This is a genomic window from Pseudomonas fluorescens group sp. PF-69 (assembly GCF_054481235.1).
This window is the reverse complement of record NZ_JBTMNC010000001.1, coordinates 6,129,433-6,244,775: the sequence shown is the minus strand read 5'-3', so window position 1 is coordinate 6,244,775 and position 115,343 is coordinate 6,129,433. Positions and strand designations below refer to the sequence as shown.

The window sequence follows — 115,343 nt, the reverse complement described above, 5'->3', positions numbered from 1 at the left end:
TATTTGCAGATGACGATCATGCTGCGGCTTGTATACCCGGCCGGATTGAGGCCAAAAGGGTAGTCCCCTGGCTCTTCCACGACATCCCCTGACTTGGCGATGACTTTGTAGCCCTTGGGCGCGCATGAGTTCGCGGCGCTCTCATAACACTTGTCCCAGGAAGACGACAGCCCGGAACAGTTGATATGCAGTCCTTTCTTGCCGTGTTTGATCTGGGTTTTGGATGTCGCCGCGCAGCCCGCAACTGCAAGTACGGCGATCAGTATCAAAATTCGTTTCATTGCTGTCCTTGTAGCGTCCCGGGTCTTTTGCCCGGGTTCGGCTGTAATCGCTTACGCATGAAGCGTTCTGATATCCCTGTCTTGAAAAGTCCATGTCTGTCACTGGGTTGCGGGCCTAAACATGGCCTAATTGAGCGGTAAATACCAGAGTCTCGTCAATTCCTGTATCAATCCGCCGCAACAGCGGGCTTTGCGGCACTGCCCATCGTCATGGTGGCACCGACGGAAGCCAGAATGATGCACAGGATGGCCATCCACTGTGACAGCGACAAGTACTCATGGAGGAACAGCAACCCTGAAAGGGCGCCAATAGCGGGTTCAATACTCATTAATGTGCCGAAAGTCCTGGCCGGCATGCGTGTGAGGGCGACCATCTCCAGGGTGTAAGGCAGTGCGGTGGAGAGAATGGCGACGCCGAGGGCGATCGGGATCAGTGAGGGGGTCAGCAGCGCTGCGCCCGCATGAACAATCCCGATGGGGGCTACGAACAGCGCAGCAATCATTACTCCCAGCGCGGCGGTCTGCACACCATTGTCGGCACCGGCCTTTTGGCCGAAAAGAATGTACAGCGCCCAGCAGGCACCGGCCCCCAACGCATAACCGGCACCCACCAGATCGATGCTCGCTGTGGTTGCTCCTGTGGGAATTAACAGCAGGAGACCGACGGCTGCCAGGGCGATCCACAGAAAGTCGATAGCGCGGCGTGAAGCGTAGATGGCAACTGCCAATGGCCCGGTGAACTCCAGCGCCACCGCGATCCCTAGCGGAACGGTGCGCAAAGACATATAGAAGAGGAAGTTCATTCCGCCCAGCGCCATGCCATAGACGATGACAGTGCGCAGAGATTTTGCCGTGAGCTTCGCCCGCCATGGTCGGAGCAACAGCAGCATGATTACGCTGGCAAAGATCAGGCGCAGGGTGGTGGTCCCTTGTGCGCCGACAACAGGGAACATGCTTTTGGCCAGGGAGGCTCCGGACTGGATCGATGCCATGGCTATTAATAGCAGGCCGACCGAAAACAAGGTCGAGGCAAGGCTGCGAGGCTGATCATTCATTGAGTGGCATCGTCCGAAGTAGAGAGCTTGGGGTATTGTTCTTGGTAATGGGCAATATACTGCGCAATCGTTACAGGCGCGTCTATATATAAGCGGTGATTTTGTCTGTCTGATAGAAAACCCAAATCAGTGCTTGACGGCAGATTCTGGAAGCCTATAATTCGCCCCACTTCCGGCGCAGTCGAAACTGAAAACTCATTGGAATACAATGAGTTACGCAGTTTTCGGCAGCAGGGTGCTTCAGGTCATCGAAGTCGAAAGGAAGTTGAAAAAGAGGTGTTGACAGCAGCGAGTAACGCTGTAGAATTCGCCTCCCGCTGGCGAGAGATCGAAAGCGCAAGTGGTTGAAGTTGTTAAGGAATCCTTGAAAACTTCTGAAAATAATCACTTGACAGTAAATGAGGCTGCTGTAGAATGCGCAGCCTCGGTTGAGGCGAAAAATCTTAACCAACCGCTCTTTAACAACTGAATCAAGCAATTCGTGTGGGTGCTTGTGGAGTCAGACTGCTAGTCAACAGATTATCAGCATCACAAGTTACTCCGCGAGAAATCAAAGATGTAACCAACGATTGCTGAGCCAAGTTTAGGGTTTTCTCAAAACCCAAAGATGTTTGAGCTGAAGAGTTTGATCATGGCTCAGATTGAACGCTGGCGGCAGGCCTAACACATGCAAGTCGAGCGGATGAAGAGAGCTTGCTCTCTGATTCAGCGGCGGACGGGTGAGTAATGCCTAGGAATCTGCCTGGTAGTGGGGGACAACGTTTCGAAAGGAACGCTAATACCGCATACGTCCTACGGGAGAAAGCAGGGGACCTTCGGGCCTTGCGCTATCAGATGAGCCTAGGTCGGATTAGCTAGTTGGTGAGGTAATGGCTCACCAAGGCGACGATCCGTAACTGGTCTGAGAGGATGATCAGTCACACTGGAACTGAGACACGGTCCAGACTCCTACGGGAGGCAGCAGTGGGGAATATTGGACAATGGGCGAAAGCCTGATCCAGCCATGCCGCGTGTGTGAAGAAGGTCTTCGGATTGTAAAGCACTTTAAGTTGGGAGGAAGGGCAGTAACTTAATACGTTGCTGTTTTGACGTTACCGACAGAATAAGCACCGGCTAACTCTGTGCCAGCAGCCGCGGTAATACAGAGGGTGCAAGCGTTAATCGGAATTACTGGGCGTAAAGCGCGCGTAGGTGGTTTGTTAAGTTGGATGTGAAAGCCCCGGGCTCAACCTGGGAACTGCATTCAAAACTGACAAGCTAGAGTATGGTAGAGGGTGGTGGAATTTCCTGTGTAGCGGTGAAATGCGTAGATATAGGAAGGAACACCAGTGGCGAAGGCGACCACCTGGACTGATACTGACACTGAGGTGCGAAAGCGTGGGGAGCAAACAGGATTAGATACCCTGGTAGTCCACGCCGTAAACGATGTCAACTAGCCGTTGGGAGCCTTGAGCTCTTAGTGGCGCAGCTAACGCATTAAGTTGACCGCCTGGGGAGTACGGCCGCAAGGTTAAAACTCAAATGAATTGACGGGGGCCCGCACAAGCGGTGGAGCATGTGGTTTAATTCGAAGCAACGCGAAGAACCTTACCAGGCCTTGACATCCAATGAACTTTCCAGAGATGGATTGGTGCCTTCGGGAACATTGAGACAGGTGCTGCATGGCTGTCGTCAGCTCGTGTCGTGAGATGTTGGGTTAAGTCCCGTAACGAGCGCAACCCTTGTCCTTAGTTACCAGCACGTTATGGTGGGCACTCTAAGGAGACTGCCGGTGACAAACCGGAGGAAGGTGGGGATGACGTCAAGTCATCATGGCCCTTACGGCCTGGGCTACACACGTGCTACAATGGTCGGTACAGAGGGTTGCCAAGCCGCGAGGTGGAGCTAATCCCATAAAACCGATCGTAGTCCGGATCGCAGTCTGCAACTCGACTGCGTGAAGTCGGAATCGCTAGTAATCGCGAATCAGAATGTCGCGGTGAATACGTTCCCGGGCCTTGTACACACCGCCCGTCACACCATGGGAGTGGGTTGCACCAGAAGTAGCTAGTCTAACCTTCGGGAGGACGGTTACCACGGTGTGATTCATGACTGGGGTGAAGTCGTAACAAGGTAGCCGTAGGGGAACCTGCGGCTGGATCACCTCCTTAATCGACGACTCAGCTGCTCCATAAGTTCCCACACGAATTGCTTGATTCATTGAAGAAGACGATAGAAGCAGCCCGAAATTGGGTCTGTAGCTCAGTTGGTTAGAGCGCACCCCTGATAAGGGTGAGGTCGGCAGTTCGAATCTGCCCAGACCCACCAATTTTGTGTGGGAAACCTGTAGAAATACGGGGCCATAGCTCAGCTGGGAGAGCGCCTGCCTTGCACGCAGGAGGTCAACGGTTCGATCCCGTTTGGCTCCACCACTACTGCTTCTGAAGTTTGAAAGCTTAGAAATGAGCATTCCATCGAGACGATGATGAATGTTGATTTCTAGTCTTTGGCTAGATCGTTCTTTAAAAATTTGGGTATGTGATAGAAAGATAGACTGAACGTTACTTTCACTGGTAACGGATCAGGCTAAGGTAAAATTTGTGAGTTGCTCTTTATTGAGCGGCGCGAATTTTCGGCGAATGTCGTCTTCACAGTATAACCAGATTGCTTGGGGTTATATGGTCAAGTGAAGAAGCGCATACGGTGGATGCCTTGGCAGTCAGAGGCGATGAAAGACGTGGTAGCCTGCGAAAAGCTTCGGGGAGTCGGCAAACAGACTTTGATCCGGAGATGTCTGAATGGGGGAACCCAGCCATCATAAGATGGTTATCTTAAGCTGAATACATAGGCTTAAGAGGCGAACCAGGGGAACTGAAACATCTAAGTACCCTGAGGAAAAGAAATCAACCGAGATTCCCTTAGTAGTGGCGAGCGAACGGGGACTAGCCCTTAAGTGGCTTTGAGATTAGCGGAACGCTCTGGAAAGTGCGGCCATAGTGGGTGATAGCCCTGTACGCGAAAATCTCTTGGTCATGAAATCGAGTAGGACGGAGCACGAGAAACTTTGTCTGAATATGGGGGGACCATCCTCCAAGGCTAAATACTACTGACTGACCGATAGTGAACTAGTACCGTGAGGGAAAGGCGAAAAGAACCCCGGAGAGGGGAGTGAAATAGATCCTGAAACCGTATGCGTACAAGCAGTGGGAGCAGACTTTGTTCTGTGACTGCGTACCTTTTGTATAATGGGTCAGCGACTTATTTTCAGTGGCGAGCTTAACCGAATAGGGGAGGCGTAGCGAAAGCGAGTCTTAATAGGGCGTCTAGTCGCTGGGAATAGACCCGAAACCGGGCGATCTATCCATGGGCAGGTTGAAGGTTAGGTAACACTGACTGGAGGACCGAACCGACTACCGTTGAAAAGTTAGCGGATGACCTGTGGATCGGAGTGAAAGGCTAATCAAGCTCGGAGATAGCTGGTTCTCCTCGAAAGCTATTTAGGTAGCGCCTCATGTATCACTGTAGGGGGTAGAGCACTGTTTCGGCTAGGGGGTCATCCCGACTTACCAAACCGATGCAAACTCCGAATACCTACAAGTGCCGAGCATGGGAGACACACGGCGGGTGCTAACGTCCGTCGTGAAAAGGGAAACAACCCAGACCGTCAGCTAAGGTCCCAAAGTTATGGTTAAGTGGGAAACGATGTGGGAAGGCTTAGACAGCTAGGAGGTTGGCTTAGAAGCAGCCACCCTTTAAAGAAAGCGTAATAGCTCACTAGTCGAGTCGGCCTGCGCGGAAGATGTAACGGGGCTCAAACCATACACCGAAGCTACGGGTATCACTTAGGTGATGCGGTAGAGGAGCGTTCTGTAAGCCTGTGAAGGTGAGTTGAGAAGCTTGCTGGAGGTATCAGAAGTGCGAATGCTGACATGAGTAACGACAATGGGTGTGAAAAACACCCACGCCGAAAGACCAAGGTTTCCTGCGCAACGTTAATCGACGCAGGGTTAGTCGGTCCCTAAGGCGAGGCTGAAAAGCGTAGTCGATGGAAAACAGGTTAATATTCCTGTACTTCTGGTTATTGCGATGGAGGGACGGAGAAGGCTAGGCCAGCTTGGCGTTGGTTGTCCAAGTTTAAGGTGGTAGGCTGAGATCTTAGGTAAATCCGGGATCTTAAGGCCGAGAGCTGATGACGAGTGTTCTTTTAGAACACGAAGTGGTTGATGCCATGCTTCCAAGAAAAGCTTCTAAGCTTCAGGTAACCAGGAACCGTACCCCAAACCGACACAGGTGGTTGGGTAGAGAATACCAAGGCGCTTGAGAGAACTCGGGTGAAGGAACTAGGCAAAATGGCACCGTAACTTCGGGAGAAGGTGCGCCGGTGAGGGTGAAGTACTTGCTACGTAAGCCCACGCCGGTCGAAGATACCAGGCCGCTGCGACTGTTTATTAAAAACACAGCACTCTGCAAACACGAAAGTGGACGTATAGGGTGTGACGCCTGCCCGGTGCCGGAAGGTTAATTGATGGGGTTAGCTAACGCGAAGCTCTTGATCGAAGCCCCGGTAAACGGCGGCCGTAACTATAACGGTCCTAAGGTAGCGAAATTCCTTGTCGGGTAAGTTCCGACCTGCACGAATGGCGTAACGATGGCGGCGCTGTCTCCACCCGAGACTCAGTGAAATTGAAATCGCTGTGAAGATGCAGTGTATCCGCGGCTAGACGGAAAGACCCCGTGAACCTTTACTATAGCTTTGCACTGGACTTTGAATTTGCTTGTGTAGGATAGGTGGGAGGCTTTGAAGCGTGGACGCCAGTTCGCGTGGAGCCATCCTTGAAATACCACCCTGGCAACTTTGAGGTTCTAACTCAGGTCCGTTATCCGGATCGAGGACAGTGTATGGTGGGTAGTTTGACTGGGGCGGTCTCCTCCTAAAGAGTAACGGAGGAGTACGAAGGTGCGCTCAGACCGGTCGGAAATCGGTCGTAGAGTATAAAGGCAAAAGCGCGCTTGACTGCGAGACAGACACGTCGAGCAGGTACGAAAGTAGGTCTTAGTGATCCGGTGGTTCTGTATGGAAGGGCCATCGCTCAACGGATAAAAGGTACTCCGGGGATAACAGGCTGATACCGCCCAAGAGTTCATATCGACGGCGGTGTTTGGCACCTCGATGTCGGCTCATCACATCCTGGGGCTGAAGCCGGTCCCAAGGGTATGGCTGTTCGCCATTTAAAGTGGTACGCGAGCTGGGTTTAGAACGTCGTGAGACAGTTCGGTCCCTATCTGCCGTGGACGTTTGAGATTTGAGAGGGGCTGCTCCTAGTACGAGAGGACCGGAGTGGACGAACCTCTGGTGTTCCGGTTGTCACGCCAGTGGCATTGCCGGGTAGCTATGTTCGGAATAGATAACCGCTGAAAGCATCTAAGCGGGAAACTAGCCTCAAGATGAGATCTCACTGGAACCTTGAGTTCCCTGAAGGGCCGTCGAAGACTACGACGTTGATAGGTTGGGTGTGTAAGCGCTGTGAGGCGTTGAGCTAACCAATACTAATTGCCCGTGAGGCTTGACCATATAACACCCAAGCAATTTGCATGCTCCTAAATAAAGAGCAAAGCCAGATTGCGGTGTGTGAAGACGCAATGAACCGAAAGTTCGCACAACACACAAACTATCGCATACCCAATTTGCTGAAGCGTCGAAAGACGGTTCGGCACACAGAATTTCTTGACGACCATAGAGCATTGGAACCACCTGATCCCATCCCGAACTCAGCAGTGAAACGATGCATCGCCGATGGTAGTGTGGGGTTTCCCCATGTGAGAGTAGGTCATCGTCAAGATTAAATTCCGAAACCCCTATCTGCGTATGCAGGTAGGGGTTTTGTTTTTGTCCGCAGGAAAGTGTCGCTAAAAAAGGGATAGTCTGATGGCTATCCCTTTTTTCAACCCAAAGCGCTAGTGAAACTTCGGCAACACGTATTCCGCAATCTCTTCAATAATTTCTGCGACGGGTCGTTCACTGCGCCGTAGATGCAGGCCAACATGCTGTACCCCTGCTTCGCGCAATGCCTGAAGTTCGTCAATCAACGCCAATCGCCCACAAATACCGCCGAACCGTACTCGTCGCATGGGGGCGTGGGGGTTGTCTGCGAGATCCAGGTGAATGAAGCTGACATAAGGTTTTTTGCCGCCAACCTCGCGCCACAACCCGACTCTGCGACGATGTTCCTCGGGTGTGCCCGGATAGGCGAGCCAACCGTCCATGTGTTGACCAATCCACGCTGGAGATTGTTGGCCAAGACCCGCAACGAGCAACGGTGCTGACTCACCTCGCTCGGGAAGCAAGCGAGCCCCTTCGGGCAAACGACCTTCCCCTTGGCTGCGCAGCAATTCAACGGTATCGCGGAAGATTTCACCGCGCCGATCGTAATCCACGCCAAACAACGGATACTCCATCGGGCGGTCACCACTGGCCACGCCCAGCAGCAGGCGCCCGTCACTCAACTCATCGACACTGTTAGCCGATTTCAACGTCAGCCAAGGCTGACGCAGCGGCAGTACAACCGCCGCCGTACCCAGCATGATGTTTTCGGTAATGCCGGCCAGGTACCCGAGATAGGAAAAGGTTTCGAAAACCTGTGCCGCATCACCGAAATGCGGGTCATAAATCGGCACATCACGAACCCAAAGGGCGCTAAAACCCGACTTGTCGGCCAGGCGCGCCATGGCCGCGTGCTGCCTCAGGTCCGGTACGCCAAAAGGTCGACCTTCGGCCATCCGCAGACGTTGACCGCCGCTGGACCAATCATTGTCGAGTGGCAGTTCCAGTCCGATGGAAAACCCATTCGGCCCAAGCAATCGTTGAAATCGTGGATGCATGTATAACTCCCAAAAAACAGAACGGAATGACATGCACCCAGTATTCACGGGCGAATCAGCAAGAAAAATGCACGAATGGGAATATCAGTCTTGATTAAGACGCACGAGTCAGCGGCAACCGAGATCACTTTGCGACGCTCAACGACTGCCCTTAGAGGAAATCGCACTAAAGTGACCGGACAGTTTTTGTTATGGTGCAGCTCGTTTTTTAATGGACTGATTTCAAGCCCGCGGATCGGCACTTTCTCTTCAAAGAGTTGCTCCAGAAATGCCCGAACCGATACCGATCAAGGACCACGAAAATGAGACGCGCCTGGTCAACAAAAGGCTGATCGCCTGCGCCTTGTTTGTCGTCGCCATTACCTGCGCGCTGGTGGTGCGCATGTATGTCCTGCAAGTGGTCGAATTCGACTATCACTCCACGATCTCTGAAAACAACCGTGTCCACGTCCTGCCGATCACCCCGACTCGCGGGTTGATCTATGACCGCAATGGCGTGGTTCTGGCGGACAACCGGCCCAGTTACAACCTGACCATCACCCGCGAGCGCGCTTCGGACGTCAAACAAGAGCTGGACGAAGTGATCAACCTGCTGCACTTGCCTGCCGAAGACCGCGCGCTGTTCGACAAAGCGATGAAGCAGGCACGGCACCCCTTCGTACCGGTCACGCTGTTCTATGAGCTCAGCGAAGAACAGATTGCGGTGCTCGCGGTCAATGAATTCCGCTTGCCTGGCATCGATGTCGAACCGCAGTTCGTACGCCACTATCCGTTCGCTGAACACTTCGCTCATTCAATCGGCTACGTCGGTCGTATCAACGAGAAAGAATCCAAGGCCCTGGACTCGGTCGAATACCGTGGCACCCAATCCATCGGCAAAACCGGGGTCGAGAAATTCTACGAGTCGGAGCTGCATGGCCATGTCGGTTACGAAGAAGTTGAAACCAACGCTCAAGGGCGTGTGTTGCGAGTGCTCAAGCACACCGACCCGGTTCCGGGTAAAAACATCGTCCTGAGTCTCGACGTCAAGCTTCAGGAAGCCGCCGAGCAAGCTCTGGGTGACCGCCGTGGTTCGGTGGTTGCGCTCGATCCGTCGACGGGTGAAGTGCTGGCCATGGTCAGCAAGCCCAGCTTCGACCCGAATCTGTTTGTCACCGGCATCAGCTTCAAGGAGTACGCGGCGCTGCACGATTCGATCGACCGGCCGCTGTTCAACCGCGTGCTGCGCGGCCTCTATGCGCCGGGCTCGACCATCAAGCCGGAAGTCGCGATTGCCGGCCTCGATGCGGGTGTGGTCACGCCGCAGACCCGAGTCTTCGACCCGGGCTACTACCAACTGCCGGACTTCGATCACAAGTACCGTAACTGGAACCACAGCGGTGACGGATGGGTGGACATGGACGCGGCGATCATGCGTTCCAACGATACCTACTTCTACGACCTGGCACACAAGCTGGGCATCGATCGCCTGCACGACTATATGGCGATGTTCGGTCTCGGTGAAAAGGTCTCGCTGGACATGTACGAAGAGTCTCCCGGATTGATGCCGTCCCAGGCCTGGAAGCGCGCCACGCGCCGCCAGCCGTGGTTCCCGGGTGAGACGGTAATCCTCGGCATTGGCCAGGGCTACATGCAAGTCACCCCGCTGCAACTGGCCCAGGCCACCGCGCTGATCGCCAACAAAGGGGTGTGGAACCGCCCGCACCTGGCCCGGACCGTGGACGGTGTCGCACCTGTGGATGAGCACCCGATGCCGAATATCCTGCTCAAGGATCCCCGTGACTGGGAGCAGGTCAACCATGGCATGCAGATGGTGATGCACGATGCCCGAGGAATTGCCCGTGCCGCCGCGGTGGGGGTGCAGTACCGCATCGCCGGCAAGAGCGGCACTGCGCAAGTGGTGGCGATCAAGCAGGGTGAGCGTTACAACCGCGCGAAGACCCTGGAGCGTAACCGCGACAACGCCTTGTTTGTCGGTTTTGCACCGGCGGAACACCCCAAGATTGTCATTTCGGTGATGATCGAAAACGGCGAGGCCGGTGGCCGCGTCGCCGGTCCCGTGGTGCGGCAGATCATGGACGCCTGGCTACTTGATCAGGACGGTCACTTGAAGCCGCAATACGCCGCGCCGAGCAAACCACCGGGCGATCCGCACGTCTGAAAGCCATCGCGATCCACCTGTCGAAACACAAACGCCCTACGGCACTTGCCATAGCCCTTACGTTAACGTAAAGATTGCGGCAGGGCGCCGTTGTACCAAGGCGCAGGGCGGACCGACCCGGAGCGCTTGATGACTCTTATAAAAACAAATTCCCCCAAATTGCACCGCGAAGCCCGGCTGGCCCGGGAAAAGCTGCATCTGGAAGGTGAAGTACCGGATGGCGTCCTGCGCGCCGAAATCGATGCCTCGTGGCGGCGCAGCCTCAGTCATGGCGTGCATTTCAACGCCAAGCATGAACTGGCGCTGGAATCGACGGCGAGCCTGGATGTGTTGCTGGCAAGCAACCGGCTGCTGATCGACGCGGCACTGCCGGCGATCGATTACCTGGCCGAACGCCAGGGCAAGGAAGGGCTGATCATTCTCGCCAACTCCGAGGCGACCATTCTCGCGGTCGAAGGACGCGCTGACCGTCTCAAGGGCAGCGGCCTGCAAGACATCACCCTCGGTGCCTGCTGGAGCGAAGCCGTACGCGGCACCAATGCCCTCGGTACGGCGCTGGTCGAAGCCCGGCCGACCCTGATCGATTGCGGCGAACATTACCTGGATCGGCTCAGTGATTTTTCCTGCACCTCGGTGCCGATCCATTGCCCCCAGGGCGACATTCTCGGCGTCCTCGACCTGACCCGCGAAGGTCCGCTGGGCCGCGCCCACGACAGCACCGCGTTGCTGGCCATGGCCGTCAGCCAGATCGAAAGCCGGGTGTTCAACGCCAGCTATCCGGACGAAATCGTCCTGGCCTTCCACAGCCGTCGGCAGTACCTCGAATCCCCCTGGCAGGGCTTGTTGGCCGTAAGCCTCGGCGGGCAGATCCTCGCCGTCAGTGCCCAGGCTTGCCAGTTGCTGCATGCCGAGCGCTCGGCGCTGGTGGGTCGACGGTGCGAAGAGTTTCTCGGCGTCGATGGCCTGCAACTGTTGGCGCGGCTGCATCAGGGCGGTGTTGGCAGCCTGCAGACCGCCAAAGGCGAGTTCTTCTACAAAACCCTGCGTGCGCCGCAGCGTTCGATCAACGTCAGTACCCCGCCGCGCAGCGTCGCAAAACCCGCCAAGACCCAGCCGGACCTCGAATCCCTGGCCGGCAGCAATGTGCGTTATGCCCGGGCCCTGCGCATGGCCCGCCAAGGCCTGGCCAACGAACTGCCAGTATTGCTGTTGGGCGAAACCGGCACCGGTAAAGAAGTCATCGCCCGCGCCCTGCACATGGCTGGCAGCCGCGCCGAAAAGCCCTTCGTGGCGGTGAACTGCGCGGCCATTCCTGAAGGTCTGATCGAGTCCGAACTGTTCGGCTACCGCGAAGGTGCGTTCACCGGATCGCGGCGGGGTGGCATGATCGGTCGTTTGCAACAGGCCCACGGCGGCACGCTGTTCCTCGACGAAATCGGTGACATGCCGCTGGCACTTCAGGCGCGTCTGTTGCGCGTATTGCAGGACCGCAAAGTCGCGCCGTTGGGTGCTGGCGAAGAACAGGACATCGACATCGCATTGATCTGCGCCACCCACCGCGACCTCAAGCGTCTGGTGGAAGAACAACATTTTCGCGAAGACCTGTTCTACCGAGTCAACGGCATCAGCGTGATGCTCCCGGCCCTACGCGAGCGCGAAGACTTCAGCGCGCTGGTCAGTCGTTTGCTGGCCAGACTCGATGCACCAACGGTGCTGCTGCATGACGACTTGAGCCGTTTGCTCGGCGCTTATCACTGGCCGGGCAACATCCGCCAACTGGAGATGGTCCTGCGCACGGCACTGGCCATGCGCGAGCCAGGGGAAACCGTGCTCACCCTCGATCACCTGCCCGACAGCATGCTTGACGACCTGAGCGCCAGCGAACGACCGCAGTCCGGGAGCATTCGCGAAAATGAACTGGAGATGATTCGCCAGTCCCTGGACAGCCATCAGGGCAACGTCTCGGCCGCCGCCGACGCCTTGGGCATCAGCCGCGCGACCCTGTATCGCAAGCTCAAACAGTTGCGCTCGTGATGCAGCGCCTGATCGTTCGGCTGATCGACAGCCAGAACCCCGAAGCTCTGCAGTCAGCGCTGCGCTGGCTCTACAGTTTCGTGCGGCCCCATCGACTGGCGATCGCCGGGCTGCTCGGCTTGTCGGTCTCTGCTTCGGCATTGGTGCTGGTGCAACCGTGGCTGACCAAGCTGTTGATCGACGATGGTTTGCTCGCGCGCAATTTCCCGATGCTGGTGCTGATCGCCGGGCTGATGATCGTCGCCGGGTTGCTCGGCACGGCGTTGTCCGGGATCAACCGTTATCTGCACACGCGCCTGTCCGGGCGCATGCTGTTTGCCCTGCGCGATGACCTCTATCGGCATTTGCAGACCCTGTCACCCAGCTTCTACGGTCAGCGGCGCATCGGTGACCTGATGTCGCGCCTCGATGGCGACGTGGCGGAGATCCAGCGTTTTGCCGTGGACTCGCTGTTTTCGGCGGTGTCCAGCGTGATTGGCCTGGTGGTGGCGCTGGCGATGCTGCTGACCCTGTCCTGGAAGCTGTCGCTGCTGGCACTGGTGCTGATTCCCCTCGACGTGCTCTGGCTGCGCTGGATGCGGCGCAAGGTCGAGCGTGATGTGCGGCAGTTGCGCGAGCGCTCGGCGGACATGTCCTCGTTCATGGTCGAGACGCTGCCGGTGATGAAATTCATCCAGTCCGCCGGTCAGCAGCAGCGCGAAGCGCGACGCCTGGAAAACCTGGGCCAGGGCTACATGAGCCAGTTGCTGCGCCTGCAAGTCACCGAGTTTTTCACCCAGGCCGTGCCAGGCACGCTGACCTCCCTGTCCCGCGCCTGCGCCTTTCTGATCGGCGGATACTGGGTGGTGCAGGGCACTTGGCAACTGGGCGCTCTGATCGCGTTTTCGACCTACCTGGGCATGGCCGTCGGGCCGGTGCAGAGCCTGCTCGGGCTCTATGTCGCCATTCAACGAATGACCGTCAGCCTCGGGCGCGTGATGGAGCTGCGCGGCGAACAACCGACCGTACTCACTCCCGCGACGCCACAGCCGCTGCCGGCTTCTGGCGATCTGCGTTTCGATGACGTGCACTTCAGCCATCCGGGTCGATCGACCACCCTGCGCGGCATCCAGGCCTCCATACCCTACGGTTTGAAAGTCGCCTTGAGCGGCGGCTCCGGCGTTGGCAAATCGACCTTGATCGACCTGCTGCAGCGCCACCACGACCCGCAATCCGGTCGGGTGTTGCTGGGGGAGGTCGACCTGCGCGAACTCGACCTGTTCCAGCTGCGTCGGCGCATCGCCGTGGTCAGTCAGGACATCGTGCTGTTTCGCGGCAGCCTGGCCGACAACCTGGCCTATGCGGTGCCGGATGCCAGCCGCGAAGCGATTGCCGAAGTGGCACGGCTGGCCCAACTCGACAGTCTGATCGCCTCGTTGCCCGAAGGTCTCGACAGCCCGCTGGGTGAGCGTGGGCAGCAGTTGTCCGGCGGGCAAAAACAACGCATCGCGATTGCCCGCGCACTCTTGCAGGACCCTCTGATCCTGGTGCTCGACGAAGCCACCTCGGCGGTGGACGAAGCCACCGAGCGCGAAGTGATCGAGGCCATCGACCGCCTGTTCGCCGGGCGCACACGGATACTGATCAGCCATCGTCCTTCCACCCTCGCCGATGCCGATCTGCGCTTTGAATTGCTCGACGGCGTATTGATTTCCAAAGCGGTGCTGCATGAAGCCTGAGTTGCGTATTGGTGTGGTGGACAGCGGTCACTCGGCGGCGCAGCGGGTGCAAGTCATTGCCGGGCGGCGCTTTGCGTTGGTGGAGGACGGACTCACCGAGAGCGATTTGCACGGCGACCCCCTGGGCCACGGCAGCGCGGTCATCGAAGCCATCGGCCGCCGTGCGCCATCGGCACTGTTCTGCGTGGCCCAGGTGTTCGATCAGCGCGGCGTCACCAGTGCCTTGCAGATAGCCACGGCGATCGACTGGCTGGTGGCTCAGGATGTGCGGCTGATCAATTTGAGTCTCGGCCTGCGTCAGGATCGCAGTCTGTTGCGTGCCGCTTGCGCGGCGGCGGTGGCGAAGGGCGTATTGCTGTGCGCGTCCAGCCCGGCCCAGGGCGAGGGCGTGTTCCCGGCGAATTATCCACAGGTGCTGCGGGTGACCGGCGATGCGCGCTGCGCCGAACTCGAATGGTCGTGGCTCAACACCACCCAGGCGGATTTTGCCGCCTGCGTGCACGGCACTTATCCGGGGCAGTCGGGCGCCAGTCTCGGTTGCGCGGCGTTGAGCGGACATATCGCAGCGTTCCTGGTGGCACACCCCGAGGCGAGCAACGAACAGGTGATCGACTACCTGCAGCACAACGCCCGCTATCGCGGCCCTGAACGGCGTCTCGGGCCATGACCGCGATTGTGGTGCTGGGCGCCGGCCCGGCGGGTGCGGCGGTGGCACTGGGGCTGCGGCGCCTCGGCTATGCCGTCACCCTGGTCAGCGAGTGGCGCCGGTTTGCCGCACTGGAAGGCGTATCCGTGCGGGTGCTGGAGGCCCTGCGCGGTGCAGGGCTGCATCATGCTGTGGAGGAGGCGGCGTTGCCTTCGCAACGGCAGGTCAACTGGAACGGCCAGCAACACGCACAAAACATCGAATTCCTGCTGGATCGCCCGACTTTCGATCGCGGCCTGCGCCAAGACTTGCGCGCGGCTGGCGTGCTGTTGATCGAAGGCCGGGTGCTGGGCGTGCAGTCATTTTCCGATCGGCATCGCATCGACATCGAAGGACGCGAAAGCCTGAGCGCAGACTTTCTGGTCGAAGCCCGTGGGCGTCAGGCACCGGCGCTCGGCAAGGGCCTGCGCGGGCCGGAGACGGTCAGCCTGCTTAATCGCTGGCAAGGCACGCCGGGCGACACCGCCAGCGCCGTGGAAAGCCTTGAGGACGGCTGGGCGTGGATGGCGCGACGGGCCGACGGCCAGTGCTACTGGCAATGGACGGTGGACGTGGCCAGCGCCGGGTTGCCGGGCAAGGCGCAGTTGCTGGCGTACTGTCGCCAGCGGCGTCAGGATTCGGCCGTGGCCCGGGCATTTTTTGCCGGTGAAGCGGAGGTTGACCTGAACCTGCACGCCCGCAGCAGCACAGCCATCCTCAGCCCGCAGGTGTGTGGCGATCGATGGATACGGGTCGGCGATGCGGCGATGGCGGTCGACCCGCTGTCGGGCAATGGCATCTTTCAATCGCTGTCGTCGGCATTGCAGGCGCCGACGGTGATCAACACCCTGTTGCGCAAACCCGAACGGGCGGCGCTGGCCCAGCGTTTTCACCAGCAGCGAGTGGAACAGCTGTTTCTGCGGTTCGCACGGATCGGTCGGGATTTCTATGCCGATGAGCAGCGCTGGTCGAGCCAGCCGTTCTGGGAGGCGCGGCGACAGTGGCCGGATGCCGAGATCGCCCATGCCGAGGCGGATTTCAGCGCGTTACGGATCGAGCGGGCACCGGTGTTGCGCAACGGGTTTGTCGATGAGGCCGAAGTGGTGATCACCGCGGATCAGCCGCTGGGGATCTGGCATGTACAGGGGGTTGAGCTGGCGCCGTTGGTACGGCGGTTGCGGACCGAGCCGGCCGAGCGGGCGCTGGCCGGGCTGACGGTGGAGCAGGGGAGGATGGTTCGCGGCTGGTTGTTGACTCAGGGATTCAAGCCCTGAGATTTGTGCTGTTTGGGCCGGCCTCATCGCGAGCAAGCCCGCTCCCACAGTGATTTGTGTGAGGCCGAAGAATTCAGCAACACCACAAAACCTGTGGGAGCGGGCTTGCCCGCGATGGCGTCCGGGAGGACGCCGCTATTACAACTTGATCAACACCGACTTCAACTCCGTGTAATGCTCAATCGCCGCATAGCCCATCTCGCGCCCGACTCCCGACATTTTGTAACCGCCGAACGGCAACGCCGGGTCCAGCGCGCTATGGCAGTTGACCCACACCGAACCGGACTTGATCCGCGGAATCATCCGGTGCACCGCCGCCAGGTCATTTGACCAGATACTCGCGCCCAAGCCGTAAGGGCTGTCGTTGGCCATGCGCAGCGCATCGGCTTCGTCATCGAACGGAATCGCCACCAGCACCGGGCCGAAGATTTCTTCCTGCACCAGTGAGTGCTTCTGATCGACGTCGACGATCACCGTCGGCTTGACGAAAAAACCCGGCCCGAATTGCTCGCCGCCGCAGGCAATGGTCGCACCGCTTTCCCGGCCTTTTTCGATATAGCCATACACCCGCGCCTGCTGGCGCGCAGAGATCAGCGGCCCCATCTCGACGCTCGGGTCCAGGCCGTTGCCGAGTTTCATGGCATTGGCGATGCCGGCGATGTCCGCCACCACATTGTCGAAATGCTTGCGTTGCACATACAGGCGCGAGCCGGCGCAGCACACCTGGCCCTGGTTGAAGAAAATCGCGCTGGCGGCGCCGGCGGCTGCGCTTGGCAGGTCGGCGTCGGCCATGACGATGGTCGGCGATTTGCCGCCCAGTTCCAGGGTGACCCGGGTCATCGAGTCCATGGCGATCTTGCCGATCTGCTGGCCCACGGCGGTGGAGCCGGTAAAGGTCAGCTTATCCACCAGCGGGTTGTGGGTCAGTGCGGAGCCGGCGGTGATGCCCGTGCCGGTGACCACGTTGAACACGCCTTCGGGATAACCGGCTTCCAGTACCAGCTCCGCCAGTTTCAGTGCGGTCAGTGGTGTTTCATCGGCGGGTTTGAGCACTACGGTGCAACCGGTGGCCAGGGCCGGGCCGAGTTTCCAGCAGGCCAGCAGCAACGGGAAGTTCCAGGCAACGATGGCACCGACCACGCCCACCGCTTCGCGACGAATGAAGCTGTGAAACTGATCGTTGGGCATCAGCGGCAACGACACCTCGACGCTGGAGCCTTCGATCTTGGTCGCCCAACCGGCCATGTAGCGCAGGAAGTCGATGGCCAGCTGCACGTCCATCACCTGTGCGACGGCAGCGCTTTTGCCATTGTTCAGGCACTCCAGCTGCGCCAGCAGCTCGGCGTCGCGCTGCATCAGGTCGGCGAGCTTCCACAACAGGTTCTGCCGCTCCCGGGGGCGGGTACGGCTCCAGGCCGAGTCATCGAACGCCTGACGCGCGGCGAGCACGGCGCGGTCGACATCTTCCGGCGTGGCCCGTGGCACCACACAAAGCACTTCGCCGGTGGCCGGGTTGTGCAGCGGCATGGTCTGGCCGTCGGCGGCCTCGACCCAATCACCGCCGATAAGCATGCGCGGCGCGCGCTGGATAAAGGCCGAAGTGGCGGGAAGCAGATTAGGAAGCGACATGTTGAAACCTCGTCTTGTTCGTGTGCCGAGGTCTTTCGCAACGGTTGTGCCAATTGTGCTTTATCGGCGCGAAGGCCTGCTCTGCTGGGCGTGACCGGTATTTTTGCGGTTACCAGGAGATCGCTAAACGTCGCAAATTGCGACGAAGTGAGACGTTCCGATCACAACTCCCGGTAAGAGCGAGCCTGCTCGCGATGGACTAAAAAGCACTGTGTTTAGCCGGTAAGCACGCGTAATCGTTAACGACCATCGCGAGCAGGCTCGCTCCTACAGAAAGCTATGCTTGTCTCAGACTGAAACAGTTGTCGCGAAATTAAACGTGTTGCCGGGCCGGTATCCCGGGGAAAACACCCGCCGGTATCGGCAAATCATTGATTCAAAGAGGTTTTAACAAGCTGGCACGCTCCGTGTATTGCTCATCACAGACGTTTCTCTTGCCTCCGTCTGCGGTGCGCCGCCGACGGCAGAAACCATAAAAACGATAAGCCACAAAAATAATAAAGCACCGTGCGAGGTTCGACGTTGATGAAGAGAAGAATCCGATCAGGCATGAGCGCCAGCCTGCTGGCCGTAGCCGCTTGTATAGCGCTGCATTCGCCTCACAGCCTGGCAGCCCGCGACGCCCAGACCATCCTCAAGGAAACCTGTCAGGGCTGTCATACCCCCGAAGCCGATAACGCCCTGAGCCGCATCAGCCAACAGCGCAAGACGCCGGAAGGCTGGTTGATGAGCATCGCCCGGATGCAGACCATGCACGGTTTGCAGATCAGCGATGAAGACCGCCGGACGCTGGTCAAGTACCTGGCCGACACCCAGGGCCTGGCACCTAGCGAGACCGACGGCGTGCGCTATGCACTGGAACGCCGGCTCAACACCGCCGAGAAATTCGACGAGCAGACCAGCCAGATGTGCGGTCGCTGCCACTCCGGTGCGCGGGTCGCCCTGCAACGACGTCCGGCCCAGGAATGGGAGCGACTGGTGAACTTCCACCTCGGCCAGTGGCCGTCCCTGGAATACCAGGCCCTGGCCCGCGACCGCGACTGGTTCGATATCGCTCGCAAAGACATGGTGCCGCTGTTGGCCAAGCGCTATCCGCTGGACAACCCGGCCTGGAAGAAATGGCAGAGTGTGGCGCCGAAGTCCGACGCACTGGCAGGCGACTGGAGCTTCAGCGGTCACTTGCCGGGCAAGGGTGAACTGGCGGGTGTGATGAGCGTCAGCGCCGACGGCAGCGACACCTTCAAGGTCAGTGTCAAAGGCCAATACGCCGATGGCACCCCGTTCAACGGCGACGGCAGCGCGATTCTCTACACCGGCTACGAATGGCGCGGCAACGTGACCATCGACGGCGTGACCATGCGCCAGGTGTTCGCCGCCCAGGGCAATGCGATGCAGGGCCGGATGTTCGAGGCCGAGCACGATGAGCGTGGCCTGGACTTCGTCGCCGCCAAACAGGGTTCCGCCCGTTTGCTGGCGGTGCAGCCGGGTTATCTGAAGGCCGGCAGCGAAAGCGAAGTCACCCTGATCGGCAGCGGTCTGAGTGGCAAGCCGAATTTCGGCAAAGGCGTGGAAGTGCTCGAAGTCGTCGAGCAGAGCCCGCAGCGGATCAAGGTCAAACTCAAGGCCGCCGCCAATGCCCAGCCGGGTCTGCGCGCGGTCACCGTCGGTACGCTGAAAGGCCCGAGCCTGTCGGTGTACAGCCAGATCGCCGAAGTCAAAGTCGTGCCTGAGTTCTCGGTGGCGCGGATCGGCGAGGGCGGCGGTTCGACGCCGAAAGTCCAGGGCCGTTTCGACGCCGAAGCCTGGGGCAAGGGCGCCGATGGCAAGCCGTATCGCATTGGCGTGTTCCCGGCGCAGTGGAAGGTCGAGGCCTTCGACGACCGCGCCAGGGAAGACGAGGACGTCAAGTTCGCCGGCACCATGCAGGCTGACGCGGGCGTGTTCACACCGGGCGATGCCGGACCGAACCCGGCGCGCAAGATGTCCACCAACAATGCCGGCAACCTCAAGGTGATCGCCGCCGTCGACGACGCAGGGAAATCCCTGACTGGCGAAGGCCACATGATCGTGACCGTGCAACGCTGGAACAATCCACCCATTCCGTGAGGTTGAAACGTGAGCTGCACTGACAGCAAAGGTTTCAGACACTTTTCGGAATGACCGCAAGCCCCCGCAGAACGGGGCTTGCACAGGAGGTTTGCCATGGGCGCTATCTTGAATCTGGTCGAACGCAACCTGCACGAAGTGCGCGTTGATGCCGACCGCATGCTGTTCCATATCCCCAGCAGTTCGCTGTTTGCCAGCGATGAACTGACGGGCACCATCATCGATACCTTGCGCGGTCCCGGTTGCTCGTCGGACGACCTGATCCAGCGGCTGTCCGCGCGTTTCAATGGTGAAGAAGTCACCGAAACCCTGCGCGAGCTGATGGCCCTGGAACTGGTCAGCGACGGCTCGCCGCTGACCCCGGACATCGCCACCAAACGGGTCGAGCGCACGGCAATCAACACCGTGGTGCTCAACGTCAACACCGGCTGCAACCTGAGCTGCACCTACTGCTACAAGGAAGACCTCGACAAGCCCTCGGCCGGCAAGAAAATGGACGTCGAGACCGCCATTGCTTCGGTGGAGATGCTGCTGCGCGAATCCCCGGATGAAGAGCGTTTCACCGTGGTGTTCTTCGGCGGAGAGCCGCTGAGCAATCGCAAGCTGATCGAGTACATGGTCGATTACTGTGAAAAGCGTTTTCGCGAGGCCGGCAAGTTCGTCGAGTTCGTGATGACCACCAACGCCACGCTGCTCACCGAAGAAACCGTGGACTACCTCAACGCCCACCGTTTCGGGCTCTCGGTGAGTATCGACGGTCCGAAAACCGTGCACGACCGCAACCGCATCACCGTGGGCGGGCAGGGCACCTACGACGTGGTGCGGCGCAAGGCCGAAATGCTGCTCTCGCGTTACAACAGCCGTCCGGTCGGCGCGCGGGTGACCCTGACCACCGGCGTCACCGATGTCGAAACCATCTGGGACCACCTGTTCAACGAACTGGGTTTTGCCGAAGTCGGTTTTGCCCCGGTCACCTCAGGCGACATCAGCACATTCAACCTGACCAGCGACGAACTGATCGAAGTCTTCGCCAACATGAAGAAACTCGGTCGACGTTACCTGGAGGCGGCGCTGGAGCACCGCAACATTGGCTTCTCCAACCTGCATCAGCTGATCACCGACATCCACGAAGGCCACAAAAAAGCCCTGCCGTGCGGTGCGGGCCTGAAGATGCTGGCGGTCGATCACAAGGGCGAGTTGAACCTGTGCCACCGCTTTACCGGTTCGAGCCTGCCGACCTTCGGCAACGTGCACAGCGGCGTGAAACAGGTCGAGCTGAACGACTTCCTGTCCCAGCGCCTCGACCGTACCAACACCGGCTGCGAAGACTGCCAGATCCGCAACCTGTGCTCCGGCGGTTGCTACCACGAAAGCTACGCCCGCTACGGCGACCCGACCCATCCGACCTATCACTACTGCGAACTGATGCGTGACTGGGTCGACTTCGGCATCGAGGTCTACACCCGGATCATGGCTCACAACCCTGCGTTCATCAGCAGCTACATCACTCCGCGCAAGGCTCACTGATATGAAACATCTCAAGGCAATCAATAACAAAGCGTTGAAGCTGGATCAGGCCGCGGACGAAAACCGCATCGAAGAAGTGGTGGCGATGAGCTCCGTGGCGGGCTGCGCCTCGACCACCGACCCGGGTTGGGAGATCGATGCGTTTGGCGGTGTGTCGTCGCTGTGCCAGCCGATGGAAGCCGACCTGTATGGCTGCTCCGATCCGTGCTGGTGGCCGGCCCAGGTGCCCGACATGATGAGCACCTATCCGGACTGGAACAAGGATGCCCAGGCGTCCAACGAAAACTGGCGCAACCTCGGCACTGTCTTCCCCAAAGACAAGTGATCAGATAAGAAGAAGGATTCCAGCATGCACAGCATCAAAGCCTGCGGCCTGGCCGCTTTCGCCCTCCTGAGCACCTGTTCGCTCAGCGTGATGGCCGATGAAAACACCGCACTGCAAGACGGTCACGAATACATGTTGACCACCAATTACCCGAACAACCTGCACGTGATCGACCTGGCCACGGACACCTTGTACAAGACTTGCAAGATGCCGGACGCCTTCGGTCCCGGCACCGTGCAACTGTCGCCGGACCGCAAGACCGCCTTTGTGCTGAACAACCACTATGCGGATGTCTACGGCGTCGAACTGGACAGCTGCAAGCAGGTGTTCCACGCCAGCATCACCCAGAAGCCGGGGGAGAAAGCGCGGTCGATGTTCGCCTTTACCCTCAGCCACGACGGCAAGGAACTGTTCACCGTCGCCAACCCGACGTTGATGCTCAACGACCGCTACGAAGTGCAGCAGCCGCGGCTCGACGTGTACAAGACTGACGCCGGCCTGGACGCCAAACCCGTGCGCAGCTTCCCGGCACCGCGACAGCTGACCATCATGCAGAGCGGTGACGACGGCACGCTGTACGTGGCGGGGGCGGATGTCTACAAGGTCAACGTGCAGACCGGCAAATTCGACGTGCTGATCCCGAGCCGCCACTGGAAGCGCCCGAACTACAGCGCCCCGGACGTGCTCTACGTGTGGAACCAGCAGACCTATCGCCATGACTTCTCGCTGCTCTACACCGCCGCGAAATTCAAGGACAAGAAACAGGACCCGGCCACCGCCGAATACCTGTATGGCCTGTTCAGCATCGACCTGAAAACCGGCAAGACCGAAACCACCGACTTCGGTCCCCTGACGGAAATCTACTTCAGTGGCATGCGCTCACCCAAGGACCCGAACCTGATGTTTGGCGTGCTTAACCGCCTGGCCAAGTACGACATCAAGCAGAAGAAACTGCTCCAGTCCGCCACCCTGGATCACTCCTACTACTGCATTTCCTTCAACAAGGACGGCAGCAAGATCTACCTGGCCGGGACCTTCAACGATGTGGCGATCTTCGATGCCGACAGCCTGAAGCAGATCGGCAGCATCAAGATGCCGGGCGGGGACATGGCAATTACTACGGCGCAGGTGTTTGTGCGGTAATCGCAGCGCCTGAGCTGCCTTCGCTGGCAAGCCAGCTCCTGCAAGGATTTCGGTGGATCACAAATTTGTGTATGCCGCTGAACCCTGTAGGAGCGAGCTTGCTCGCGATGGGGCCCCCACAAACACGGCAAAAATAGCCAGAATCAAATCCCCGGCACCGGACACCCCAAATCCCCTTCCTGACACTTCAGATACGTCTTGAACGTCTCGACCCGCGCCTTGGTCAACTGCGTGATGCAATTGCCATAGACCAGCGGATAGACACTCCCGCCTTCCACCCCCGACGCCGAAAACTTGCACTCGGCATCCCGAAACGCAATCCACGAACGCTGTGCGCCCACCCACAGTGTCTTGCTGTCGGGATTGGCCTTCAGTCGAGCGGTGATTTGCTGGTAGAGCGCATTAAGCTCCTTGTCAGCCGCGGCGTGCTGTTGCGACGCGCACTGGTTCATCGTCGCCTGGTCGGAGGCGTTGTCGCAGTCCACGGCATGGGCCATGGGGGTCAACATCAAGGGTGCCAGCGCCAGGAGAAAGCGTGGATGCATGTCAGAAGCTCGCTATGACAGGGAAAAGAGCGGTGCAGTTTAGCGCAGTGCAATCTCCAGCCCTCTACGTCTGCCATTCAGGGTGTTTTTTGACCGCCTCACAGGCAAGCCAGGGCACGTCGTGGGATGTCCAGATATGCGCCTGAGGCGTCATTTTCGGATCGTCATCCAGTGTGGCGACACGAACGATCACGTGGGGCTGGGCCAAACGTTCCGCCATCAAATGCGAGCCGCAGACCGAACAGAAATGCCGCCACTTGCCCGGCGAGGACTCATGGCTGCTCAGCCGATCCTGGCCCTTGATCCAGCGAAAATGCTCGCGCATCACGCCGGCGGTCGACGCAAAGGCCGCGGCGTGCGCCTTGCGGCAGGTATGGCAGTGACAGTGGCTGATGGGCATGTCGAGGCTGTCGACTTCGTATTGGATGGCTTTGCATAGGCAGCTGCCGTGCAGTTTGTTCATGGTGCCTCTCGGTGACATGGCTGAATGCTGCGTTGTGGCGGTCAACGTTAGCAGTTTCGATCAACGCCAACCGCCACCTTCAAAGCAGAACTTATCGCCCCGAATACAGCCGAATACTTCGGGCAACGTTGATCGCCACACAACTTTAGGGTTGGACAAGTGGTCTTACAGGCCTACTGTTGTCCAGTACAGGAGGTGACTTATGAACCCAGCATCAGATCGCATCGAAAGGAAGATCCTGCTCAAGGCGCCGCGTTCACAGGTCTGGCGCGTGATAGCCCATGCCGAGGAGTTCGGGAAATGGTTTGGCGTGGCGCTGGACGGAAGGCGTTTTGTCGCCGGCGAGTGGACCCAGGGGCAGGTGACGTACCCGGGGTATGAACATGTGTTGTGGAATGTGTTGGTCGAAAGGGTCGAGCCGGAGCGACTGTTTTCGTTTCGCTGGCATCCGTACGCCGTAGAGCCGGGTTTCGATTACTCCCAGGAACCCACCACGCTGGTGAAATTCGAGCTCGAAGACATGGACAACGGCACGCTGCTGAAGGTGTCCGAGTCGGGTTTCGATCACATTCCCCAGCATCGCCGCCTCAAGGCATTCCGCATGGACAGCCGTGGTTGGGATGAGCAAATGAGCAACATCGAACAGTTTCTTATCGCCAAGGCCCATGAACGCCAGGTGGAGTGATCGCACCCGGATAGCTGCAAGTCGGCCGCCGGTCGCGTCACTCGCGGCCTCCGTGCTCAACTTCCGACGTATCTCAGGGATTTTGGAAGGGTGGCTATAGCGAATGTCCTACAAGTGTTAGTAGATATGTCCTCTATCGCAGATTGGATCCCATGCGTATTCTGGCCCCATCCACTGAAGCACAGGGAGCGCTCAGGATCATGGATGATCGGCCTGCATGGAATGCTGACGACAGGGAGTCGTAATGGTCTTGGAAGAACCCGCCTCGGCGGGTTTTTTTATGGGCGCAAAAAAAGTATTGGCTGCGGGAGCCCGGCTCCCGCAGCCATTTCTATCAGCGTCGATCCAGTTTCGCCGCAGCACGTTCGGTGATTTCCGCGCGCAGCTTCAATGAACCGGCAGCGCGTTTGCGGGCTTCTTCCAATACGCTGGCGGGCGCCGTTTCCGGGCTACCTGCGGCGAACGGCGGCGCCGGGGCGTATTCGAGCTGCAATTGCACCAGTTCGGCGGTGTCCTTATCGAACAGTTCCGCCGCCAGGGTCAGGGCGAAATCGATGCCGGCGGTGATCCCGCCACCGGTCAGCAAATTGCCGTCGCGCACCACCCGGTCTTTCACCGCAATCGCCCCCAGCGGTGCCAACAGTTCGTGATAGGCCCAGTGGGTGGTCGCACGCTTGCCCTTGAGCAGGCCCGCCGCGCCGAGCACCAGCGAACCGGTGCAGACCGAGGTGACATACCGCGCGTTGGCAGCCTGGGTCCTGATGAAATCCAGGGTCTGCTCATCCTCCATCAATGGCCCGACGCCACTGCCGCCCGGAATGCAGATCACATCCAGCGCGGGGCAGTCGTCAAAGGTGACGGTCGGTTTCAACATCAGACCGGTGCTGGCGGTGATCGGCATCAGGTCCTTCCAGATCAAATGCACCTTCACATCCGGCAGCGAGGCCAGCACGTCGTAAGGGCCGGTCAGGTCGAGTTGCTGAACCTGTGGAAACAACAGAAAACCGATCTGCAGGGTCATGGTGTATTTCTCATGAAGTGGGTGGACGGCTTCACTGTAGGCTCGTAGGATTTGGCGCATACGCCAATTACCCCACGAATTACGCCAATCATGCCCAAGACCATTCATGTGCTCGCCTTCACCAACGTGCAATTGCTGGACGTCACCGGGCCGTTGCAGGTCTTCGCTTCTGCCAACGACATCGCCCGTCAGCAAGGTTTGCCGCCGCCCTATGCGCCGACGGTGATCGCCAGCGGCGGCGGGGCGGTGATGTCGTCGGCGGGGTTGGCCTTGCTGGCCGAACCGTTGCCGGAGCAGGGCAGCGACACCTTGATCATCGCCGGCGGCTGGGGCGTTTATGCGGCGGCTGAAGACCTGTCGCTGGTGGCGTGGGTGCGCGAGCATGCAGCGGGGTGTCGGCGGGTTTCATCGGTGTGCACCGGGGCGTTTTTGCTTGCGGCCAGTGGCTGGCTCGATGGGCGGCGTGTGGTGACCCACTGGACCCGTTGCGAGCAGCTGGCGCAGCAGCATCCGCAATTGCAGGTCGAACCCAATCCGATTTTCATCAACGATGGCCCGGTCTGGACCTCGGCCGGGGTCACCGCCGGCATCGACCTGGCGCTGGCCATGGTCGAGCAAGACCTCGGCCGTGGCATGGCCCTGGAAGTGGCCCGGCAACTGGTGGTGTTCCTCAAGCGGCCCGGCGGTCAGTCGCAATTCAGCGTGACCCTGTCCTTGCAAAAAGAAGGCAACCGGTTCGACGAGCTTCACGCCTGGGTCAGCGAAAACCTGACCAAGGACCTCGGCATTCCGACCCTGGCCCAGCAGGCCGGCATGAGCGAGCGCAGCTTCGTGCGCCACTACCGCGCCGACACCGGCCAGACCCCGGCCCGGGCCATCGAACAGATCCGCGTCGAGACCGCGCGGCGGCTGCTCAGCGACACCGGCGTGCCGATCAAACGGGTCGCCGTGCAATGCGGGTTCGGCAGCGAGGAAACCCTGCGTCGCAGCTTTCTGCGCGCCATGGGCGTGACACCACAGGCCTATCGTGAGCGGTTTTCCGTCAACGCCGGAACAGATCCAGTGCTGCCTTGACCCTGACGTTGGCGCCCTGCGCGGCGCTTCTATTCAGCCGCCTCGGCTTCCGTCACCTGATTGAAGTACTTCGCCCGATCCGGTGTAAACGTCACCACCATCCGCGTGCGTGAACAGGTCAGTGCCCGCTCCTCACTCAAATCCACATCCAGATCCTCGCCACGCAAGCCCTGCCATTGGGCGAGGTATTTGAGGGAACCGTATTTTTCGAGTTTTTTCAGGCTGCGGCTGACCCCCCCTTTCCAGCCCAGCACCGGAAGTTCACCGGCCAGGCACCGTTGCGCGAGGTCAGGGAAGCGGACGGCACGCTGGCGGCCGATCTCCCAGCATTTGATCAGGCCCCTGTCGTGGGCCTCCCACAGTTCGTCGCGGGTCAGGCCCGAGCGCAAGGGCGAGTCGATGCTGCGATGGATGCGTTGGGTCATTCCGGTTCCTTGAATTCGGGGTGGCTGGACAGCTCCGCTGTGCCCGTTGATCGAGGATGTTAGGTGGGGTTGTAACGGCTGGCAACAGAGTATTTCCGCATGTGTTGTTTAAAAAATGTAGGACATCCACCTGGGGTTCAGTGGAGCTCCCTCACCACAAAAGCCTGTTCGCCACAGGTGACTGGCGCTGGCTTCAAGGCTGCCACACACTCTTCTCCCCACTCAATTTCCGATCCAGAAAACACGCCGCGCTGATCAACGCCAGGTGCGTCAGCGCTTGCGGCGTGTTGCCCATGTGCCGCGCCTGGCTGTCGAATTCTTCCGCGTATAACCCCAGCGGGTTGGCGTAGCGCAGCAGCTGTTCGAATTCCAGATGGGCCTTTTCCACGCGGCCGGCCCGGGCCAGGCATTCGACGTACCAGAACGAGCACGCGGCGAACGCGCCTTCGATGCCGGGCAGGCCGTCGATGGGGTTGTCGTCATTGTGATAGCGATAAACCATGCCGTCGCGCACCAGGTTCTTTTCGATGGCATCGAGGGTGGCCAGCCAGCGTGGGTCCTTGGCGCTGACGAAACGCACCAATGGCATCAGCAGCATCGAGCCGTCGAGGGCGGTGCCGTCGATGTGCTGGACGAAATGCCCGCGTTCCTTGTGCCAGAAATTTTCCCAGATATCGGAATAGATGGCCTGCCGGGTCTGGTCCCAACGGGCGAACGGGGCGGGCAGGGAGCGTTTCGAGGCGAGGCGGATCGCCCGGTCCAGCGCCACCCAGCACATCAGGCGCGAATGCAGGAAATGATGCTGCTCGCCGCGCATTTCCCAGATGCCGACATCTTCCTGCTGCCAGGTTTCGCAGACCTGGTCGACCACTTCTACCGTGTGCTTCCAGCCTTCGTGGGAAATGGCTTCGCCGTACTTGTTGACCAGGTACACCGCATCCATCAGCTCGCCGAAGATATCCAGTTGCACCTGCGCATACGCCAGATTGCCGATGCGCACCGGGGTTGCACCACCATGGCCGGACAGGTGTGTGAGTTCGATTTCCGGCAGTTCCTGACGGCCGTCGATGCCATACAGGATATTGAGTTTCATCGCGTGGCCCCGACAGTCACTGACCCGCCCGCGCAACCAGCGCATGTAGGCGTTGGCCTCGTCGACGAAACCCAGGCGCATGAAGGCGTAAACGGTGAACGAGGCGTCACGGATCCAGGTGTAGCGATAGTCCCAGTTGCGTTCGCCGCCAACACTTTCCGGCAGGCCGAAGGTCGCGGCGGCGAGGATGGCGCCGTGTTTGCGCGAGGTCAGCAGCTTCATTGCCAGCGCCGAGCGATTGACCATTTCCCGCCAGCGCCCGCGATAGCTGGACTGCCTGATCCAGTCGCGCCAGAACTTCAGGGTGCGCTCCAGACACAGATCGGCGGCGCCTTCCCTGAAGCGCGGATCGTCAATGGCGCCGAGCAGAAACTCGGCGGTCTGATCCTGTTCGAGGGTGAATACGGTGACCGCCGCGTTGCCGTCGATCCTTAGCGGTTGGTCCGTGGACAGCCGCAGTGACGGTTGATCGACGGCGCTGAAAATCACGTCCTTGCCGTCCAGCCGGGCGAGGGTATTGGCACGGGCGTAGTCATGGCGTACGGCGCAGCGCAGGCGAAACGTCGCCCGGCCACTGACCACCCGCACCCGACGCATCAGCATCGGCAAATCATCTTCGGTGTCGCCGATGGGCAGCAGATCGGTGATTTCAACAACAGCGCGGTCACTGAGCCAACGGGTTTGCAGCACGTTGGTGTCTGGCAGGTAAATCTGCTCGCGACGCGCATCGGGCAAATCCGGGGACAGCTGGAAAACGCCGGCCTCGGGGGTGTCCAGCAGCGAGCAGAAAATCGACGGACTGTCGAACTCCGGCCAGCAGAAAAAATCCACGCTGCCCTTGTCGTTGACCAGCGCGGCGCTGCGCATGTCACCGATGATGCCGTGGGCGTCGATGGGGCTTTGTCGTTCCGGGTGATGATCAGGCATAACCGTGAAACTCCGGGAGTTGAGCTCCTATGCAACTGACTGGCACGAACGCCCCGGAGTTCATTCGATGGGAGGGCAGGGTGTCTGTGGCCTTCACATTCAACCAACAAATTGCCGCTTCCCCCTCAATCCGCCGTTGTGGCAACTTGCAGGCCCCTATCGAGGCCGGACCCCATGGCGAACCCCTACCGCGAACTGTTCAACGCTCCTGGCAGCCGCGCGTTCGTGCTGGCCGGGATGATCGCGCGCATGCCGATTTCCATGACCGGCATCGGCCTGATCACCATGCTCTCGCAGTTGCAGGGCGGCTATGGGTTGGCCGGGGCGGTGGCGGCGACATTTGCCCTGGCCACGGCGTTTTGTGCGCCGCAGGTGTCGCGGCTGGTGGACCGTTTTGGCCAGCGGCGGATCCTGCCGGTGTCGGCGCTGGTCGGGGGCGGGGCGCTGTTGATGGTGTTGCTCTGCACCCGCTTGCAGGCACCGCACTGGACGCTGTTCGTGTTCGCCGCGTTGGCTGGTTGCATGCCGAGCATGTCGGCCATGGTGCGGGCGCGCTGGACCGAGGTCTATCGCGGTCAGCCGCAACTGCAAACGGCCTATGCCCTGGAATCGGTGCTGGACGAAGTCTGCTTCATTGTCGGGCCGCCCTTGTCGGTGGGGCTGTGCGTGGTGGCGTTCCCCGAGGCCGGGCCCTTGGCAGCGGCACTGATGCTGGCGATCGGCGTGACCGCGTTTGTGTTGCAACGCGACACCGAGCCCGCGCTGCATCCCCATGAAGAACACCATCAGGGCTCGATCATCCGCTCAAGGGACATTCAGTTGCTGATGCTGTTGATGGTCGCCATGGGCACCATCGTCGGCGTAGTGGATGTGGTCAGCGTGGCCTTCGCCCAGCAGCAGGGGCAACCGGCCGCGGCAAGCATTGTGTTGTCGGTGTATGCCATTGGTTCCTGCCTGGCCGGGCTGGCGTTCGGCGCATTGCGTTCGAACGTGCCGCTGCCGCGCCTGTTCCTGTACGGCGGAGTGGCGACGGCGGTGACCACCTTGCCGCTGCTGCTGGCGGTGAACATCCTCGGGCTGTCGCTGGCGGTGTTCGTCGCCGGGCTGTTTTTTGCGCCGACGCTGATCGTCGCCATGGCCCTGGTGGAGCAAATCGTGCCACCGGCCAAACTCACCGAAGGCCTGACCTGGCTGGTCACCGGGTTGAGCATCGGCGTGGCAATCGGCGCCGCCAGTTCGGGGTGGCTGGTGGACGCCTTCGGGGCGCGCAGCGGGTTCTGGGTGGCGATTGCGGCGGGGGCGGTGGTACTGGGTTCGGCGGTGCAAAGCCATCGTCATTTGAAAGGATGATTCACCCGTGGGAGCTTGCTCGCGATGGCGCCATCACAGACGACAAAAAATGCCCGCCTCTCACAATGCGGGCATTTTTCATTTCGGCTCACCCGCTCAGAAGTTGTACTTCGCGGTCAGTTGCAGGTTGCGCGGTTCGCCGTCGAACGTGGTGCCGAAGTTGCCCAGGCCTGTCAGGTAGCGCTTGTCGAACACGTTGTTGGCGTTGACGGTGAAGCTCAGGTGGTCGTCGTACTGATAGCGGGTCATCAGGTCCACCAGGGTGTAGCCGCCTTGTTTGAGGGAAGTGGCGCCTTCGGTGGGGCTGGAGCTCTGGCCGTAGAACGCGCTCTGCCAACTGATGCCGCCGCCGACCGTGATCGGGTCCAGGACGCCGGGCAGGCGATAGGTGGTGAAGGTGCGCACGACGTGTTCCGGTTTGGTGGTGGCCAGCGGGAAGCCGTAGATGCGTTGTTCGTCCTTGTCGCGGGTACGGGCGTAGGTGTAGCCGGCCGAGACGTTCCAGCCTTCGGCCAGTTCGCCGGCCAGTTCCAGTTCGACACCCTTGGTGGTCGCGTGGGAGGTCGGTTTGTAGATGTCCTGGCCGGTGTTCGTGTCGGTGGTGACGTATTGGGCGATGTTGTCCTGCTCGATGCGGAACAGGGCCAGGCTGGCGTTGAGCCGGCCTTCGAGGTAGGCCGCTTTCAGACCGGTTTCGTAGCTGTCGCCTTCCACCGGGTCCAGGGTCTTGCCGCTGGCGTCCTTGTAGATTTGTGGCTGGTAGATGTTGGTGTAGCTGGCATAGACCGAGTAGGTGTCGTTGAGGTCGTAGACCACACCGGCATAAGGTGTGACGACCCCGTGCTCCTTATAGCTGGCGTGGGTGTCGGCCTGACCGGCGTCGGCGTTGTAGCGGTAATCTTCGTTGTATTTGAACGTGCTCAGGCGGCCGCCGAGGATGAACGACAGGTCGTCGGTCGGGCGCAGGCGGGTGGCCAGGTAAATGCCGTTCTGGCTCTGGGTGCGCTCGTACTTGCCGTTTTTCGGGAAGTCCTGGTACGCCAGGTCGCCGTTCCAGTCATAGATGCTCCCCGGCACCAGTTCGAAGGCGCTGGTGTCGTAGGTCGCACCGGTCTGACGGGAGTGGGAGGTCATGAAACCCGCCACCAGTTCATGCTCGCGACCGCCCAATGTGAATGGGCCGGTGACGTTCACGTCAGCGGTGTTCTGCACCCGATGACCTTCCCAGCGACCCCAATAAAGGAACATGCCTTCACCGGTGGCGCGGTCCGGGCTGCCACCGCTGGCCGACGCCAGGCGGGTGTCGTGATCGGTGGTTTTCTGGTCGAGGCTGAGCTTGAGTTTCCAGTCGTTGGCCAGTGCCTGTTCCAGGGAGGCAAAGTAGGTGGTGCTGTCGAAATCCCGACGGCTCCAGTCGGCACCCGGGTTGAAACTGCGCGGGAAGTCGGTGCGGCCGCCATCGGCGAAGTACACCGCGTTGCCGGTCCAGGAACTGCCGCGCGGGGTGGCGCTGGATTTGTCGACGCCGAAGGTCAGCAGGGTGTCGTCGCTCAGGTCGGCTTCGAGGATGCCGTAGAACAGGTCTTTTTTCTGGCTGTAGTGGTCGATGTACGAATCCTTGTCCTGATAGGCACCGACGAAGCGACCACGCACGTTGCCGGAGTCGGTCAGCGAGCCGGAGATGTCGCCTTCGGTCCGATAGTTGTCCCAGGAACCGGCGGTGGCACTGATCGACGCCTTGAAATCCTTGGTCGGCTTCTTGCGCACCAGGTTGACGGTGGCCGACGGGTCGCCCGCGCCGGTCATCAGACCGGTCGAGCCCTTGATGACTTCGACCCGATCCAGGCTGGCGGCGTCGTCGCTGTTGTTCGGGTTTTCACCGTAGACGCCGTCGTAAGGGATGTTGACGCCGTCGTACTGGAAATTGGTGATGGCAAAGCCACGGGCGGAGAACTCGGTACGGTCACTGTCGTACTTCTGCGCCGAGACCCCGGGGGTGTTGCGCAGCACATCACCGACGCTCTTTGCACCCTGATCGTCCATTTGCTGGCGGGTGATCACGGTGACCGTCTGTGGGGTTTCGCGAATGGTCAGCGGCAGCTTGGTGGCGGTGGTGGTCGCGCCGGTGGTGTAGGAACCGGTGTCTTCGGTGACCAGTCCCAGGGCCTGGCCGGAAATGGTGGTCGCGCCCAGTTGCAGGCTGGAGGCGCCGCCGGACGTCAGCGTGACGCTGTTGCCATTGATCTGGAACGAAATGCCGCTGCCCTTGAGCATTTCCGCCAATGCCGCGGAAGGCTCCAGCGACCCGGACACCGCACGGGACTTGATACCGGCCACTTGATCGGGGCTGTACAGGATCTGCAGGTTGGTCTGCAGGCCCAGTTCCGTCAGGGCGCTGGACAGTGGTTGCACGGCAATACTGACTTTTACCGGTTGCGCATTGGCCATCGAGCTCCCCAGCAGGGTGGCGGTCAGCAGAATGCCGGTCAGCAGGGTTCGATGCAGGGTCGGGCGCTGAACGGCCAGCGCGAGAGGTGTGCGGCGTGAAAGGGATCGCATTACTTGCCTGTGCTCCTGAAAAATGTCGTGCGGAGTTTTTGTTAATGGGAATTATTATTAAGACGAGGCGTGGGCGCGAAACCGGAAAAGAAATTTCAGAATGATGAATGGCCGAGGTTTTTAGGTTCAGGTGGGGCGAAAAACAACCTATAGGAGCGAGCCTGCTCGCGATGGACGTCTGGGCGCCGCGTTTCGCCAGGTTGTCTCGCGTAATCGTTGACGTTTTTCGCGAGCAGACTCGTGCCTACAGAAAACGGCGGAGCGGGGGGCGAAAAACAACCTGTAGGAGCGAGCCTGCTCGCGATGGACGTCTGGGCGCCGCGTATCGCCAGGTTGTCTCGCGTAATCGTTGACGTTTTTCGCGAACAGGCTCGTGCCTACAGAAAGCGGTGCGTGGGTCCACGACTATTTCCGAGCAGGGCAAAGCATTACTTTAAATCTACATGAGAATTACTATAAATTACGCGCCTCAAATTGCCACTATCGTGCCACTGCCTGATTCAGTGTCCGATCAAGTCGCCCAAGGACAGAAACCGCACCCGTGCGGACGGGAGTCATGTTGGAAAACTACTATCGGGAGCTGGTGTGTTTCCTGAACGCCAAGCTCGGCAACCGTCAGGTGGCCGAAGATGTGGTGCATGACGCTTACCTGCGTGTCCTGGAACGCTCCAGTGACACGCCGATCAAGCAGCCGCGGGCGTTTCTCTATCGCACCGCGCTGAACCTGGTGATCGATGATCATCGGCGCAATGCCTTGCGCCAGGTTGAATCGCTGGAGGTGCTGGACAGCGAAGAGCGCTATGTCAGTCCATCGCCCCTCAACAGCCTCGACCATGGCCAACGCATCGACATGCTCCAGCGCGCATTGGCCGAACTGCCACAGCTGTGCCGCGAGAGTTTCCTGCTGCGCAAGATCGAAGGTCTGACCCACCCGCAGATCGCCGAGCACCTGGGTATTTCCAAGGCCATGGTCGAAAAGCACATCGTCAATGCGATGAAGCACTGCCGGGTGCGCATGCGGCAATGGGATGCGAATTGATCGGCCCGTTGCCCGTTCTTTTCATAAAAAACAGCCTTGCAGCCGCTGCGCAACAGGGGGCGCCGGCGGCTGCCAGCTCACATTTCCGCTGGCTGTTACGCCGCCATCGCGAGCACGCTCGCGCCTACATGGAGGGGCCATTGTGGGAGCGAGCTTGCTCGCGATAGGGCCCTCAAAAGCACTGCAACGCTTGAAAACTGAACCCTTCCTGAAGAACCCCGCGATTCCCCCTGCAAGATTCTGTAACAGGTTTACTCTCCAAAAACCGGGGCGTAAGCTTCGCGCGTTTTCATCAATAGCGGAGACCCACAGTGGGTACTTGTTCGAGTGACAGTAGTCGGCCGGTTTCGATAACCGGCACCTTCCCGGCAAGATAACGCGCAGCTTTTTTATGCCGTTGTCTCGCCGTAAAGCGAGCAGCGGCATCCCGATTCCGGCCGGCCCAGGCTGGATTCCCGACGTCCTCTCATCGACGCTGAACCGTGCGTGATGTTCGACTTTGTGTCGTCATCGCGGCGCATCGACACGCCTGCTCGACGGTTTCCTGGCCGACCCTGGGGGAACTGCCATGAACCTGACACTGCTCAAGGAATTCTTTGCCGGATTCCTGCGCACCCGCCACATTGCCCGGCACTTCCGTCGCCTGGCACTGCTGGAAAATTTCACCGACACCACGGTCAGCCGTGAGGTCCCGCCCACCCTTGCACAAACCCTGGTCAACGCCGCGATCAGCGACACCGGCCACTTGCTGGAGACCCTCGGCAGCCACACCGACGGCCTGAGTGAACTCGAAGCCGAAGCCGTGCGTGAGCAGGTCGGCCTCAACGAAGTCGAGCACGAACAACCGCTGCCATGGTGGGTTCACCTGTGGCACTGCTACAAAAACCCGTTCAACCTGCTGCTGACCCTGCTGGCGGTAATCTCCTGGCTGACCGAAGACATGAAGGCCGCCACCGTGATTTTCTCGATGGTGGTGCTCTCGACCCTGCTGCGCTTCTGGCAGGAAACCAAATCCAACCAGGCCGCCGACGCCCTCAAGGCCATGGTGAGCAACACCGCCACTGTGCTGCGGCGGGATCTGGAAGACCACGGAGCCCAGCGCATTGAGCTGCCGATCAAGCAACTGGTGCCAGGCGATCTGATCGTGCTCTCGGCGGGTGACATGATTCCCGCCGATTGTCGGGTGCTGAGCGCCAAGGACTTGTTCGTCAGCCAGGCGGCCATGACCGGTGAATCGATGCCGGTGGAAAAATTTGCGCGCCAACAGGACAACGACACCTGCAACCCGCTGGACCTGGACAACATTTTGTTCATGGGCACCAACGTGGTGTCGGGCACGGCCATGGTGGTGATCCTGACCACGGGCAACAGCACTTATTTCGGCGCACTGGCGCAGCGGGTCGGCGCCACCGACCGGGCACCGACCTCGTTCCAGACCGGGGTCAACAAAGTCAGCTGGCTGCTGATCCGCTTCATGTTCGTGATGGCGCCGCTGGTGTTGTTCATCAATGGCTTCACCAAGGGCGACTGGACCGAAGCGCTGTTGTTCGCACTGTCGATTGCCGTGGGCCTGACCCCGGAAATGCTGCCGATGATCGTCACCTCGACCCTGGCCAAGGGCGCGGTGTTCCTGTCGCGCAAGAAAGTCATCGTCAAACGCCTCGACGCCATCCAGAACTTCGGTGCCATGGACGTGCTGTGCACCGACAAGACCGGCACCCTGACCCAGGACAAAATCTTCCTGGCGCGCAATGTCGATGTCTGGGGCAACGACTCCGACGATGTGCTGGAAATGGCTTACCTGAACAGCTACTACCAGACCGGCCTGAAAAATCTGCTGGATGTGGCGGTGCTTGAACACGTGGAAATCCACCGTGAACTGAAAGTCGGCACGGCGTTTCGCAAGGTTGACGAGATCCCGTTCGATTTCAATCGCCGGCGCATGTCGGTGGTGGTGGCCGAGCGTGACCAGCCACACTTGCTGATCTGTAAAGGGGCGGTCGAAGAGGTGCTGGCGGTCTGCTCGCGGGTGCGTCATGGCGAGATTGACGAAGCGCTGAGCGAGGAACTGCTGGCGCGGATTCGCCAAGTGACCGCGACCTTCAACGCTGAAGGGCTGCGGGTGGTTGCCGTGGCCGCGCGGCCGATGGTTGAAGGGCGTGACGCCTACAGCCTGGCGGATGAACGGGACCTGACGCTGATCGGCTACGTCGCCTTCCTCGACCCGCCGAAAGAAAGTACCGCGCCCGCGCTCAAGGCGCTGGCCGCCCACGGTGTGGCGGTGAAAGTGCTGACCGGCGACAACGAACTGGTCACCGCGAAGATCTGCCGTGAAGTCGGCCTGGAGCAACAAGGCCTGCTCATGGGCAATGACGTCGAACGCATGAGCGACGCGGAACTGGCGGTGGCGGTGGAGCACACCAATGTGTTCGCCAAACTCACGCCATCGCACAAGGAGCGCATCGTCCGTTTGCTCAAGGGCAATGGCCATGTGGTCGGCTTCATGGGCGACGGCATCAACGATGCGCCGGCCCTGCGCACCGCCGACATCGGGATTTCGGTGGACAGTGCCGTGGACATCGCCAAGGAGGCGGCGGACATCATCCTCCTGGAAAAGAGCCTGATGGTGCTGGAGGAGGGCGTACTGGAAGGTCGGCGGACCTTCGCCAACATGCTCAAGTACATCAAGATGACGGCCAGTTCGAACTTCGGCAACGTGTTCTCGGTGCTGGTGGCCAGTGCGTTCATTCCGTTTCTGCCGATGTTGCCGATGCACCTGCTGGTGCAGAACCTGCTCTACGACATCTCGCAGATTGCCATTCCGTTCGATAACGTCGATGCGGACATGCTGAAAAAACCACAGCGCTGGCAACCCGCCGACGTCGGGCGGTTCATGCTGTTTTTCGGGCCGATCAGCTCGATCTTCGACATCACCACCTTCGCGTTGATGTGGTACGTGTTCGACGCGAACACCCCGGACCATCAAACCCTGTTCCAGTCAGGCTGGTTCGTGGTCGGTCTGCTGACCCAGACGCTGATCGTGCACATGATCCGCACGCCGAAAGTGCCATTCCTGCAAAGCCGCGCAGCGATGCCGCTGATGGTGATGACCGCCCTCATCATGGCCGTGGGGATTTTCCTGCCAATGGGACCGTTGGCGCACTACTTCAAACTGCAGGCACTGCCCTCGCTGTACTTTGTATTCCTGCCGTTGATTCTGCTGGCGTACATGGGCCTGACCCAGGCTGTGAAGGGGTTCTACATCCGGCGATTCGGCTGGCAATAAGGCTGTCAATCGCAGGCGCCGGGATAGCCCGGTGCCTGCGGGAGAACGCGCCGCCAACGGGGCACGGGATTTAGGAAAAGTCCTACAGAAAGCTCGACAGGTCTTCCGTAGCCTTGCGCCCTCACTCTTCTGACACCTTTCTGGGGGCGCACGTTGTCGAACAAGTCCTTACGCATCCTGATCGCTGACGAGCAACACTTCAATCGGCTGAGAATCGAGCGCTGGTTCAACCAACTCAATTACTTTCGGATAGCGCCAGTGCAAAATCTCGACGAGTTGCTGAGCCTGGTGGAATACGGTGGCGAGCCATTCGACCTGTTGGTCATCAACGCCGCGCTGCCGGGCGGGAAGCTGGATCTGTTGGATTACTGCCTCGACAACCGGCAGTTGGATCGCGTGTTGATCTACGACGGCCAGCAGGCGCAACTGCCGCCTGTCCCAGCCTGCGAGCGGCAGAAAATTCAGGTCAGCCATGCCTCGCTGCCGGATCCGGGGACGATCCAGCGCCTGATGGCGATCATCGATCCACGCCTGCCGTTCGTCGGCACTGTCATTTCTGTCAGGTAGTTCGCAGAGGCTTTTCATGCAACAGTCTATGCGCAGCTACTGCGTCCAATTCGAGCTTTGCTCATGGGTAATCAGTGCCTAATCGTCGTGTTGTTGCACAGGGAGTAGCCATGAAGTCAGTGCTGATAGTGGACGATCACCCGGTGATTCGCGGCGCGCTCAAAATCGTACTCAAGCAAGAGGGGTACAAGCGCATTTACGAAGCGGCCAGCGGTAACGAAGTGCTGCCGATGATCCGTGAGCACCGACCGGAACTGGTGGTGTTGGACCTGAACATTCCGTCCCTCGACGGGCTGGATGTGCTGGCCAGGATCAAGACCGGTGAGGTGCCTTGCCGGATCGTGGTCTTCACGTCCCAGGAGCCGGAGTTCTTCCAGGACCGGTGCATGCGTGCCGGCGCCTCTGCCTTCGTCGCCAAGACCAATGACCTGCAGCATTTGCATAAAGCCGTGCACGCCGTGATGTCCGGTTACACCTATTTCACCCGGTTACCCTCCAGTTCAGTGTCGTTGAGCGCACTGCAACGCAGCGAAAAACAGATGATCGCCAATCTGTCGGACCGTGAGCTGTCGATCTTCCAGCACCTGGCCAGGGGGGTGAGTAACAAGGCTATCGCCGAAATCATGCATTTGAGCCACAAGACCGTCAGCACCTACAAAACCCGTTTGACGGAAAAGCTCAACGTCGATTCGCCGGTGCACCTGCGCGATCTTGCCCGGCGCAATCATCTGATCTGAATGAACATCTTTCGACGCCTGCGCGACCTGAGCATCCTTTTGCTGCTGGGACTTTGCCTGTGGGCATCGAGTGCCTGCGCGCAGCCGCAAACGCTGACCCTGCTCGGGCGCTCAAGCGTGGAGGGTGACAGCGTCAAGCTGTCCGCGGCCGATTCGCGCTGGCTGCAGCAAAAGGGGCGGCTGGTGCTGGCCGTCTCGGCTCCGGATTATCCGCCCTTCGATATCACCACCACCGGCCATGCGCTGGAAGGGGTGACGGCGGACTATGCCGGTGTGCTCCAACAGCTGTTGCAGGTGCAGATCGACGTTCAGCGCTACGAGTCCCGGGAGGAAGCGGTCCGGGCGCTCAAGGAGGGGCATGCGGACCTGTTGGGCACGGCCAATGGTTATGAGGCTCAGGACCCGCAGTTACAGATGTCCAGTGCCTATGCCGTCGATCAACCGGTGCTGGTGACCCAGACCGATGCGCCTCGGATAACGGACCCGACGCTGGCCGGCAAGCGACTGGCGATGCTCTACCACTATCTGCCCGAACACAGCGTGCAGCAGTTCTACCCCGACGCGAACGTTCAGCTCTATCCCTCGACGCTGGCGGCAGTGGGTGCCGTGGCCTTCGGCCAGGCGGATGCGTATCTGGGCGATGCGATCAGCGCCCATTACCTGATCAGCAAGAACTACCTCAACAATGTGCAGTTGGCCGACTTCTCGCGCATGGAATCCGGTCGCTTCGCTTTTGCGATGACCCGCGACAACCGTCCGTTACTGCGCATCGTCAACCAGGCGTTGGCGATGATTGCCACCAATGAGCAGATGAACATTTTGCGGCGCTGGGGGGCAGGGGGCGTGTCCATGCCGGGCACTCAGTCACTGCAATTGAGCGTGGCCGAGCAGCGTTGGCTCGACCGGCACCCGCGCGTGAATGTGGCGATCAATGCGAACATCCCGCCGATCACGTTCACTGACAGCGAGGGCCGGTTTCGTGGCATCGGTGTCGATGTCCTGGCGAAAATCGGCCTGCGCACCGGCATGCAGTTCGACATCCACGTCATGCACTCGGTGAGCGAGATGTTAGAGGGCATCAAGAGCGGCCAGATCGACATGCTGGCCGGGATCGGCCTCAGTGCTCGACGGGAAGAGGCGCTGCTCTTTACCCGGCCATTCCTGACCAGTCCTTCGGTGCTGGTGACGCGGGTGGCACCGGGCAGCCCCAAAACCCTGGATGAGATGGCCGGAAAAACCCTCGCGCTGACCCGGGGCAACATCGCCAGCGAGTACATTCGGGAGCACTACCCGTTGATCCGCTGTGTGGATGCGCCCCTGTCGGCGGAGGCCATGGAAATGGTCGCCCAGGGCAAGGCCGATGGCAGCATCAACTCCTTGATCGGCGCCCGCTACCAGATTTCCCGGCAATACCGCGATCGTCTGCAAGTGACCAGCACGGTGGGCACCGACCCCGCGCGCAGTACCCTGGCCACCAGTCGCGAAGCCACCGAGTTGCATTCGATCCTGGACAAGGCGCTGCTGAGTATCCCCCCTGAAGAAATCGACGAGCTGATACTGCCCTGGCGCAATGACCTGATGGTCGAGCAGAGCTATTGGCTGCGGCATCGGCAGAGCATTTTCCAGGCGTTCGCCGCCGCTGGCGTCTTGCTCTTGATCGCTTTGGCAGGGATCGTCTGGCAGCGTCGGCAGATCCGGCAACGTCAACAATTGCTGACGCAACTGCAGGACGCCAAGGACGCGGCGGACGACGCCAACCGGGCCAAGACCACGTTTCTGGCCACCATGAGCCATGAAATCCGCACGCCCATGAACGCCCTGATCGGCATGCTCGAACTGGCGCTGAAACGGGCGGATGAAGGTGTCACCGACCGTTCGGCCATCGAAGTGGCATCCAATGCCGGCCAACAATTGCTGGCATTGATCGGTGACATTCTGGACATCGCCCGTATCGAGTCCGGGCATCTGTCGCTGACGCCGGAACGCACCCGTTTGCAGGCGTTGGTGCTGTCGGTGTGTCGGATCTTCGAAGGCCTGGCGCGACAGAAAAACCTGCAATGGCGGGTTGAGCTCGACCCACAGAGCGACTGTGATGTGCTGATCGATCCCACGCGTTTCAAGCAAGTGCTGTCCAATTTATTGAGTAATGCGATCAAGTTCACCCCTCACGGCGAGGTCAGTCTGACGCTGCGGGTGGATCCGCTGTCATCGCAGCGTCTGGCGGTCAGTGTGCAAGTGCAGGACAGCGGCATCGGCATCAGCGCCTTCGATCAGCAGCGCTTGTTCAGTCCCTTCGTGCAGGCCGGCAATGGTCAGCAATCGGGTCGGCAGGGTTCCGGGCTGGGGCTGGTGATCAGCCGCACCTTGTGCGAAATGATGGGCGGCCGCTTGCAGCTCGAAAGCACCCTCGGGGGCGGTACCCGTGTCGACATCAACCTTGAACTGGTCGCCCTGCAACCGCTGCCCGCCAGCGCGCTGGAGGATCGTGCCGTGCAGGCACCGACACGACCGCTGACGATATTGGTGGTCGACGATTACCCGGCCAATCGCCTGTTGCTCTCGCGGCAGTTGAGCTGGCTGGGGCATCAGGTGCTGGAGGCCGAGGATGGCCAGCAAGGTCTTGAGCAGTGGCGCGAGTACGAATTCGACCTGGTCATCACCGACTGCAACATGCCGGTGCTCAGTGGTTATGAGTTGGCGGGGGCGATTCGCGACGAGGAGCGCTGCCAGGGATTGTCGCCGACGGTGATCCTGGGGTTAACGGCCAATGCGCAACCCGAGGAGAAAATTCGCTGTATCGAGGCGGGAATGGATGATTGCCTGTTCAAGCCGATTCGGTTGGAGGATCTGAGCGCCTGGTTGGCCGCAAGGTTTTTGAGCGAGCCGGCCGCGCCGGTCAAAGCGACTTCATCCGGCGAGATCGACTTGAGCGGACTGGAGCGCTACGTGGGCGCCGATCATGAGCTGATCACCCAGTTGTTGCACGATCTGGCAGTGACCAATCGCGATGATCGCGAACGCCTGCTGCAGGCGCATGCCAGCGGCAATCACCATGGCTTGCAGGAGCTGGCGCACCGGATCAAGGGCGGAGCGTTGATGGTCCGGGCCATGAATCTGGTGGAGTGCTGCGAACAGCTGGAACGTGCGTGTGGCGAGGGCAACGCGTCACTGATCGACGTCGCCGTCGATCAGCTGCAGCAAGCCATGAGGCGCCTGGAACAAGGCCTTGAGCAGGGCTGACGCTTAGTCCCAGTGTGGCGCGATGCCTTTGGGGCTGGTCAGGCGCTGACCGCGATCCAGACTGGCGATCAATGCCATGTCGGCATCGCTCAACTTCAGTTCGCAAGCCTTCAGGTTGCTTTCAAGGTTGGCGCGTTTCGTCGACGAAGGAATCACCGCGTAACCCAGTTGCATGGCCCAGGCCAGGGTGACCTGTGCCGGAGTCGCCTGCAGGCGTTCGGCAATTTGCCGGATAATCGGATCCTTGAGTACTTCGCCGTAGGCCAGGGTCATGTACGAGGTGATCTGGATGCCCTGGCGCTGCGCGAACTCGACCACTTTGCGGTTTTGCAGATACGGGTGCAGTTCGATCTGGTGGGTGGCGATGTGCTCGGCGCCGATGGCCGCGATGGCTTGTTTCATCAGGTCGATGGTGAAGTTCGATACCCCGATCTGCCGGGTCAGGCCCAGTTGCCTGGCTTCGAGCAGGGCGCCCATGAACTCCTCCACCGGCACCTGGTCTTCCGGCGACGGCCAGTGGATGAGCGTCAGGTCCAGGTAGTCGGTGCGCAGTTTGCGCAGGCTCTCCTTGAGACTGTCGATGAGGCGCTCCCTGGCGAAGTTGGCCACCCAGATCTTGCTGGTGATGAACAGTTCTTCACGGGCGATGCCACTGGCGGCGATGGCCTCGCCGACCTCGGCTTCGTTCTCGTAGATTTGCGCGGTGTCGATGACCCGGTAACCCAGTTCGAGGCCGGTGCGCACCGAATCGATGACCACCTGGCCTTGCAAGCGAAAGGTACCCAGGCCGAATGCGGGGATGGACATGAAAGACTCCAGAGGTTGCAGTGGGAATGGGCGCGAGTATCCATGTCTGCATCCGAAGGAAAAACCGCTGCAATGGCAAAGCAATGTTTACTGGAAATCATGAATCCCGGGGCGGGCAGGTACATGGATGGTGGTTGTTCTGGAGCCATCGCGAGCAGGCTCGCTCCCACAGGAGATTGATGGTGCACACATGCTCACTGCGCCAGTCCCGTCTCGGTCAAGCGCTTCCACGCGCATCGTTCTCCAGATAGAACGCTAAGGCTGGTTTTTGCAGTCTAGCGCAGCAAAGGTCACGGTTTTAAGCTTTGTCCATGGCTTCACTCACCTCATCAGGAGACACCATGAAAAGCATCATCGGTATCTACACCAGTCCACAGGCCCACTGGGTCGGCGACGGTTTTCCGGTTCGCACGCTGTTTTCCTACGACAACCTGGGCAAGCACATCAGCCCGTTCCTGTTGCTCGATCACGCAGGTCCCGCTGAATTCACCCCGACGACCCAGCGGCGCGGCGTTGGCCAGCATCCGCATCGCGGCTTTGAAACCGTGACTATCGTTTACAAGGGCGAACTGGAACACCGCGACTCCACCGGCAGCGGCGGCAAGATCGGCCCTGGCGATGTGCAATGGATGACCGCCGCCTCGGGAATTCTTCATGAAGAGTTCCATTCCGAAGATTTCGCCAGGAGCGGCGGCACCCTGGAAATGGTGCAACTGTGGGTCAATCTGCCGGCCAGGGACAAAATGGCCGATGCCGGTTACCAGACGATTCTCGATAGCGACATTCCGAGTATTGCCTTGAGCAACGACGCTGGCAGCTTGCGTTTGATCGCCGGTGAATTCGATGGTCACACAGGGCCGTCGCGCACCTTCACGCCGATCGATGTGTGGGACCTGCGCCTGAATGCCGGCAAGTTGCTCACCCTTGATCTGCACGAAGGGCGCAACACCGCACTGGTGGTCTTGCGCGGCGCGGTTCAGGTCAACGGTCTGGAGTCGGTGCGTCAAGGGCAGTTGGCCCTGCTCGATCGCAAGGGCGATCAGTTGACCCTTGAAGCCAGCGCGGACGCGGTGGTGCTGTTGCTCAGCGGCGAGCCGATCGACGAGCCGATCGTCGGTCACGGTCCGTTCGTGATGAACACCGAACAGGAGATCCACCAGGCTTTCGCCGACTTCCAGTCCGGCCGCTTCGGCCAGATGCACGGTTAAACCGTTTCGCTTCAACAACCCGCTCTGCACAGGACGCGTGGGCCGGTTTCCGGGCCAGGGATGGCTGTTGCCTATCGATAAGAGGAAACGCACATGAACACCGTCAATGCGGCCAACTTCAATGGCCAAAAACCGACCATCGATACCAACGATGCCGCGATGGCTGTTGATCGATCACTCGAAACTGGCCACTGATCTGACAATTGCCCGTTTGGCGCAAGCCGGGGTGGTGCCCATCGACATCATGGCTACGCTTTCTGAGCTGCAAGGCTCGTGGAACCGTCCGGACGCCGAGCAGTGGCGGCGGTCTACGCCCAGGCCATGCCGCATTATCAATTGTTGATCGAAAGCTACCTCAAGGCCCGGCAAGTGGCTAACGAACACGAATCGCTGGATTCCCGGCGCTGACCGGTTACCCCACGCCGACGTCCACTCGGCATCGATAACACGCGAGGACTACTGCAATGACGACTTCATACAAACGACTCGACAAGGATAACGCCGCCGTTCTGTTGGTGGATCATCAGGCGGGACTGCTGTCGCTGGTGCGCGACATCGAGCCGGATCGTTTCAAGAACAACGTGCTGGCGCTGGCCGACCTGGCCAAGTACTTCAAGTTGCCGACCATTCTCACCACCAGTTTCGAAACCGGCCCCAATGGCCCGCTGGTGCCCGAACTCAAGGCGCTGTTCCCGGACGCGCCCTACATCGCTCGCCCTGGGCAGATCAACGCCTGGGACAACGAGGATTTCGTCAAGGCGATCAAGGCCACCGGCAAGAAACAACTGATCATCGCAGGCGTCGTGACGGAAGTGTGTGTGGCATTCCCGGCGCTGTCCGCGCTGGCCGAGGGCTTTGACGTGTTCGTGGTGACGGACGCATCCGGCACTTTCAACGAACTGACCCGTGAATCGGCCTGGAACCGCATGTCGGCCTCCGGCGCGCAATTGATGACCTGGTTTGGCCTGGCCTGTGAGCTGCATCGCGACTGGCGCAACGATGTGGAAGGCCTGGCGACCCTGTTCTCCAATCACATCCCGGATTACCGCAACCTGATGACCAGCTACAACACCCTGACCAACAACAAGTAATCCCGGCAATACGCCTCAACGGTGGGAGCGGGGCTTGCCCGCGAAGGCGGTCTGACAGTCGACTATTGGTTGAATGTCAGGCCGCTTTCGCGAGCAAGACCGCTCCCACATTGTTTTTGTGCAGCAGGCGGGATCAAGGGAAATCAATTGCTCCTACACTGGGGCCAATGTGTGCGATCTTTTGTTCATTGTTCCGGGCTGGAGTTGCTTGATGTTGTCTTTTCTTACCGAACACCCGCTGATTTGCGCCATGGTGCTGGTGTTGATCGATCTCGGGCTGTGGCGTTTGGTCAGTGCCAATCGCAATGGCTGGAAGCTGTTGGTGCGGGTAGTGATTTTTTCATTGTTCAGTCTTCTGCTGTTCAACGAAGGCTTGAATCCGATGGAGCCGGCGCCGTGGGCCGACAACGTGCCATTGCATCTGGCGGCGACAGGGTTGCAGATCGGTTGGTGGCTGTTCGGTGCGCGCACCCTGACCGTGTTGATTGGCGCGGCGATGATGCAGCGGGTCGGGCATACCGGGCGACTGTTGCAGGACCTGCTCGGCGCGGTGATTTTCCTGGTCGCGGTCATCGCGGCCCTGGCGTACGTGCTCGATCTGCCGGTCAAGGGCGTCCTGGCCACATCCGGCGCGCTGGCGATCATCGTCGGCCTGGCCTTGCAGAGCACCCTCAGCGATGTGTTTTCCGGGATCGTCCTCAACACCACCAAACCCTATCAACTGGATGACTGGATCTCCATTGACGGCACCGAAGGCCGGGTCATCGACATCGATTGGCGCGCCACGCGCCTGCAGACGTCCCAGGGCAGCATGGCGGTGATTCCCAATTCGCTGGCGGCCAAGGCCAAGATCGTCAACTTCAGCCGGCCCAGCGACATTTTCGGCATTTCGATCAGTTTGCAGGTGAGCCCCCATGTCCGGCCGAACAGGGTGATCGATGCCCTTGAGCGGGCGATGCAGGGCTGCCGCAAGCTGTTGACCACGCCGCCAGCCAAAGTGGCACTGAAAAGCTCCTCCAGCAGCGGCGTGGAATACGAAATCATCGGGTTTGTCGCCTCGATGAGCGAAAAACGCGAGGTCCGCAATCAACTGTTCGACCTGGCCTACCGACACTTGCAGGCGTCCGGGGTCAACTTGCTCTCGAGCGAGGAACCCAACACGCCGAGCAACCTCTCGCGGCCACGGGCGCTGCTCGACAGCTCACCGATCTTCTCCACCTTGCGACAGGAAGAGAAAGAAACCTTCAGCCAGAACATGAGCCTGCAAACCTTTCGTGCCGGCGAGACGATATTGGCGGCGGGGGAGGTCAGTGATCATTTGTTCATCATTGAATCCGGTGTGGTGACGGTCAGCTTGAACCGCCACGGTACGCCTTTCGAATCCGGGCGCATGGGACCGGGCGAAGTGATCGGCGAGGCGGGCATCCTGGAAGACAGTTCGGTGCCCGCCGCGTTTGCGGCGAAAACCCCGTGTGCGCTTTACCGCATCGAGAAGGAGTACCTCAAACCTTGTCTGGATGCCCGTCACGACATCAACGACGCCATGCAATCCTTGCTGGATTTCCGTTTGCACAAAGCGCAGACACTGACTCAGGACGTGCCGCAGGTTGTGCAGAAAACGGGTTTTTTGCATTGGTTGCGTAATCGGGTATGAAGGGTCGTTGCAGGGTTCGTGGGGGCGGTTGACCTTTCTTCTTGCGCAAGTGGCCTCCTCGACTTCTGGAATATTGGCTATTTGTCCAAAGCGCTTCGGGCACTAACGTAGTCACACACCCACTTGCCCTGGAACACATCCCATGCAACCACGTACTGATTTCTATACCGCCAGCCCTGACGCCCTCAAAGCGATGATCGCCCTGGAAACCGCAGTTTCCAGGCTGCCGCTGGAGAAGCCCCTGATCGAGCTGGTCAAGCTGCGTGCTTCGCAAATCAATGGCTGCGCCTTCTGCATCGACATGCACACCGCCGATGCGATCAAGGGGGGTGAAACCCCGCGTCGCCTGTTCGCCGTGACCGCCTGGCGTGAGGCGCCGTTCTTCACCGAGCGCGAACGCGCTGCGCTGCTGTGGACCGAATCCCTGACCCAACTCAGCCTGACCCACGCGCCGGATGAAGACTACGAAGTGGTCAGCGCCCAGTTCACACCGAAGGAAATGGTCGACCTGACCGTGGCCATCAGCACCATCAACAGCTGGAACCGCCTGGCGGTAGGCTTCCGCAAAACCCCTCAGGCCTGATCCTCAAGTCGCTGCCGATGCGCCTCAATGGGCATCGGCACTCGGCGCGGCCGGTGGTTGCACCTTGCGCATCAAGGGCACCATCGCCGTGGCGATGACGAAGCAGACCCCGATCATCAGAAACGCGTCGCCATAGGTTTGCGTCTGGGCTTCGCGATAGGTCAACAGCCAGAGTTGATGCAGGCTGGCAGTGACCCCGACATCGCCGCTCTGTCCCAGGGCGGCGAAGTTGTTTGCGACCTGCGACAGCCACTGGTTGAGCGCCTCGTTGGTGCTGTTGAGGTTTTCCGCCAGCCGGGTGAAGTGCAGGTTGGTGCGGTCATTGAGAATGGTGGCGCATGCGGCAATGCCAATCGCGCCACCCAGGTTGCGCATCAAGTTGAACAACCCCAAGCATGTTTCAGTCGCGCCGGTGCCAACCCGCCCAGGGTCAAGGTCACCGCCGGCGGCACCGCCAATTGCTGGGCAATCCCGCGCAGGGCCTGTGGCAGCATCAATTCCCTGGCCCCCCAGTCATGGGTGATCGGGCTGAAATCCCACATCGACAAGGCGAACAGCCCAAGGCCGGTCATCATGATCCAGCGCAGGTCGACGCGGTTGGCCAGAAAGGCATACAGCGGAATCGCCATGATCTGGAACACGCCGGTGGAGAAAACCGCCAGACCAATGTCCAGCGCGCCGTAGCCACGCACCCGACCGAGAAACAGCGGCGTCAGGTAAATGGTGGCGAACAGGCCGATCCCGGTGACGAACGAGAAGAAGCAGCCGAGGGCGAAGTTGCGGTCCTTCAAGGCACGCAGATCGACGATCGGGTTGGCCACGTGCAAGGTCCGGCCAATGAACGCCAGGCCTGCCAGGCCGCTGATCCACGCGGTGGTCAGAATCGTGCGGTCGCTGAACCAGTTCCAGCGCGGGCCTTCTTCGAGGGTGTACTCCAGGCAACCGAGGAACAGCGCGAGAAACACCATGCTTAGGTAGTCGGCGCCCTTGAGCAGCGAGAGTTCCGGCTGATCGATTTTCACCAGGATCGGCACGGCCACGGCGACAAAAATCCCCGGCACCAGGTTGATGTAGAACAGCCAGTGCCAGGACGAAATGTCGGTGATGTAGCCACCGATGACCGGGCCGAGGGTCGGCGCCAGGGAAGCCACGGCGCCGATGGTCGCGGCGGCGATGACCCGTTGCTTGCCGCTGAAGAACACGAAGGCCGTGGTGAACACCATCGGGATCATCGAGCCGCCGAGAAACCCTTGCAGGGCGCGGAAGGCGATCATGCTCTGGATGTTCCACGCCGCGCCGCACAACAGGCTGGTCAGGGTGAAGCCCACCGCCGAGGCGCAAAACAGCCAGCGGGTGGAAAACACTCGGGAGAGCCAGCCCGACAGCGGAATGACGATGATTTCGGCGATCAGGTAACTGGTTTGCACCCAGGCGGTTTCGTCGGTGCCGGCCGAGAGTCCGCCGCCAATGTCACGCAGCGACGCCGAGACGATCTGGATGTCCAGCAGCGCAATGAACATGCCGATGCACAGGCTGGCGAAGGCGAAGACCTTGGTCGCCGTCGCCATGTTCGCCGCATTGAACGGTTGCGCCGGGGCGGCGAGGGCGCGACTCATGGCGCGCTGGCCACGGCTGGCGCTTCAGGCTCCTTGCGGGTGTCCACTTCGGCGGTCACCGACAGGCCGGGGCGCAGGTGGCCGAGCACGCCGTCAGCCGGATCGAGGTGGATGCGCACTGGCACCCGTTGCACGATCTTGGTGAAGTTGCCGGTGGCGTTTTCCGGCGGGAGCACGCTGAATTGCGCTCCGCTGGCCGGCGCGAGGCTGTCCAGGTGACCGTGGAATTCCTGACCCGAGAGCACGTCGGCATGAATCACCACCCGCTGGCCGGGCGTCATGCGCGCCAGTTGGTCTTCCTTGAAATTGGCATCGACCCACAAGCCGCTGGAAGGCACCACCGACAGCAGTTGCGAACCGGCCTGGGCATAGGCGCCGAGCCGTGCCCGGCGATTGCCGATCACGCCGTCGATCGGTGCGCGCAGTTCGGTGTAGCCGACGTTCAATTGCGCCAGATCACGTTCGGCCCTGGCCTGGACCAGCGCGGCGCGGGCCTGCTGTTTCTGGGTGGCGATCACGTTCAACTGCCGCTGTGCCGCCAGCAATTCGGCCTGGGCGCGACTGCTTTGGGCCTGGGCGGTCTTGAAGGTGGCGTTGGCCCGTTGCGCGCTTTCCACCGAGACCGCGTTGCTGCCGACCAGTTTTTTGTAGCGCGCGTCGTCATCCCGCGAGCGGGCAGTTTCGGCGCCGGCGGCGTCGATGCCGGCGCGGGCCTGGCCGATGACGGCTTGCTGCAGTTGTTCGGTGGCGTCGAGGTTGGCGAGCAAGGCTTCCTCGGCCGCCACCGCGCCTTCGGCCTTGGCCAGGTTGGCGCGGTAATCGCGGGCGTCGAGACGAATCAACACATCGCCGGCCTTGACCTTCTGGTTGTCGGTCACCAGCACTTCGTCGATGTAACCCGCCACCTTCGGCCCGATCACCGTTACGTCGCCGCCAATGTAGGCGTCGTCGGTTGCTTCGATGAAGCGGCCGGCCGTCCACCAATGCGCGGCATACACGCCGGCCACTACCAGCGCCGCCACTCCCAGCGTCGGCAGCAGCAGGCGCTTGAGCAGGGGAGACCTGGGGGTGTTCACCGGGACAGCAAGGTCGGGTTCAACGGAGGGCATGCTGGTCATGGAGAATTACCTGTCGGAAGCGGCGTTTAATTACGAGCGTAATATGACGTATGTAATATTTGGTGGCAAATGGTTTTTGCGGCCGGTCGTCAGGTGATTTGTCCAGTGGAAATAAAGAAGGTTTTGTGTGCGCTGGAGGACCCTGTGGGAGCGAGCAAGCTCGCTCCCACAGGGAATCGCTACGGGTTTACTGGAATGAAAAAGGCCGGTGATCTGCGCGATCACCGGCCTTTTTGGACCTATTGCTTAGACGCGTTCAAAAATCGCCGCAATCCCCTGGCCGCCACCGATGCACATGGTCACCAGGGCGTAACGGCCGTTGATGCGGTGCAGTTCGTGGATGGCCTTGGTGGCGATGATGGCGCCGGTCGCGCCCACCGGGTGGCCCAGGGCGATGCCCGAACCGTTCGGGTTGACCTTGGCCGGATCAAGGTCCAGTTCCTGGCTGACGGCGCAGGCCTGGGCGGCGAAGGCGATGTTGGCTTCGATCACGTCCAGGTCGGCGACGGTCAGGCCGGCGCGCTTGAGTGCCAGGCGCGTGGCCGGGATCGGTCCCAGGCCCATCAGTTCAGGCTCGACGCCGGCGTGGGCGTAGCTGACCAGACGCGCAAGTGGACGCAGGTTGTTAGCCTGGACCGCATTGCCGGTGGCCATGACCAGTGCGGCGGCACCGTCGTTCAAGCCCGAAGCGTTGCCGGCGGTGACCGAACCGTCCTTCTTGAACGCCGGCTTCATTGCGGCCAGCTGTTCCAGGGAGGTGGCGCGTGGATGCTCGTCGACGTTGAACAGCTTGGTGCCCTTGCGATCCTGGATTTCCACGGTCGCGATCTGCTCGCTGAAATAACCGTTGGCAATCGCATGGGCGGCGCGTTTCTGGTCTTCCAGCGCCAGGGCATCCTGCATTTCGCGGGTGATGCCGTTGCGATCGGCGATGTTCTCGGCGGTGATGCCCATGTGGATGTTGTGGAACGGGTCATGCAGGATGCCCAGCATGTAATCGATGGCCTGGACGTTGCCCATGCGCGCGCCCCAACGGGCCGAAGGCAGCAGGTACGGGCCGCGGCTCATGGACTCGGCACCGGCACCGATGGCGATTTCGGCATCGCCCAGCAGCAGCGTCTGCGCTGCGCTGATGATCGCTTGCAGGCCGGAACCGCAGAGACGGTTGACGTTGAAAGCAGGGGTTTCTTTCGGGATGCCGGCGTTCATCGCGGCGACCCGGGAAATGTAGGCGTCACGGTTTTCGGTCGGGATCACGTTGCCCATGACCAGATGACCGACCAGCGCCGGGTCCACGGCGGCCCGTTGCAGGGCGGCCTTCACGGCGGTGGTGGCCAGGTCGGCCGGCGGCACGTCCTTGAGTGAACCGCCAAAGGTGCCGATGGCGGTACGGGCGGCGCTGACGACGTAGATTTCCGGAGTGTTCATGGCTGGTTTCCTTTCGGTGAATTCTTATCAGTACTGCGATTGAGCAGGGCGTTCAAGGCCGTTTTCGCTTCGTCGCTATTGAGGCGTTCGATGAACAGCAGGTTCTCTTCACGCAGGGTGGCTTGCAGTTCGGCCATGCCGGCCTGTTTCATCAGTTGTCGCGATTGCCGCAGGGCGTGCTGAGGCATTGCCAACAGTCGATGGGCGAGACGGGTGGCCGCCGCCAGGCATTGCGCCCCGTCGTCGAACACCTCGTTGGCCAGGCCCCATGCCACCGCTTCGCTGCCGTCCAGACTCTCGCCCAACAGCAACAGGCGTGCGGCGCGGGCCTGACCGAGCAGGCGCGGCAGCAGCAGGCTGGCACCGAACTCCGGGCACAGGCCCAGGTTGACGAACGGCATGCGCAGCTTGGCATTGCGGGTGACCAGTACCTGGTCGCAATGCAGCAGCACGGTGGTGCCAATGCCGATGGCGGCTCCACACACGGCCGCGATCAGTGGTTTTTGCAGATGGGTCACGGCGCGCATCAGGCGGAACGCCGGGCTGTCCAGATGCGTGGGTGGCTGCTGCAGGAAATCCACCAGGTCATTGCCGCTGGAAAAACAGGTCGGGCCACCGGTCAGGATGACCACGCCGACCGAATCGTCCTCGTCCGCCGCGAACAACAGGTCGGCCAGGCGCATGTACATGCCGTTGGTCAACGCGTTGAGCTTGTCGGGGCGGTCGATGGTCAGCGTCAGTACGCCATCGCGTTGTTCATGTTTGATCAGGTCGGTCATGGATGGCTCTTGCAGAGTCGGCTCGGCCGCCACTTTAAGCGTCAGTCAAACCCCGCAGCTATGACAAAACGGGTCAAACCGCCTGATGCTTTTTGCCATGTGCCGTGACTTGCCCGGCCTTGCCAGTCGGTTCGCACACACCCATTCGGGGTATGGTGCCGCCTGGCGAATCGCCCAATAGTAGGTTCACCGCTCATCCAGAGCCGAACTCGCTTGATAAGGTGAATGTGCAATGCGCAAGACACTGAGGGTGATTTCCAGTCTGTTTGCTCTTCCGTTGATCATCAATGCCCAGGCCGCCGAAGTGGACGACAGCCATACGCTGCGGCTGTACAACTGGGCGGATTACATCGGTGAAAAAACCCTGTCGGACTTTGAAAAGTCCACCGGCATCAAAGTCATCTACGACACGTTCGATTCCTATGAAACCGTGCAGGCCAAATTGCTCACCGGCCACTCCGGCTATGACCTGGTCGTGCTCAACGCCTCCCTCGCACCGCCGCTGATCCAGGCCAGGGTCTTCCAGCCGCTGGATAAAAAATTGCTGCCGGGCTGGAGCAATCTTGACCCGAAAGTCCTGCACGACCTGCAAGGGTTCGATCCGGGCACCGCCTACTCGGCGCCCTACACCTGGGGCAGCAACGGGGTCACGTACAACGTCGACAAGATCAAGGAGCGCATGCCGGACGCGCCGATCGGCTCGCTGGCGATGATCTTCGACCCGAAGATCGTGTCGCGCTTCGCCGACTGCGGCGTGACCCTGCTCGATGCCCCCACCGAAGTCATTCCCATGGCCTTGAAATACCTGGGACGCGACCCGAGAAGCGCGGCCCCGGCGGACCTGAAAGCCGCCCAGGACTTGCTGCTGTCGGTCAGGCCGTACATCCGCAAGTTCGACTCGGTCAATTACCTCACCAGTCTGCCCAATGGCGACGTGTGCATGGCCATGACCTGGTCCGGTGACTACGCGACGGCCATGGCCCGTGCCGAAGAAGCCAAGAAGCAGATCAACCTGGCGTACTTCATTCCCAGGGAAGGCTCGCTGATCTGGTTCGACAACCTGTACATCCCGGCTGATGCGCCCCACGTCGCCAACGCCCACAGGTTTCTGGAATACCTGATGCAGCCGCAGGTGATGGCGGACGTGAGCGACTTCATCAATTACGCCAACAGCAACGCGGCGGCCACGCCATTGCTCAATGCCAGCGTGCGAAACAATCCGGCGATTTACCCCGATGAAAATGTTCGTCAACGGCTGTTTCCGCAGAAAACCCAGGACGCCAAAGACATGCGAGCCATGACACGCGTCTGGAGCACCGTGAAAAGCGGGATTTGATCGTCCAATCGTTTCGTTTGAGGTTTTTGTATGGCTACCCCAACTAAAAAAGTGTTCTCGACAGTCGAAGCGGCTGAACTGGTCAAGGCCGACAAGGCCCATCACATGCACGGCTATCATGTGTTCGACGAGCATGCCGAGCAGGGCTCGCTGAACATCGTCGCCGGCGACGGCGCCTACATTTATGACACCCAAGGCAATCGGTTTCTCGATGCCGTCGGCGGCATGTGGTGCACCAACATCGGTTTGGGCCGTGAAGAAATGGCCCTGGCCATTGCCGATCAAGTGCGGCAACTGGCGTATTCCAACCCGTTTTCCGACATGTCGAACAACGTGGCGATCGAGTTGTGCGAAAAACTCGCCAGCCTCGCCCCCGGCGACCTCGACCATGTGTTCCTGACCACGGGCGGTTCCACGGCGGTGGACTCGGCGTACCGGCTGATCCAGTACTACCAGAACTGCCGCGGCAAGCCGGAAAAGAAACACATCATCGCGCGCTTCAACGCCTATCACGGCTCGACCACCCTGACCATGTCGATCGGCAACAAGGCCGCCGACCGGGTGCCGGAGTTCGATTACGCCAACCCGCTGATCCATCACGTGTCCAACCCCAACCCGTACCGCGCCCCGGACGGCATGGATGAAGCGCAGTTCCTCGAGTTCCTGGTCAAGGAGTTCGAAGACAAGATCCTGTCGATCGGCGTGGACAAGGTCGCCGGCTTTTTCGCCGAGCCGATCATGGGCTCGGGCGGGGTGATCATTCCGCCCAAGGGTTATCTCAAGCGCATGTGGGAGGTGTGCCAGCGCTACGACATCCTGTTCGTTGCCGACGAAGTGGTCACTTCGTTCGGGCGCCTGGGCAAGTTTTTCGCCTCCCTGGACGTGTTCGATGTGCAACCCGACATCATCACCACCGCCAAGGGCCTGACCTCCGCCTATCTGCCATTGGGGGCGTGCATCTTTTCCGACCGTATCTGGAAAGTCATCGCCGAGCCCGGCAAGGGCCGCTGCTTTACCCACGGCTTCACCTACAGCGGTCATCCGGTGTGCTGCACGGCAGCGCTGAAGAACATTGAAATCATCGAGCGGGAAAACCTGCTGGCCCATGTCGACGATGTCGGCGGCTATCTGGAACAGCGCCTGGCCACGCTCAGGGATCTGCCGTTGGTGGGGGATGTGCGTTGCCAGAAACTGATGGCCTGCGTGGAGTTCGTCGCCGACAAACGCACCAAGGCGTTGTTCGCCGATGAAATCAACATCGGCGAGAAAATCCATGTGCGGGCACAGGCCAGGGGCTTGCTGGTGCGGCCGATCATGCACCTCAATGTCATGTCGCCGCCGTTGATTCTCACCTATGACCAGGTCGACGAAATTGTCGAGATCCTGCGGGTGTGCATCCTCGAAGTGGCGGCCGAGCTGGAGCAGAGTGGCCAGTATTTCGGCCAATGAGTCTTTCCGTCAGGTTTTTACCAAGGGCCGGCGCACCCGCTAGACTGCGGGGCATGAGCAAACCAGACGACGACACACTGATCGCAATGCCCTTCGGGGCGTTGCACAAATGGCATGGGGGCATGCGCGAGGCATTCGCCCATGTCGACGAGCCTGACGCCCTGCAATACCTGGCGTCCGCCCTGGCGCAACTGGTGTCCATCGAGTCGATGATGATCAGCCTGGAGCACAAGGACCGCGCGCCCCGGTTGCTGCATCAGCGCGGCATTGCCCAGGAATACCAGGTCTCGATTCTCGACCGCTATTTTTCCGGGGGCTACCTGCTCGATCCGTTTTGCCTGGCGGTGGAGCATGGCTTGGCGCAAGGCTTCTATCATCTGGAGGAAATCGCCCCGGACAACTTCTTCGACAGTGACTACTACAAGTCCTATTACCTGAAGGCGGGTTGTTCAGAAGACAGTTACTACATCGTCGATACGGGCAACGACACCAAGATCTCCGTCAGCCTGTTCCAGGGTTTCGGGGGGGAATGCCTGCGGGTCGATCAGCTGAACCTGCTGCGCGCCGTCGAACCGTTGGTGCGCGAGTTTGTCAGCGAGTTCAGTCAGCGTGGCCTGCTGCGCAGTCACGAAATCCAGAGCAATAACGATCAAGGCCTGCGCGATGATCTCAAGCACCGGGTGCAGTCGGCATTCGAGCAATTCGGGTGCGATGTGCTCACCGAGCGTGAGCGGGAAGTGGCGCACATGGTGCTTCGCGGCCACTCGGTGAAATCCACCGCCAGCCAGATGGGCATCTCCCCGGAAACCGTGCGCATGCACCGCAAGAATCTGTACCTGAAACTGGAGGTGGGTTCGCAGTCGGAGTTGTTTGCGCTGTTTATCGAGTGGTTGCGCAAACATTGAAAGTCCAAAAGCCGCAGCTTGCGGCATCGCTCATCGTTCATATAGGAAGGTACGTAATGAGCTATTCCGAAGGCTGCGATCTTTTGTTCTTTTGAGCGTCTATTCGCGCGGATCAATCCGATCCAGCGCCCGGTTCACCGCCAATTCGCCCAGCATGATGACTTGCGCAATACCCAGCAGCGTATTGCGACTTGTCCCCTCCGTACGATCCGCCAGATCCAGGGTCATGACATTGGCCGACGCCAATGATTCGCAGGCGTGTGCCAACAGGGATTCGGTGTCGAGTTCCGAATTGACGATGAACATGGTGCAGAGTTTACGAGGCGTGGCGCGGATGTCGGCGGCGGAGGGGATGCGGTCGGAAGATATTGCCCGATCGGTTTCCGGCGAACTTGATGTTGGTTTAGACATGGAAGGTATCTCTCGTTAGAGCTGCAGCCTGTCTCGCTACTAAACGAAAGGGTGGCAGCTGTGCGCAAGTTAGTAGACCGGTTACCTTCCAAACCCGGCGCATCCGAGGACGCCATGCGCACAGCTACCATCAAGTGCAGACGTACGTCTGACTGAGGGACGCTTGTGCAACCGTTTCAGAAGATGAGCCGGGCTACTAAACCCGATCACTGACCATCAGTGACGCGAATCAAGCTACCGAGCAGCCCCGAGGCGCACAAGCCGGCGGATTCTGGCGTAACCGTAGGCAACGACGCAAGGCGCTGTGGCTTTCACGAAGTAACCTTGAGAGCGGCTGAGCGACGAGCATCTGTGGCAAGGGAGCTCGTCGGATCGCCGCACCGTCCCGTTGGGCGGTGAAGCGGCCCCGGCATTTCCTCGGCAGTACACTGTATCCAAGCATGACTACGGCTGCGCCGGTGCAGCAAGCCAACAAGCCCCCTCACCCCAGGCAATCACCACCACCAAAAAATCCTACAGCCCCGGTGCATGTAGATACGGAAGCCTCCTACGCCACCCTCGGAAACCTCCTATTTCAACCCTTATCACCTTCGTGAAAGCTGTCTCGCGCTTGAACGAGGGTGGAAAACAAGCGTCCCCGTGCACCTCAAACAGGCCAGGGAGGTCTGAGTTTTGCAAAAACGCCCCGCGCATTTTCTTCGATCACAGCCGCCACAAACTCCACATCTACGGCCTCGACGCCACCCTCGACATCCTGTCGCGTACACCTGTGCGGCCAAGCAAGAGCTGCAAATGCCGACGCTCTCGCCACTGACCAAGCACGACGCCAAGTCCATGGACCTTCCAAATTTCTCTGCCTGATCTCTTTTCCAGAACAAGGAGCGACACTCAACATGGCCAGTTTGCTTGCCCGACTGTTTGGATTACACAACAACCGCAGGGGCGCGCGCTGGGAGGGGCCGAGCGACCCGATTTTGCCAACACGCGATACCCGGCCAGCCCCCGCTCCCCCGAAATTCGATACTTCCACATTGCCGCCTCTGAAAAACTGGTGTCACCCGTTTAAGGACAAACGCGATCCGCTGGCGCAGTTGACTCACATGGCCAATGCCGCTGCCGGTTACTACCCGCTAGGCCGCGGCGGGCTGTTTCACGGTGGCGTACATTTCGATGGCGGTACCGCCGGCATTCTGGATCAGTCCAGCGTGCATTGCCTGGCTGACGGTGAAGTGGTGGCCTACCGCATCGATACGCACGCGCCGACGACCCATTTCGTCAACACCATCCCCGTCGCGAAACCGTTCTCGCGCAACTTCGTGCTGGTGCGCCATCGGTTGCAGCCGCCGAAGATCGAAGGCAGTCAGGACATACCGCCCAGCCTGACCTTCTACAGCCTGTACATGCACCTGCAGGACTGGGCGGATTATCGGCACGCTCCCGCCGTGCCACGTCCGGCGTTCTGGCCGCAAAGCCCAACCCTGCGGGTCAAACAGACGGCCAACGACATCCGTCCCGGCCACCCGGAGCAGCCCGGCTTGAACGTGCGTCACGCGGAGCACCACGGCAAAGTGATTGACCTGCTGCCGCGCGGCGCAGAGGTGACCATCAGTGGTACCGGACGCTACCGCAAGCTGGAAAACCGTCCGGGTCCGGCCGAACTGATCAACGCTGACGGTTCGCTGGCGGGCTACATTCACGCCAGCCTTCTGCAACCGATGGCTGGCAACGAGTATCGGATCACCTCGTCGAAAGAGTGGGTCAATGTTCGCGCTGAACCGAAAGTTCCTTGCCCGATATTGCTAGAGCTGCCGACTGGCACCGTCGTCACGGTCAGCGGCGAGGGCGAGTTCCGCAAGCTGGAGCGCGTCCACCAGTACGTGCATTTCGACTCACTGGAAGGCGGGCAGGAACCGCAGGCGACGGATCGAATCGTTGTGCTCGACCAGCCTGTGCCGATCAAGGCCGGGGATCTGATTGGGCACCTGGGTCAATATCAGGGCTGCAATGCCGACCAGCCGGACGAGAGGCTGCACCTGGAAACGTTCAGTGGTGATGACGTCGAGGCGTTTATCGACGCCAGTCGCGCGTGGGCCAAGCGCCTGCCGAAAAAAGACAGAACCTGGCTGAAACTGGCCAAGGGCACACCCGTAGTGCCGCCTGAAGGCAATGTCACCGCTTCGCAATTGCAGGCGTCGAGTGTATCCAGCCCGCTCAGTGCTGCGGATCTGCTTGTGCCCAAAAGCCTGCTGGATGGCCTGCCGGTCGAGCGAAAAATCCACGTACCCGCCGGCGACAGCCACAACGCCCGCCAATGGTATCGCCTGGACGGGCTGCTACACGACAAGAACAACGACCTGCTCCACGGCTGGGTGTGTGAAGAGGTGGGCGTTACACCATGGTTCAGTTCATGGGCTTGGGAAGGCTACAAGGTCATCATCGACTACAGCAGACCGAAACACTTGTTGGCCTCTTTTCTCAGTGCCGTTGACGGTTTCAGCGACGCACAACAGGAGCGTTATCGTCCCATCGCCGAAAAAGACGACAAGGGCCCAATGAAGAGCCGGTTGTACGAGATCATTGGCCGCAACCGCGACGGCAAGATGACGGCCACTGAACTCAAAGCAGCGCTCGAACGACCGGCTCATGCGCAGTCGATATCGCAGATGATTCTGTACAAGGAAAGCGAGTGGTTTCACCAGCCGAAGGTATGGGATGCACTGGATGAGTTGCTCGGCCATAGCGGTTCGACACCGCACTTGAATTGGCTGGCGGAAAAGCAGCGGATCGCGCAGTTGGGATGGTGGCGAGACGTCGCGGAAAAGGTGGGGCTGCCTTCTTGGGGGAGTGCTTATCACTTTCATCCGATTGGGTTGATGGGGATTTTTTGTGATAACCGATTTAAGTTTTCCCTTGAGGTCATGAAAAGCATTTATCCGAATCTCGGTGAAGATCGACACGGTGATTTGCAAAAAATCGCTGACGAGTTAAACGCAAACATCGATTTTTTCAAATTAGATACGCCGCTGCGAAGAACTCATTTTTTTGCGCAAATCCAAGAAGAAACCGGGGTGAATTTAACGGTAGATGAGGATTTTAGCTATGAGGCCAACGCGCTGATTAATATGTTTAGCTATTTCAGGAATAACCCGGAAGAAGCGAGGCGATACGGATACAAAGTACGGAGAGGAAAAATTAAAGAAAACGGCCTGCCTATGACCCGATCCGATTATGAGGCTATCGCCAATGGCGCTTATGGTGGACGCGAAGAACTTGGCAATCGAGGTATTTCAAGCGGTGATGGATGGAAGTATCGAGGGCGCGGTATGAAGCAGTTGACAGGACGACACAACTACACGCAATTTCAACTTTGGCATTCAAAATTTTCAGCGAATTGGCCAAGTGAGCGCGTTGATTTTATTGTAGATCCAGACTTATTACTAGAGATGAAATACGCGATCAGATCTGCAGCAAGTTTCTGGTTAAATAATAGACTGCATGAAATAGCCGACAAGGGCGACGCCCCAGAAATTGTGGACACAATAACCGCCATTGTAAATAAACATACTAAGAGCTACCCAGATAGAAGAGAGAACTTCATTGAACTATCGAGAAGGGGTACTTTGAATTGAAAAAAATACTGATCACTTGTTTAGTTGTAGCGTGTTCCATAAATCTTAAATCTTGGGCGAAAGATCCATATGTGGATATAAAAACAACAATGTGCACGGAAGGAGAGGATATTTATATTAGTTGCGCCTTTAATGATAGCTTGGATCAATACAGCTACATAGGAAAAGTCGCTTCCATTTGCGCAAAGTCCAATACATCTCCGGATAGTGGCTATGTACAGTATCGCTTTGGGACGCCCTCATACGGCGTTGGCCCGGCAAAAATAGAAATGCAATATCCAGAACAAAAAATACCTCCAAAAGGAGTATTCACAATTTACACTTCGAGAAACCCTGAAAGTACCGGAGCAGCAATTCGCTTTGCAAAAGGAAAATACCTTTATTCAATCGAGCGCCTAAACTCCTTTAGCCACAAAGTTGTTGTCAGAAAACAAAGTGAGAAGATTTTCAATAAGGACTGTAATCTCCCGGGCGTGAGCTACTTAACCACTGACGCATATCAAGGCATACCAATAATAGAGCTTGGTGAAGCTAAAATGCCTGATGCGGATAACTGACTTGACCAGGACATACGTTGCGAGACTGTTTATGAGTTCACGTAGAAGGAGGCTTTCTTTAAATAAAGTCAAATCGCTTTGGCACAGTCACGGATGCGAAATAAAGAAAATGGTTGGGGTTGTTGTTTGTTTGCTTGGGTCGACGGCAATAGCGAGCAATGAAGAGTGCCGAGGCATTGGGCTTCGGGAAGCTTATAACTCCATGGATGTATATGGGGTGAAAGCATGTTTCATCTACACAAAAGCGGATGTAAAAACCGAAGGGCAGTTACCCCGTGATCCTGATGAAATATCTCTTTATTCAGTTATTTCATCTGAGAACCCAAAGCTTGTTTATGAATTTCCATATGCGGGTACGGAAGGAAAAATCACCGATGCTTTTTTTCTTCCAGTTGATGGGATGGACGAAAAAATGCTGTTCGTGATCCATCGCATGGAAACGCCAAGAGCGTGGGATCCGGTAAGTGATATCTATGATGTAAGTGTTATTGGCCTGGAGGGCGACACTTTGCTTCTCGACAAAAAACGTACTCGTTTTTTTGACTTGGGCGGAGACTCTGTCGATGAGCAAGGACGATCAGCTTATATTTATCCATACAAAGACAAAAAAAGTGTTGAAGAAGCAGTTTGGTCGCCTTTATTTCATGCCATCACTGCTGACAAAGAAATCACAGGTACCGTTTTGGAGAAAACATTTCTTTATGATGGCGGATCTGAGCCGGTGCAACAGAGTCCAACCAAGATGTACTTAATCGATGGTGACACAGTCTTGGTGACGGACTCGATGGCCGGATGGTGCAAGGTTTCCTACCAATCAAAGATAAAGATAATTACGAAATGGGCACAGTGTAAGTCAATAAATTTTCCGGGGAGTTAGGTGACGACATGCCAATCAAACTAGATAAAATTCCTCCTCTCGCACTGCGCCCTCAACGCCCTCGTTTTTTACTTTGGCTCGGCATGTTGTTGCTGTTTTGTTTGCTGGGTGTAGTAGCGACGCTGTTGTTCGGCGATGAATCGCTACTCCAGCGGCCACCGGATTTCTGGCTCTTGGCCTTGGGCATTCCAATTCTGTGTTGGTGCGTACTGGCTTTTGGGCGAGTGGTGTTGCACATCGGCAGACAAAGTGCCGCCGATGGTTGGGATGAAGCTCGTGAAGAAGACCTGTTCCACAAGATTCGTCAGGGGCGTCGTTCACAACAGGTGTTGGGGGTGAGCTTGCAGACTGCACTGCAAGAATCTGCGGAAGAGCCGGCAATGCAACTGGACGCTCTGCTGAATGGGACGAAGGCGCTGAAGGCGCAAGCATCGAGGATAGATGGGGAGACATTTCGCCATAGTTGTTTATCGAGCGACACAGATGAAAATCCGGAAGCAATATTGCTGAGTGTGTTGGCGCAGACGCTCGCCGACCTGACGCCAACTTTGGCGCAGTTGCCTGCCGATCAACCGCTGGCCCTGTTGCTGGACGTCGATACCCGTTTGCAGGAGATCCAATGGCGCCGGGTTTGGCAACAGGCGTGGCGCGAATCTGGCATTCGCCAGCCCGCTAGCCCCGTCGATGGACACGGGCTGGCAGCACTGGACTATTGGCTCGACCACCGTATTGGCGATTCTGCCTTGTTGCTGGTGATAGCCGTGCAGTTTGCGCCGCAGCAGCCTAAAGGCACGGCGGAGGCCGCCGTCGGGGTTTTGTTTGGTAACCGTCTGACGCAAACCACATTGCCACCGATAGCCTACCTTCACCGCCCGGAGCAGGAGCGAACGCCCACCTCCGATGACCTGCTTTACGCGACGCGCCAGGCCCTTGATTGGGTGCCACTTGAATCGACATCAATCGAGCAGGTTTGGCGAGTGGGTATTGACGGACAACGGGCTGACGCCATCGCGAGCGTATTGTGTGAGGTGCCGATGTTGGTCAAGAAGAAGGGGCTGTGCGATCTCGATGCAGCACTTGGTGATCCAAGGTGCGTTTCACCCTGGCTGGCGATTGCCGGTGGGGCGCAGACGATTCAACGCGGTGCCGGACCGCAATTCATCTTCAGTGGCGGCGCTGCTGGGACTGGGGTCTGGAGCATGGTGTTGATGCCGATATCGCCACCTTTGAAATAGAAGTCTCGTATGTAGTGCTGACGGGGGATTCCACCGCCAGCCAGATGGGCATCTCCCCGGAAACCGTGCGCATGCACCGCAAGAATCTGTACCTGAAACTGGAGGTGGGGTCGCAGTCGGAGTTGTTTGCGCTGTTTATCGAGTGGTTGCGCAAGCACTGACTACAACGCAGAGCCAATGTAGGAGCGAGCTTGCTCGCGAAGAACCTGAGAGCACCGCGTTCATCCAGAAAGCGCGCGCCATTATTAACGTCCATCGCGAGCGAGCTCGCTCCTACAGGTGTTGCATCAGTCCTCGCGTTTAACCACCAAGGTCAAAATGTCGTAGCTGGCCACCAGCTCACCCAGCTGATTGGTGACTTCCACGTCCCACGCCACCACCCCTTGCGGGACGCCTTGCGGGCTCTTTTTGCCCTGGTCGATTTTGCGTTTGCAGGTCAGGCGTGCCTGGATGGTGTCGCCGATGCCCACCGGGTTGATGAAGCGCAGGGTGTCCAGGCCGTAGTTGGCCAGCACCGGGCCGACGCCAGGGGATACGAACAGGCCGGCGGCGGCCGACAGCACGAAATAACCGTGGGCGATGCGCTTGCCGAACTGCGATTCCTTCGCGGCGATGTCGTCGAAGTGCATGTAGAAGTGATCCCCCGACAGGCAGCCGAAGTTCACCAGATCCGCTTCGGTGACCGTGCGGCGGTGAGTCAGCAGCGACTCGCCGATCTGCAGGTCCTGGAAGTAACGACGGAACGGGTGCACGTCGGTTTCGATGACCTTGGCGCCACGCACGTATTCACCGGTCACCGCCGCGAGCATGGTGGGCGAACCCTGTACCGCCGCGCGTTGCAGGTAGTGCTTCACCGCACGCAGGCCGCCCAGTTCTTCACCGCCACCGGCACGACCGGGGCCGCCATGCTTGAGTTGCGGCAGCGGCGAGCCGTGGCCGGTGGATTCGCCCGCGCAGTGGCGGTCCAGCACCAGCAAACGCCCGTGGAATGCAGCGGCCACCGGAATGGCCTTGGCGGCGATCTGCGGATCCTTGGTCACCAGGCTGGCCACCAGGCTGCCTTTGCCGCGTGCGGCCAGGGCGAGGGCTTCGTCGAGATCGTCATAGGCCATCAAGGTGCTGACCGGACCGAACGCTTCGATATCGTGGGCGCCGCCTTCGGCATGCGGGTCGCAGGCCTGCAACAGGGTCGGGGCGAAGAACGCACCTTGACTCACGTTCTCACCGCGCGGTTCAAAACCGTCACGGGCGCCGAACAGCATGTCGCTGCTCTGCAACAGGGCTTCCAGGCGCTCGGCGACGTCTTTCTGCTGATCGTGGGACGCCAGCGCCCCCATGCGCACACCTTCCACCGACGGGTCGCCGACCACCACTTTGGCCAGGCGATCGCGCAGGCGCGTGGCCACGGCATCGATGTGTCTGGCCGGGACGATGGCACGGCGAATGGCGGTGCATTTCTGCCCGGCCTTGGTGGTCATTTCCCGGGCGACTTCCTTGATGAACAGCTCGAACTCTTCGTCATCCGGGGTGACATCCGGGGCGAGGATCGCGCAGTTCAGCGAGTCGGCTTCGGCCGTGAACGGCACCGAGTTGCGAATCAGGTTCGGGTTGACCCGCAGCTTGGCCGCGGTGTCGGCGGAACCGGTGAAGGTCACCACGTCCTGGCCTTGCAGGCGGTCGAGCAAATCGCCGGTACCGCCGATGATCAGTTGCAGGCTGCCCGCTGGCAGCAAGCCGGATTCGTCCATCAGGCGCACCACGGCTTCGGTCAGGTAGCTGGTGGCGCTGGCCGGTTTGACGATGCACGGCATGCCGGCGAGGAAACTCGGGGCGAATTTTTCCAGCATGCCCCAGATCGGGAAGTTGAAGGCGTTGATGTGCACCGCCACGCCGCCCCGAGGCACGAGGATGTGGGTGCCGGCGAAGGTGCCCATTTTGCTCAGCTGCAGGGCCGGGCCTTCGTGGACGACGTTGCCCGACGGCAATTCACGGGAGCCGAGGCTGGCGTAGGTGAACAGCGTGCTGTTGCCGCCTTCGATGTCGATCCAGCTGTCGGCGCGGGTGGCGCCGCTGTGGTGGGAGATCGCGTAGAGCTGTTCCTTGCGTTCGCTCAGGTACAGGGCCAGGGCCTTGAGGCGTTGGGCACGCTGCTGGAAGTCCAGCGCCATCAGTGCGCTGACACCCTGGCGACGGCCATGTTCGATGGCTTCGGCGAAGTCCGGGCGCTCTTCATGGGTACGTGCAATTTCATGGCCGTCGATAGCGCTGCGCAGCACCTGGGCGCCGTGTTGGCCGATCCAGCGGCCGGCGATGAAACTTTGCAGGGTGGGGGCATGCAGTGCAGGTGAAGAGGACATCACGATTGCTCCAGGTTATGAAAGGTGTTGGCGCGGCTGCAACCGCGCCTTTCAGGGATTACCAAAGCGCCAGGGTGTAACCGACAATCAGCCGGTTCTCATCGATGGCGGTCTTCAAGCCATTGCCGGAACGGAAGGTCACGTTGCGCCAGCGCAGGCTGACGTCCTTGAACACGCCGCTCTGGATGACGTAACTGATGTCGGTGTCGCGCTCCCGCTCGCGGCCGTTGTCGACGCTGCCGGCCTTGACGTGGCGACCATCGGTGTAGCGCGTCATGAAGGTCAGGCCGGGGATGCCTTGCGCCGCGAAGTCATAGTCGTAACGCAGCTGCCAGGAGTCCTCGTCCGCGCGGGTGTAGGTGTTGTAGGTCACCAGGTTGACCACGTACGGATCGCCGCCGTTGAGGAACGGAAAGGCGCTGTCGCCGGACAACTGCTGGTACGTGGCACTGACCTTGTGGGCACCGTGGGACACGGTGAACATGCTGTTGAAGTTGCGGTTGTCGATACGCCCGGCCCGCTCGGCACCGTCACCCCGGCTGTCGAAATAGCGCAGGTCGCTGCGCAGGTTGAAGCCATTGCCCAGCGGCTGGGTGTGCACCAGCCCGACGAACTGCTGGCGATAAATCTGATCGAGCTTGCCGTAGTAGTAGCTCAGGTTCAGTTGCGGGCTGAAGGCGTAGGTGCCGCCGGCAAAGTCGAAGTGATCACTGCTGGCGGTGCCGTAGCCGATGTCATCGTTGCTGGAGGAATCCCGCAGGTTGGCCTTGGTCAGGCGCCCGGTGTTCACCGTCAGGCCACTGATTTCCTGGCTGGTGAGCAGGCCGCCCTCGAAGGTCGACGCCAACAGGCGGGTGTCGTTGTAGGTTGCCACCGGCAGCAAGGGTTGCAGGGTGCCGAGCTTCAGCACGCTTTTGGACACTCGCAACTTGCCGGTCAGCCCCAGTTGGCTGTACTCGTCCGCCGGTTCATGGCTGTTCGGGCCGTAGGGCAGCAACCCGGTACCCCGGCGATCCGGGCTGGAGTCGAGCTTCAGCCCCAACTCCCCCAGCGCGTCCAGACCGAAGCCGAATGTGCCGTCGGTGAACCCGGACTCGATGCGCGCGGTGAACCCCTGGGCCCATTCTTCAGCCTTGGATTGTGGTGCGTTTTCCTGACGGAAATCGCGATTGATGTAGTGGTTGCGCATTTCAATGCGGGCCTTGCTATCGTCGATGAAGTCGGCCATGGCGCTGGTGGCGACCATGGGCAGACTCAATGCGGCGGCCAGCGAAAACAGTGATTCGTAGGATGCGGTACGCGCGGGCTTCATTATTTTTGTTCCCTGCCATCAGATCGATTGTCGTTTAGTGATTGCTGGCGCCGGAGGCACCGATTCCGGTCATTGAACGGATGAACTGCGCCAGGTAACGGCCGCGTTCAAGGGCCGCACGGGGCGAGGTGTCGGTGACCGAAAATACCCAGGCACTGAAGAAGGCCAGGCTCATGGAAAACAGCGCCGGGTTGGAGTAAGGGAACAGGGCCTTGTCGTGATGCAGCACGTTGACCCATACCGCCGGGCTCAGGATCAGCAGGACAATCGCCGACACCAGCCCCGCCAGACTGCCGGTCACTGCGCCACGGGTGGTCAGGCCTTTCCAGTACATCGAGAGGAACAGCACCGGGAAGTTCACCGACGCGGCGATGGCCAGGACCAGCCCGGACAGGAACGCAATGTTCTGCGACTCGAACAACAGACCGAGGATGATTGCCAGCACGCCGATGCACAGCGTGGCAATGCGCGACACGCGAATTTCCTGCTGCTCGGTGGCCTGACCCTTGCGCATCACACAGGCATACAAATCGTGGGACACCGCCGACGCGCCGGACAATGCCAGCCCCGCGACCACCGCCAGAATGGTGGCGAAGGCCACGGCCGAGATGAAACCGAGGAATAGGTTGCCGCCCACGGCTTGCGCCAGGTGTACGGCGATCATGTTGCCGCCGCCGATGATCGCGCCGCTGGCGTCACGGAACGCCGGGTCGGTACCGACCATGACGATCGCGCCGAAGCCGACGATGATCAGCAGCAAGTAGAAATAGCCGATGAAACCGGTGGCGTAGAACACGCTTTTACGCGCTTCCTTGGCATCGCTGACGGTGAAGAAGCGCATCAGGATATGCGGCAGGCCGGCGGTGCCGAACATCATGCCCAGGCCCAGCGAGATCGCATCGATCGGGTTCGACAGCAACCCGCCGGGCGCCATGATGGCGTTGCCCTTGGCATGCACGGCGGTGGCGCCGGCGAACATCGCTTCGGTGCTGAAACCAAAATGCTTGAGCACCATGAACGCCATGAACGTGGTGCCGAACAGCAGCATCACGGCTTTGATGATTTGGACCCAGGTGGTGGCGAGCATGCCACCGAAGGTCACGTAGAACACCATCAGCACGCCGACCAGCATGACCGCGTAGAGGTAATCGATGCCGAACAGCAATTCGATCAGTTTGCCGGCGCCGACCATTTGCGCCACCAGGTACATCAACGCCACCGTGAGGGTGCCGAACGCCGAAGTCAGGCGCACCGGGGTTTGTTCCAGGCGATAGGACACCACGTCGGCAAAGGTGTATTTACCGAGGTTGCGCAGGCGCTCGGCGATCAAAAACAGAATGATCGGCCAGCCCGCCAATACGCCCAGGGCGTACAGCAAACCGTCATAACCATTGAGGAACATCATCGCGGAGATGCCGAGGAAGGACGCCGCCGAGATCATGTCGCCGGCAATCGCCAGACCGTTCTGAAAACCGGTCATGCCACCGCCTGCGGTGTAGAAATCGCTGGCGGAACGCGTACGACGTGCCGCCCAGCGCGTCACGCCGAAGGTGAACAGCACGAACACCAGGAACATGCCGATGGCGTTCCAGTTCAGTGGCCGGGACGCGCCGTCGGCAGCCACGGCGAAATCAGTGACTGCCGCCAGCGGCAGCAGGAACATCGCGAGAAGACGGCTCATCGGGCGCACTCCTGCTTGAGTTTTTCATTCAGCGGATCGATCACGTTGTTGGCGCGATAGACATAGAAACCGGTCAGTGCAAAGGCCAGCAGCACGATCACTACACCCACCAGCATGCCGACGCTGGTCACGCCGCCGCTGAGGGATTGGCCGAGGGTAGAAGGGGAGAAAGCCACCAGCAGTACAAAGCCGTAATAGATCACCAGCATGGCCAGGCTCAGTGACCAGTACAGTTTCTGTTTGCGACGAACCAGCTGGATGAAATCCGGGTGCTGGCCGATGAGTTCTATTTCCTGGGGGGTCATGACGCGAGCTCCTTTGTTGTTTTTGTTTTGGGTGTAACGGTGTATTCGGGTTGATCACTGAACAACTGTGGGAGCGAGCCTGCTCGCGATGGCCGTGAACGATGACGCGTGTTGTCTGGATACACGCGTTGCTCTCAGGTTCTTCGCGAGCAGGATCGCTCCTGCAGGGGAGGCGGTTGGGGGTTAGAGCTGATCGAAATCCAGCACCACCTTGTCGCTCACCGGAAACGCCTGGCACGACAGCACATAGCCGGCGGCCACTTCGTAGTCTTCCAGGGCGTGGTTGCTGTCCATTTCCACTTCGCCCTCGATGACCTTGCATTTGCAGGTCGAGCACACGCCGGCCTTGCACGAATAAGGCAGTTCGGCGCCCTGGGCGTTGCCGGCGTCGAGGATGCTCTGGCTGTTGCGTGGCAGGTCGAAGGCCAGGGCGCGTCCGTCGCTGATCACGGTGATCTGGCTGACGGCGGCGTCGACCTGGCGCGCGGCTTCGCGGGCCTGACGTTTTTGCTGGCTGCCAGCGGCGGCAAACAGTTCGAAGTGGATGCGTTCAGGCGCCATGCCCTTGGCCTTGAGGCTGTCGCGCACGGTCTCGGTCATTTCCTGCGGGCCGCAGATGAAGGCGGCGTCGAGGGCTTTGACATCGATCCAGCGGCTGAACAGTTGCTCGCATTTCTCGGCGTTGATCCGGCCGTTGTACAGGTCGACATCCTGCTGCTCGCGGCTGAACACGAAGATCAGGTTCAGGCGTTGCAGGTAACGGTTCTTCAAATCTTCAAGCTGTTCGCGAAACAAGGCGCCGGAGCTCGAACGGTTGCCGTACAGCAGGGTGACGCGGCTGTTCGGCTCGGTTTCCAGGGTGGTCTTGATGATCGACAGGATTGGCGTGATGCCGCTGCCCGCCGCGACCGCCAGGTAGTGGCCGTGGCGCGCCGGATCGAGTTCGACGCAAAAATGCCCCGCAGGTGGCATCACTTCCAGGCTGTGCCCGGCCTTCAACTGTTCGTTGGCAAAGGCGGAAAAACGTCCACCGGCCACGCGCTTGATCGCGACACGCAGTTCGCCGTCGTTGACCCCGGTGCAGATCGAGTACGAGCGACGCACTTCTTCGCCGTCCAGTTGGGTGCGCATCACCAGGTGCTGGCCCTGGGTGAAGTGAAAACTGTCTTGCAGGTGTTGCGGGATCTCGAAGGCGATGGACACCGCGTCACGGGTCTCGGTGCGCACGTCCTTGATGGTCAGGCTGTGAAATTTACTCATTGTTGTTCTCCAGCTGGGACGGCCGATCGCCGCTCAGATGCACTTGAAATAGTCGAACGGTTCCCGGCAATCGACGCAGCGATACAGCGCCTTGCACGCGGTGGAACCGAACTCGCTGAGCACCTCGGTGTGGGCGCTGCCGCATTGCGGACAGCGGATCACCGGGCTTTCACCGAGCAGGCTGCGTTTGCTGGTGCTGCCCTCGGGCGGCGCGATGCCATAGGCGCGCAGGCGTTCGCGGCCGCTGTCGCTGATCCAGTCGGTGGTCCAGGCCGGGGTCAACCGGCGCTCCAGCTGCGGCGCCTGGAAACCGGCCTGCTCCAGCGCCTGGCGAATATCGCCTTCGATCACTTCGGTGGCCGGGCACCCGGAGTAGGTCGGCGTGACCACCACATGCAGATGGCCGGCCTGCCATTCGAGATCGCGGACGATGCCCAGGTCGACCACGCTGACCACCGGCACTTCCGGGTCCATGACCTCGGCCAGGATCGCCCACGCAGCAGCCAGGTCGGTCGGTTGTGCCGGCCGGGCGCCGAGGTCGCTGGCGATCAGCTCACCAGGTTGCATCGGGGTACGCTCGTGGCAGGAACTGCATCTCGGCCAGCAGGATGCCCAGGTGTTCGGTGTGCAGGCCCTTGCGTGCATTGAGGTAGAAATAGCTGGGCACGGCAGGTACGGGCAGGGTGGCGCTGGCGAAGATCTCGTTGACCTTGGCTTGCCAGGCGGCGGCGACTTGCGCGGTGTCCGGGGTGATGCCGGCCGCGTGCAGGCGCTGTTCGCTGTCGTCGGCGCTGGTCAGTTCGACGGTGAAACGCCAGACCTCGGGGATCGCCGCGAGCATGCGTTTGTGGCTTTCCTCGGTGCCGTCACCCAGACGCTCGACCCACTCGCCGGAGCGGCGCAGGTGATAGGTGACTTCCTTCACGGCTTTGGCGGCGATCCCGGCGATGCGTTCATCGCTGGACTGGCTCAGGCCGTTCAACACTTGCAGGTGCCAGGCGTCATACAGGAACTGCTTGAGGATCGTCACCGCGTAATCGCCGTTGGGTTGCTCCACCAGCAGCAGGTTGCGGTAGGCGCGCTCGTCGCGACGGAACGCCAGGTCGTCGGCGTCGCGGCCGTCGTTGAGCAATTCGGCGGCGTAGTCCAGCCAGTTGCGCGCCTGGCCCACCAGGTCGAGGCCGACGTTCATCAGCGCAAGCTCTTCTTCCAGGGCCGGGGCCTTGCCGCACCATTGGCACAGGCGCTGGCCCTGGATCAGGGCGCTGTCGCCGAGGCGCAGCAGGTATTCGATCAGATCGGTCTTGTTATTCATGGTCGATCTCACATGTGCCCGACTTCGGCCGGCAGCTCGTAGAAGCTGGCGTGGCGGTAAACCTTGTCGTCCGACGGATCGAACAGTGGGTCTTTTTCATCCGGGGAGGAGGCGGTGATCAGCGCCGATGGCACGACCCACAGGCTGACGCCTTCGCTGCGACGGGTGTAGAGCTCGCGCGCGTTCTCGATGGCCATGGTGGTGTCGGCGGCATGCACGCTGCCGACGTGCTTGTGGTTGAGGCCGTGCTTGCTGCGCACGAAGACTTCGAAGAGGGTCCACTCGGACATTTCAATTACTCCACATCAGGTGGCCGAATCAGGCGGCGTTCTTGTTTTGTTTTTTGCGGGCGTGGGCGACGGCGGCTTCACGAACCCAGGCACCGTCTTCAATCGCCTTGCGGCGGGTGGCGACACGTTCGTGGTTGCACGGGCCGTTGCCCTTGAGCACTTCGTAGAATTCGCTCCACTGGATCTCGCCGAAATCGTAGTGGCCGCGCTCGGCGTTCCACTTCAGGTCCGGATCGGGGCAGGTGCAGCCCAGCAGCTCGAGTTGCGGGATGGTCTGGTCGATAAAGCGCTGGCGCAGTTCGTCGTTGCTCTGGCGCTTGATTTTCCAGGCCATGGATTGGGCGCTGTTTGGCGAGTGTTCGTCGCTTGGACCGAACATCATCAGCGACGGCCACCACAGGCGGTTGATCGCGTCCTGGACCATGTCTTTTTGCGCCTGAGTACCGTGACGCATCATGGTCAGGAGGATTTCGTAGCCCTGGCGCTGGTGGAAGCTTTCTTCCTTGCAGATACGCACCATGGCGCGGGAGTAGGGGCCGTAGGAGGTGCGCTGCAAAACCACCTGGTTAACGATTGCCGCGCCATCCACCAGCCAGCCCACCGCGCCCATGTCGGCCCAGTTCAGCGTCGGGTAATTGAAGATGCTCGAGTACTTGGCCTTGCCGCTGTGCAGCTTGGCGATCTCTTCATCGCGGTCGGCGCCCAGGGTTTCCATGGCGCTGTACAGATACAGACCGTGACCGGCCTCGTCCTGAATCTTGGCCATTAATTGCAGTTTGCGTTTGAGCGTCGGCGCGCGGGTGACCCAGTTGCCTTCGGGCAGCATGCCGACGATCTCGGAGTGGGCGTGCTGGGAAATCTGCCGGATCAGGGTTTGCCGGTAGGCATCTGGCATCCAGTTCTTGGCTTCGATCTTGATTTCTGAATCGATTTTTTCCTGAAAAGCGCGTTCCTGGTCGGACATTTCCGACAGGTCTTTGATGCGCTTCACGCCTGTTTCTACGAGCTGTGCGTACATGGGGGGTCTCCCGCCGTGAATCTGTTCGAGGGCATGGAGAACTTTATAAGCGATACGGAAATTAATATCAAACGGAAAATGATGTGTCGTATTTGTTTTTTGTATCGCTTTGGGGGAGGGGCGTTCTTTTGGGAGGGGGTATATCCATTTCTTCGGTGATGGCGGCTGGCGGTTTCGCCGTTCAGGCGAACCATTTGGAAGAACGTAACGCCGCCCCCTGTAGGAGCGAGCCCGCTCGCGATGGTGGATAACGATGACGCGCGCTGTCTGAATGCCCGCGTTGTCCCGGCGTTTTTCGCGAGCAGGCTCGCTCCTACAGAGACAACGCAAACCCTGTAGGAGCGAGCCCGCTCGCGATGGTGGATAACGATGACGCGGGCTGTCTGAATGCCCGCGTTGTCCCGGCGTTTTTCGCGAGCAGGCTCGCTCCTGCAGAGACAACGCAAACCCTGTGGGAGCGAGCCTGCTCGCGATGGAGGATAACGATGACGCGGGCTGCCTGAATGCCCGCGTTGTCCCGGCGTTTTTCGCGAGCAGGCTCGCTCCTGCAGAGACAACGCAAACCCTGTGGGAGCGAGCCTGCTCGCGATGGTCGTCAACGATAACGCTGGCAGCCTGACACCCTGCGTCGTTCTGTCGTTTATCGCGAGCAGGCTCGCTCCTACAGAGACAACGCAAACCCTGTGGCAGCGAGCTTGCTCGCGATGGTGGATAACGATGACGCGGGCTGTCTGAATGCCCGCGTTGTCCCGGCGTTTTTCGCGAGCAGGCTCGCTCCTACAGAGACAGCGCAAACCCTGTGGGAGCGAGCCCGCTCGCGATGGTGGATAACGATGACGCGGGCTGTCTGAATGCCCGCGTTGTCCCGGCGTTTTTCGCGAGCAGGCTCGCTCCTACGGAAAAGCTGATGGGCGTACGCCAAAAAAAATCAAAAAAAACCCCGCAAAAGCGGGGCCGTAAGGGGTGCAGCAGTCATGCTTTCGGGCGTTTGTCCATCACGTGACAGGCCTTGCCCTCGGATCGTTTGATCGAGTGGAAAGGCTGCAAAACAATCCGCGAACTGATCCCGATATAGGTCTTGATGTGCTTGCTCAGCTCCCCGCAAACAGCTTTCTGCTGTTCGTCGCTCAGGTGCTGATGTTCGGCCTTCAACTCGACGTGCACATCAACGCTGTCCAAGTTGCCATTGCGATACAGATGAATCTCATAGCACTCGGCAAGCTGTTTGACTTTCAGCACCTGTTCTTCGATCTGCGTCGGGAACACGTTGACCCCACGGATGATCAGCATGTCATCGCTGCGTCCGGTGATTTTGTCGATGCGTCGCATCGGCCGTGCGGTGCCCGGCAGCAGACGCGTCAGGTCGCGGGTGCGGTAGCGGATCATCGGCAGGGCTTCTTTGCTCAGGGAGGTGAACACCAGTTCGCCCATCTGACCGTCCGGCAGCACTTCGCCGGTGACCGGGTCGATGATTTCCGGGTAGAAGTGGTCTTCCCAGAGGGTCGGGCCGTCCTTGGTCTCGGCGCATTCCATGGCGACGCCCGGGCCCATGATTTCCGAGAGGCCGTAGATGTCCAGGGCGGTGATGCCCAGGCGCGTTTCGATGGCGCTGCGCAGTTCGGCGGTCCATGGCTCGGCGCCGAAGATGCCCAGGCGCAGGGCCAGTTTGTGCGGGTCGATGCCCTGGCGCTCGATTTCATCGGCGATGTTGAGCATGTACGACGGCGTGACCATGATGATGTCCGGCTGGAAATCCTTGATCAGCTGCACTTGTTTCTCGGTCTGGCCGCCGGACATGGGGATCACCGTACAGCCCAGGCGTTCGGCACCGTAGTGCGCGCCGAGGCCGCCGGTGAACAGGCCATAGCCATAGGAAATATGCACCTTGTCGCCGCGACGTCCGCCTGCCGCGCGAATCGAACGGGCAACGACGTTGGCCCAGGTGTCGATGTCGTTCTGGGTGTAGCCGACGACGGTCGGTTTGCCGGTGGTGCCGCTGGAGGCGTGCAGGCGAACGATGTCATGCATCGGTACGGCGAACATGCCGTACGGGTAGTTGTCACGCAGGTCGGACTTGGTGGTGAACGGGAATTTCGCCAGGTCCTCGAGGGACTTGATGTCGTCCGGGTGCACGCCCAGGGCATCGAAACGCTGGCGGTACAGCGGCACGTTCTCGTAGGCGTGCTTGAGGCTCCAGCGCAGGCGATCCAGCTGATGTTGACGCAACTCGTCGATGCTGGCGGTTTCCAGCGGGTCCAGCACAGGATCAAGCACGGATTGGGCAATTGGCATGTTCATGACTTCACTCGAATTGTTTTTGTGTTCCAGCCCCTTTGCACAGGGGCTTTGAGTGCATGACCCAAGGATACCTCTCGGCTCCCCGGGAATCGCGGTTCTTTAACGGGAGAGTCGCTCGATGATCAGCGCGATCCCCTGGCCGACGCCGATACACATGGTGCACAGGGCATAGCGGCCACTCCGTTCCTCAAGCTCATGCAGGGCGGTGGTCACCAGGCGCGCGCCGCTCATGCCCAGTGGATGGCCGAGGGCAATCGCGCCACCGTTGGGGTTGACCCGTGGATCAGTGTCGCTCAAGCCCAGTTCGCGCAGCACCGCCAGGCCTTGTGCGGCAAACGCTTCGTTGAGTTCGATCACGCCCATGTCCGCCAGGCTCAGGTTGGCCAGTTCCAGCACCTTGCGCGTCGCTGGCACTGGGCCGATGCCCATGATGCGTGGCTCGACCCCGGCGGTGGCCATCGCCACCACCCGGCCACGGGCGGTCAGGCCGTGACGCTTGGCGACTTCCGGGCTGGCCAGCAGCAGCGCGCAGGCACCGTCGTTGACCCCGGAAGCGTTGCCGGCGGTGATGCTGCCGCCTTCGCGGAACGGCGTGCCGAGTTTGGCCAGCTGTTCGAGGGTGGTGTCGCCGCGCGGGTGTTCGTCCTGCTCGACCACTTTGGCCGGGCCTTTGCGCTGGGGGATTTCTACCGCGACGATTTCCCTGGCCAGGCGGCCATTGGCCTGGGCGGCAGCGGCACGTTGCTGGCTGCGCAGGGCGAAGGCGTCCTGGTCGGCCCGGGAGATGTTGAACTGTTCGGCCACGTTCTCTGCGGTTTCCGGCATGGAGTCGATGTCGAAGGTCTTTTTCATCAACGGATTGACGAAGCGCCAGCCGATGGTGGTATCGAAAATCTCGGCCTGACGGGAAAACGCCTGCTCGGCCTTGCCCATCACCAGCGGTGCGCGGGACATCGATTCGACGCCGCCGACCAGCATCAACCCGGCCTCGCCGCTGCGAATGGCGCGCGCCGCCGTGCCGACCGCATCCAGCCCGGAACCGCACAGGCGGTTGAGGGTGGTGCCGGGCACGCTGACCGGCAACCCGGCCAACAGCGCCGACATGCGCGCGACGTTGCGGTTGTCTTCGCCGGCCTGGTTGGCGCAGCCGTAGATCACGTCATCGACGCTGCTCCAGTCCACTTGCGGGTGACGGCGCAGCAGTTCGCGCAGCGGCACCGCGCCGAGGTCGTCGGCGCGCACGCTGCTCAAGACTCCGGCGTAGCGGCCGATTGGGGTCCGTACCGCATCGATGATCAGGGCGTCATTCATTCGGGTTCTCCTGCGTCAGCACCGGGCCGCGCACTTTGTAGGATTTGCCATGGAACAGGGCGATCAACTGGCCCTGCTGGTTTTCAATGCGTACGTCGTAGTTGCCGGTGCGACCCGAGCGGCTCTGCTCGGTGCAATCGGCGTTCAACGTGTCGCCCAGGCGCGCCGGGGCGATGTAGTCGATGCTGCAACCGATGGCCACGGTGGCTTCGTTGTAGCTGTTGCAGGCAAAGGCGAACGCCGAGTCGGCGAGGGCGAACAGGTAACCGCCGTGGCAGGTGCCGTGGCCCTGGAGCATGTCGGCGCGCACGGTCATGCCCACCCGGGCGCAACCGGGGCCGGCGGACAGCAGGCGCATGCCCATGGCCTGGCTGGCGCTATCACGCTGGAACAGGGCCTGGGCGCAATCGCTGGCCAGGGTCATGGCTTCGTGATTAGTCATGGAAATTTCTCCCTTCGGCGACCCGACGGCGCAACAGCAGCGACGGGCGATAGCGTTCTTCGCCGTAGGCGGCTTGCAGGTTGTCGAGCACGGTAACGATGTGTGCCAGGCCAATGGCATCGGCCCAGGCCAGCGGCCCTTGCGGGTAATTGACCCCGGCACGCATGGCCAGATCGATGTCGGCGGCCGAGGCCACGCCTTGCAGCAGGGCATCGGCGGCTTCGTTGGCGAGCATCGCCACCGTGCGTAGGACCGCCAGTGCCGGGCTGTCGCTGAGCAGGCTGACCTTGAAACCGGCCCGTTGCAGCAGCGCGACGCCCTGTTCGAGGGCCCGTGGATCGATGCCCGCCGCGCAGCTGATGGCGATGCGTTGGGCCTTGCTGTAATCGAGGGTCAGATCCAGCAGGATCAGGTTGCGCAGTCCGTCTTCCCGAGCGCGCTGACAAGCCATGCGCCCGTCGCTCAAGGCGAGCACGGCGTCACCGACCCGCAGCAGGCCCTGGCCATCACGCTGGATGATCTCGACGCCTTGTTCATGCAAACGCGCCAGCAAACCCTGGGCAATGCCAAGGTCGCCTTCAGCAGCGCAAACCTCGACCGTTGCTTCGCTGCTGATTTGAGCGGCTTGCGGACGTTCGGCGCCTGGGGCGTAGCTGTAGAAACCCTGGCCGCTTTTGCGTCCCAGGCGTCCGCCGTCCACCAGTTCTTTCTGGATCAGTGAAGGCAGGAAGCGGGTGTCCTGGTAATAGGCGTCGAACACCGAGCAGGTCACGGCATAGTTGACGTCGTGGCCGATCAGGTCGGTCAGCTCGAACGCACCCATGGCAAAACCGCCGGCCTCGCGCATCAATGCATCCAGAGTCGGGCAATCGGCGGCGCCTTCCTGCAACAGGCGCAGGCTCTCGGCGTAGAACGGCCGGGCCACGCGGTTGACGATGAAGCCCGGCGTGGAACGGGTGTGCACCGGTTTTTTGCCCCAGGCTTTGGCGGTGTCGTACAGGCACTCGGCCAGGGTTGGATCGCTGGCCAGGCCGGAGACGATTTCCACCAGCGCCATGACCGGCGCCGGGTTGAAGAAGTGCAGGCCGAGCAGGCGATTCGGGTGATCAAGTTGCGCGGCGATGCTGGTGATCGACAGCGACGAAGTGTTGCTGGCCAGAATGCAGTGTTCGCCGCAAATGCCTTCCAGCTGGCGGAACAGCGCGCGTTTGACCTCTAGGTTCTCGACGATGGCCTCGATGATCAGCTCGCAATCGGCCAGCGCTTCAATGGCTTCTACCGCGTGCAGACGGGCAATCGTGGCGCTGCGGGATTCGGCCGAGAGTTTGCCGTTCTCGACCCGTTTACCCAGTTGCCGGTCGATGCCTTCGATGGCCTGGGCGGCGGCGCCGGGGCGGTTGTCCAGCAGCAGCACCGGGTGACCGGCCTGTGCCGCAACCTGGGCAATCCCGGCGCCCATGGCGCCGGCACCGATCACCGCGATGCGTGCGTTGACGTTCAGTGCGGTCATGGCTCAGCGTCCCTTGAAGCTTGGGGTGCGTTTTTCCATGAAGGCACTGACGCCTTCGCGATAGTCCTCGCTGCGCCCGGCCAGGCGTTGCAGGTCGCGCTCCAGTTCGAGTTGTTCGTCGAAGCTGTTGCTCAGGCTGGCGTTGAGGCTGCGCTTGATCAGGGCCAGACCGTAGGTCGGTTGCGTGGCCAGGTGTTGCGCGAGTTTCAGCGCTTCGTCGCGCAGTTCGGCGTCGTCCACGCAGCGGTAGATCAGCCCCCATTGCTCGGCCTGTTCGGCGCTCAGGCGATTGCCGAGCAGGGCGAGGGCCTTGGCGCGGGCCATGCCGACCAGGCGCGGCAGGGTCCAGGTACCGCCGGAATCGGGGATCAGGCCGATCTTGCAGAACGCCTGGATGAAGCTGGCCGAACGTGCCGCCAGCACCAGGTCGCAGGCCAGCGGAATGTTGGCGCCGGCGCCGGCCGCCACACCATTGACCGCGCAGATCACCGGCATCGGCAGGTCGCGCAGTTGGCGGATCAGCGGGTTGTAGAACTTCTCGATGGATTCGCCCAGGTCCGGCACGGCGCTGCCTGGTGCGACATTGCGGTCGCTGAGGTCTTGTCCGGCACAGAAGCCACGACCTTCGCCAGTCAGCAGCAGCACGCGCACGTCCGGGTTCTGCCGCACTTGCTTGAGCGCTTCCTTCACTTCGCCGTGCATCTGCGTGTTGAAGCTGTTGAGCTGGTCCGGGCGATTGAGGCTGAGCAGGGCAACGCCGGCCTCGATGGAAAACAGAATGTGTTCGAAGTTCATGGTCTTGGCGCTCTCTGAGAGATCGTTCTTTTTAAAACGGGGCGGGGTGATCACTGGCCGGTGAAGGTCGGCGTGCGTTTTTCCTGGAAGGCGGCAATGCCTTCCTCGCGGTCGCGGGTGCCGGCCAGCACGGTGAAGGCATGGCGCTCGAAGCGCAGGCCGGTGGCCAGGTCGGTGTCCATGGCCTTGAGCAGCGCTTCCTTGGCCAGGCGCACCGCCAGCGGGGCTTTGCCGGCAATGCTGCGGGCGATTTGCAGGGCGCGTTCGACGGTGAATTCCGGTTGCGTCACTTCGCTGACCAGCCCGGCGCGCTGGGCCTGGCGCGCATCAATCGGCTCGCCGGTCAGGACCATCTGCATGGCCATGGATTTGCCGACGGCACGCAGCAGGCGTTGGGTGCCACCGGCGCCGGGCATGATCCCGAGGTTGATTTCCGGCTGACCGAAGCGCGCGTCCTCACCGGCAATGATGATGTCGGCGTGCATCGCGAGTTCGCAGCCACCGCCGAGGGCGAAGCCATTGACGGCGGCGATCAGGGGTTTGCTGAAGCGGGTGATCGCTTGCCACGAAGCCTGGCGCGGGTCGTCGAGGATGCCGAGCAGGTCGCGTTCGGCCATTTCCTTGATGTCGGCGCCAGCGGCGAAGGCCTTGCGGCTACCGGTGAGGACCACGGCGCGGGTCTCGGGATCGGCTTGTGCGGCGCTCAGTTCGTCGGCCAGTTCACCCAGCAATTGGGTGGTCAGGGCGTTCAGGGCTTGCGGGCGCTGCAGGGTAATCAGGCGGACGCCGGGCTCGATCAGTTCGACGGCAAGGGTTAGAGGCATGGCGGATGCCCTCACGGTGCACGCTCGGCGGTGATGCCGGCTTGTTATTGGATCGGTCACAGGAACCGGTTTTGCCCGAGTATACCTACAACGTGATACGTAAATGCAATACAAAAGTAGATTTAATGTGTCCTTTTGTCGTTGCTTCAGTCATTGCGTGCCTGCCGGAAGTGGGCGCTGATATGCCTGAATGTTCCGATTTTATTGGCTGCTAATCCCGTCGTTGCGGTGGGTGAGTGGCGGCGTTGACCGGCCTTTTCAAGTGATACGGTTTTTTGTCTTTGTGCCGGTAAAAGCGATGTGATACAAAATGAGTCACTATTTGCATCGCTTTGTGAAGGAACCTGCCATGACCTGCTACAGCCTTGATGGCCTGACCCCGGTGGTTGACCCCACTGCCTATGTGCATCCGTCTGCCGTGCTGATCGGTGATGTGATCGTCGGTCCTCATTGCTACGTCGGGCCGCTCGCGAGCCTGCGTGGCGACTTTGGCCGGATCGTCCTGGAGGAAGGCGCCAATCTGCAGGACACCTGCGTGATGCACGGTTTTCCCGACAGTGACACGGTGGTAGAGCGCAACGGCCACATCGGCCACGGTGCCGTGCTGCATGGTTGCCGGATCGGCGCCGACGCACTGGTGGGCATGAATGCGGTGGTGATGGACAACGCGCACATCGGCCCGCGTTCATTCGTCTCGGCGGCAGCATTCGTCAAGGCCGGTTTCGCATGCCCCGAGCAGTCGCTGGTGATGGGCGCCCCGGCCAGCATCAAGCGCAGCCTCAGCGATCAGGAAGTGGCGTGGAAACAGGCAGGCACCCGCGAGTATCAGCAATTGGCCCAACATTGCCTGGAACAGATGCAGGTCTGCGAACCGCTGAGCGAGCCGGAGCCGGATCGCCCGCGCATCAGCGACAGTGGTCTGCGGCCAAAGGGCAGTACGTTGTGAACACGGTCCCTTGCAGGAGCGAGCCTGCTCGCGATGGTGTGTCAGTCGACGCCAGGCTAGCTGACCCAACATCGCGAGCAGGCTCGCTCCCACAAGGGGGTGCGATTAACCCACAGACATTCGGTATATTCCTTTTCTTTTTTCGCTCGGTACGCCCATGTCGTCCCTGACACCTTTGAATCACTTGATTACCCGCTTCCAGGAGCAGACGCCGATCCGCGCCAGCTCCTTGATCATCACGTTGTACGGCGATGCCATTGAGCCCCACGGCGGGACGGTGTGGCTGGGCAGCCTGATTCAGTTGCTCGAACCGATCGGCATTAATGAACGGCTGATCCGCACGTCGATTTTCCGCCTGACCAAGGAAGGCTGGCTGACCGCCGAAAAAGTCGGGCGTCGCAGTTACTACAGCCTGACCGGCACCGGTCGCCGGCGTTTCGACAAGGCGTTCAAACGGGTCTACAGCACCAGCATGCCGGCCTGGGATGGTTCCTGGTGCCTGGTGATGCTGTCGCAGCTGACCCAGGACAAGCGCAAACAGGTGCGCGAAGAGCTGGAGTGGCAAGGTTTTGGTGCGATTTCGCCGGTTGTCCTGGCCTGCCCGCGCAGCGACCGTTCCGATGTCAACGCGACGCTGCTCGATCTCGGCGCCCAGGAAGACACCATCGTCTTCGAAACCACCGCCCAGGACGTACTCGCCTCCAAGGCCCTGCGTCTGCAAGTGCGCGAGAGCTGGAACATCGAGGAACTGGCAACGCACTACAGCGAATTCATTCAGCTGTTCCGGCCGCTCTGGCAGGCGCTTCGCGAGCAGGAAAACCTGCAACCGTCCGACTGCTTCCTGGCGCGGATCCTGCTTATTCATGAGTACCGCAAATTGCTGCTGCGCGACCCGCAACTGCCGGACGAGTTGTTGCCCGGCGATTGGGAAGGCCGTGCGGCCCGGCAGTTGTGCCGCAACATTTACCGTTTGATCTATGCCAAGGCCGAGGAATGGCTGAACAGTGCACTGGAAACCGCCGACGGCCCATTGCCGGATGTGGGTGAAAGTTTTTATCGACGGTTTGGCGGGTTGAAGTAACCCGTCGCCGTTCAGGGAGAGTCGCTGTTCAGGAGAACCTGTGTTTTGACGTAGACAATAAAAATAAGCCTGCGTGAGGCCTGACATGATTTCTACAATTGCACAGCGCCAGGATGGGTTCGATCAGTGGATCCATCAGATCAATCAGATCTGTGGCGCCTTCAATGCACAACCGCTGGGCGCGGGGTTTACCGGGCAGATCCGGGAATACCGCAGCGATGCCCTCAAGCTCAGCTTCGTCGATGCCTGTCAGGCGCGCCTGTACCGCACGCCGCAGGAAGTCGCGGCGGGCGAGGGCGGCAAGTACTTCGCAGTGTTCCAGCTCGATGGCTCGGCGGGCATGGCCCAGGGCGACGACAAGGTGCTGCTGTCCGCCGGCGACATCACACTGATCGATGCGTCGCGCCCAAGCGACTTCACCTACAGCGAAAACTCCCGACAGTTGTCGCTGATCTTGCCCTACCCATTGGTCGAGCAGACCCTGCGCTTCAATCAGGTCAAGTGCGGTCACCGCATCGCCGCGACATCGCCCATCGCCATGCTGTCGCACCGGTTGATCCTCGATGCCACCCGTCAGCCAAGCCTCAGCCGTCAGGAAAGCGAAGCGACCCTGGAGGCGATTGTCAGCCTGCTGCGCCCGGCGATCAGCCAGACCGACGACTGCACGGATCTGCATGAACGTACCTTCCGCAAGACCCTGAGTGTTATCGACCAGCACATCCGCTCGGAAGAGCTGTGCCCGGAATGGCTGGCGCGGGAGGTGGGCATGTCCACTCGCGGGCTGTACCGGATGTTTGCCAAGAAGGGCCTGGTGGTGGCGCGCTACATCAAGAATCGTCGCCTGGACCTGTGCGCCGAATCCCTGCGCCAATCGGGCAAGGAGCAAAAGTTGTCGGTGCTGGGCTACTCGTGGGGTTTTTCCGATTCGAGCTACTTCTCCACGGCATTCAAGTCACGCTTCGGTATTGCGCCGGGGGAGTATCGTAAACAACACGCCTGATCACGTGCACACCTGTAGGAGCGAGCCTGCTCGCGATGGACGTCAACGATAACGCGTGAATTCTGGAGAAACGCGATGTCCTTGAGTTCTTCGCGAGCAAGCCCGCTACAGGGGGGATGTACGTTATTTTGGTGCGTTGAGGTTCAACGTCGGCGTTTCATCGAAGAAGTTCCACGGCTTGAGCAGCACGTGCACCCACTCGGTCGGCATGATCGGCCACTCTTCGGCGCGGGCGATGTGGGTGGTGCCGGTGGTCAGCCACACGACGTCGTCGGTGTTTTCGATGGAGTGGTTGTCCTGGGTGAACTGCCCCAGGCCCGAGTCTTTATCCGAGCGATTCGGGTACTTGCCTTCCGGGTATTTCTCCTCCGGGTTGTATTGCGTCACCCACAGTTGCTTGTCCATGAAGCTCAGGCGGTGATACAGCCATTCGTCCTTGCCGAAGTTGGCGCCCTTGGCCACCGGGTGCGTGCCGCCGGTATACGGAATCAACTGATAGGACACCGGGTTGCCGACCTTGTTTTCCTTGCTGAAGTTGGTCAGCAGGCGAACGGTCGACGGGTCGAATTTCTGCGCCGCCTGTTGCTCGGTGCTGACCACTTTGGTTTCGGTCTGCATGGTGCTGGTGCGCGGTCCGCCACGGTCGTTGGGGGCAATCACCGGGTTCACCTCCACCAGCGAGTTGCTTTCACCGTCCACGTCCATGTCGAGGCGGAAGTTGTAGATGTGCTGGTGGGTGGTGCCGACGATGTTGTGATCGAGCAGCGTGCCGTAACGGGTGTCTTCCTTGGCGGTGTCCTCGTGCATGGTCCTGGACTTCACGCCCTTGACCGCTTCGATGCCGGTGGCGCCGGCGTCGATGCCGAGGGTGCCGTTCTGCTGGAAGACCCAGTCGAAGATGTAGTCATAGTTGCCGACGGTGCTGATCCAGCGCACCACCAGTTCCCGGCGTTCGGTACTGAGGTTGGGCTGGCCCATTTCCTGGTGTTTGTACTCGGGGCCGGCGTAGCGTTCGAACACCGCCATGGCGCGCGGGATCGCCGTCGGGGCGCCGGTGTAGTCGGCGATGGTCGCGTCCAGCAGCACGGCGTTTTCCGGGGCGTCTTTGCCGCGGGCGATCGGTGAGGTCAGGGTGCCCATGCCGTAGTCGCCCGAATCCAGGTAGGCCTTGAAATACCAGCCGACATCCGGATCGCCATACGGCACGATCATGCCGCCCAGCGAGCCCTCGTACATGATTTTGCGTTTCTTGCCCTTGTCGTCATAGGTGACGGTGGACAGGATCGGCCCGACCCGCGAGTCGAGGCGAACATGGAAGTCCCAGTTCTGCCAGTGAATGCTGTTGCCGGTGATGGTGTAGTTCTTGCCCTCGGGCTCGATGATCTCCAGCGGCTTGACCGATGTGCCCTTGCGTCCGCGTCCGTCATAGGGGGTCGGTTTCATCGGCACCGGGATAAGCGCTTCGTCTTCGATCTTGATGAGTTTCTTTTGCTCCAGATCGACAATCGCCACCAGGCCTTCGATTGGATGCGCCCAATAGTTGCCGTCATCGGTATTGAGGTAGCTGACGATTTTCAGCAGGCGCTTGTCCTGTGCCAGGCCGTCCTTGCCGTCGAAGTAGCCGACGGTCAGCGGTGTGGCCACGACCTTTTTCACATCGTTGATGCCGCGCTTGGCCAGGGCTTCTGCGTACTCCGGGCTGGTCTCGACGGCCGATTGCACCGTGGCGAAATCGTCCAGCAGCACCATGCCATGGGCGCCTTCAATCGGTTTCCAGGACTTCAGTTCCTTGCTGTCGAGATCGACCAGCGCTTCGATCACGTGCTTGCCGTCCAGCACCACGATATTGGCCTGGCGCGGCTGATCGACCTTCTGCCCGGTGTAGACGAAATTCCACACCTGATCCTTCGGCGGCTCCTTGACCGAGACCTCGGTGAAGCGGAAACCGGGTTGGTAATGCTCGGACTTCTTGACGATGTCCACCGCCGCAGTGATTTCGTCCGCGCTCAGGGGATTGAGCGGGTTAGGGCGGGTTTCGACGACAAAGGTCTTGTCCAGGCCGGACTGGAACACCTGGTTGATGAAGTCCTTGGACATGAATGCGGTCTTGCCCTTGAACACCACCGGCACCGTCAGCGCCATGGGCTTGCCGTTGAGCATGGCCACTTTGCTGTTCGGCTTGACCTTGAGGTAGACCCCGTCCTTGGCAATGGTGAACAGGTTGGAATAGTCGTCCCATTTGACCGTGGCGCCGAACTCCTCGAGGCCCGCCTGCAGCGGCACCATTTCGGCGTGACCGCCATGGGCCTGGGCATTGCCTGCCCAATAAGGCAGGCCAAGGGTGCCCAGGGTGATGGCCAGCGCGAGCCGGGCAAGCGGTTTTTTGTGTCGCAACGCAAGGGAGGTGAACATTCTGGGTTCCTTCGAAAAAGCCGGTGACAGCACACCTGTACTTTGCAACAGCCCGGCGATGGCTGCTTTTGGATTCCTGCCAAAATCCTTTGGCTCTGTGCCGCAATCAGCTTTCCCGACTGGCGGGGGCTTGGCAAGCGGATATAGCGCTTTGCCATTGCGCTGCTGCAAGTGAGCGGGGAGCGTTTGTGAACGACATGGATCAACGGCAGCTGGCGTGCCAGCGATGCTTTTCAGACCTTCAAAACCTTCCCGCCAATGGCCACCGCCACCAGCAGCACCGCCATCAAGCCAAAGGCAAAACTCAAACTGCTGCCATGGGCGATGAAGCCGATGACCGCAGGTCCGGCGAGAATCCCCGCATAACCGAGGGTGGTAATGGCCGGTACGGCGATGCTTTCCGGCATGACCGTCTGCTTGCCCACTGCGGTGTACAGCACCGGCACAATGTTCGAACAGCCTGCGCCCAGCAACGCATACCCCAGCAGTGCCGACTCCCAGCCCGGTGCGAATGTCGCCAGAAAAAGACCGGCCGCGGCCGTCAGTCCGCCGAATACAATGACCCGTGTGGCGCCAAGGCGACGCACGATCGAATCACCGGTCAATCGTCCCGCCGTCATGGTCAGGGCAAACGCCGCGTAACCCAATCCGGCATAGGCCTTGTCGATTCCACGCTCCTGGGCCAGGAACACCGCGCTCCAGTCGAGGGCTGCGCCTTCGGCGAGGAATACGATGAAACACATCACGCCGATAAACAGCACGATGCCGTGGGGCACGGCAAATGCCGGTCCCGAGCTGTCGCTGCCATAGGGCAGCAGATGCGGCGCGGCTTTGGCGAGGGCGATCAGCAGGATCACGATCACCACCAGGGTCGCGCCCAGCGGTGAAATCCCCAGGCCGAGCAGCCCGCTGACGCCGGCCGCTCCGACGATCCCGCCGAGGCTGAACAGGCCATGAAACCCCGACATCATGTTCTTGCCGCTGGCCCGTTCGACGATCACTGCTTGCAGGTTCACCGTGGAGTCCACCGTGCCGAGGCCGGCACCGAAGATGAACAACGCCGCGATCAGGGCCGGAATCGATGACACCGTTGCCAGCAGTGGCAGCGCCAGACAGATCAGCAAGGTGCCGCCGGTGGCCACTTTGCGACAGCCAAAACGCGAGGCGAGCAGTCCGGCCATGGGCATCGCCAGAATTGAGCCCACGCCCAGACACAGCAGCAACAGACCGAGGGTGCCTTCATCCAGCCCGGCCCGGGCCTTGGCATACGGCACCAGTGGCGCCCACGCGGCGATGCCGAACCCGGCGATGAAAAAGGCGATGCGCGTGGACATTTGTTCCAGTCGCCCCGGCACGAATGAGGTCTGGGTGTTGAGGTTGGTCATATCGATCCTTGGCCAAAAAACGTCGCGTTTCCAAGGGACAGTGATCCGCCTGCAAGGGTTCGATCAGTGTCCGCCAGGCTTGCGCTCAAACAGGCTGACATCCTTGCACAGCCAGAGTGTGTTTCGCGATATGTTGAGCCAGTCCAATCATTCCAGCAGGGAGGGCGCCATGGCGCGGATGTACGATGCACGGGGCAATATCTATATCGTTGTGGCGCCCGAGGCGCTGCGCCAACAGGGTATCGCCGTACCCGATCAGGCCGGCCGCGCCGCGCAAACCCGCGAGGTCTGGGCGTTGGCGGCCGTTGCGGCGCACTGTGGCTGGGCCCCGGGTACGCAACCACCCGGTAGCAAAGACCATTGCAGCGATGGCCTGTTGGTTGGCCCGTTCCAGTCGTCGCCGCCGTTTGATCTGCTGATCGTCAACACCGACGGCACACTGGCCGAGCGCAGTGGCAACGGGCTGACGATTTTCTCCCAGGCGCTCAGCGACCAAGGGCTTTTACCCAGCGACGACCCTTGCGTGCTCAGGGTTCACCACGACAAATCCGACACGCCTTCACCGGGCCAGACGTCCGTGAAAGCCGCGCAAGTCGAGGGTGTCCAGGGTTTCTGGCTTGACTTGGGCCAACCTGGGTTCGGGCCGGCGGCGGTCAGCGCGGCGGGCATTGACACGGTGCTGTTGAACGGGCGCGAACTCAGCCACGTTCAACAACTGTCAGCACTCAATGGCGCCTGGTCGCGCAGCCAGTTCGTGCGGCTCGGCAATCCGCACTGCGTAACCCTGGTCGACAGCGCCGATGCCTTGCCGGGCAATGAGCAGATGCGCGAACCCGTGTTGGGCGAAGGGCTGACGCAGATCGCCTATGCCATGCCGACCGGCGCAGGGAAACCTTGCCCGGCGGGGATCAATCTGCAATGGGCAATGCGGCTGTCCCCAGGGCACATCGCCGCGCGGGTGTTCGAGCGCGGGGAGGGGCCGACGGCGTCCTCGGGCACCAGTGCCAGTGCGGTGGCGTGTGCGGCATGGCGGGTCGGTTGGGTCGATGCGGGGGAGGTGAGGGTGACGATGCCGGGTGGGACGGCGCCGATTTTGCTGGAGGAAGAGCGGGGGGCGTTGAGTCGGGTGAGCCTGTTTGGTACGGCTCGGTTGGTGAGTTGACTGGGCCTACGTCATCGTCGGAACGCCGCCCGGAGCAAGCTCGCTCCCACAGGGGGAAATGTGATCGACACAAAACCCATGTGGGAGCGAGCCTGCTCCGGGCGGCGTTCCGACGATGGCGTCAGTCCGGTCAAGGCAAATCTCAATCCGGACTACCGAACTCCACCACCGGCATCGTCCGCTTCATCAACACCTTGCCCCTGCGAACCGAATAAAGCGGCAGGCCCTGGCTGCGGATCACCTCGTAATCGCTCTCCGCCGACAAAATCAGCAAGTTCGCCGGCCGCCCCGGCTCCAGCCCGTAACGATTACCCAGGGCCATGGCCTTGGCGCTGTTGTCGGTCACCAGGTCCAGCGCGCTTTGCAGGTTGCGGTAACCGAGCATGTGGCAGATGTGCAGGCCGGCTTCGAGGACCCGCAGGATGTTGCCGTTGCCCAGCGGATACCACGGGTCGACGATCGAGTCCTGGCCGAAACACACGTTCATGCCCGCTTCGAGCAACTCGTTGACCCGGGTTACGCCACGGCGTTTCGGGAAGTTATCGAAGCGTCCTTGCAGATGAATGCTTTCGGTGGGGCAAGAGACAAAACTGATCCCGGAATGCCCGAGCAGGCGAAACAGCTTGGCGCAGTAGGCGTTGTCGTAGGAGCCCATGGCCGTGGTGTGACTGGCGGTGACCCGCGAACCCATGTCGCGGCTGCGGGCTTCTTCGGCCAGCACTTCGAGAAAGCGTGAGTGCGGGTCGTCGGTCTCGTCGCAATGCACATCCACCAGGCAACCGGTGCGCTCGGCCAGGTCCATGAGGAACTTCACCGAACTCACGCCTTGATCGCGGGTGTATTCGAAATGCGGAATGCCGCCGACCACGTCGGCGCCCATGTGGATCGCTTCCTCCATCAGGTCCCGACCGTTGCGGTACGACTCGATGCCCTCCTGGGGGAACGCGACGATTTGCAGGTCGATCAGATCACGGCTTTCCTCGCGCACCTCGAGCATGGCCTTCAGGGCGGTCAGTTGCGGGTCGGTGACATCGACGTGGGTGCGCACATGCTGGATGCCGTGGGCGGCGAGGGTCTGGATGGTTTTTTTGGCGCGGGTCTTGGTGTCTTCCAGGGTGATGGTCGCCTTGCGTTCACCCCAGCATTCGATGCCCTCGAACAACGTACCGCTCATGTTCCAGCGTGGCTCGCCGGCGGTCAGGGTGGCGTCGAGGTGGATGTGCGGCTCGACGAAGGGCGGTACCACCAGGTTGCCACCGGCATCCAGATCGTCGGGGCCCAGGGTCGGGGCCTCGGTTTGCCGGGCGATGTGGCTGATCAGGCCGTTTTCCAGGTGCAACTCATGCAGGCCTTCCTGGTGACGCAGCCGGGCGTTGATGATGTGCATCAGGAGCGTCCTTTTCGATAGACAATGACTCTACGTTAGCGCGACGGAGGCAATCCCTGCCAGCGTCATTGATCTTGCCTGTGCAAATGTCGGGCGAGCGTGCTTGCGATGGCGTTGGGTCAGTCAACCCAGTGTCGCGGTTGATGCCGTCATCGCGAGCAAGCTCACTCCCACAAGGGCTATTTCTTCAGGAAGACGGGTGCTGCGGCAAAAAGCGCATCAGCGCCGCAACAATGGCTTCGGGGGCGTCTTCCTGGACCAGATGACCGGCGTTGGGAATGGCGTGAAATTGCGCTCCCGGAATCATCTGTTGCAGGGCGCGCCCGCGTTCGATGGGGATCCATTGATCGTCTTCACCCCAGAGAATCTGCACCGGGCAGCGGATCGTCGGGTACAAGCCCTCGGCCTCGCGGGTGTAGTGCTCGTCCATTTGGGCGATCTGCCGATAAAACGCCGCTTGCCCGGGGTCGCCCACCCACGGTTGCACGTAAGGTGCGAGCTCGTCATCAGGGATATCCCGCTTGATCGCCCCGCGAATATAGGTCGGTACGATGGCGCGCTGAATGTAGTCGGGCAGCCCGCTGAACGCTGCCTCATGCTGGCGAACATGCTGCACGAACGGCGAACCCCAGGGTGTCAGCGCCACCGGGTCGATCAGTGTCAGGCTGCGGTACTCCTTGCCGTTCAACAGGTGGGCGCGCAGGGCGGTCGCGCCGCCAAAATCATGGGCCACCACATCGGGACGATCCAGCCCCCAATGCTCCAGCAGCTGCGCCAAGAGTTGATTTTGCACACCCAGCGACACATCGCCGTCGACCTTCTCGGATTGCCCATAGCCCAACAGATCGAAGTAATGCACCCGGTGCGAGGTGATGAAGTGCGGTGCAATCCGGTGCCAGACATAAGAAGAGAAAGGCGTGCCATGCACGAACACCAACGGCGGGCCGTCGCCCCTTACCGCATAGCGAACGGAGTGACCATTGAAGCGGTAGCTCTGAGCCAGTGGCCAGTCAATCATGGGCGAGTCCTCTTGGCGTGTGAAAGCCAAAAAGCATAGGCAAAAAAAAACAGCCGTTGAAGGCTGTTTTTTATATCACTGACGAAACGCATTTCTTCTGTAGGAGCAGGCTCGATCCTACAGCTCGCCGCGATAGATGCAGCCGCTGGTGCACGTCTCGTGGATACGAATCGCACTGAGTTCCGGCAGCAGGGGCTTGAGTTCGGCCCAGATGAATTTGGCCAGTACTTCGCTGGTCGGGTTTTCCAGGCCAGGAATGTCGTTCAGGTAGTTATGGTCCAGACGCTCATACAGCGGCTTGAAGATCGCCTTGATTTCCGAGAAGTCGCGGATCCAGCCGGTGTGCGGATCAATATCGCCACTCAGGTGAATCGCCACTTTGAACGAGTGGCCGTGCAGGCGGCCGCACTTGTGGCCGTCCGGGACGTGGGGCAGGCGGTGGGCGGATTCGAAAGTAAATTCCTTGAAGATTTCCACAGTGTTTTCAGCTCTGTTCAGGTGGCGATCGCCGCAGCGATAGGGGCAGGCGGCGAGTTTAACAGCTTGTCCTGACTAAAGGGTCAGCAAGCGTTCGCCGAGGCGACCGTTGGCGGCCAGTTCAAGGAATTCATCACCCAGGCGACGGCTTTCATCCATCGCCGCGCGCCAGTATTTCTGCCGGCTCGGGGCGTCGCCCATGAAGCGTTTGAAGTCATTACGATCCGGCAGTTTGCCGTAGGGCAGGCGCGCCAGGTATTCCCTGGACGGCGCCAGCAACAGCACATTCTGCAGGCGCGCAGGGCAGGCGCGGCGCCATGGCAGGGTTTTGTCGAACCAGCCCGGAATCACCCGATCGGTGAAATGCGGGTAGAGCACGATGTCGTCGCCGCTGTAGGGCAGGTCGAGGTGGTAGTCCAGCAGACCGCCATCGCGGAAGGTCCCGGTGCCTGCACCCGGCAGGTCGCGCACGCCTTCCATCACCATCGGAATCGAGCCCGAGGCGAGCAGGGCCTGGCGCAGGTTGCCGGCGTTCAGCGCGACGAAGCGCGACGGGAAGTCGTTCAGCGTGTTGACCGGTGGAGCCAGGCGCGGGTCGTGGATGATCAGCCGTTCGAAGTGCCGCGACAGCCGCGCGCGGCCGCGCAGGTTGTCGGCGATCACCGACGACAGGCCCAGGCCCAGGCGGCCGCGATGATCGTCCGCGAGCAGGCCGTGGCTTTTGACCACCATGATGTTCAAGCGGTAATGGGCGTTGTCGAGCAGGGCGGCGTCGCGGCCGTCGAGCAGCTCATCGAGCATGCGCCGCGAGCTCTGGCTGATCTGCGCCATGGTTACGCCTTTGGCGAAGTTCTGCTCGGTGTAGAGGTGGCCGAGGCGGCGGATGCCCTCGGCGGCATCCGGCAGGCAGGCACTGGCAAAGCGCCAGGAACCGACCGATGCACCGATCAGCGAACGCTCCCGTGGCGCCGCCGGCAGCCATTCGCCGAACAACGCCAGGTCCAGCCCTTGTATCCCCAGCGCCTTCGGGCCACCGGCGGCACCCGGTAGCGTGCCGACATCGATGGCGCTCAGGCCGTTTTCACGGATGCGCGCAAAGGTACGGGGACCGGCCTTGAGCGTCAGGGAAGGGAACTTGATGTGGATGGCTGTCATACCGGTCTCGATGTCGGGCAAGCGGATGAATTATGTGGGAGCGAGCCTGCTCGCGATAGCGCTGGTGCAGCTGCATTGATTTTGGATGGGCCACCGTCATCGCGAGCAGGCTCGCTCCCACAGGTTTGCGCTGTCTCTGCAGGAGCGAGCCTGCTCGCGAAAAACGCCAGGACAACGCGGGCATTCAGACAGCCCACGTCATCGTTATCCTCCATCGCGAGCGGGCTCGCTCCCACAGGTTTTGCGCTGTCTCGGTAGGCGCGCGCCTGCTCGCGAAGAACGGCAGGACAACGCCGGCATTCAGACAGCCCACGTCATCGTTATCCTCCATCGCGAGCGGGCTCGCTCCCACAGGGTTGGCGCTGTCTCTGTAGGAGCGAGCCTGCTCGCGAAAAACGCCAGGACAACGCGGGCATTCAGACAGCCCACGTCATCGTTATCCTCCATCGCGAGCGGGCTCGCTCCCACAGGGTTTGCATCTGTATCTGCTTGCCACTGCGGCCCTATGATGGCAATTCAGTTTCAATTAAGTTCAGGTCGCTAAGGTGGAGCCCGTATGCAACACCCAGGGGCCGGACAAAGCCTTGAGGTTGCACGACGCTGGTACCATTGTGCCTTTCGAGAAACTCAACGCCGCGGCATCGACCGGGATCTGCAATTAGACGCGGTCGGCCAGACGCGGTCGGCGGCCAGTGACTCAAGGATCATCAGGATTCGTAATGACGCTGCTTTCTTTTTCCACACGACGCGCGGCCAGCCTGGCGCTGGTGTTGCTGGCTTTCTGTTCGGTGGTCATGGCCCGCGACCTGGACCAGGACGAAGCCCTGCGCTTGCGCCAGCAAGGGATCATCCTGCCGCTCGAGCAAGTGTTGCAGCAGGCGCTGGACCGCTATCCAGGGGCCAAGCTGCTGGAAGCCGAGCTCGAAGAGAAGCACGACGTCTACATTTATGAAGTCGAGTTGCTGACCGCTGAAGGCGTGGTGCGAGAGCTCGATATCGACGCCGCCACGGGCCGTCTACTCAAAGACAAGGAAGATTGACCGATGCGTTTGCTCCTGGTGGAAGACCATGTGCCCCTGGCCGACGAACTGATGGCCGGCCTCAATCGCCAAGGGTACGCCGTGGACTGGCTGGCCGACGGTCGCGACGCGGTCCATCAGGGCAGCACCGAGCCTTACGACCTGATCATCCTCGACCTCGGCCTTCCGGGATTGTCAGGGCTTGAAGTGTTGGCCCGCTGGCGTGCCGAAGGTTTGCCCACGCCGGTGCTGATCCTCACCGCCCGCGACTCCTGGGCCGAGCGCATCGAAGGCCTCAAGGCCGGTGCCGACGATTACCTGACCAAACCCTTTCATCCCGAAGAGTTGCACCTGCGAGTCCAGGCGTTGCTGCGCCGTTCCCACGGCCAGGTCAATCACCCGACCCTCAAGGCTGCGGGCCTGCAGCTGGATGAAGGGCGTCAGTGTGTGACCCGCGACGGTGCCGAGATTCAACTGACCGCCGCCGAATTCCGCTTGCTGCGCTATTTCATGTTGCACCCGGATCAGATCCTCTCCAAAGGCCACCTCGCCGAACACCTCTACGACGGCGAGACCGAACGCGACTCCAATGTGCTGGAGGTCCACGTCAATCACCTGCGGCGCAAACTCGGGCGCAGCGTGATCGAGACCCGTCGCGGCCAGGGTTATCTGTTCGGTGGGCAAACCCGGTGAGGTCGATCCAGCGCCGCTTGAGTCTGGGCCTGATCAGCGTGATGGTGATTGTCGGTCTGGTGCTGGCGCAGACCAGCCTGTGGCTGTTTGAAATGGGGTTGCAGCGCTACCTCGAAGCCGGGCTGCGCAATGACAGCGAAAACCTGTTGGTGGCGCTGGTGCGTGGCCCGCAAGGTTTGCAGCTGGACGAAAGGCACCTGGCACCGGCCTATCAACGACCCTTTTCCGGGCATTATTTCCGCATCGATTTTGCTGACAGCCATTGGCGTTCCCGTTCGTTGTGGGACCAGGAGCTGCCACGTCTCGAACAGCCCGGCCTTGACAGCAACCTGCAATTGGGACCCGAAGGGCAGCAGTTGCTGGTGCTGCGCTCGGACTATCGCCGCCTGGGCCAGTCGATCTCCATCAGCGTGGCGCAGGACTACACCCCGGTGCGCGAGAGCTTCCGGCGCATGCAGCAGGTGGGGTTGGGGCTCGGGCTGGCGGGATTGTTGCTGATTCTGCTGTTGCAACGAATCACCGTGCGGCGCGCCTTGCGCCCGCTGGAAAAGGCCCGCGAACAGATCGCTCAGTTGCAGCAGGGCCAACGCTCGCAACTCGATGATCAGGTGCCGGTGGAACTGGAGCCGCTGGTGGCGCAGATCAACCACCTGCTGGCCCACACCGAAGACAGCCTCAAGCGTTCGCGCAATGCCCTGGGCAACCTCGGCCACGCCTTGAAAACCCCGCTGGCGGTATTGCTGAGCCTGGCCTCAAGTGCACAGCTGGACGCGCATCCGCAATTGCGCAAGACCCTCAAGGAACAACTGGAGCAGGTGCAGCAACGGCTCAATCGCGAGCTCAACCGTGCCCGTCTGGCCGGCGATACGCTGCCGGGGGCACTGTTTGATTGCGCTGGGGAACTGCCAGGACTGCTGGCGACCTTGAACATGATCCACGGTGAACATTTGACGCTGAGCTATCGCGCCGCGGCGGGCCTGCAATTGCCGTGGGATCGCGAGGATTTGCTGGAATTGCTCGGTAATCTGCTGGATAACGCCTGCAAATGGGCGGACGCCGAAGTGCGGCTAAGCGTGGTCGAAACCGTCGAAGGCTTTGAACTGAGTGTGGAAGACGACGGGCCTGGCATCCCCGAAGACCGCCGCGCGCAGGTGTTCAGCCGCGGCACCCGGCTGGATGAACAGACTGACGGACACGGCCTGGGTTTGGGGATCGTCCGCGATATCGTCGAGGCGTGGGGCGGGGCGTTGGTATTGCAGGAAAGCGAGTGGGGCGGGCTGAAAGTGCTGATCGAGTTGCCCGGGCGCACCTGAAGCCAGCTCGCTCCCACATTGGTTTGTGTGGTGTCAGGTTCAGGTGTGATGAATCTCCCGATCCTTGGTTTCCGGCATGAAGAAAATGCCCAGGATGGCCGTCATCACCGCAATGACAATCGGGTACCACAGCCCGTAGTAGATATCGCCGGTGGCTGCGACCATGGCGAACGCCACCGTCGGCAGGAAGCCGCCGAACCAGCCATTGCCGATGTGGTAGGGCAGTGACATCGAGGTGTAGCGGATGCGCGCCGGGAACAGTTCCACCAGCCAGGCGGCAATCGGGCCGTAGACCATGGTCACGTAGATCACCAGGATCGTCAGCAACAGCAGCACCATCGGATAGTTGGTCTTGGCCGGGTCAGCCTTCTCGGGGTAGCCGGCGTCCTTGAGCGAAGTGGCGAGCGTGGCGGTGAAGGCGTCGTTGCGGGTCTTGAAGTCGGCGGCCGGCAAGCCGGTGCCTTCGAAGCTGGGGATCACTTTATCGCCGATGCGGACCTGCGCGACGGTGCCCGGTTCGGCGGTCACGTTCTTGTAGGGGATGGCCCGTTTTGCCAAGAGGGTTTTCGCCAGGTCACAGGAGCTGGTGAATTTGGCCTTGCCCACCGGGTCGAACTGGAACGAGCACTGAGCGGGATCGGCGATCACCGTGACCGGGTTCTTCTCCTGCGCAATGAAGACATCGGGGTTACCGTACTGGGTCAGCGCATGGAAGATCGGGAAATAGGTCACTGCCGCGAGGATGCAACCGGCCATGATGATGCCCTTGCGGCCGATGCGGTCGGACAGGCTGCCGAAGATGACGAAGAACGGCGTGCCGATCAGCAGCGAGCCGGCGATCAGCAAGTTGGCGGTCTGCGGGTCGATCTTCAGCGTCTGCAGCAGAAAGAACAGCGCATAGAATTGCCCGGTGTACCAGACCACAGCCTGGCCGGCGGTGCCGCCGAGCAGGGCCATGATCACTATCTTGAGGTTCTCCCAGCGGGCGAAGGATTCGGTCAGTGGTGCCTTGGAGGCCTTGCCCTCAGCCTTCATTTTCATGAACACCGGCGACTCGCTGAGCTGCAAGCGGATGTACACCGAAACGATCAACAGCAGGATCGACAGCAGAAATGGAATCCGCCAGCCCCAGGTTTCGAAGGCTTCGGTGCCCAGCGCCGTGCGGCAGGCCAGGATCACCAGCAGCGACAGAAACAGGCCGAGGGTCGCGGTGGTCTGGATCCACGAAGTGAAGTAGCCACGCTTGCCTTTCGGCGCGTGCTCGGCCACGTAGGTCGCCGCGCCGCCGTATTCACCGCCCAGGGCCAGGCCTTGCAACAGGCGCAGGGTGATCAGGATGATCGGTGCCGCCACGCCAATGGTCGCGTAACCGGGTAGAAAACCGACCACGGCGGTGGATAGACCCATGATCACGATGGTGATGAGAAAGGTGTGTTTGCGCCCGATCATGTCGCCCAACCGGCCGAACACAATCGCCCCGAACGGCCGCACGGCGAAGCCGGCGGCGAACGCGAGCAAGGCAAAGATGAATGAGGTGGTCTCGTTGACGCCGGCAAAGAAGTGCTTGGCGATGATCGCGGCGAGGGAACCGTACAGGTAAAAGTCGTACCACTCGAACACGGTGCCCAGAGACGAGGCGAAAATGACCTTGCGCTCTTCCCTGGTGATGCCGTGTCCGGGGGCGCTGCCCGAAGTTGCAGTGTCGATGGCTGCTATGAGTGTTCTCCGTCTTGCTCTTGTCGTAGGCCGGAGTTTTTCCTTACCGCTGGCGCACCCTGGCCCTGGGGCTGATGTCGTCGGATGAGCGATTGCGCGAAGCGTGCATGCAGGGTGGACGCCTCGAATCGCTGCAAGGTTCCTTAAAGCATAATCAACGTCTGGGGGATGTCCACTCGCCATCATGATGGCGGCCCCTGTAGGAGCGAGCCTGCTCGCGATGGTGTGTCAGTCACCGAGGTGCCAACTGATACTCCATCGCGAGCAGGCTCGCTCCTACAGGGGGGCGGGGTCAGACGCGGAACTGGTCCATCAGGCTCTGCTGTTGATTGGCCAGGCTGTTGAGCGACTGGCTCACCCGCGCCGATTCATTGGCCTGACCCGACAGCGATTCAGTCACGTCACGGATGGTCGCCACGTTGTTGTTGATCTCCTCGGCCACCGCGCTTTGTTCTTCGGCGGCGCTGGCAATCTGCAGGTTCATGTCACTGATCACTGTCACGGCATCGCCGATCTGGCGCAGCGCGGTCACGGCCTGGCCGACCTGATCGACGCTGCCCTGGGCCAGTCGATGGCTGTTGCCCATCGAACCGACCACGTCCTGAGTGCCGCTTTGCAGTTGTTCGATCACCAGGCGGGTTTCTTCCACCGACTCCTGGGTGCGCCGCGCCAGGTTGCGCACTTCATCGGCGACCACGGCAAAACCACGGCCGGCTTCACCGGCACGGGCCGCTTCGATGGCCGCGTTGAGCGCCAGCAGGTTGGTTTGTTCGGCGATGGCGCGGATCACTTCCAGCACCGAACCGATTTTCTCGCTGTTGGCCGCCAGGCCTTCGACTTGCACCATTGCCGCGCTCATGTCGGCGGCGAGGTTGTCGATGCTGGTGGTGGTACGGTCGATCACGGTCAGGCCCTGACGGGTCGCCTGATCGGCATCCCGCGCAGCCTGTGCCGCTTGTGCGGCGCTGCGGGCAACGTCCTGGGCGGTAGCGCTCATTTCGTGGGAAGCGGTCGCGACCTGATCCACCTGGCGGTATTGCTGCTCCATGCCGGCGCTGGTCTGGGTGGCGATGGCGGAGGACTGGTCCGCCGTGCTGCGGGCGTCCTGCACCGAGCGTTTGACCTCGGCGATGATCGGCTGCAGCTTGTCGAGGAAACGGTTGAACCAGCCGGCCAACTGGCCCAGTTCATCCTGTTTGTCGTAGGCCAGGCGTCGGGTCAGGTCGCCTTCGCCGCTGGCGATGTCTTCGAGCATGTGCGCCACGCCGAGGATCGGTCTGGTCACACTGCGAGCCATCAGCCAGACCAGGAGCAGGCCAATCAACGCCGCCAGAACGCCCAATGCGAGTTCCGTCAGGGTGCCGGCGGTGTTGCTTTCATCCAGTTGCTTTTTCAGGGTTTCGGCGGGGCCAACCAACACTTTTTCCGGGACGTCGAGCAATACGCCCCAGGTTTTGCCACCGGGAATCGGCTGGAACGGCGACAGCACCTTGAGCTGTTGCTGGCTGTGCAGGCTGGCGGTCTTGGTGCTGGCGGCGAGCATGCGTACCAGCTCGGCACCGTTGGTCTTGTCCACGGTTTCCAGGCGCTGGCTGAGTTTGCTGGCGTCGGGGCTGTAGCCGGCGAGCAAACCGACCGGGCTGAGAATGCTGACGCTGGTCTGGCCGTCATAGAGCTTTTTGCTGGCGTTCTGGCTGATCGTTTGCAGGCTGTTGAGGTTGATGTCCACCGACAGCGAGGCGATGAGCTTGCCGTTGAGCATCAGGGGGAAAACGATACTGGTCATCAGCACGTTCTGGCCGTCGATCGTATAGAAGTAGGGCTCGATCACGCAGGGCTTGAGGGTGGTGCGCGGGCAGGTGAACCAGGCGTTGGCCGCTTCGCCGCTGGGGCCGGTGCTGGTGTCGGCGATGTCTTTTTCCGGCAATGGCATGGAGGTCAGCTGGCCTGGCGTCGGTTGCGACCAGTACAAGGCAAAACGCCCCTTTTCATTGCTGCCGACGTCACTCTGGCCGGCAAACAGTTCGTCCTTGCCATCCAGGCCGTTGGGCTCGAACACCAGGGCCAGGCCGAGCAGTTCAGGGTTGGCTTGCAGTGTCGACTTGACCTGGCGGGTCAGGTCTTCGCGCAAGTCGAATGCATCGAGAAAGCGCTTTTCGGCCTGGTCGCGCAGAAACAGGACCTGGCGCGAAAAGCCGTGGCCATATTGATAGGCGTCCATGAACTGCTGGCGAATGCCCAGCGCCTGGTTTTCACCCTGGGACTCGATCCGCGCCTGAGCGGCTTCGGTCAGCATTTCCATGCTCGAGGCTTTCACCAATTCCGAGCTGGTCTCCATGCGATACAGCGAAAGACCCACCAGCAGGGTCACGATGCCCGCCAGGCAAAGCCCGGCCAGCAGGGTGATTTTCCATTGAATGGACAGTTGCTTGAGTGACATGGAGACGTCCTTATTCGATATATATCTGAGACTTTGTACTGTAACGGCCGGGATTCTGGTTTCTTTATCCCGTGTATCGTTAATCGCCCTGCAGGAGCGAGCCTGCTCGCGATGGTCGCCAACGATGACGATGGAATCCTGATACCCCTCGGTGCTCTCATTTGCATCGCGAGCTGGCTCGCTCCTACAGGTATTCATATGCCGTTACATCTGCGCAGGGCCCGGCCGCTTTGACACGAAGGCGAGCCTGAGGCACAGTGCGCGCCCTCTAATAAAACCCATTCCTTTATCCGCTGGCGGCTCACGCAGACTGCCGGACGGACTCTTTCCGTTTGTCTCGAGGTAATGAAATGAATGCAGTGATTGCCGCGGTCGGCATCATGCTGATACTCAGCCTGTCCCGCGTGCATGTGGTCATCGCGCTGATCGTCGGTGCGCTGGTGGGTGGCCTGACCGGCGGCCTTGGCATCGACGCGACGCTCAAGGCCTTCAACAGTGGCCTCGGCGGCGGGGCGACGGTGGCGCTGTCCTACGCATTGCTCGGTGCGTTTGCCGTGGCCATCGCCAAGTCCGGCCTGGCCCATGCCCTGGCCGACAAGGCGTTGGCGATGGTCGATCGCCAGCACGCCAGCGGGGGTGGTCAGGTCAAGTGGTTGCTGATCGGCCTGCTGTGGGTGGTGGCCATTGCCTCGCAGAATATTCTGCCGATACATATCGCCTTTATCCCGTTGCTGGTGCCGCCGCTGCTTTATGTACTGACCAAGCTGCAACTGGATCGACGTTTGATCGCCTGTGTCATGACCTTCGGTTTGATTACGCCGTACATGTTCCTGCCGGTGGGCTTCGGCAATATCTTCCTCAATGAAATCCTGCTGGCCAACGTGGCCCGCAGCGGCGTGGACATCACGGGCATCAATGTCACTCACGCCATGGGCATTCCGGCGCTGGGCATGGTGGCGGGCCTGCTGATCGCGTTTATCAGCTACCGCAAGAAGCGCGTCTATAACCTGGAGAAAATCGAGCAAGTCGAGCAGGTCGCGGTGCAGTACAACCCGCTGAGCCTGATGGTGGCCGGGGTGGCGATTGCCGCCGCCTTCATTGTGCAACTGCTGTTGGACTCGATGATCATCGGTGCACTGGTGGGTTTCCTGATTTTTTCGGTGTCGGGCATCGTCAAATGGCGCGACACCGATGACCTGTTCACCGAAGGCATGAAGATGATGGCGATGATCGGCTTCATCATGATCGCCGCCTCAGGGTTCGCCGAAGTGATGAAGGCCACCGGTGAAGTGCAGACACTGGTCGAATCGTCGGCGTCCTGGATCGACCACAGCAAGGGCATCGGCGCCTTGTTGATGTTGCTGGTGGGGCTGTTGGTGACCATGGGCATCGGTTCGTCGTTTTCCACCGTGCCCATTCTGGCGGCGATCTTCGTGCCGCTGTGCGTGCAATTGGGTTTCAGCCCGCTGGCGATCGTCTGCATCGTCGGCACCGCCGGCGCACTCGGTGACGCCGGTTCGCCCGCCTCGGACTCGACCCTCGGCCCGACCTCCGGTCTGAATATCGACGGCCAGCATCACCACATCTGGGACACCGTGGTCCCGACCTTCCTGCACTACAACCTGCCATTGCTCGCGTTTGGCTGGGTAGCGGCGATGGTGCTCTAACCCCGCAACACCTGTGGGAGCCAGCTCGCTCCCACAGGAGGCTCCAGTGTTCCCGATGAACGTGTTCAACTTTTGACCTGGCCTGCCGTTAACGCCTTTAACCACGCCAATAAAATCAAAAAAGAGTGAACGTCATGCGCATGAGCCTGAAGGCCAAAGTCCTGTCCCTTGCCGTCCTCCCGGTGTTGCTCTTTGCGCTGGTCATCAGCCTGACCACGTTGTTCATCCTGCAGGCGCAGGCGCGCCACGAAGTCGAGGAAACCCGCGAGCGCTTGCTCAGCGATGCCAAGGCCACCCTGCAAAGCTACGTCGCCGTGGCCATGACCGCGATCAAACCGCTCTACGACGCGGCAGCCCCTGGCGATGACGCGGCGCGGGCCCAGGCGATCAAGTTGCTGTCGAGCATCGCCTACGGCAAGGAAGGCTACTTCTTCGGCTACGACTCCAACACCGTGCGGCTGTTCAAGGCCAACAGCCCCGAAGGCGTGGGCCAGAGCTTCAAGGACAACCGCGACCCGAACGGCGTCTACGTCAACCGTGATCTGGTGAAGGTCGCCAAGGACGGTACTCACTACCTGCAATACAGCTCGCCGCTGCCCAGCAACAACCAGGTGCTGGTGCCCAAGCTCGGATACACCGAATACCTGTCGAAGTGGGACATGGCGGTGGGTACTTCGGTGAATCTGGACGGCATCGAGGCGCAAGTCGCGGTGGTTGAGGCCAAGGTTCAGGAGCGCATGGAAGGTGTGGTGCTGAGCATCGTCGGCGTCGCCGTGGTGGTGCTGCTGGTGATCGCCGCTGCCGGGATGCTGCTGGCCAATACCATTTTGCGTCCGCTGAACCTGATGAAAGCCAACCTGGATGACATTGCGGCGGGCGAGGGCGACCTGACCCGTCGCCTGACCATCACCCGCCAGGATGAGTTGGGCCAACTGGCCGGATCGTTCAACCGTTTTGTCGACAAGATCCACGGCCTGGTGCGCCAGATCACCGAAATGACCACGCAGCTGACCGGGTTGGTGCATCAGGTTTCCGATCAGGCGCACCGTTCGGACCAGGCCATGGAGCGTCAGCGTCACGAGACAGATCAAGTCGCCACGGCAATCAATGAAATGTCGGCGGCGGCTCAGGAAGTGGCCAAGAGTGCGCAAAACGCGGCGGTGGCCGCCCAGCAGACCGACGAAGAAGGCCAGGCCGCCAAGCGTGTGGTGGCTGGCAGCATCGTGAAGATTCATGCGTTGGTGGACGACATTCGCAGCAGCGGTGTGTCCCTCGACAGCTTGCAAAAAGACGTGTCGTCGATTGTCAGTGTGCTCGGGGTGATCCGTTCGATTGCCGAACAAACCAACCTGCTGGCGCTCAATGCTGCCATTGAAGCGGCGCGCGCCGGTGAGGCTGGTCGCGGATTCGCAGTGGTGGCCGATGAAGTACGGGCCCTGGCCAGCCGCACGCAAATCAGTACCCAGGAAATCCAGGGCATGATCGACCGCTTGCAGGCCGGCACCCAGTCGGCGGTGGAAGCGATGCGCCGTTCCAGTGAAGCCGGCGACGGCACCTCGGCCCAGGCCAACGAAGCGGGCGCGTCGCTCGATACCATGGCCCAGTTGATTGCCACCATCAATTCGATGAACGCACAGATCGCCAGCGCCGCCGAAGAACAGACCGCCGTGGCCGAAGAGATCAACCGCAGCGTGCATCAGATCGCGGTGGCGGTGGACAACGTCGCCGATGAAACCCAGCTTGGTGCGCAAACCTCGCGCAGCCTGGCGGATCTGGGGCAGCGTCTGGGCAATCTGGTCGGGCAGTTCCGCATCTGATTGGCAACCCCCCCCTGTAGGAGCCGGCTTGCCGGCGATAGCGTTTCGCTAAGGCTAGGCGTTCCGTCGCTGCGGTATCCATCCGGGGACACTGCCCTCCGGTCGGCTTCGCTTCGACCTGCATGCAGCGTGTCACACCTCCACTCAGCCTCCCGAAGGGGCGGGTGGATCAAGAGCTGCAGGCGAGCTAACGCTCGGCCTGATGAGTGGTGAAGAGCGGGTGGGGGCGCCGCCTTGCTTCTCTGTGGGAGCGAGCCTGCTCGCGAAAAACGTCCGGGCAACGCGGGCATTCAGACAGCCCGCGTTTTCGTTGACGACCATCGTCGGAACGCCGCCCGGAGCAGGCTCGCTCCTACAGGGGTTCTGGCGAATGAAGTGGATCTTGCCCGGCCTGCCGCACTTCGAAATAGCGCGAAGGCGGCCTCATAGCCAACCCGTCTCTCGCGATTGCACGTGTTCGCCTTAACCAACTCCTACACTGGTAACACGGGTTGTTCTTCTCGCCCCGACGACCACTACCTCAGGAGTCAGGCTCATGATCAACAGTGACAGTATCTGCGATTGCCCGAAATGTTCGTGCAAGCTGGGCGCGCATCCGATTGCGCGCCACGGCAAGCACTATTGCTGCGAGGCGTGCGCCAAGCACCACGAGCACGGTGAAGAATGTACCGGCAAGGGCTGCAAGTGCGCCCACGCCAAATAGTTCGGTTACGTTGAAAGTGGAGCCTAGTCGGGCTCCACTTCCAGTTTCAGGCTGTCATCGTCGAGGCGTTCGGTGTGTCGGACGGTGCCCGACAGGCGGCGGCCTTCGACTCTGACCACGACAGTCTTGGCCTGTTCGAGATCTTCCGGCAGCGGTGGCAGAACGCGAATCGCGAAGCAGGTCGGGTCGTTCATGACCTGTTCCAGGCCAACCCGGCACTCGACGCTCCTGGTGATGCGGCCGAACAGCGTATCCAGACCATAGTCGAGATGCGCAGGGCTGCTGATGAGTGTCATGTACTTGGCCCCCCCTCCAATCCTGTCGCTCGCCGGGCATCAGTTGGCCGGCCGCCACTTGACGTTTTCCACGCCGAATTTCTCTGCCATCGGCTTGCTGGTCTTTTGCACCTTTTCCCGGCCAAAGCGCGGTATCCGGCCCACTCCCGCGTCGCAGCTCGCCCAATGCCAGGCTTCTGCGTTGTCCATTTTGTCCAGACGGATAATGAACGATTTGGGGACGCCATGAAGGGTGTATTCAATGACGAAGAGTTTTGCATTGTTCATATAGCCCGTATTCCTCCCTGTGGTACATAAACGGATCACGGGCCGAACGGAAAATTCACTTGGATTGGTGGACGGTGGCAGCCGCTGGCGGCAAATTCAAGGCCTCGTTACCGTTGAGCCTTTCCCAACCCCAATGATTGCTGCCCATGGCCCTTGCCGCCCCGCCTGATCTGAGTGATACCGATGTCCCCGTGCAACCGCTGGCGAGCACTTATCCGCGCGGGTTGTTCATCGAGCCGCATGAGCATGTCTGGGGGCAATTGCTGTATGCGATGAGTGGCGTGATGTGGGTCGAGACGCCTCACGAGGCACTGGTGGTGCCGCCGCAACGGGCGGTTTGGTTGCCGCCAGGCGTGCCTCACGGGATTCGCGTGGTCTCGGACCTGCAAATGCGCAACATCTACCTGCGGCCATCACTGGCGGCAACGCTCGATGCCAGTGTCCAGGTCATCGAAGTCGGCGGTTTGTTGCGCGAGCTGATCGTCGGCCTGGTGGAGCAGGGCGACGACGGTGCGCCCGAGTATTACGAAGCACTGGTGGGACTGGCGCTGCTGGAGCTCAAGCGGGCCCGGCGCTCTCAGCTGAAGATCCCGCTGCCGGATGAGTCCGACCGGCGCCTGATGAACCTGTGCCAGGCGGTCATGGCCGCGCCGTCGCTGGACATCGCTTTCGAGCAACACGCGGAAAACGCCGGCGCCAGCGTGCGGACCCTGGCGCGGTTGTTCAAGGACGGTCTGGGCATGGGCTTCGCCGAATGGCGGCGCCAGGTACAACTGGCGACGGCGGTGGCCGAGTTGATTCAAGGGGTGCCGGTCAGTGCCATCGCCCGTGAACTGGGTTATTCGCCCAGCAGCTTCAGCGACATGTTCCGTCGGGAACTGGGTGTCGCGCCGTCGCAGTTTTCGGCCAGTCAGCATCCGGGCTGACGCTTTCAGGGCCAGGGTTTGGCCGAAATTCAGAAGCACTTGGCCGGTACTCGTTGGCACTGCGCACTAGACTTTCGGGCATATCCCAACTGCCCACGGAGTCTGTCATGAACTACCTCATTTCACTGGCGATCGGCCTGGGTGTCGGTCTGCTCTACGGCGCCCTGGATTTTCGTTCCCCCGCACCACCGGCGATCGCACTGGTAGGCCTGCTCGGCATGCTGGCCGGCGAAAAACTCTGGCCGATGGGTCGCCAGTTGATGGCTGGCTGGATCTCCTGAAACCCTTCTGATCATTCGATGGAACCCCCTATGAAAGCATTGCAGTTCGACAAAACCGGCGACCTCTCGGCCCTGCGCTACGTCGAGGTTCCGACGCCCGTTCCCGGCACCGATGAAGTGCTGGTCGAAATCAAGGCGGCCGGGCTCAACCCCAGCGATGTGAAGAACGTGCTGGGACGTTTTCCCTACACCACGTTGCCGCGCATTCCCGGTCGCGACTTTGCCGGCATCGTCGTTGAAGGCCCGCAGGCGCTGGTCGGTCAACACGTCTGGGGCACAGGTCGCGAACTGGGTTTTTTCGCCGATGGCTCCCACGCACAATTCGTCAAACTGCCGGCCAATGGCGTCGCCCTCAAGCCCACGCATTTGAGCTTTGCCCAGGCCGCCAGTCTGGGCGTGCCCTACACCACGGCGTGGGATGCACTGGAGCGCAGCCTGGTGACCGCCGAAACCCGCTTGCTGGTGATCGGCGGCGGCGCGGTGGGCAGTGCCGCGCTGGCATTGGCCAAGGTGCGTGGCGCCCAAGTGTTGGCGGCAGCGCGGCGGCCCGAGCAGGTCAAGGAGCTGCAGGACCAGGGGTTTCAGACGCTGCAACTGGACAAGCCCGAGGATCTGGGCGCTCAGGTCAATGCCGTCTTCAAGGGCGGCGCTGACGTGATTTTCGACACCACCGGCTTCTGGTTGCCGGCGTCCGTTGCGGCATTGGCCACCTTCGGCCGCATCGCCATCATCGCCGCGCCGGTGGATGGCATGGTGCAGCTACCGGCCCTGGCGCTGTATCGCAAGGGCGGTTCGGTGGTCGGTATCAACTCGTTGCTCTACGGCGTACAAGCCTGCGCGGCGATGCTGGATCAGTTCGGTCAATTCTTCGATCAGGACTTGCTGCCGTTGCCCCAGGGGCTGTTCGAGTCGCCATTGGCTGAAGGCCTGGAGCGTTATGCCGAGGTCAATCAGGGCAGCGGTGACAAAGTGATCCTGTTGCCGTAACACCACCCCCGGTGGGAGCGGGCTCGCTCCCCCGGGGGGGCGGCGATGCAATGCACTGCCAGAAGGGTGCTCTGATAGAATCGACGGCACCAATCTTCCGAGGTGCCCCCATGAGCGAGCCGATTCGCCTGACCCAGTACAGCCACGGCGCTGGATGCGGTTGCAAGATTTCTCCCCAGGTACTGGAAGTGATTCTCGCCGGCAGTGGCGCGCAGAATCTGGACCCCAGGCTCTGGGTCGGCAACGCCTCGCGCGATGACGCGGCGGTCTATGCCATCGATGAAGAGCGCGGTGTGGTATCGACCACCGATTTTTTCATGCCGATCGTCGACGATCCCTTCGATTTCGGTCGCATCGCGGCCACCAATGCCATCAGTGACATCTACGCCATGGGTGGCGACCCGTTGATGGCCATCGCCATCCTGGGCTGGCCGGTCAATGTGCTGGCGCCGGAAATTGCCCGGGAAGTGATTCGCGGCGGCCGTTCGGTCTGCGATGAAGCGGGTATTCCGTTGGCTGGCGGGCATTCCATCGACGCACCGGAACCGATTTTTGGCCTGGCCGTCACCGGGCTGGTGGAAAAGCGCCACATGAAGCGCAACGACACGGCGACGGCCGGTTGCCTGCTTTACCTCACCAAGCCCCTGGGCATCGGCATCCTCACCACCGCCGAAAAGAAAGGCAAGTTGCGCAATGCCGACATTGGCCTGGCCCGTGACTGGATGTGCACCCTGAACAAACCCGGCAGCCGCTTTGGCAAGCTGGACGGGGTGACTGCGATGACCGACGTCACCGGTTTTGGTCTGTTGGGGCATCTGGTGGAAATGGCCGACGGCAGCCAGCTGACCGCTCTTATCGAATATGACCGCGTGCCGCGTCTGCCGGGTGTCGAGTATTACCTCGAGCAGGGCTGCATTCCCGGTGGGACCTTGCGTAACTACGACAGCTACGCCAGCAAACTGGGGCGATTGCAGGAATTGCACAAAAACGTGTTATGCGACCCGCAGACCAGCGGAGGTCTGTTGATCGCCGTGGCGCCCGAGGGTAACGACACGTTTCTGGCGACCGCTGCGCAAATGGGCCTGGACCTTGTGCCCATCGGTAAATTGGTCGAGCGACAGAGCCATGCAGTCGAGGTTTCCTGATGTTCGCCGACTGCACCGATTACCGCGATATTTTCCTCAACGACCGGCCGCTGATGGATGCCCGTGCGCCAGTCGAGTTTCTCAAGGGCTCGTTTCCCGGTGTGGTCAATTTGCCGCTGATGGACGATCACGAGCGGCAACGGGTTGGCACTTGCTATAAGCAACAGGGTCAACAGGCCGCCATCGAACTGGGCCATCAACTGGTGTCTGGCGCGATCAAGGCCGAGCGCATCCAGGCCTGGGCCGACTTTGCCCGGGCTCATCCCGATGGGCTTTTGTATTGTTTTCGCGGCGGATTGCGCTCGCAAATCGTTCAGCAATGGCTCAGGGACGAGGCGGGTATCGACTACCCGCGCGTCGCGGGTGGCTACAAGGCCATGCGCAGCTTTTTGCTCGATACCCTCGATCAAGCGGTGGCCCAGTGCGATTTCGTGTTGTTGGGGGGCATGACGGGCACCGGCAAGACCGAAGTACTCCTGCAACTGAGCAACGGGCTGGACCTTGAAGGGCACGCCAATCATCGCGGTTCCAGTTTCGGCAAGCGCGCCACGGGGCAACCTTGCAATATCGATTTCGAAAACCGCCTGGCGGTGGATGTGCTGAAGAAGCGCGCCGCGGGCCTCGGGCAATTCGTGCTGGAAGACGAGAGCCGCGCGATCGGCAGTTGCGCACTGCCTCTGCCGCTTTATCAGGGCATGCAGCAGTTTCCGATGGTCTGGCTCGAGGACAGCCTGGAGGGCCGGGTCGAGCGAATCCTGCGCGATTACGTGGTGGACCTGTGTGCCGAGTTCATCCGGGTGCGCGGCGAGGAAGGTTTTGCGCTGTTTTCCGAGCGGATGCTGGAGAGTTTGAATAACGTGCACAAGCGCCTGGGCGGCGAGCGCCATCGACGGATGCTGATTCTGATGGAAGATGCCTTGGCGGAGCAGGGTCGCAGCGGCTCGGTGGATCTGCACCGGGGCTGGATCGAGGGGTTGCTGACCGAGTATTACGATCCGATGTATGCCTTTCAGCGGGAAAAGAAGGGCGCGCGGATCGAGTTTGCCGGGAATCGTGAGGCGGTATTGGGGTATTTGCGCGAGCGCGGTAGTCAGAGAGGGTGACGGTGGTCTTGCCGGCCTCATCGCGGGCAAGCCCGCTCCCACAGGGGCCGTGGCGTACACAAAAGGTCCGATCAGGCCCTGCTCAACTCAGCTCGGGCAGGTCTGCGGCCCGTTATCCAGCCCTTGCTTGTAGCTGTGGCTTTGCAGGCTGGCCTTGCCGTTATGCCAGGTCAGGGTCAGCACAAAGAGCGAGTCATAGTCGCTGGACTCCCAGTCTTCGGTGATCTTCTGTTTCTTGCCGACCGCTTCCCCGGCGACCTTGTTGATCAACTCCGGCAGGTAGCCGTGGGACCACGCGGTGTAAATGACCGAGTTGTGATACTTGTCCTGGAGCAGTTCATCGGCCAGGTCGCTGGTGTCATTGGCCGAGAAATTGATATTGACCGGCAAGCCGAGCTTGATCGCGCTGGGACTGATGGTCATCAATGGGCGGATGTAGCTGTAGGAATTGTTCAGTTCACCTTCCTCGACATTGCGCGTCGGGTTGGCGGCAAACACGTAGTTGGCCTTGCCGAACTTTTCCGGAAGCAGGGCGGCCAGTTCGATCGCACGGTTCAAGCCCTGGCAATTGAGCTGGCCCAGGCCCCCGGCAGGTTTTTCCGCATGACGCAGGAACACCAGCGTCTGGGTGCCATCTGCCGGTTGGGCGCGGCTTTCGCCAGACTCCAGGGATAGAAACAACGCGCTGGCCGCCAGCAGGGCGGGCAGGAATAGATACGCGCGATGTTTGAAGCGATGGGAGATTTTCAGGAAGTTCTTCATGGAATAAAGGATTCTTCAGCGCATTCGGTTAAGGCTGACAAACCTCTACACCACGAATTTCCTGCGTCGGGTGTTTTCCATGTCGTCGAGCCGGTCCGTTTCAACAAGGGCGGTGCTCAGAGTCCTCTGATGCCCATTTGGTTCGATTCCGGCGGAGTGCGCAGCAATCTACCGGCAACCGTGAACGGACAGGAGCGAAGGTTATCGACAGGATGTTGCTGAATTATGGATACGGTACAGGTTATGGGGCTGACCAGGGCTGCAATTCCTTGATCTTCAACATCAGTGATATTGATAACGACAGCGTAACGCCTGCATTACTATCACTACTTTCAATTTTCTCGTGGATCCTTCCCATGACCGATTTGTCTGCGTTTCCCATCACCCAAAAATGGCCTGCACAGTACCCGGAGTGGATTCAGCTGTACTCCTTGCCGACCCCCAACGGCGTCAAGGTTTCGATCATGCTCGAAGAGATCGGCTTGCCTTACGAGCCGCACCGCGTCGGGTTTGACACCAACGATCAAATGTCCCCCGAATTCCTGTCGTTAAGCCCCAACAACAAGATCCCGGCCATCCTCGATCCTAACGGCCCCGACGACCAGCCGTTGCCGTTGTTCGAGTCAGGCGCGATCCTGATTTATCTGGCTGACAAGAGTGGACAATTGCTGGCCCGGGAAGGGGCTGCGCGCTACGAGACCATTCAGTGGCTGATGTTCCAGATGGGCGGCATCGGGCCGATGTTCGGCCAACTCGGCTTCTTCAATAAATTCGCCGGCAAGGACTACGAAGACAAGCGTCCCCGTGACCGCTACGTCGAAGAAAGCAAACGCCTGCTCGGCGTCCTCGACAAACGCCTTGAAGGTCGTGACTGGATCATGGGCGAGCGCTACACCATTGCCGACATCGCGACCTTTCCCTGGGTGCGCAACCTGATCGGTTTCTATGAAGCAGGCGATCTGGTCGGCATCCAGAACTTCCCCAACGTCACCCGCGTGCTGGAAAAATTCCTGGCGCGGCCGGCGGTCAAGCGCGGGCTGGAAATTCCCAAGCCCGTTTCGAACTGATTCACCGCACAACCCCTGTAAGAGCCTGCTCGCGATGGCGGAGTATCAGTCAACATATGTATTGACTGGCGCGACGCCCTCGCGAGCAGGCTCGCTCCCACAGGGGGTTGGTGTTTGTTAAAGGATTATTGCCATTGCAGTAACGCAATCTTGAGCGTTGGGTGTTTGTGCCCTGCACCCCGCAGGGCATAAGCTTTGCCCCCTTACGACTTTTGTCTTGTCCTCCGATTTCCAGGAATGCCCATGTCCAGTCAGTTCCCCGAAGCACGCCCACGCCGTCTGCGCCGCAATGCGAGCCTGCGCAGTCTGTTCCAGGAAACCGAATTCAGCCTCAACGACCTGGTGCTGCCGATTTTCGTCGAAGAAGAGATCGATGACTTTGTACCGATCAAAAGCATGCCCGGCGTGATGCGCATTCCCGAATCGAAACTGGCCGGCGAGATCGAGCGTTATGCCAGGGCCGGGATCAAGTCGGTGATGACCTTTGGCGTGTCACATCACCTGGACAGCAGCGGCAGCGACACCTGGCGCGACGACGGTCTGGTGTCGCGCATGTCGCGCATCGCCAAGGACGCCGTGCCGGAAATGATCGTCATGTCCGACACCTGCTTCTGTGAGTACACCGACCACGGCCACTGCGGTGTTCTGCACAATCACGAAGTCGATAACGACCAGACCCTGATCAACCTCGGCAAACAAGCCGTGGCGGCGGCCCGTGCCGGTGCCGATGTGATTGCACCGTCGGCGGCGATGGACGGTCAGGTCCAGGCCATTCGCCGGGCACTCGACGAGGCCGGTTTCAGCCAGACGGCGATCATGGCCTATTCGACCAAGTTCGCCTCGGCGCTGTACGGACCGTTCCGCGAAGCCGGTGGCAGCGCACTCAAGGGCGACCGTAAAAGCTACCAAATGAACCCGATGAATCGCCGTGAAGCGGTGCGCGAATCGTTGCTGGACGAGCAGGAAGGCGCCGATGCGCTGATGGTCAAGCCGGCTGGCGCGTACCTGGACATCATTCGCGATATTCGTGAGGTTTCGCGTTTGCCGCTGTCGGCGTATCAGGTGAGCGGCGAGTACGCGATGATCAAGTTCGGCGCGCAAGCGGGGGCGATCGATGAAGACCGCGTGGTGCGCGAGAGTCTTGGCGCGATCAAGCGGGCGGGGGCCGATCTGATCTTCACGTATTTCGCGATGGACCTGGCACTGGCCGGAATCTGAAATTCACCCGGCCTCCCGCGGGAGCCGGGAGGGTTTCGGGATCAACCAATGAACGGCCGGATCCCGTGATCCCGGAAGTACCGCTCGATCACCTTGGGATCCGAGCAGGTTTCGGCAATCGCCACATAGGTATCCGGCCGTAACAGGTAAAACCCGTTACGCCCCAGGCCTGCCGTTTCAAACGCCGGCCGCCAGTCGAACACATGCAGCGGCAAATGATGCTCGATGCACCAGTCGATCATTTCGTCGCTGGTGTCGCCATACACATGCACCTGCCATTTCGGGCATTTGAGCGGTTCGAAATTGTCCCCTTCGCCGTCGTGCGCCCAGGGCAGGCGGTCGCCACCATGGACCTGCCCGGCAACGCCTGTGCTCAAAGGCATGCCGCGGTAGTTCAAGGTGATCTGCGACACCGTGCGAAACAGGAATTCACGGGACCTCTCGAACGAGGCCATTTTCGGAATCAGTAAGGGCGCCAGGCGTGTGCGCAGCAGGTCGGCCATGGGGCCTTCAGCGGTGACGAAGCTGAACACCCGGTCGGTGGTCGCCACCAATTTTCGGGCGAAGGCAATGCGCTCGGTTTCGTAAGTATCAAGCAGTTTGGCCTCGGCGCCGCCGCTCAAAACGGCGGCGAGTTTCCAGGCCAGGTTGATGGCGTCGCCAATCCCGGTGTTCATACCCTGGCCACCGGCGGGGCTGTGCACATGGGCGGCGTCGCCCAACAAGAACGCGCGTCCGGTGCGGAAGTGATCGGCCACCCGATGATGCACGCGGTAGGTCGAGAACCAGTTCACCTGTTCGATCTGCACCTTCAGATGCTCGATGGCCCGGCTGCTGACGTCTTTGAATCGCAGCGTTTCAGCACGCTCGGCGCGCTCATCGCGAACGGTGCCGATCAGGCGTGCGCGACCGCTTCCTGCCAGTGGGAACACCGCAAGAAAGTCCGCCTCATCGAGGTCCACGTGCAGTTCGCCATTGAACGTCGGGCCGCTGGCCTGCACATCGGCCACATAAAAAATCTGCTGGTAGGTCCCGCCGGGAAATCCGGTGTCCAGGGCCTTGCGCACGACTGAACGGGCACCGTCGCAACCGGCCAGGTAACAGGCCTGGCAGGTTTCCTGCTGACCATCGGGCAGACGCAACGTGGCGTTGATGCCGTCAACGGTTTCCTCGAAAGCCTCAAGCTCGGTGTCGCGCTCCACCGTGATGCCAAAGGATTCGAGGCGTTTGATCAGCAGCCGTTCGTGTTCGTCCTGGGGGAATATTTGGAGGAAGGCGTAAGGTGTCAGGCCCTCGCCGATGTGGGTCAGCGGCAAGCGTGCCACGGGTTCACCCTTGACCCAGAAATTGGCGGCCTCCACGCAATGGCCCTTCTGCACGACACTGGCACTGAGGTCGAGTTGGCGGTACAGCTCCAGCGTACGTGCCTGCACGGCCAGCGCCCGCGAGGTGGTGCCGGGCGCCGACGTCTTGTCGACGATCCGCACGCGAACTCCCAGAGTGCTTAGCCAGAGTGCCAGTACCAGCCCGGTCGGGCCGGCGCCGATGATTAACACATCGCTTCGGTGCATGAGCCTGTCCTCCTCGCGGTGTGGAGCAAGTATGGTCCAGCCGTGGCGGGCGGCCAGGCTGGCTGCCCAACGGAGAAGGCCACTGCTCAAGGTCATAGCCTCAGACAGGCCATTGATCGTATGGTTAGCCCGGCATAACGGATTATCTGGAGCAGCATGCAAGCCCATCGATTGATCATGAGCATCGTCGCGTTGCTGGTGCTGGCCGGTTGCGGCAGTCAACGCACGCAGCAGGCACCGGCGCGTACGCCGGCCGAGGTCAAGGCCGAAATCATGCGACTGTTGCCGGCCAAAACCGTCGACCGCCAGGGTTGGGCCACGGACATCCAGGCGGCGTTTGCCGCGCAGAACATCGAGACGACCACGCAAAACCTGTGTTCGGTGCTGGCTGTCACTGAGCAGGAGTCGACCTTTCAGGCAGACCCAAGCGTGCCTGGCCTGGGCAAAATCGCTCGCGACGAGATCGATCGCCGAGCGGCCAAGGCCCACATCCCCGGCCTGTTGGTCAGTGCGGCGCTGCAGGTGCGCTCGCCCAATGGCAAAAGTTACAGCGAACGCCTCAACGCGGCGCGTAGCGAAAAGGAACTGAGCGCGATTTTCGATGACTTCATTGGCATGGTGCCCATGGGGAAAAGTCTGTTTGGCGGCCTTAACCCGGTACATACCGGCGGGCCGATGCAGGTCAGCATCGAATTTGCCGAGCAGCACGCCAAGGCCTATCCCTACCCGGTGGACGGGTCGATCCGCCATGAAGTCTTCACTCGGCGCGGCGGGATGTACTTCGGTATCAGACATTTGCTCGGATACCCGGTGAACTACCCGCAACCGCTGTATCGCTTCGCCGATTTCAACGCCGGTTGGTATGCCAGTCGTAATGCTGCGTTCCAGAACGCCGTGAGCCGTGCCTCGGGCATTGCGTTGGCGCTGGATGGCGATTTGGTCAATTACGGTTCGATCATGCCCGGCAGCACCGAAGTGGCCGTGCGCAGCCTCGGCAAGCAACTGGGCATGCGCAACACGACGATCAGGGATCAACTGGAAGAGAGCAAGAGCCTGGCGTTCGAGAACAGCTCGTTGTATCAGCAGGTCTTCGCGCTGGCGGACCAGGCCGAAGGCCGGCCACTGCCTCGGCAAGTGTTGCCGGGAATCGTCCTGCAGAGCCCGAAAATCACTCGCAAACTGACCACGGCCTGGTTTGCCAAGCGGGTTGATGAGTGTTATCAGCGCTGTATGGCGCGGGCGGGTTGAAGAACAAATGATCGCAGGTGGTTCTGCGTATTATCCCGGGCATAAAAAAACCCGACTGATGAGGCCGGGTTTTTTGTCGAGGAGAGCGGTAGAGCCATTCATTCAAGCGATGTGGTTGCTGTTCAGACGATCAGAACCATCGGCCGCAACGGTGTTGCCTTGCAGACGATCCGAGCCATCGGCGGCAACGGTGTTGCCTTGCAGGCGGTCGGAACCATCGGCAGCAACGGTGTTGCCTTGCAGGCGGTCGGAGCCATCGGCGGCGACGGTGTTGCCTTGCAGGCGGTCGGAGCCATCGGCGGCGACGGTGTTGCCTTGCAGGTGGTCGGAGCCATCGGCGGCCACCCGATTCTGGATCAGGCGATCGGAGCCACCTTCCGCCACGCGACTTTCAATCAAGCGATCCGAGCCGCCTTCGGCGACGACAGGTTGAGCAGAGGTAGCGGCGAAAGCGTTTACTGCAAAAACCGAGAAAGCGATGCTGAGAAGAGTCTGGCGTTTCATGGTGGTGTGCTCCGGGTCTTATTGGGTGGGTATGGAGCAGATGTTACGCCGCGCAGTTTTTATGAGAACTTCATTGGCATGATGGTGAACATCGACGGGATTGATAGGGCCAGCGGCATACCCCTGGCGAGCGTGATGATGCAGTCGTCGGATGGCTCCAGCGCGGTCAAGGGCGGCTTCTACACTGGATAGCGTCGCAAGGAGGTGTTTATGTATCAGCTCTATGGTCATCAGAATTCGGGCGCAGCCGCCATCGAGGCGGCACTGGAATTGTGCGAGATCCCTTATCGTTTCATTGACGTCGAGTCGTCTTCGCAGGCCGCCCTGGCGTTGGAGAAGCTCAACCCGCTCAAGCAGATTCCGACCCTGCAATTGCCCGACGGCAGCGTCCTCACCGAAAGCGCGGCGATCCTGATTCACCTCGGGCTGACGTTTCCCGAGTCGAATCTGCTGCCGGACAACCCGGCCGATCGTGATCAGGCCATCCGTGGCCTGGCGTACATCGTCAGCAATTGCTATGCGGCCATCGGCATCATCGATTACCCCGAACGCTGGTTGGCCGAGGCAGATGAATCGTCTCGGCAAAACCTGATGGCGGGCACCCGTGCACGGTTGCATTGGAGTTGGGAGGTGTTTGCCGATCAGTTTTCCGGCGAGCTGTATCTGGGAGACGAGACACCGGGGGCGCTGGATGTGCTGGCGGCGGTGGTCAGTCGATGGTCAGGCAGCCGCGAACATTTGCGCACGGCCCGGCCGGGGTTTTACGCCTGGCTGGAGCGCATCGACCGACACCCGACGCTGGCGCCGGTGTTCGCCCGGCATTGGCCGGCCTGAGCACTGCAAAACAAAAGCGGGAGCGAGCAAGCTCGCTCCCACAGGGGACGGGGGTATGTTTGAGCTATTCCCCGCGAATGTACTGTTCCAGCTGACGAATCAGTTCCGCCTGTTCCGCGATGGCCTCCTTGACCAGGTCGCCAATCGACAGCAAACCGATCAATTTGCCGTCCTCCACCACCGGCAAGTGGCGCAGGCGTTTGTCGGACATGATGCCCAGGCAGGTATCGACGGTTTGATGGGTGTCCACGGTAATCACCGGTGAAACCATGATGTCGCGCACCGGCGTACCCACCGAAGAACGCCCGTGCAGCACCAGTTTACGCGCGTAGTCACGCTCGCTGATGATGCCCAGCACTTCGTCATTCTCCACCACCAGCAAGGCGCCGACGTTTTTCTCTGCCATCTTCATCAGCGCTTCCAGCACCATATGACCAGGTTTGATCTGGTGCACTTCCTGATTCTTCTGATCTTTCAACTTGAGTAGTTGCGCGACGGTTTTCATGGCGGTTTCTCGGGTGTTGTCGTTGTTATT

The 115,343-nt window shown here is 60.6% G+C and carries 90 protein-coding genes, 2 tRNA genes, 3 rRNA genes and 6 pseudogenes (1 of these 101 running past the window's edge); 55 read left to right on the top strand and 46 right to left on the bottom strand.

Annotated features, from left to right (window positions below):
• Both ACX3YF_RS29090 and rhtA read right to left on the bottom strand, forming a co-directional pair.
• Nucleotides 1-281, bottom strand: the 5' portion of a protein-coding gene (locus tag ACX3YF_RS29090) for a hypothetical protein (RefSeq protein ID WP_130210344.1). Its footprint begins 1 nt before the window's first position; only the first 281 of its 282 coding nucleotides appear in the window; it begins with the start codon at nt 279-281; only part of the stop codon is in view: it crosses the left edge, with 2 bases visible at nt 1-2.
• 167 nt (nt 282-448) lie between these two features.
• Nucleotides 449-1,336 (bottom strand): threonine/homoserine exporter RhtA, encoded by an 888-nt coding sequence (gene rhtA, locus ACX3YF_RS29085; RefSeq protein WP_130210342.1) that lies wholly within the window; start codon nt 1,334-1,336, stop codon nt 449-451.
• A 613-nt stretch (nt 1,337-1,949) separates the two neighbouring features.
• Here rhtA and ACX3YF_RS29080 point away from each other — a divergent pair.
• From ACX3YF_RS29080 to rrf, 5 genes are all read left to right on the top strand, one after another.
• Nucleotides 1,950-3,486: ribosomal RNA gene (locus ACX3YF_RS29080) — 16S ribosomal RNA — on the top strand.
• Between the two features lie 80 nt (nt 3,487-3,566).
• Nucleotides 3,567-3,643 (top strand) — tRNA-Ile (locus ACX3YF_RS29075).
• 28 nt (nt 3,644-3,671) lie between these two features.
• Nucleotides 3,672-3,747, top strand: a tRNA-Ala gene (locus ACX3YF_RS29070).
• Between the two features lie 248 nt (nt 3,748-3,995).
• Nucleotides 3,996-6,887: ribosomal RNA gene (locus ACX3YF_RS29065) — 23S ribosomal RNA — on the top strand.
• 152 nt (nt 6,888-7,039) lie between these two features.
• Nucleotides 7,040-7,155, top strand: a 5S ribosomal RNA gene (gene rrf / locus ACX3YF_RS29060).
• Together the 16S, 23S and 5S rRNA genes with 2 tRNA genes alongside form the textbook arrangement of a ribosomal RNA operon.
• Before the next feature lie 115 nt (nt 7,156-7,270).
• Here rrf and ACX3YF_RS29055 read toward each other — a convergent pair.
• Entirely contained in the window at nt 7,271-8,194 is a 924-nt protein-coding gene (locus tag ACX3YF_RS29055; protein WP_458974725.1) for a TIGR03571 family LLM class oxidoreductase, read from the bottom strand.
• 268 nt (nt 8,195-8,462) lie between these two features.
• Here ACX3YF_RS29055 and mrdA point away from each other — a divergent pair, with 268 nt between their 5' ends.
• The 5 genes from mrdA to qhpG all read left to right on the top strand — a co-directional run bounded on the left by mrdA (nt 8,463) and on the right by qhpG (nt 16,066).
• Nucleotides 8,463-10,355 (top strand): penicillin-binding protein 2, encoded by a 1,893-nt coding sequence (gene mrdA, locus ACX3YF_RS29050; protein WP_103405880.1) that lies wholly within the window; start codon nt 8,463-8,465, stop codon nt 10,353-10,355.
• Between the two features lie 129 nt (nt 10,356-10,484).
• Complete coding sequence (locus ACX3YF_RS29045; protein ID WP_458945706.1) at nt 10,485-12,389, top strand: sigma-54-dependent Fis family transcriptional regulator; 1,905 nt, start codon at nt 10,485-10,487, stop codon at nt 12,387-12,389.
• Nucleotides 12,389-14,107 carry an ABC transporter ATP-binding protein gene (locus ACX3YF_RS29040; RefSeq protein WP_458945704.1) on the top strand — a complete coding sequence of 573 codons (1,719 nt, stop codon included), beginning with the start codon at nt 12,389-12,391 and terminating at the stop codon, nt 14,105-14,107. Before ACX3YF_RS29045 ends, ACX3YF_RS29040 begins: the two co-directional genes overlap by 1 nt.
• Nucleotides 14,097-14,774 (top strand): subtilisin-like serine protease QhpE, encoded by a 678-nt coding sequence (gene qhpE / locus ACX3YF_RS29035; protein ID WP_130209306.1) that lies wholly within the window; start codon nt 14,097-14,099, stop codon nt 14,772-14,774. The genes ACX3YF_RS29040 and qhpE overlap by 11 nt, the downstream gene beginning before the upstream one ends.
• Nucleotides 14,771-16,066 carry a flavin-dependent monooxygenase QhpG gene (qhpG, locus tag ACX3YF_RS29030; protein ID WP_458974724.1) on the top strand — a complete coding sequence of 432 codons (1,296 nt, stop codon included), beginning with the start codon at nt 14,771-14,773 and terminating at the stop codon, nt 16,064-16,066. The genes qhpE and qhpG overlap by 4 nt, the downstream gene beginning before the upstream one ends.
• A 138-nt stretch (nt 16,067-16,204) precedes the next feature.
• Here qhpG and ACX3YF_RS29025 read toward each other — a convergent pair whose 3' ends face one another.
• A complete protein-coding gene (locus ACX3YF_RS29025; protein ID WP_130209302.1) occupies nt 16,205-17,695 on the bottom strand; it encodes an aldehyde dehydrogenase family protein in 1,491 nt (496 codons plus the stop codon).
• Nucleotides 17,696-18,220: 525 nt separating this feature from the next.
• On the opposite strand from ACX3YF_RS29025, the gene peaA reads away from it, so the two are divergent.
• From peaA to peaD, 4 genes are all read left to right on the top strand, one after another.
• Nucleotides 18,221-19,801, top strand: coding sequence for a quinohemoprotein amine dehydrogenase subunit alpha (gene peaA / locus ACX3YF_RS29020; RefSeq protein WP_458974723.1), 1,581 nt, complete (start codon nt 18,221-18,223; stop codon nt 19,799-19,801).
• Between the two features lie 96 nt (nt 19,802-19,897).
• On the top strand, nt 19,898-21,328 hold the full coding sequence (gene peaB, locus ACX3YF_RS29015; protein ID WP_198132816.1) for a quinohemoprotein amine dehydrogenase maturation protein: 1,431 nt from the start codon (nt 19,898-19,900) through the stop codon (nt 21,326-21,328).
• A gap of 1 nt (nt 21,329) precedes the next feature.
• A complete protein-coding gene (gene qhpC / locus ACX3YF_RS29010) occupies nt 21,330-21,653 on the top strand; it encodes a quinohemoprotein amine dehydrogenase subunit gamma (protein WP_007971075.1) in 324 nt (107 codons plus the stop codon).
• A gap of 24 nt (nt 21,654-21,677) precedes the next feature.
• Nucleotides 21,678-22,796, top strand: a complete 1,119-nt coding sequence (gene peaD / locus ACX3YF_RS29005; RefSeq protein WP_458974722.1) for a quinohemoprotein amine dehydrogenase subunit beta — start codon at nt 21,678-21,680, stop codon at nt 22,794-22,796.
• Between the two features lie 143 nt (nt 22,797-22,939).
• On the opposite strand, the gene ACX3YF_RS29000 is transcribed toward peaD, so the two are convergent.
• Together ACX3YF_RS29000 and ACX3YF_RS28995 are read right to left on the bottom strand one after the other, a co-directional pair.
• Nucleotides 22,940-23,341, bottom strand: a complete 402-nt coding sequence (locus ACX3YF_RS29000; RefSeq protein WP_458974721.1) for a lysozyme inhibitor LprI family protein — start codon at nt 23,339-23,341, stop codon at nt 22,940-22,942.
• Between the two features lie 64 nt (nt 23,342-23,405).
• On the bottom strand, nt 23,406-23,804 hold the full coding sequence (locus ACX3YF_RS28995) for a GFA family protein (RefSeq protein ID WP_458945691.1): 399 nt from the start codon (nt 23,802-23,804) through the stop codon (nt 23,406-23,408).
• A gap of 202 nt (nt 23,805-24,006) precedes the next feature.
• Here ACX3YF_RS28995 and ACX3YF_RS28990 point away from each other — a divergent pair, with 202 nt between their 5' ends.
• Nucleotides 24,007-24,489 carry an SRPBCC family protein gene (locus ACX3YF_RS28990; RefSeq protein WP_198132813.1) on the top strand — a complete coding sequence of 161 codons (483 nt, stop codon included), beginning with the start codon at nt 24,007-24,009 and terminating at the stop codon, nt 24,487-24,489.
• Between the two features lie 334 nt (nt 24,490-24,823).
• Here ACX3YF_RS28990 and inhA read toward each other — a convergent pair whose 3' ends face one another.
• The gene (gene inhA / locus ACX3YF_RS28985) at nt 24,824-25,510 is read right to left on the bottom strand and encodes an isonitrile hydratase (protein WP_047527351.1); all 687 of its coding nucleotides are present in this window, start codon (nt 25,508-25,510) and stop codon (nt 24,824-24,826) included.
• Between the two features lie 90 nt (nt 25,511-25,600).
• Between inhA and ACX3YF_RS28980 the strand changes: the two genes are divergently transcribed.
• Nucleotides 25,601-26,584 carry a GlxA family transcriptional regulator gene (locus ACX3YF_RS28980; protein WP_458974720.1) on the top strand — a complete coding sequence of 328 codons (984 nt, stop codon included), beginning with the start codon at nt 25,601-25,603 and terminating at the stop codon, nt 26,582-26,584.
• 29 nt (nt 26,585-26,613) lie between these two features.
• Here ACX3YF_RS28980 and ACX3YF_RS28975 read toward each other — a convergent pair whose 3' ends face one another.
• Both ACX3YF_RS28975 and ACX3YF_RS28970 read right to left on the bottom strand, forming a co-directional pair.
• A complete protein-coding gene (locus tag ACX3YF_RS28975; protein WP_130209288.1) occupies nt 26,614-27,009 on the bottom strand; it encodes a hypothetical protein in 396 nt (131 codons plus the stop codon).
• 193 nt (nt 27,010-27,202) lie between these two features.
• Complete coding sequence (locus tag ACX3YF_RS28970; RefSeq protein WP_458974719.1) at nt 27,203-29,029, bottom strand: glycoside hydrolase family 15 protein; 1,827 nt, start codon at nt 29,027-29,029, stop codon at nt 27,203-27,205.
• Nucleotides 29,030-29,203: 174 nt separating this feature from the next.
• Here ACX3YF_RS28970 and ACX3YF_RS28965 point away from each other — a divergent pair, with 174 nt between their 5' ends.
• Nucleotides 29,204-30,379, top strand: coding sequence for an MFS transporter (locus ACX3YF_RS28965; protein ID WP_448646152.1), 1,176 nt, complete (start codon nt 29,204-29,206; stop codon nt 30,377-30,379).
• A gap of 96 nt (nt 30,380-30,475) precedes the next feature.
• Here the strand turns inward: ACX3YF_RS28965 and ACX3YF_RS28960 are convergent, their stop codons facing one another.
• Nucleotides 30,476-32,938: a TonB-dependent siderophore receptor gene (locus tag ACX3YF_RS28960; protein WP_130209282.1), complete on the bottom strand. Its 2,463-nt coding sequence runs from the start codon at nt 32,936-32,938 to the stop codon at nt 30,476-30,478.
• A gap of 556 nt (nt 32,939-33,494) precedes the next feature.
• On the opposite strand from ACX3YF_RS28960, the gene ACX3YF_RS28955 reads away from it, so the two are divergent.
• From ACX3YF_RS28955 to ACX3YF_RS28935, 5 genes are all read left to right on the top strand, one after another.
• Complete coding sequence (locus ACX3YF_RS28955) at nt 33,495-33,977, top strand: sigma-70 family RNA polymerase sigma factor (RefSeq protein WP_458974718.1); 483 nt, start codon at nt 33,495-33,497, stop codon at nt 33,975-33,977.
• Between the two features lie 568 nt (nt 33,978-34,545).
• Nucleotides 34,546-37,263 carry a magnesium-translocating P-type ATPase gene (gene mgtA / locus ACX3YF_RS28950; RefSeq protein WP_458974717.1) on the top strand — a complete coding sequence of 906 codons (2,718 nt, stop codon included), beginning with the start codon at nt 34,546-34,548 and terminating at the stop codon, nt 37,261-37,263.
• A 153-nt stretch (nt 37,264-37,416) separates the two neighbouring features.
• A complete protein-coding gene (locus ACX3YF_RS28945; protein ID WP_130209276.1) occupies nt 37,417-37,830 on the top strand; it encodes a response regulator in 414 nt (137 codons plus the stop codon).
• 110 nt (nt 37,831-37,940) lie between these two features.
• A complete protein-coding gene (locus ACX3YF_RS28940) occupies nt 37,941-38,567 on the top strand; it encodes a response regulator transcription factor (RefSeq protein ID WP_196585379.1) in 627 nt (208 codons plus the stop codon).
• Nucleotides 38,568-41,807 carry a transporter substrate-binding domain-containing protein gene (locus tag ACX3YF_RS28935; RefSeq protein ID WP_458974716.1) on the top strand — a complete coding sequence of 1,080 codons (3,240 nt, stop codon included), beginning with the start codon at nt 38,568-38,570 and terminating at the stop codon, nt 41,805-41,807.
• A gap of 3 nt (nt 41,808-41,810) precedes the next feature.
• Here the strand turns inward: ACX3YF_RS28935 and dkgB are convergent, their stop codons facing one another.
• On the bottom strand, nt 41,811-42,614 hold the full coding sequence (gene dkgB, locus ACX3YF_RS28930; RefSeq protein ID WP_458974715.1) for a 2,5-didehydrogluconate reductase DkgB: 804 nt from the start codon (nt 42,612-42,614) through the stop codon (nt 41,811-41,813).
• Nucleotides 42,615-42,955: 341 nt separating this feature from the next.
• On the opposite strand from dkgB, the gene ACX3YF_RS28925 reads away from it, so the two are divergent.
• From ACX3YF_RS28925 to ACX3YF_RS28905, 5 genes and pseudogenes are all read left to right on the top strand, one after another.
• Nucleotides 42,956-43,822, top strand: a complete 867-nt coding sequence (locus ACX3YF_RS28925; RefSeq protein WP_458974714.1) for a pirin family protein — start codon at nt 42,956-42,958, stop codon at nt 43,820-43,822.
• 172 nt (nt 43,823-43,994) lie between these two features.
• A pseudogene (locus ACX3YF_RS28920) lies at nt 43,995-44,230 on the top strand (hydrolase); the annotation flags it as partial.
• A 56-nt stretch (nt 44,231-44,286) separates the two neighbouring features.
• A complete protein-coding gene (gene ycaC / locus ACX3YF_RS28915; protein ID WP_130209266.1) occupies nt 44,287-44,913 on the top strand; it encodes an isochorismate family cysteine hydrolase YcaC in 627 nt (208 codons plus the stop codon).
• 211 nt (nt 44,914-45,124) lie between these two features.
• A complete protein-coding gene (locus ACX3YF_RS28910; RefSeq protein ID WP_458974713.1) occupies nt 45,125-46,567 on the top strand; it encodes a mechanosensitive ion channel domain-containing protein in 1,443 nt (480 codons plus the stop codon).
• 142 nt (nt 46,568-46,709) lie between these two features.
• A complete protein-coding gene (locus ACX3YF_RS28905) occupies nt 46,710-47,150 on the top strand; it encodes a carboxymuconolactone decarboxylase family protein (protein WP_196585375.1) in 441 nt (146 codons plus the stop codon).
• Nucleotides 47,151-47,174: 24 nt separating this feature from the next.
• On the opposite strand, the pseudogene ACX3YF_RS28900 reads toward ACX3YF_RS28905, so the two are convergent.
• The 4 genes and pseudogenes from ACX3YF_RS28900 to ACX3YF_RS28885 all read right to left on the bottom strand — a co-directional run bounded on the left by ACX3YF_RS28900 (nt 47,175) and on the right by ACX3YF_RS28885 (nt 52,091).
• Nucleotides 47,175-48,766: pseudogene (locus ACX3YF_RS28900) on the bottom strand (DHA2 family efflux MFS transporter permease subunit).
• Nucleotides 48,763-49,884, bottom strand: a complete 1,122-nt coding sequence (locus ACX3YF_RS28895) for an HlyD family secretion protein (protein WP_458974712.1) — start codon at nt 49,882-49,884, stop codon at nt 48,763-48,765. The pseudogene ACX3YF_RS28900 and the gene ACX3YF_RS28895 overlap by 4 nt, the downstream one beginning before the upstream one ends.
• A 246-nt stretch (nt 49,885-50,130) precedes the next feature.
• Nucleotides 50,131-51,312, bottom strand: coding sequence for an acetyl-CoA C-acyltransferase family protein (locus ACX3YF_RS28890; protein WP_130209258.1), 1,182 nt, complete (start codon nt 51,310-51,312; stop codon nt 50,131-50,133).
• Nucleotides 51,309-52,091, bottom strand: a complete 783-nt coding sequence (locus ACX3YF_RS28885; protein ID WP_458974711.1) for an enoyl-CoA hydratase — start codon at nt 52,089-52,091, stop codon at nt 51,309-51,311. Before ACX3YF_RS28885 ends, ACX3YF_RS28890 begins: the two co-directional genes overlap by 4 nt.
• Nucleotides 52,092-52,323: 232 nt before the next feature.
• On the opposite strand from ACX3YF_RS28885, the gene ACX3YF_RS28880 reads away from it, so the two are divergent.
• From ACX3YF_RS28880 to ACX3YF_RS28870, 3 genes are read left to right on the top strand one after another with little or no spacing between them, the layout of a single operon-like run.
• Entirely contained in the window at nt 52,324-53,427 is a 1,104-nt protein-coding gene (locus ACX3YF_RS28880; RefSeq protein WP_458974710.1) for a polyamine ABC transporter substrate-binding protein, read from the top strand.
• Nucleotides 53,428-53,457: 30 nt separating this feature from the next.
• Nucleotides 53,458-54,876, top strand: coding sequence for an aminotransferase (locus ACX3YF_RS28875; RefSeq protein ID WP_458974709.1), 1,419 nt, complete (start codon nt 53,458-53,460; stop codon nt 54,874-54,876).
• Between the two features lie 53 nt (nt 54,877-54,929).
• Complete coding sequence (locus tag ACX3YF_RS28870; RefSeq protein ID WP_288100182.1) at nt 54,930-55,781, top strand: helix-turn-helix domain-containing protein; 852 nt, start codon at nt 54,930-54,932, stop codon at nt 55,779-55,781.
• A gap of 99 nt (nt 55,782-55,880) precedes the next feature.
• Here ACX3YF_RS28870 and ACX3YF_RS28865 read toward each other — a convergent pair whose 3' ends face one another.
• A complete protein-coding gene (locus tag ACX3YF_RS28865; protein WP_449105124.1) occupies nt 55,881-56,192 on the bottom strand; it encodes a DUF6124 family protein in 312 nt (103 codons plus the stop codon).
• An 893-nt stretch (nt 56,193-57,085) separates the two neighbouring features.
• Between ACX3YF_RS28865 and ACX3YF_RS28860 the strand changes: the two genes are divergently transcribed.
• The 5 genes and pseudogenes from ACX3YF_RS28860 to ACX3YF_RS28840 all read left to right on the top strand — a co-directional run.
• Nucleotides 57,086-59,821 carry a hypothetical protein gene (locus ACX3YF_RS28860; protein ID WP_458974708.1) on the top strand — a complete coding sequence of 912 codons (2,736 nt, stop codon included), beginning with the start codon at nt 57,086-57,088 and terminating at the stop codon, nt 59,819-59,821.
• Complete coding sequence (locus tag ACX3YF_RS28855; protein ID WP_449105126.1) at nt 59,818-60,378, top strand: hypothetical protein; 561 nt, start codon at nt 59,818-59,820, stop codon at nt 60,376-60,378. The genes ACX3YF_RS28860 and ACX3YF_RS28855 overlap by 4 nt, the downstream gene beginning before the upstream one ends.
• Before the next feature lie 31 nt (nt 60,379-60,409).
• Entirely contained in the window at nt 60,410-61,255 is an 846-nt protein-coding gene (locus tag ACX3YF_RS28850) for a hypothetical protein (protein WP_458974707.1), read from the top strand.
• An 8-nt stretch (nt 61,256-61,263) separates the two neighbouring features.
• Nucleotides 61,264-62,490 carry a hypothetical protein gene (locus tag ACX3YF_RS28845; RefSeq protein WP_458974706.1) on the top strand — a complete coding sequence of 409 codons (1,227 nt, stop codon included), beginning with the start codon at nt 61,264-61,266 and terminating at the stop codon, nt 62,488-62,490.
• A 26-nt stretch (nt 62,491-62,516) separates the two neighbouring features.
• Nucleotides 62,517-62,651 (top strand): annotated as a pseudogene (locus tag ACX3YF_RS28840) (helix-turn-helix transcriptional regulator); the annotation flags it as partial.
• A gap of 126 nt (nt 62,652-62,777) precedes the next feature.
• On the opposite strand, the gene paaZ reads toward ACX3YF_RS28840, so the two are convergent.
• From paaZ to paaF, 15 genes are all read right to left on the bottom strand, one after another.
• On the bottom strand, nt 62,778-64,847 hold the full coding sequence (paaZ, locus tag ACX3YF_RS28835) for a phenylacetic acid degradation bifunctional protein PaaZ (protein WP_448646165.1): 2,070 nt from the start codon (nt 64,845-64,847) through the stop codon (nt 62,778-62,780).
• A gap of 58 nt (nt 64,848-64,905) precedes the next feature.
• A complete protein-coding gene (locus tag ACX3YF_RS28830) occupies nt 64,906-66,159 on the bottom strand; it encodes an OprD family porin (RefSeq protein WP_448646166.1) in 1,254 nt (417 codons plus the stop codon).
• Between the two features lie 34 nt (nt 66,160-66,193).
• Nucleotides 66,194-67,840, bottom strand: coding sequence for a cation acetate symporter (locus tag ACX3YF_RS28825; protein ID WP_130209240.1), 1,647 nt, complete (start codon nt 67,838-67,840; stop codon nt 66,194-66,196).
• Nucleotides 67,837-68,145, bottom strand: a complete 309-nt coding sequence (locus tag ACX3YF_RS28820) for a DUF485 domain-containing protein (protein ID WP_103405847.1) — start codon at nt 68,143-68,145, stop codon at nt 67,837-67,839. Before ACX3YF_RS28820 ends, ACX3YF_RS28825 begins: the two co-directional genes overlap by 4 nt.
• Before the next feature lie 183 nt (nt 68,146-68,328).
• Nucleotides 68,329-69,405: a 1,2-phenylacetyl-CoA epoxidase subunit PaaE gene (gene paaE, locus ACX3YF_RS28815; protein ID WP_458974705.1), complete on the bottom strand. Its 1,077-nt coding sequence runs from the start codon at nt 69,403-69,405 to the stop codon at nt 68,329-68,331.
• Nucleotides 69,406-69,438: 33 nt separating this feature from the next.
• A complete protein-coding gene (paaD, locus tag ACX3YF_RS28810) occupies nt 69,439-69,972 on the bottom strand; it encodes a 1,2-phenylacetyl-CoA epoxidase subunit PaaD (RefSeq protein WP_458974704.1) in 534 nt (177 codons plus the stop codon).
• Nucleotides 69,959-70,720, bottom strand: coding sequence for a 1,2-phenylacetyl-CoA epoxidase subunit PaaC (paaC, locus tag ACX3YF_RS28805; protein ID WP_458974703.1), 762 nt, complete (start codon nt 70,718-70,720; stop codon nt 69,959-69,961). Before paaC ends, paaD begins: the two co-directional genes overlap by 14 nt.
• Before the next feature lie 8 nt (nt 70,721-70,728).
• The gene (paaB, locus tag ACX3YF_RS28800; RefSeq protein WP_007943393.1) at nt 70,729-71,010 is read right to left on the bottom strand and encodes a 1,2-phenylacetyl-CoA epoxidase subunit PaaB; all 282 of its coding nucleotides are present in this window, start codon (nt 71,008-71,010) and stop codon (nt 70,729-70,731) included.
• Nucleotides 71,011-71,038: 28 nt separating this feature from the next.
• Entirely contained in the window at nt 71,039-72,028 is a 990-nt protein-coding gene (gene paaA / locus ACX3YF_RS28795; protein ID WP_130209232.1) for a 1,2-phenylacetyl-CoA epoxidase subunit PaaA, read from the bottom strand.
• Nucleotides 72,029-73,000: 972 nt separating this feature from the next.
• Nucleotides 73,001-74,326 (bottom strand): phenylacetate--CoA ligase PaaK, encoded by a 1,326-nt coding sequence (gene paaK, locus ACX3YF_RS28790; protein WP_458945668.1) that lies wholly within the window; start codon nt 74,324-74,326, stop codon nt 73,001-73,003.
• A 99-nt stretch (nt 74,327-74,425) separates the two neighbouring features.
• The gene (gene pcaF / locus ACX3YF_RS28785; protein WP_458974702.1) at nt 74,426-75,637 is read right to left on the bottom strand and encodes a 3-oxoadipyl-CoA thiolase; all 1,212 of its coding nucleotides are present in this window, start codon (nt 75,635-75,637) and stop codon (nt 74,426-74,428) included.
• On the bottom strand, nt 75,630-76,079 hold the full coding sequence (gene paaI, locus ACX3YF_RS28780) for a hydroxyphenylacetyl-CoA thioesterase PaaI (RefSeq protein ID WP_103405841.1): 450 nt from the start codon (nt 76,077-76,079) through the stop codon (nt 75,630-75,632). The genes pcaF and paaI overlap by 8 nt, the downstream gene beginning before the upstream one ends.
• A complete protein-coding gene (gene paaH, locus ACX3YF_RS28775) occupies nt 76,072-77,589 on the bottom strand; it encodes a 3-hydroxyacyl-CoA dehydrogenase PaaH (RefSeq protein WP_458945666.1) in 1,518 nt (505 codons plus the stop codon). Before paaH ends, paaI begins: the two co-directional genes overlap by 8 nt.
• A gap of 3 nt (nt 77,590-77,592) precedes the next feature.
• Entirely contained in the window at nt 77,593-78,384 is a 792-nt protein-coding gene (paaG, locus tag ACX3YF_RS28770) for a 2-(1,2-epoxy-1,2-dihydrophenyl)acetyl-CoA isomerase PaaG (RefSeq protein WP_196587035.1), read from the bottom strand.
• Between the two features lie 50 nt (nt 78,385-78,434).
• Nucleotides 78,435-79,208 carry a 2,3-dehydroadipyl-CoA hydratase PaaF gene (paaF, locus tag ACX3YF_RS28765; protein ID WP_458974701.1) on the bottom strand — a complete coding sequence of 258 codons (774 nt, stop codon included), beginning with the start codon at nt 79,206-79,208 and terminating at the stop codon, nt 78,435-78,437.
• 349 nt (nt 79,209-79,557) lie between these two features.
• On the opposite strand from paaF, the gene paaY reads away from it, so the two are divergent.
• The 3 genes from paaY to feaR all read left to right on the top strand — a co-directional run bounded on the left by paaY (nt 79,558) and on the right by feaR (nt 82,235).
• Nucleotides 79,558-80,154, top strand: a complete 597-nt coding sequence (gene paaY, locus ACX3YF_RS28760; protein ID WP_458974700.1) for a phenylacetic acid degradation protein PaaY — start codon at nt 79,558-79,560, stop codon at nt 80,152-80,154.
• A gap of 157 nt (nt 80,155-80,311) precedes the next feature.
• Nucleotides 80,312-81,235 carry a phenylacetic acid degradation operon negative regulatory protein PaaX gene (gene paaX, locus ACX3YF_RS28755; RefSeq protein WP_103405837.1) on the top strand — a complete coding sequence of 308 codons (924 nt, stop codon included), beginning with the start codon at nt 80,312-80,314 and terminating at the stop codon, nt 81,233-81,235.
• An 85-nt stretch (nt 81,236-81,320) separates the two neighbouring features.
• Entirely contained in the window at nt 81,321-82,235 is a 915-nt protein-coding gene (gene feaR / locus ACX3YF_RS28750; RefSeq protein WP_458974699.1) for a transcriptional regulator FeaR, read from the top strand.
• Nucleotides 82,236-82,358: 123 nt separating this feature from the next.
• Here feaR and tynA read toward each other — a convergent pair whose 3' ends face one another.
• Nucleotides 82,359-84,647, bottom strand: coding sequence for a primary-amine oxidase (tynA, locus tag ACX3YF_RS28745; protein WP_458974698.1), 2,289 nt, complete (start codon nt 84,645-84,647; stop codon nt 82,359-82,361).
• Between the two features lie 233 nt (nt 84,648-84,880).
• Nucleotides 84,881-86,032 (bottom strand): MFS transporter, encoded by a 1,152-nt coding sequence (locus ACX3YF_RS28740; protein ID WP_130209213.1) that lies wholly within the window; start codon nt 86,030-86,032, stop codon nt 84,881-84,883.
• Nucleotides 86,033-86,201: 169 nt separating this feature from the next.
• Here ACX3YF_RS28740 and ACX3YF_RS28735 point away from each other — a divergent pair, with 169 nt between their 5' ends.
• On the top strand, nt 86,202-87,194 hold the full coding sequence (locus tag ACX3YF_RS28735) for a diaminopimelate epimerase (protein ID WP_288099821.1): 993 nt from the start codon (nt 86,202-86,204) through the stop codon (nt 87,192-87,194).
• A 142-nt stretch (nt 87,195-87,336) separates the two neighbouring features.
• On the opposite strand, the gene codA is transcribed toward ACX3YF_RS28735, so the two are convergent.
• The 4 genes from codA to ACX3YF_RS28715 form a co-directional block, all read right to left on the bottom strand.
• Complete coding sequence (gene codA / locus ACX3YF_RS28730) at nt 87,337-88,581, bottom strand: cytosine deaminase (protein ID WP_130209209.1); 1,245 nt, start codon at nt 88,579-88,581, stop codon at nt 87,337-87,339.
• A 187-nt stretch (nt 88,582-88,768) separates the two neighbouring features.
• Complete coding sequence (locus ACX3YF_RS28725; RefSeq protein WP_448646172.1) at nt 88,769-89,599, bottom strand: alpha/beta fold hydrolase; 831 nt, start codon at nt 89,597-89,599, stop codon at nt 88,769-88,771.
• 117 nt (nt 89,600-89,716) lie between these two features.
• Nucleotides 89,717-90,076 carry a 6-carboxytetrahydropterin synthase QueD gene (queD, locus tag ACX3YF_RS28720; RefSeq protein WP_130209205.1) on the bottom strand — a complete coding sequence of 120 codons (360 nt, stop codon included), beginning with the start codon at nt 90,074-90,076 and terminating at the stop codon, nt 89,717-89,719.
• Between the two features lie 75 nt (nt 90,077-90,151).
• A complete protein-coding gene (locus tag ACX3YF_RS28715) occupies nt 90,152-91,231 on the bottom strand; it encodes a patatin-like phospholipase family protein (protein WP_458945656.1) in 1,080 nt (359 codons plus the stop codon).
• A gap of 569 nt (nt 91,232-91,800) precedes the next feature.
• On the opposite strand from ACX3YF_RS28715, the pseudogene ACX3YF_RS28710 reads away from it, so the two are divergent.
• The 4 genes and pseudogenes from ACX3YF_RS28710 to ACX3YF_RS28695 form a co-directional block, all read left to right on the top strand.
• A pseudogene (locus ACX3YF_RS28710) lies at nt 91,801-91,872 on the top strand (PepSY domain-containing protein); the annotation flags it as partial.
• Between the two features lie 78 nt (nt 91,873-91,950).
• On the top strand, nt 91,951-92,271 hold the full coding sequence (locus ACX3YF_RS28705) for a PepSY domain-containing protein (protein WP_130209201.1): 321 nt from the start codon (nt 91,951-91,953) through the stop codon (nt 92,269-92,271).
• Between the two features lie 3 nt (nt 92,272-92,274).
• Nucleotides 92,275-92,943: a response regulator transcription factor gene (locus tag ACX3YF_RS28700; protein ID WP_130209199.1), complete on the top strand. Its 669-nt coding sequence runs from the start codon at nt 92,275-92,277 to the stop codon at nt 92,941-92,943.
• Nucleotides 92,940-94,256, top strand: coding sequence for a sensor histidine kinase (locus ACX3YF_RS28695; RefSeq protein WP_448646174.1), 1,317 nt, complete (start codon nt 92,940-92,942; stop codon nt 94,254-94,256). The genes ACX3YF_RS28700 and ACX3YF_RS28695 overlap by 4 nt, the downstream gene beginning before the upstream one ends.
• 39 nt (nt 94,257-94,295) lie before the next feature.
• Here the strand turns inward: ACX3YF_RS28695 and ACX3YF_RS28690 are convergent, their stop codons facing one another.
• The 3 genes and pseudogenes from ACX3YF_RS28690 to ACX3YF_RS28680 form a co-directional block, all read right to left on the bottom strand.
• Nucleotides 94,296-95,972, bottom strand: coding sequence for an MFS transporter (locus ACX3YF_RS28690; protein ID WP_130211020.1), 1,677 nt, complete (start codon nt 95,970-95,972; stop codon nt 94,296-94,298).
• 292 nt (nt 95,973-96,264) lie between these two features.
• Nucleotides 96,265-96,777, bottom strand: a pseudogene (locus tag ACX3YF_RS28685) (methyl-accepting chemotaxis protein); the annotation flags it as partial.
• A 345-nt stretch (nt 96,778-97,122) separates the two neighbouring features.
• Nucleotides 97,123-98,193: pseudogene (locus ACX3YF_RS28680) on the bottom strand (PDC sensor domain-containing protein); the annotation flags it as partial.
• 569 nt (nt 98,194-98,762) lie between these two features.
• Here ACX3YF_RS28680 and ACX3YF_RS28675 point away from each other — a divergent pair.
• The 3 genes from ACX3YF_RS28675 (at nt 98,763) to ACX3YF_RS28665 (ending at nt 102,599) form a co-directional block, all read left to right on the top strand.
• Nucleotides 98,763-100,079, top strand: coding sequence for a Na+/H+ antiporter family protein (locus ACX3YF_RS28675; RefSeq protein ID WP_130211018.1), 1,317 nt, complete (start codon nt 98,763-98,765; stop codon nt 100,077-100,079).
• A gap of 134 nt (nt 100,080-100,213) precedes the next feature.
• Nucleotides 100,214-101,896, top strand: a complete 1,683-nt coding sequence (locus ACX3YF_RS28670) for a methyl-accepting chemotaxis protein (RefSeq protein ID WP_288094949.1) — start codon at nt 100,214-100,216, stop codon at nt 101,894-101,896.
• Between the two features lie 535 nt (nt 101,897-102,431).
• The gene (locus ACX3YF_RS28665; protein ID WP_130211016.1) at nt 102,432-102,599 is read left to right on the top strand and encodes a metallothionein; all 168 of its coding nucleotides are present in this window, start codon (nt 102,432-102,434) and stop codon (nt 102,597-102,599) included.
• Between the two features lie 23 nt (nt 102,600-102,622).
• Here ACX3YF_RS28665 and ACX3YF_RS28660 read toward each other — a convergent pair whose 3' ends face one another.
• Nucleotides 102,623-102,895 (bottom strand): hypothetical protein, encoded by a 273-nt coding sequence (locus ACX3YF_RS28660; protein WP_196587241.1) that lies wholly within the window; start codon nt 102,893-102,895, stop codon nt 102,623-102,625.
• A 39-nt stretch (nt 102,896-102,934) separates the two neighbouring features.
• Entirely contained in the window at nt 102,935-103,162 is a 228-nt protein-coding gene (locus ACX3YF_RS28655) for a DUF6555 family protein (RefSeq protein ID WP_047527456.1), read from the bottom strand.
• Nucleotides 103,163-103,308: 146 nt separating this feature from the next.
• Between ACX3YF_RS28655 and ACX3YF_RS28650 the strand changes: the two genes are divergently transcribed.
• From ACX3YF_RS28650 to mnmH, 5 genes are all read left to right on the top strand, one after another.
• Complete coding sequence (locus ACX3YF_RS28650) at nt 103,309-104,088, top strand: AraC family transcriptional regulator (RefSeq protein WP_458974697.1); 780 nt, start codon at nt 103,309-103,311, stop codon at nt 104,086-104,088.
• A 107-nt stretch (nt 104,089-104,195) separates the two neighbouring features.
• Nucleotides 104,196-104,369 carry a DUF1427 family protein gene (locus ACX3YF_RS28645; RefSeq protein WP_130211013.1) on the top strand — a complete coding sequence of 58 codons (174 nt, stop codon included), beginning with the start codon at nt 104,196-104,198 and terminating at the stop codon, nt 104,367-104,369.
• Between the two features lie 30 nt (nt 104,370-104,399).
• Nucleotides 104,400-105,356 carry a quinone oxidoreductase family protein gene (locus ACX3YF_RS28640; RefSeq protein WP_288100848.1) on the top strand — a complete coding sequence of 319 codons (957 nt, stop codon included), beginning with the start codon at nt 104,400-104,402 and terminating at the stop codon, nt 105,354-105,356.
• 110 nt (nt 105,357-105,466) lie between these two features.
• Complete coding sequence (gene selD, locus ACX3YF_RS28635) at nt 105,467-106,501, top strand: selenide, water dikinase SelD (protein ID WP_288100846.1); 1,035 nt, start codon at nt 105,467-105,469, stop codon at nt 106,499-106,501.
• Nucleotides 106,501-107,604 (top strand): tRNA 2-selenouridine(34) synthase MnmH, encoded by a 1,104-nt coding sequence (gene mnmH / locus ACX3YF_RS28630; RefSeq protein WP_130211010.1) that lies wholly within the window; start codon nt 106,501-106,503, stop codon nt 107,602-107,604. Before selD ends, mnmH begins: the two co-directional genes overlap by 1 nt.
• Nucleotides 107,605-107,691: 87 nt before the next feature.
• Here the strand turns inward: mnmH and ACX3YF_RS28625 are convergent, their stop codons facing one another.
• Nucleotides 107,692-108,366 (bottom strand): histidine phosphatase family protein, encoded by a 675-nt coding sequence (locus ACX3YF_RS28625; protein WP_130211009.1) that lies wholly within the window; start codon nt 108,364-108,366, stop codon nt 107,692-107,694.
• 356 nt (nt 108,367-108,722) lie between these two features.
• Here ACX3YF_RS28625 and ACX3YF_RS28620 point away from each other — a divergent pair, with 356 nt between their 5' ends.
• Both ACX3YF_RS28620 and hemB read left to right on the top strand, forming a co-directional pair.
• The gene (locus tag ACX3YF_RS28620; RefSeq protein ID WP_130211008.1) at nt 108,723-109,433 is read left to right on the top strand and encodes a glutathione binding-like protein; all 711 of its coding nucleotides are present in this window, start codon (nt 108,723-108,725) and stop codon (nt 109,431-109,433) included.
• Between the two features lie 243 nt (nt 109,434-109,676).
• Nucleotides 109,677-110,651: a porphobilinogen synthase gene (gene hemB / locus ACX3YF_RS28615; RefSeq protein ID WP_047527463.1), complete on the top strand. Its 975-nt coding sequence runs from the start codon at nt 109,677-109,679 to the stop codon at nt 110,649-110,651.
• A gap of 41 nt (nt 110,652-110,692) precedes the next feature.
• On the opposite strand, the gene ACX3YF_RS28610 is transcribed toward hemB, so the two are convergent.
• The gene (locus ACX3YF_RS28610; RefSeq protein WP_458974696.1) at nt 110,693-112,222 is read right to left on the bottom strand and encodes an FAD-dependent oxidoreductase; all 1,530 of its coding nucleotides are present in this window, start codon (nt 112,220-112,222) and stop codon (nt 110,693-110,695) included.
• Between the two features lie 156 nt (nt 112,223-112,378).
• Here ACX3YF_RS28610 and ACX3YF_RS28605 point away from each other — a divergent pair, with 156 nt between their 5' ends.
• Nucleotides 112,379-113,470 (top strand): DUF1615 domain-containing protein, encoded by a 1,092-nt coding sequence (locus ACX3YF_RS28605; RefSeq protein ID WP_458974695.1) that lies wholly within the window; start codon nt 112,379-112,381, stop codon nt 113,468-113,470.
• Nucleotides 113,471-113,572: 102 nt separating this feature from the next.
• Here ACX3YF_RS28605 and ACX3YF_RS28600 read toward each other — a convergent pair whose 3' ends face one another.
• Nucleotides 113,573-113,974, bottom strand: coding sequence for a hypothetical protein (locus ACX3YF_RS28600; RefSeq protein ID WP_130211005.1), 402 nt, complete (start codon nt 113,972-113,974; stop codon nt 113,573-113,575).
• A gap of 210 nt (nt 113,975-114,184) precedes the next feature.
• Here ACX3YF_RS28600 and ACX3YF_RS28595 point away from each other — a divergent pair, with 210 nt between their 5' ends.
• Entirely contained in the window at nt 114,185-114,808 is a 624-nt protein-coding gene (locus tag ACX3YF_RS28595) for a glutathione S-transferase (protein ID WP_130211004.1), read from the top strand.
• A gap of 64 nt (nt 114,809-114,872) precedes the next feature.
• Here the strand turns inward: ACX3YF_RS28595 and ACX3YF_RS28590 are convergent, their stop codons facing one another.
• A complete protein-coding gene (locus tag ACX3YF_RS28590) occupies nt 114,873-115,313 on the bottom strand; it encodes a CBS domain-containing protein (RefSeq protein WP_047527469.1) in 441 nt (146 codons plus the stop codon).
• Between the last annotated feature and the right edge of the window lie 30 nt (nt 115,314-115,343).

What these genes read in the sequence shown, in the direction of transcription:
- rhtA (WP_130210342.1), bottom strand. Translation starts at nt 1,336, where the DNA reads ATGAATGATCAGCCTCGCAGCCTTGCCTCGACCTTGTTTTCGGTCGGC.
- ACX3YF_RS29055 (WP_458974725.1), bottom strand. Translation starts at nt 8,194, where the DNA reads ATGCATCCACGATTTCAACGATTGCTTGGGCCGAATGGGTTTTCCATC.
- mrdA (WP_103405880.1), top strand. Translation starts at nt 8,463, where the DNA reads ATGCCCGAACCGATACCGATCAAGGACCACGAAAATGAGACGCGCCTG.
- ACX3YF_RS29045 (WP_458945706.1), top strand. Translation starts at nt 10,485, where the DNA reads ATGACTCTTATAAAAACAAATTCCCCCAAATTGCACCGCGAAGCCCGG.
- ACX3YF_RS29040 (WP_458945704.1), top strand. Translation starts at nt 12,389, where the DNA reads ATGCAGCGCCTGATCGTTCGGCTGATCGACAGCCAGAACCCCGAAGCT.
- qhpE (WP_130209306.1), top strand. Translation starts at nt 14,097, where the DNA reads ATGAAGCCTGAGTTGCGTATTGGTGTGGTGGACAGCGGTCACTCGGCG.
- qhpG (WP_458974724.1), top strand. Translation starts at nt 14,771, where the DNA reads ATGACCGCGATTGTGGTGCTGGGCGCCGGCCCGGCGGGTGCGGCGGTG.
- ACX3YF_RS29025 (WP_130209302.1), bottom strand. Translation starts at nt 17,695, where the DNA reads ATGTCGCTTCCTAATCTGCTTCCCGCCACTTCGGCCTTTATCCAGCGC.
- peaA (WP_458974723.1), top strand. Translation starts at nt 18,221, where the DNA reads ATGAAGAGAAGAATCCGATCAGGCATGAGCGCCAGCCTGCTGGCCGTA.
- peaB (WP_198132816.1), top strand. Translation starts at nt 19,898, where the DNA reads ATGGGCGCTATCTTGAATCTGGTCGAACGCAACCTGCACGAAGTGCGC.
- qhpC (WP_007971075.1), top strand. Translation starts at nt 21,330, where the DNA reads ATGAAACATCTCAAGGCAATCAATAACAAAGCGTTGAAGCTGGATCAG.
- peaD (WP_458974722.1), top strand. Translation starts at nt 21,678, where the DNA reads ATGCACAGCATCAAAGCCTGCGGCCTGGCCGCTTTCGCCCTCCTGAGC.
- ACX3YF_RS29000 (WP_458974721.1), bottom strand. Translation starts at nt 23,341, where the DNA reads ATGCATCCACGCTTTCTCCTGGCGCTGGCACCCTTGATGTTGACCCCC.
- ACX3YF_RS28995 (WP_458945691.1), bottom strand. Translation starts at nt 23,804, where the DNA reads ATGAACAAACTGCACGGCAGCTGCCTATGCAAAGCCATCCAATACGAA.
- ACX3YF_RS28990 (WP_198132813.1), top strand. Translation starts at nt 24,007, where the DNA reads ATGAACCCAGCATCAGATCGCATCGAAAGGAAGATCCTGCTCAAGGCG.
- inhA (WP_047527351.1), bottom strand. Translation starts at nt 25,510, where the DNA reads ATGACCCTGCAGATCGGTTTTCTGTTGTTTCCACAGGTTCAGCAACTC.
- ACX3YF_RS28980 (WP_458974720.1), top strand. Translation starts at nt 25,601, where the DNA reads ATGCCCAAGACCATTCATGTGCTCGCCTTCACCAACGTGCAATTGCTG.
- ACX3YF_RS28975 (WP_130209288.1), bottom strand. Translation starts at nt 27,009, where the DNA reads ATGACCCAACGCATCCATCGCAGCATCGACTCGCCCTTGCGCTCGGGC.
- ACX3YF_RS28970 (WP_458974719.1), bottom strand. Translation starts at nt 29,029, where the DNA reads ATGCCTGATCATCACCCGGAACGACAAAGCCCCATCGACGCCCACGGC.
- ACX3YF_RS28965 (WP_448646152.1), top strand. Translation starts at nt 29,204, where the DNA reads ATGGCGAACCCCTACCGCGAACTGTTCAACGCTCCTGGCAGCCGCGCG.
- ACX3YF_RS28960 (WP_130209282.1), bottom strand. Translation starts at nt 32,938, where the DNA reads ATGCGATCCCTTTCACGCCGCACACCTCTCGCGCTGGCCGTTCAGCGC.
- ACX3YF_RS28955 (WP_458974718.1), top strand. Translation starts at nt 33,495, where the DNA reads ATGTTGGAAAACTACTATCGGGAGCTGGTGTGTTTCCTGAACGCCAAG.
- mgtA (WP_458974717.1), top strand. Translation starts at nt 34,546, where the DNA reads ATGAACCTGACACTGCTCAAGGAATTCTTTGCCGGATTCCTGCGCACC.
- ACX3YF_RS28940 (WP_196585379.1), top strand. Translation starts at nt 37,941, where the DNA reads ATGAAGTCAGTGCTGATAGTGGACGATCACCCGGTGATTCGCGGCGCG.
- ACX3YF_RS28935 (WP_458974716.1), top strand. Translation starts at nt 38,568, where the DNA reads ATGAACATCTTTCGACGCCTGCGCGACCTGAGCATCCTTTTGCTGCTG.
- dkgB (WP_458974715.1), bottom strand. Translation starts at nt 42,614, where the DNA reads ATGTCCATCCCCGCATTCGGCCTGGGTACCTTTCGCTTGCAAGGCCAG.
- ACX3YF_RS28925 (WP_458974714.1), top strand. Translation starts at nt 42,956, where the DNA reads ATGAAAAGCATCATCGGTATCTACACCAGTCCACAGGCCCACTGGGTC.
- ycaC (WP_130209266.1), top strand. Translation starts at nt 44,287, where the DNA reads ATGACGACTTCATACAAACGACTCGACAAGGATAACGCCGCCGTTCTG.
- ACX3YF_RS28910 (WP_458974713.1), top strand. Translation starts at nt 45,125, where the DNA reads ATGTTGTCTTTTCTTACCGAACACCCGCTGATTTGCGCCATGGTGCTG.
- ACX3YF_RS28905 (WP_196585375.1), top strand. Translation starts at nt 46,710, where the DNA reads ATGCAACCACGTACTGATTTCTATACCGCCAGCCCTGACGCCCTCAAA.
- ACX3YF_RS28895 (WP_458974712.1), bottom strand. Translation starts at nt 49,884, where the DNA reads ATGACCAGCATGCCCTCCGTTGAACCCGACCTTGCTGTCCCGGTGAAC.
- ACX3YF_RS28890 (WP_130209258.1), bottom strand. Translation starts at nt 51,312, where the DNA reads ATGAACACTCCGGAAATCTACGTCGTCAGCGCCGCCCGTACCGCCATC.
- ACX3YF_RS28885 (WP_458974711.1), bottom strand. Translation starts at nt 52,091, where the DNA reads ATGACCGACCTGATCAAACATGAACAACGCGATGGCGTACTGACGCTG.
- ACX3YF_RS28880 (WP_458974710.1), top strand. Translation starts at nt 52,324, where the DNA reads ATGCGCAAGACACTGAGGGTGATTTCCAGTCTGTTTGCTCTTCCGTTG.
- ACX3YF_RS28875 (WP_458974709.1), top strand. Translation starts at nt 53,458, where the DNA reads ATGGCTACCCCAACTAAAAAAGTGTTCTCGACAGTCGAAGCGGCTGAA.
- ACX3YF_RS28870 (WP_288100182.1), top strand. Translation starts at nt 54,930, where the DNA reads ATGAGCAAACCAGACGACGACACACTGATCGCAATGCCCTTCGGGGCG.
- ACX3YF_RS28865 (WP_449105124.1), bottom strand. Translation starts at nt 56,192, where the DNA reads ATGTCTAAACCAACATCAAGTTCGCCGGAAACCGATCGGGCAATATCT.
- ACX3YF_RS28860 (WP_458974708.1), top strand. Translation starts at nt 57,086, where the DNA reads ATGGCCAGTTTGCTTGCCCGACTGTTTGGATTACACAACAACCGCAGG.
- ACX3YF_RS28850 (WP_458974707.1), top strand. Translation starts at nt 60,410, where the DNA reads ATGAGTTCACGTAGAAGGAGGCTTTCTTTAAATAAAGTCAAATCGCTT.
- ACX3YF_RS28845 (WP_458974706.1), top strand. Translation starts at nt 61,264, where the DNA reads ATGCCAATCAAACTAGATAAAATTCCTCCTCTCGCACTGCGCCCTCAA.
- paaZ (WP_448646165.1), bottom strand. Translation starts at nt 64,847, where the DNA reads ATGTCCTCTTCACCTGCACTGCATGCCCCCACCCTGCAAAGTTTCATC.
- ACX3YF_RS28830 (WP_448646166.1), bottom strand. Translation starts at nt 66,159, where the DNA reads ATGAAGCCCGCGCGTACCGCATCCTACGAATCACTGTTTTCGCTGGCC.
- ACX3YF_RS28825 (WP_130209240.1), bottom strand. Translation starts at nt 67,840, where the DNA reads ATGAGCCGTCTTCTCGCGATGTTCCTGCTGCCGCTGGCGGCAGTCACT.
- ACX3YF_RS28820 (WP_103405847.1), bottom strand. Translation starts at nt 68,145, where the DNA reads ATGACCCCCCAGGAAATAGAACTCATCGGCCAGCACCCGGATTTCATC.
- paaE (WP_458974705.1), bottom strand. Translation starts at nt 69,405, where the DNA reads ATGAGTAAATTTCACAGCCTGACCATCAAGGACGTGCGCACCGAGACC.
- paaD (WP_458974704.1), bottom strand. Translation starts at nt 69,972, where the DNA reads ATGCAACCTGGTGAGCTGATCGCCAGCGACCTCGGCGCCCGGCCGGCA.
- paaC (WP_458974703.1), bottom strand. Translation starts at nt 70,720, where the DNA reads ATGAATAACAAGACCGATCTGATCGAATACCTGCTGCGCCTCGGCGAC.
- paaB (WP_007943393.1), bottom strand. Translation starts at nt 71,010, where the DNA reads ATGTCCGAGTGGACCCTCTTCGAAGTCTTCGTGCGCAGCAAGCACGGC.
- paaA (WP_130209232.1), bottom strand. Translation starts at nt 72,028, where the DNA reads ATGTACGCACAGCTCGTAGAAACAGGCGTGAAGCGCATCAAAGACCTG.
- paaK (WP_458945668.1), bottom strand. Translation starts at nt 74,326, where the DNA reads ATGAACATGCCAATTGCCCAATCCGTGCTTGATCCTGTGCTGGACCCG.
- pcaF (WP_458974702.1), bottom strand. Translation starts at nt 75,637, where the DNA reads ATGAATGACGCCCTGATCATCGATGCGGTACGGACCCCAATCGGCCGC.
- paaI (WP_103405841.1), bottom strand. Translation starts at nt 76,079, where the DNA reads ATGACTAATCACGAAGCCATGACCCTGGCCAGCGATTGCGCCCAGGCC.
- paaH (WP_458945666.1), bottom strand. Translation starts at nt 77,589, where the DNA reads ATGACCGCACTGAACGTCAACGCACGCATCGCGGTGATCGGTGCCGGC.
- paaG (WP_196587035.1), bottom strand. Translation starts at nt 78,384, where the DNA reads ATGAACTTCGAACACATTCTGTTTTCCATCGAGGCCGGCGTTGCCCTG.
- paaF (WP_458974701.1), bottom strand. Translation starts at nt 79,208, where the DNA reads ATGCCTCTAACCCTTGCCGTCGAACTGATCGAGCCCGGCGTCCGCCTG.
- paaY (WP_458974700.1), top strand. Translation starts at nt 79,558, where the DNA reads ATGACCTGCTACAGCCTTGATGGCCTGACCCCGGTGGTTGACCCCACT.
- paaX (WP_103405837.1), top strand. Translation starts at nt 80,312, where the DNA reads ATGTCGTCCCTGACACCTTTGAATCACTTGATTACCCGCTTCCAGGAG.
- feaR (WP_458974699.1), top strand. Translation starts at nt 81,321, where the DNA reads ATGATTTCTACAATTGCACAGCGCCAGGATGGGTTCGATCAGTGGATC.
- tynA (WP_458974698.1), bottom strand. Translation starts at nt 84,647, where the DNA reads ATGTTCACCTCCCTTGCGTTGCGACACAAAAAACCGCTTGCCCGGCTC.
- ACX3YF_RS28740 (WP_130209213.1), bottom strand. Translation starts at nt 86,032, where the DNA reads ATGACCAACCTCAACACCCAGACCTCATTCGTGCCGGGGCGACTGGAA.
- ACX3YF_RS28735 (WP_288099821.1), top strand. Translation starts at nt 86,202, where the DNA reads ATGGCGCGGATGTACGATGCACGGGGCAATATCTATATCGTTGTGGCG.
- codA (WP_130209209.1), bottom strand. Translation starts at nt 88,581, where the DNA reads ATGCACATCATCAACGCCCGGCTGCGTCACCAGGAAGGCCTGCATGAG.
- ACX3YF_RS28725 (WP_448646172.1), bottom strand. Translation starts at nt 89,599, where the DNA reads ATGATTGACTGGCCACTGGCTCAGAGCTACCGCTTCAATGGTCACTCC.
- ACX3YF_RS28715 (WP_458945656.1), bottom strand. Translation starts at nt 91,231, where the DNA reads ATGACAGCCATCCACATCAAGTTCCCTTCCCTGACGCTCAAGGCCGGT.
- ACX3YF_RS28705 (WP_130209201.1), top strand. Translation starts at nt 91,951, where the DNA reads ATGACGCTGCTTTCTTTTTCCACACGACGCGCGGCCAGCCTGGCGCTG.
- ACX3YF_RS28700 (WP_130209199.1), top strand. Translation starts at nt 92,275, where the DNA reads ATGCGTTTGCTCCTGGTGGAAGACCATGTGCCCCTGGCCGACGAACTG.
- ACX3YF_RS28675 (WP_130211018.1), top strand. Translation starts at nt 98,763, where the DNA reads ATGAATGCAGTGATTGCCGCGGTCGGCATCATGCTGATACTCAGCCTG.
- ACX3YF_RS28670 (WP_288094949.1), top strand. Translation starts at nt 100,214, where the DNA reads ATGCGCATGAGCCTGAAGGCCAAAGTCCTGTCCCTTGCCGTCCTCCCG.
- ACX3YF_RS28665 (WP_130211016.1), top strand. Translation starts at nt 102,432, where the DNA reads ATGATCAACAGTGACAGTATCTGCGATTGCCCGAAATGTTCGTGCAAG.
- ACX3YF_RS28660 (WP_196587241.1), bottom strand. Translation starts at nt 102,895, where the DNA reads ATGACACTCATCAGCAGCCCTGCGCATCTCGACTATGGTCTGGATACG.
- ACX3YF_RS28655 (WP_047527456.1), bottom strand. Translation starts at nt 103,162, where the DNA reads ATGAACAATGCAAAACTCTTCGTCATTGAATACACCCTTCATGGCGTC.
- ACX3YF_RS28650 (WP_458974697.1), top strand. Translation starts at nt 103,309, where the DNA reads ATGGCCCTTGCCGCCCCGCCTGATCTGAGTGATACCGATGTCCCCGTG.
- ACX3YF_RS28645 (WP_130211013.1), top strand. Translation starts at nt 104,196, where the DNA reads ATGAACTACCTCATTTCACTGGCGATCGGCCTGGGTGTCGGTCTGCTC.
- ACX3YF_RS28640 (WP_288100848.1), top strand. Translation starts at nt 104,400, where the DNA reads ATGAAAGCATTGCAGTTCGACAAAACCGGCGACCTCTCGGCCCTGCGC.
- selD (WP_288100846.1), top strand. Translation starts at nt 105,467, where the DNA reads ATGAGCGAGCCGATTCGCCTGACCCAGTACAGCCACGGCGCTGGATGC.
- mnmH (WP_130211010.1), top strand. Translation starts at nt 106,501, where the DNA reads ATGTTCGCCGACTGCACCGATTACCGCGATATTTTCCTCAACGACCGG.
- ACX3YF_RS28625 (WP_130211009.1), bottom strand. Translation starts at nt 108,366, where the DNA reads ATGAAGAACTTCCTGAAAATCTCCCATCGCTTCAAACATCGCGCGTAT.
- ACX3YF_RS28620 (WP_130211008.1), top strand. Translation starts at nt 108,723, where the DNA reads ATGACCGATTTGTCTGCGTTTCCCATCACCCAAAAATGGCCTGCACAG.
- hemB (WP_047527463.1), top strand. Translation starts at nt 109,677, where the DNA reads ATGTCCAGTCAGTTCCCCGAAGCACGCCCACGCCGTCTGCGCCGCAAT.
- ACX3YF_RS28610 (WP_458974696.1), bottom strand. Translation starts at nt 112,222, where the DNA reads ATGCACCGAAGCGATGTGTTAATCATCGGCGCCGGCCCGACCGGGCTG.
- ACX3YF_RS28605 (WP_458974695.1), top strand. Translation starts at nt 112,379, where the DNA reads ATGCAAGCCCATCGATTGATCATGAGCATCGTCGCGTTGCTGGTGCTG.
- ACX3YF_RS28600 (WP_130211005.1), bottom strand. Translation starts at nt 113,974, where the DNA reads ATGAAACGCCAGACTCTTCTCAGCATCGCTTTCTCGGTTTTTGCAGTA.
- ACX3YF_RS28595 (WP_130211004.1), top strand. Translation starts at nt 114,185, where the DNA reads ATGTATCAGCTCTATGGTCATCAGAATTCGGGCGCAGCCGCCATCGAG.
- ACX3YF_RS28590 (WP_047527469.1), bottom strand. Translation starts at nt 115,313, where the DNA reads ATGAAAACCGTCGCGCAACTACTCAAGTTGAAAGATCAGAAGAATCAG.